The 109,636-nt window shown below is 64.5% G+C and carries 120 protein-coding genes and 1 pseudogene (2 of these 121 running past the window's edge); 54 read left to right on the plus strand and 67 right to left on the minus strand.

Going from position 1 to position 109,636, the window contains the following annotated elements; translation table 11 throughout:
- From XH80_RS37880 to XH80_RS37895, 4 genes are all read left to right on the plus strand, one after another.
- A protein-coding gene (locus tag XH80_RS37880) for a hypothetical protein (protein ID WP_057757952.1) crosses the window boundary here: on the plus strand, positions 1–57 show its 3' end. Its footprint begins 171 nt before the window's first position; the window shows 57 of its 228 coding nt (coding positions 172–228); its start codon lies off the left edge, out of view; its stop codon occupies positions 55–57.
- A gap of 259 nt (positions 58–316) precedes the next feature.
- On the plus strand, positions 317–508 hold the full coding sequence (locus XH80_RS37885) for a hypothetical protein (RefSeq protein WP_271603021.1): 192 nt from the start codon (positions 317–319) through the stop codon (positions 506–508).
- A gap of 54 nt (positions 509–562) precedes the next feature.
- The gene (locus XH80_RS37890; protein ID WP_271603336.1) at positions 563–739 is read left to right on the plus strand and encodes a hypothetical protein; all 177 of its coding nucleotides are present in this window, start codon (positions 563–565) and stop codon (positions 737–739) included.
- A gap of 58 nt (positions 740–797) precedes the next feature.
- The gene (locus XH80_RS37895; protein WP_271603022.1) at positions 798–1,019 is read left to right on the plus strand and encodes a hypothetical protein; all 222 of its coding nucleotides are present in this window, start codon (positions 798–800) and stop codon (positions 1,017–1,019) included.
- 36 nt (positions 1,020–1,055) lie between these two features.
- On the opposite strand, the gene cax is transcribed toward XH80_RS37895, so the two are convergent.
- Positions 1,056–2,156, minus strand: a complete 1,101-nt coding sequence (gene cax, locus XH80_RS37900) for a calcium/proton exchanger (protein ID WP_271603023.1) — start codon at positions 2,154–2,156, stop codon at positions 1,056–1,058.
- 301 nt (positions 2,157–2,457) lie between these two features.
- Between cax and XH80_RS37905 the strand changes: the two genes are divergently transcribed.
- The 3 genes from XH80_RS37905 (at position 2,458) to XH80_RS37915 (ending at position 5,746) form a co-directional block, all read left to right on the plus strand.
- Complete coding sequence (locus XH80_RS37905; RefSeq protein ID WP_271603024.1) at positions 2,458–3,801, plus strand: caspase family protein; 1,344 nt, start codon at positions 2,458–2,460, stop codon at positions 3,799–3,801.
- A 39-nt stretch (positions 3,802–3,840) separates the two neighbouring features.
- Positions 3,841–4,350: a hypothetical protein gene (locus XH80_RS37910; protein ID WP_271603025.1), complete on the plus strand. Its 510-nt coding sequence runs from the start codon at positions 3,841–3,843 to the stop codon at positions 4,348–4,350.
- Between the two features lie 214 nt (positions 4,351–4,564).
- Positions 4,565–5,746: a hypothetical protein gene (locus tag XH80_RS37915; protein ID WP_333968918.1), complete on the plus strand. Its 1,182-nt coding sequence runs from the start codon at positions 4,565–4,567 to the stop codon at positions 5,744–5,746.
- On the opposite strand, the gene gmk is transcribed toward XH80_RS37915, so the two are convergent.
- From gmk to XH80_RS37960, 9 genes are all read right to left on the minus strand, one after another.
- A complete protein-coding gene (gmk, locus tag XH80_RS37920; protein ID WP_271603027.1) occupies positions 5,679–6,338 on the minus strand; it encodes a guanylate kinase in 660 nt (219 codons plus the stop codon). The two genes, XH80_RS37915 and gmk, sit on opposite strands and share 68 nt — an antisense overlap.
- Positions 6,339–6,341: 3 nt before the next feature.
- On the minus strand, positions 6,342–7,229 hold the full coding sequence (locus tag XH80_RS37925) for a YicC/YloC family endoribonuclease (protein WP_271603028.1): 888 nt from the start codon (positions 7,227–7,229) through the stop codon (positions 6,342–6,344).
- Between the two features lie 131 nt (positions 7,230–7,360).
- The gene (gene mltG, locus XH80_RS37930) at positions 7,361–8,632 is read right to left on the minus strand and encodes an endolytic transglycosylase MltG (RefSeq protein ID WP_271603029.1); all 1,272 of its coding nucleotides are present in this window, start codon (positions 8,630–8,632) and stop codon (positions 7,361–7,363) included.
- A gap of 125 nt (positions 8,633–8,757) precedes the next feature.
- Entirely contained in the window at positions 8,758–10,023 is a 1,266-nt protein-coding gene (gene fabF / locus XH80_RS37935) for a beta-ketoacyl-ACP synthase II (protein WP_271603030.1), read from the minus strand.
- 108 nt (positions 10,024–10,131) lie between these two features.
- On the minus strand, positions 10,132–10,371 hold the full coding sequence (locus XH80_RS37940; RefSeq protein WP_008130699.1) for an acyl carrier protein: 240 nt from the start codon (positions 10,369–10,371) through the stop codon (positions 10,132–10,134).
- A gap of 309 nt (positions 10,372–10,680) precedes the next feature.
- Positions 10,681–11,418: a 3-oxoacyl-[acyl-carrier-protein] reductase gene (gene fabG / locus XH80_RS37945; protein ID WP_057757979.1), complete on the minus strand. Its 738-nt coding sequence runs from the start codon at positions 11,416–11,418 to the stop codon at positions 10,681–10,683.
- A gap of 12 nt (positions 11,419–11,430) precedes the next feature.
- Positions 11,431–12,390 carry an ACP S-malonyltransferase gene (gene fabD, locus XH80_RS37950; RefSeq protein ID WP_271603031.1) on the minus strand — a complete coding sequence of 320 codons (960 nt, stop codon included), beginning with the start codon at positions 12,388–12,390 and terminating at the stop codon, positions 11,431–11,433.
- 175 nt (positions 12,391–12,565) lie between these two features.
- Positions 12,566–13,591 carry a fatty acid desaturase family protein gene (locus tag XH80_RS37955; protein WP_271603032.1) on the minus strand — a complete coding sequence of 342 codons (1,026 nt, stop codon included), beginning with the start codon at positions 13,589–13,591 and terminating at the stop codon, positions 12,566–12,568.
- 3 nt (positions 13,592–13,594) lie between these two features.
- Positions 13,595–14,299 carry a TetR/AcrR family transcriptional regulator C-terminal domain-containing protein gene (locus XH80_RS37960; RefSeq protein ID WP_271603033.1) on the minus strand — a complete coding sequence of 235 codons (705 nt, stop codon included), beginning with the start codon at positions 14,297–14,299 and terminating at the stop codon, positions 13,595–13,597.
- 571 nt (positions 14,300–14,870) lie between these two features.
- On the opposite strand from XH80_RS37960, the gene rpsF reads away from it, so the two are divergent.
- The 4 genes from rpsF to rplI all read left to right on the plus strand — a co-directional run bounded on the left by rpsF (position 14,871) and on the right by rplI (position 17,364).
- On the plus strand, positions 14,871–15,365 hold the full coding sequence (rpsF, locus tag XH80_RS37965) for a 30S ribosomal protein S6 (RefSeq protein WP_057757987.1): 495 nt from the start codon (positions 14,871–14,873) through the stop codon (positions 15,363–15,365).
- Positions 15,366–15,370: 5 nt separating this feature from the next.
- Positions 15,371–15,610 (plus strand): 30S ribosomal protein S18, encoded by a 240-nt coding sequence (gene rpsR / locus XH80_RS37970; protein WP_007592020.1) that lies wholly within the window; start codon positions 15,371–15,373, stop codon positions 15,608–15,610.
- Between the two features lie 130 nt (positions 15,611–15,740).
- Positions 15,741–16,718: a DUF2232 domain-containing protein gene (locus XH80_RS37975; RefSeq protein WP_271603034.1), complete on the plus strand. Its 978-nt coding sequence runs from the start codon at positions 15,741–15,743 to the stop codon at positions 16,716–16,718.
- Between the two features lie 46 nt (positions 16,719–16,764).
- Positions 16,765–17,364, plus strand: coding sequence for a 50S ribosomal protein L9 (gene rplI / locus XH80_RS37980; RefSeq protein ID WP_057757990.1), 600 nt, complete (start codon positions 16,765–16,767; stop codon positions 17,362–17,364).
- Positions 17,365–17,566: 202 nt separating this feature from the next.
- Here rplI and XH80_RS37985 read toward each other — a convergent pair whose 3' ends face one another.
- Positions 17,567–18,559, minus strand: coding sequence for a hypothetical protein (locus XH80_RS37985; protein ID WP_271603035.1), 993 nt, complete (start codon positions 18,557–18,559; stop codon positions 17,567–17,569).
- Between the two features lie 277 nt (positions 18,560–18,836).
- On the opposite strand from XH80_RS37985, the gene XH80_RS37990 reads away from it, so the two are divergent.
- Positions 18,837–20,087 (plus strand): SAM-dependent methyltransferase, encoded by a 1,251-nt coding sequence (locus XH80_RS37990; protein ID WP_271603036.1) that lies wholly within the window; start codon positions 18,837–18,839, stop codon positions 20,085–20,087.
- Positions 20,088–20,090: 3 nt separating this feature from the next.
- Here XH80_RS37990 and XH80_RS37995 read toward each other — a convergent pair whose 3' ends face one another.
- The gene (locus tag XH80_RS37995) at positions 20,091–20,297 is read right to left on the minus strand and encodes a transcriptional regulator (RefSeq protein WP_271603037.1); all 207 of its coding nucleotides are present in this window, start codon (positions 20,295–20,297) and stop codon (positions 20,091–20,093) included.
- Between the two features lie 545 nt (positions 20,298–20,842).
- Here XH80_RS37995 and XH80_RS38000 point away from each other — a divergent pair.
- Together XH80_RS38000 and alr are read left to right on the plus strand one after the other, a co-directional pair.
- The gene (locus XH80_RS38000) at positions 20,843–22,354 is read left to right on the plus strand and encodes a replicative DNA helicase (RefSeq protein ID WP_057757996.1); all 1,512 of its coding nucleotides are present in this window, start codon (positions 20,843–20,845) and stop codon (positions 22,352–22,354) included.
- 47 nt (positions 22,355–22,401) lie between these two features.
- Positions 22,402–23,679, plus strand: a complete 1,278-nt coding sequence (gene alr / locus XH80_RS38005; protein WP_271603323.1) for an alanine racemase — start codon at positions 22,402–22,404, stop codon at positions 23,677–23,679.
- 12 nt (positions 23,680–23,691) lie between these two features.
- On the opposite strand, the gene XH80_RS38010 is transcribed toward alr, so the two are convergent.
- Entirely contained in the window at positions 23,692–23,910 is a 219-nt protein-coding gene (locus XH80_RS38010) for a cysteine rich repeat-containing protein (protein ID WP_271603038.1), read from the minus strand.
- Between the two features lie 40 nt (positions 23,911–23,950).
- On the opposite strand from XH80_RS38010, the gene XH80_RS38015 reads away from it, so the two are divergent.
- Positions 23,951–24,721 carry an exodeoxyribonuclease III gene (locus XH80_RS38015; RefSeq protein ID WP_271603039.1) on the plus strand — a complete coding sequence of 257 codons (771 nt, stop codon included), beginning with the start codon at positions 23,951–23,953 and terminating at the stop codon, positions 24,719–24,721.
- 119 nt (positions 24,722–24,840) lie between these two features.
- Here XH80_RS38015 and XH80_RS38020 read toward each other — a convergent pair whose 3' ends face one another.
- Both XH80_RS38020 and XH80_RS38025 read right to left on the minus strand, forming a co-directional pair.
- Positions 24,841–25,653, minus strand: coding sequence for a DUF4886 domain-containing protein (locus XH80_RS38020; RefSeq protein WP_271603324.1), 813 nt, complete (start codon positions 25,651–25,653; stop codon positions 24,841–24,843).
- A gap of 98 nt (positions 25,654–25,751) precedes the next feature.
- Complete coding sequence (locus XH80_RS38025; RefSeq protein ID WP_271603040.1) at positions 25,752–26,120, minus strand: GFA family protein; 369 nt, start codon at positions 26,118–26,120, stop codon at positions 25,752–25,754.
- A gap of 249 nt (positions 26,121–26,369) precedes the next feature.
- On the opposite strand from XH80_RS38025, the gene XH80_RS38030 reads away from it, so the two are divergent.
- Positions 26,370–27,095 (plus strand): sulfite exporter TauE/SafE family protein, encoded by a 726-nt coding sequence (locus XH80_RS38030; RefSeq protein ID WP_271603041.1) that lies wholly within the window; start codon positions 26,370–26,372, stop codon positions 27,093–27,095.
- Between the two features lie 121 nt (positions 27,096–27,216).
- Here XH80_RS38030 and XH80_RS38035 read toward each other — a convergent pair whose 3' ends face one another.
- Together XH80_RS38035 and XH80_RS38040 are read right to left on the minus strand one after the other, a co-directional pair.
- A complete protein-coding gene (locus tag XH80_RS38035) occupies positions 27,217–29,250 on the minus strand; it encodes a putative bifunctional diguanylate cyclase/phosphodiesterase (RefSeq protein WP_271603042.1) in 2,034 nt (677 codons plus the stop codon).
- 4 nt (positions 29,251–29,254) lie between these two features.
- Complete coding sequence (locus XH80_RS38040) at positions 29,255–30,424, minus strand: ABC transporter substrate-binding protein (RefSeq protein ID WP_271603043.1); 1,170 nt, start codon at positions 30,422–30,424, stop codon at positions 29,255–29,257.
- A 331-nt stretch (positions 30,425–30,755) separates the two neighbouring features.
- Between XH80_RS38040 and radA the strand changes: the two genes are divergently transcribed.
- From radA to XH80_RS38065, 5 genes are all read left to right on the plus strand, one after another.
- The gene (radA, locus tag XH80_RS38045) at positions 30,756–32,204 is read left to right on the plus strand and encodes a DNA repair protein RadA (protein ID WP_271603044.1); all 1,449 of its coding nucleotides are present in this window, start codon (positions 30,756–30,758) and stop codon (positions 32,202–32,204) included.
- 169 nt (positions 32,205–32,373) lie between these two features.
- Entirely contained in the window at positions 32,374–33,003 is a 630-nt protein-coding gene (locus XH80_RS38050) for a CvpA family protein (RefSeq protein WP_057758013.1), read from the plus strand.
- Between the two features lie 28 nt (positions 33,004–33,031).
- Positions 33,032–34,543, plus strand: coding sequence for an amidophosphoribosyltransferase (gene purF / locus XH80_RS38055; protein WP_057758015.1), 1,512 nt, complete (start codon positions 33,032–33,034; stop codon positions 34,541–34,543).
- Positions 34,544–34,699: 156 nt separating this feature from the next.
- Entirely contained in the window at positions 34,700–35,440 is a 741-nt protein-coding gene (locus XH80_RS38060) for an SDR family NAD(P)-dependent oxidoreductase (RefSeq protein WP_271603045.1), read from the plus strand.
- Positions 35,441–35,662: 222 nt separating this feature from the next.
- Positions 35,663–36,889, plus strand: a complete 1,227-nt coding sequence (locus XH80_RS38065) for an ABC transporter substrate-binding protein (RefSeq protein ID WP_057758017.1) — start codon at positions 35,663–35,665, stop codon at positions 36,887–36,889.
- A gap of 173 nt (positions 36,890–37,062) precedes the next feature.
- Here the strand turns inward: XH80_RS38065 and der are convergent, their stop codons facing one another.
- From der to XH80_RS38100, 7 genes are all read right to left on the minus strand, one after another.
- Complete coding sequence (der, locus tag XH80_RS38070; RefSeq protein ID WP_271603046.1) at positions 37,063–38,445, minus strand: ribosome biogenesis GTPase Der; 1,383 nt, start codon at positions 38,443–38,445, stop codon at positions 37,063–37,065.
- 52 nt (positions 38,446–38,497) lie between these two features.
- Positions 38,498–39,055, minus strand: coding sequence for a hypothetical protein (locus XH80_RS38075; RefSeq protein WP_271603047.1), 558 nt, complete (start codon positions 39,053–39,055; stop codon positions 38,498–38,500).
- A gap of 50 nt (positions 39,056–39,105) precedes the next feature.
- Positions 39,106–39,759, minus strand: a complete 654-nt coding sequence (locus tag XH80_RS38080; protein ID WP_271603048.1) for a tetratricopeptide repeat protein — start codon at positions 39,757–39,759, stop codon at positions 39,106–39,108.
- A gap of 168 nt (positions 39,760–39,927) precedes the next feature.
- Positions 39,928–41,514 (minus strand): class I adenylate-forming enzyme family protein, encoded by a 1,587-nt coding sequence (locus XH80_RS38085; protein WP_271603049.1) that lies wholly within the window; start codon positions 41,512–41,514, stop codon positions 39,928–39,930.
- Positions 41,515–41,587: 73 nt separating this feature from the next.
- Positions 41,588–42,169: an NnrU family protein gene (locus XH80_RS38090; RefSeq protein WP_271603050.1), complete on the minus strand. Its 582-nt coding sequence runs from the start codon at positions 42,167–42,169 to the stop codon at positions 41,588–41,590.
- Between the two features lie 70 nt (positions 42,170–42,239).
- Positions 42,240–42,818: a hypothetical protein gene (locus XH80_RS38095; RefSeq protein ID WP_057758028.1), complete on the minus strand. Its 579-nt coding sequence runs from the start codon at positions 42,816–42,818 to the stop codon at positions 42,240–42,242.
- Positions 42,819–43,071: 253 nt separating this feature from the next.
- Positions 43,072–44,694 carry a peptide chain release factor 3 gene (locus XH80_RS38100; protein WP_220006322.1) on the minus strand — a complete coding sequence of 541 codons (1,623 nt, stop codon included), beginning with the start codon at positions 44,692–44,694 and terminating at the stop codon, positions 43,072–43,074.
- A 166-nt stretch (positions 44,695–44,860) separates the two neighbouring features.
- Here XH80_RS38100 and sugE point away from each other — a divergent pair, with 166 nt between their 5' ends.
- Positions 44,861–45,175 carry a quaternary ammonium compound efflux SMR transporter SugE gene (gene sugE, locus XH80_RS38105; protein WP_057758032.1) on the plus strand — a complete coding sequence of 105 codons (315 nt, stop codon included), beginning with the start codon at positions 44,861–44,863 and terminating at the stop codon, positions 45,173–45,175.
- Here sugE and XH80_RS38110 read toward each other — a convergent pair.
- The 7 genes from XH80_RS38110 to XH80_RS38140 form a co-directional block, all read right to left on the minus strand.
- Entirely contained in the window at positions 45,168–46,184 is a 1,017-nt protein-coding gene (locus XH80_RS38110; RefSeq protein ID WP_271603051.1) for an inorganic phosphate transporter, read from the minus strand. The genes sugE and XH80_RS38110 overlap by 8 nt on opposite strands.
- 99 nt (positions 46,185–46,283) lie before the next feature.
- On the minus strand, positions 46,284–46,928 hold the full coding sequence (locus XH80_RS38115) for a DUF47 domain-containing protein (RefSeq protein WP_057758037.1): 645 nt from the start codon (positions 46,926–46,928) through the stop codon (positions 46,284–46,286).
- Between the two features lie 157 nt (positions 46,929–47,085).
- A complete protein-coding gene (locus XH80_RS38120) occupies positions 47,086–48,054 on the minus strand; it encodes a branched-chain amino acid ABC transporter permease (RefSeq protein WP_271603052.1) in 969 nt (322 codons plus the stop codon).
- Position 48,055: 1 nt separating this feature from the next.
- Positions 48,056–48,919, minus strand: coding sequence for a branched-chain amino acid ABC transporter permease (locus tag XH80_RS38125; RefSeq protein ID WP_057758041.1), 864 nt, complete (start codon positions 48,917–48,919; stop codon positions 48,056–48,058).
- A 72-nt stretch (positions 48,920–48,991) separates the two neighbouring features.
- Positions 48,992–50,215 carry an ABC transporter substrate-binding protein gene (locus XH80_RS38130; RefSeq protein ID WP_271603053.1) on the minus strand — a complete coding sequence of 408 codons (1,224 nt, stop codon included), beginning with the start codon at positions 50,213–50,215 and terminating at the stop codon, positions 48,992–48,994.
- An 89-nt stretch (positions 50,216–50,304) separates the two neighbouring features.
- Positions 50,305–51,051, minus strand: coding sequence for an ABC transporter ATP-binding protein (locus tag XH80_RS38135; RefSeq protein ID WP_220006316.1), 747 nt, complete (start codon positions 51,049–51,051; stop codon positions 50,305–50,307).
- A complete protein-coding gene (locus tag XH80_RS38140) occupies positions 51,044–51,799 on the minus strand; it encodes an ABC transporter ATP-binding protein (RefSeq protein WP_063983735.1) in 756 nt (251 codons plus the stop codon). Before XH80_RS38140 ends, XH80_RS38135 begins: the two co-directional genes overlap by 8 nt.
- Before the next feature lie 308 nt (positions 51,800–52,107).
- On the opposite strand from XH80_RS38140, the gene XH80_RS38145 reads away from it, so the two are divergent.
- Positions 52,108–52,788, plus strand: coding sequence for a hypothetical protein (locus XH80_RS38145; RefSeq protein WP_271603054.1), 681 nt, complete (start codon positions 52,108–52,110; stop codon positions 52,786–52,788).
- Here the strand turns inward: XH80_RS38145 and XH80_RS38150 are convergent.
- A complete protein-coding gene (locus XH80_RS38150) occupies positions 52,785–53,150 on the minus strand; it encodes an ArsC family reductase (protein WP_271603055.1) in 366 nt (121 codons plus the stop codon). The genes XH80_RS38145 and XH80_RS38150 overlap by 4 nt on opposite strands.
- Positions 53,151–53,257: 107 nt before the next feature.
- Between XH80_RS38150 and XH80_RS38155 the strand changes: the two genes are divergently transcribed.
- The 3 genes from XH80_RS38155 to XH80_RS38165 all read left to right on the plus strand — a co-directional run bounded on the left by XH80_RS38155 (position 53,258) and on the right by XH80_RS38165 (position 55,235).
- Positions 53,258–53,629, plus strand: coding sequence for a tRNA-binding protein (locus XH80_RS38155; protein ID WP_271603056.1), 372 nt, complete (start codon positions 53,258–53,260; stop codon positions 53,627–53,629).
- Positions 53,630–53,822: 193 nt separating this feature from the next.
- Positions 53,823–54,455, plus strand: a complete 633-nt coding sequence (locus XH80_RS38160) for a TetR/AcrR family transcriptional regulator (protein ID WP_271603057.1) — start codon at positions 53,823–53,825, stop codon at positions 54,453–54,455.
- Positions 54,456–54,458: 3 nt separating this feature from the next.
- The gene (locus XH80_RS38165; RefSeq protein ID WP_271603058.1) at positions 54,459–55,235 is read left to right on the plus strand and encodes a sulfite exporter TauE/SafE family protein; all 777 of its coding nucleotides are present in this window, start codon (positions 54,459–54,461) and stop codon (positions 55,233–55,235) included.
- Here the strand turns inward: XH80_RS38165 and XH80_RS38170 are convergent.
- From XH80_RS38170 to XH80_RS38180, 3 genes are all read right to left on the minus strand, one after another.
- Positions 55,232–55,936 (minus strand): glutathione S-transferase family protein, encoded by a 705-nt coding sequence (locus XH80_RS38170; RefSeq protein ID WP_271603059.1) that lies wholly within the window; start codon positions 55,934–55,936, stop codon positions 55,232–55,234. The genes XH80_RS38165 and XH80_RS38170 overlap by 4 nt on opposite strands.
- A gap of 103 nt (positions 55,937–56,039) precedes the next feature.
- Positions 56,040–56,183 (minus strand): hypothetical protein, encoded by a 144-nt coding sequence (locus XH80_RS38175; RefSeq protein WP_164934179.1) that lies wholly within the window; start codon positions 56,181–56,183, stop codon positions 56,040–56,042.
- 115 nt (positions 56,184–56,298) lie between these two features.
- On the minus strand, positions 56,299–56,964 hold the full coding sequence (locus tag XH80_RS38180) for a DUF429 domain-containing protein (RefSeq protein WP_271603060.1): 666 nt from the start codon (positions 56,962–56,964) through the stop codon (positions 56,299–56,301).
- A 1,153-nt stretch (positions 56,965–58,117) separates the two neighbouring features.
- On the opposite strand from XH80_RS38180, the gene XH80_RS38185 reads away from it, so the two are divergent.
- Positions 58,118–59,443 carry a TROVE domain-containing protein gene (locus tag XH80_RS38185; RefSeq protein WP_271603061.1) on the plus strand — a complete coding sequence of 442 codons (1,326 nt, stop codon included), beginning with the start codon at positions 58,118–58,120 and terminating at the stop codon, positions 59,441–59,443.
- Between the two features lie 106 nt (positions 59,444–59,549).
- Here the strand turns inward: XH80_RS38185 and XH80_RS38190 are convergent, their stop codons facing one another.
- The 9 genes from XH80_RS38190 to XH80_RS38230 all read right to left on the minus strand — a co-directional run bounded on the left by XH80_RS38190 (position 59,550) and on the right by XH80_RS38230 (position 66,914).
- Positions 59,550–59,897 carry a carboxymuconolactone decarboxylase family protein gene (locus XH80_RS38190; RefSeq protein WP_271603062.1) on the minus strand — a complete coding sequence of 116 codons (348 nt, stop codon included), beginning with the start codon at positions 59,895–59,897 and terminating at the stop codon, positions 59,550–59,552.
- A gap of 3 nt (positions 59,898–59,900) precedes the next feature.
- Complete coding sequence (locus XH80_RS38195) at positions 59,901–60,422, minus strand: RNA polymerase sigma factor (protein ID WP_271603063.1); 522 nt, start codon at positions 60,420–60,422, stop codon at positions 59,901–59,903.
- Positions 60,419–60,628: a YgaP family membrane protein gene (locus XH80_RS38200; RefSeq protein ID WP_271603064.1), complete on the minus strand. Its 210-nt coding sequence runs from the start codon at positions 60,626–60,628 to the stop codon at positions 60,419–60,421. The genes XH80_RS38195 and XH80_RS38200 overlap by 4 nt, the downstream gene beginning before the upstream one ends.
- 177 nt (positions 60,629–60,805) lie before the next feature.
- On the minus strand, positions 60,806–61,498 hold the full coding sequence (locus XH80_RS38205) for a GNAT family N-acetyltransferase (protein WP_271603065.1): 693 nt from the start codon (positions 61,496–61,498) through the stop codon (positions 60,806–60,808).
- 4 nt (positions 61,499–61,502) lie between these two features.
- Positions 61,503–61,850: a Lin0512 family protein gene (locus XH80_RS38210; protein WP_271603066.1), complete on the minus strand. Its 348-nt coding sequence runs from the start codon at positions 61,848–61,850 to the stop codon at positions 61,503–61,505.
- Positions 61,851–62,057: 207 nt separating this feature from the next.
- A complete protein-coding gene (locus XH80_RS38215; RefSeq protein ID WP_271603067.1) occupies positions 62,058–63,722 on the minus strand; it encodes an acetolactate synthase large subunit in 1,665 nt (554 codons plus the stop codon).
- A gap of 656 nt (positions 63,723–64,378) precedes the next feature.
- Positions 64,379–65,212: an O-methyltransferase gene (locus XH80_RS38220; protein WP_271603068.1), complete on the minus strand. Its 834-nt coding sequence runs from the start codon at positions 65,210–65,212 to the stop codon at positions 64,379–64,381.
- 16 nt (positions 65,213–65,228) lie between these two features.
- Positions 65,229–65,855, minus strand: coding sequence for a PadR family transcriptional regulator (locus XH80_RS38225; protein ID WP_271603069.1), 627 nt, complete (start codon positions 65,853–65,855; stop codon positions 65,229–65,231).
- A 165-nt stretch (positions 65,856–66,020) separates the two neighbouring features.
- Positions 66,021–66,914 carry a LysR family transcriptional regulator gene (locus XH80_RS38230; protein ID WP_271603070.1) on the minus strand — a complete coding sequence of 298 codons (894 nt, stop codon included), beginning with the start codon at positions 66,912–66,914 and terminating at the stop codon, positions 66,021–66,023.
- A 102-nt stretch (positions 66,915–67,016) separates the two neighbouring features.
- Here XH80_RS38230 and XH80_RS38235 point away from each other — a divergent pair, with 102 nt between their 5' ends.
- From XH80_RS38235 to XH80_RS38245, 3 genes are all read left to right on the plus strand, one after another.
- Positions 67,017–67,757 carry an SDR family oxidoreductase gene (locus XH80_RS38235; RefSeq protein ID WP_271603071.1) on the plus strand — a complete coding sequence of 247 codons (741 nt, stop codon included), beginning with the start codon at positions 67,017–67,019 and terminating at the stop codon, positions 67,755–67,757.
- 32 nt (positions 67,758–67,789) lie between these two features.
- On the plus strand, positions 67,790–68,005 hold the full coding sequence (locus XH80_RS38240) for a tautomerase family protein (RefSeq protein WP_271603072.1): 216 nt from the start codon (positions 67,790–67,792) through the stop codon (positions 68,003–68,005).
- A 66-nt stretch (positions 68,006–68,071) separates the two neighbouring features.
- The gene (locus XH80_RS38245; RefSeq protein ID WP_271603073.1) at positions 68,072–68,950 is read left to right on the plus strand and encodes a bifunctional helix-turn-helix transcriptional regulator/GNAT family N-acetyltransferase; all 879 of its coding nucleotides are present in this window, start codon (positions 68,072–68,074) and stop codon (positions 68,948–68,950) included.
- A gap of 6 nt (positions 68,951–68,956) precedes the next feature.
- Here XH80_RS38245 and XH80_RS38250 read toward each other — a convergent pair whose 3' ends face one another.
- Together XH80_RS38250 and XH80_RS38255 are read right to left on the minus strand one after the other, a co-directional pair.
- A complete protein-coding gene (locus XH80_RS38250) occupies positions 68,957–70,183 on the minus strand; it encodes an MFS transporter (protein WP_271603074.1) in 1,227 nt (408 codons plus the stop codon).
- 236 nt (positions 70,184–70,419) lie between these two features.
- Positions 70,420–70,563, minus strand: coding sequence for an alpha/beta hydrolase (locus XH80_RS38255; RefSeq protein WP_333932793.1), 144 nt, complete (start codon positions 70,561–70,563; stop codon positions 70,420–70,422).
- On the opposite strand from XH80_RS38255, the pseudogene XH80_RS38260 reads away from it, so the two are divergent.
- A pseudogene (locus XH80_RS38260) lies at positions 70,542–70,954 on the plus strand (Lrp/AsnC family transcriptional regulator). The gene XH80_RS38255 and the pseudogene XH80_RS38260 overlap by 22 nt on opposite strands.
- 20 nt (positions 70,955–70,974) lie before the next feature.
- On the opposite strand, the gene XH80_RS38265 reads toward XH80_RS38260, so the two are convergent.
- Both XH80_RS38265 and XH80_RS38270 read right to left on the minus strand, forming a co-directional pair.
- Positions 70,975–71,565, minus strand: coding sequence for a DUF308 domain-containing protein (locus XH80_RS38265; RefSeq protein ID WP_271603075.1), 591 nt, complete (start codon positions 71,563–71,565; stop codon positions 70,975–70,977).
- A 98-nt stretch (positions 71,566–71,663) separates the two neighbouring features.
- Positions 71,664–72,248 (minus strand): TetR/AcrR family transcriptional regulator, encoded by a 585-nt coding sequence (locus XH80_RS38270; protein ID WP_271603076.1) that lies wholly within the window; start codon positions 72,246–72,248, stop codon positions 71,664–71,666.
- A 77-nt stretch (positions 72,249–72,325) separates the two neighbouring features.
- Between XH80_RS38270 and XH80_RS38275 the strand changes: the two genes are divergently transcribed.
- Positions 72,326–72,823, plus strand: coding sequence for a peptide deformylase (locus XH80_RS38275; protein WP_271603077.1), 498 nt, complete (start codon positions 72,326–72,328; stop codon positions 72,821–72,823).
- Between the two features lie 112 nt (positions 72,824–72,935).
- Positions 72,936–73,349: a GFA family protein gene (locus XH80_RS38280; RefSeq protein ID WP_271603078.1), complete on the plus strand. Its 414-nt coding sequence runs from the start codon at positions 72,936–72,938 to the stop codon at positions 73,347–73,349.
- 72 nt (positions 73,350–73,421) lie between these two features.
- On the opposite strand, the gene XH80_RS38285 is transcribed toward XH80_RS38280, so the two are convergent.
- From XH80_RS38285 to XH80_RS38295, 3 genes are read right to left on the minus strand one after another with little or no spacing between them, the layout of a single operon-like run.
- A complete protein-coding gene (locus XH80_RS38285) occupies positions 73,422–73,940 on the minus strand; it encodes a hypothetical protein (protein WP_271603079.1) in 519 nt (172 codons plus the stop codon).
- 12 nt (positions 73,941–73,952) lie between these two features.
- The gene (locus tag XH80_RS38290) at positions 73,953–74,798 is read right to left on the minus strand and encodes an MFS transporter (protein WP_271603080.1); all 846 of its coding nucleotides are present in this window, start codon (positions 74,796–74,798) and stop codon (positions 73,953–73,955) included.
- Positions 74,799–74,824: 26 nt separating this feature from the next.
- Positions 74,825–75,190, minus strand: coding sequence for a hypothetical protein (locus XH80_RS38295; protein WP_271603081.1), 366 nt, complete (start codon positions 75,188–75,190; stop codon positions 74,825–74,827).
- Between the two features lie 209 nt (positions 75,191–75,399).
- Here XH80_RS38295 and XH80_RS38300 point away from each other — a divergent pair, with 209 nt between their 5' ends.
- Entirely contained in the window at positions 75,400–76,371 is a 972-nt protein-coding gene (locus tag XH80_RS38300; RefSeq protein WP_271603082.1) for a LysR family transcriptional regulator, read from the plus strand.
- Between the two features lie 14 nt (positions 76,372–76,385).
- Here XH80_RS38300 and XH80_RS38305 read toward each other — a convergent pair whose 3' ends face one another.
- Entirely contained in the window at positions 76,386–77,267 is an 882-nt protein-coding gene (locus XH80_RS38305) for an AraC family transcriptional regulator (RefSeq protein WP_271603083.1), read from the minus strand.
- A gap of 274 nt (positions 77,268–77,541) precedes the next feature.
- Here XH80_RS38305 and XH80_RS38310 point away from each other — a divergent pair, with 274 nt between their 5' ends.
- On the plus strand, positions 77,542–77,934 hold the full coding sequence (locus XH80_RS38310) for a VOC family protein (RefSeq protein WP_271603084.1): 393 nt from the start codon (positions 77,542–77,544) through the stop codon (positions 77,932–77,934).
- A 50-nt stretch (positions 77,935–77,984) separates the two neighbouring features.
- Here the strand turns inward: XH80_RS38310 and XH80_RS38315 are convergent, their stop codons facing one another.
- The 6 genes from XH80_RS38315 to guaA form a co-directional block, all read right to left on the minus strand.
- Positions 77,985–78,422, minus strand: coding sequence for a type II toxin-antitoxin system VapC family toxin (locus tag XH80_RS38315; protein ID WP_271603085.1), 438 nt, complete (start codon positions 78,420–78,422; stop codon positions 77,985–77,987).
- Positions 78,423–78,425: 3 nt separating this feature from the next.
- Positions 78,426–78,668 carry a type II toxin-antitoxin system Phd/YefM family antitoxin gene (locus XH80_RS38320; RefSeq protein WP_271603086.1) on the minus strand — a complete coding sequence of 81 codons (243 nt, stop codon included), beginning with the start codon at positions 78,666–78,668 and terminating at the stop codon, positions 78,426–78,428.
- Positions 78,669–78,828: 160 nt separating this feature from the next.
- Positions 78,829–79,005 (minus strand): hypothetical protein, encoded by a 177-nt coding sequence (locus XH80_RS38325; protein ID WP_271603087.1) that lies wholly within the window; start codon positions 79,003–79,005, stop codon positions 78,829–78,831.
- A 168-nt stretch (positions 79,006–79,173) separates the two neighbouring features.
- Positions 79,174–79,308, minus strand: coding sequence for a hypothetical protein (locus XH80_RS38330; protein ID WP_271603088.1), 135 nt, complete (start codon positions 79,306–79,308; stop codon positions 79,174–79,176).
- A gap of 45 nt (positions 79,309–79,353) precedes the next feature.
- The gene (locus XH80_RS38335) at positions 79,354–80,256 is read right to left on the minus strand and encodes an HNH endonuclease (RefSeq protein WP_271603089.1); all 903 of its coding nucleotides are present in this window, start codon (positions 80,254–80,256) and stop codon (positions 79,354–79,356) included.
- A 53-nt stretch (positions 80,257–80,309) separates the two neighbouring features.
- Complete coding sequence (gene guaA, locus XH80_RS38340) at positions 80,310–81,908, minus strand: glutamine-hydrolyzing GMP synthase (protein WP_271603090.1); 1,599 nt, start codon at positions 81,906–81,908, stop codon at positions 80,310–80,312.
- A 148-nt stretch (positions 81,909–82,056) separates the two neighbouring features.
- On the opposite strand from guaA, the gene XH80_RS38345 reads away from it, so the two are divergent.
- The 3 genes from XH80_RS38345 to XH80_RS38355 all read left to right on the plus strand — a co-directional run bounded on the left by XH80_RS38345 (position 82,057) and on the right by XH80_RS38355 (position 83,402).
- Positions 82,057–82,428, plus strand: coding sequence for a nuclear transport factor 2 family protein (locus XH80_RS38345; RefSeq protein ID WP_271603091.1), 372 nt, complete (start codon positions 82,057–82,059; stop codon positions 82,426–82,428).
- Positions 82,429–82,597: 169 nt separating this feature from the next.
- Positions 82,598–82,930 carry a DHCW motif cupin fold protein gene (locus XH80_RS38350; RefSeq protein ID WP_271603092.1) on the plus strand — a complete coding sequence of 111 codons (333 nt, stop codon included), beginning with the start codon at positions 82,598–82,600 and terminating at the stop codon, positions 82,928–82,930.
- Between the two features lie 262 nt (positions 82,931–83,192).
- Entirely contained in the window at positions 83,193–83,402 is a 210-nt protein-coding gene (locus XH80_RS38355; RefSeq protein ID WP_027532363.1) for a cold-shock protein, read from the plus strand.
- A 212-nt stretch (positions 83,403–83,614) separates the two neighbouring features.
- Here XH80_RS38355 and XH80_RS38360 read toward each other — a convergent pair whose 3' ends face one another.
- Positions 83,615–84,916 carry an RsmB/NOP family class I SAM-dependent RNA methyltransferase gene (locus XH80_RS38360; protein ID WP_271603093.1) on the minus strand — a complete coding sequence of 434 codons (1,302 nt, stop codon included), beginning with the start codon at positions 84,914–84,916 and terminating at the stop codon, positions 83,615–83,617.
- 34 nt (positions 84,917–84,950) lie between these two features.
- Positions 84,951–85,373, minus strand: a complete 423-nt coding sequence (locus XH80_RS38365) for an MAPEG family protein (RefSeq protein WP_057758099.1) — start codon at positions 85,371–85,373, stop codon at positions 84,951–84,953.
- A gap of 158 nt (positions 85,374–85,531) precedes the next feature.
- Between XH80_RS38365 and XH80_RS38370 the strand changes: the two genes are divergently transcribed.
- From XH80_RS38370 to XH80_RS38415, 10 genes are all read left to right on the plus strand, one after another.
- The gene (locus tag XH80_RS38370) at positions 85,532–86,149 is read left to right on the plus strand and encodes an acriflavin resistance protein (RefSeq protein WP_271603094.1); all 618 of its coding nucleotides are present in this window, start codon (positions 85,532–85,534) and stop codon (positions 86,147–86,149) included.
- A gap of 68 nt (positions 86,150–86,217) precedes the next feature.
- Positions 86,218–87,060, plus strand: coding sequence for a metallophosphoesterase family protein (locus XH80_RS38375; protein ID WP_271603095.1), 843 nt, complete (start codon positions 86,218–86,220; stop codon positions 87,058–87,060).
- Positions 87,061–87,203: 143 nt separating this feature from the next.
- On the plus strand, positions 87,204–88,499 hold the full coding sequence (locus XH80_RS38380; protein ID WP_271603096.1) for an amino acid deaminase: 1,296 nt from the start codon (positions 87,204–87,206) through the stop codon (positions 88,497–88,499).
- A 10-nt stretch (positions 88,500–88,509) separates the two neighbouring features.
- On the plus strand, positions 88,510–89,169 hold the full coding sequence (locus XH80_RS38385) for an amino acid ABC transporter permease (RefSeq protein ID WP_271603097.1): 660 nt from the start codon (positions 88,510–88,512) through the stop codon (positions 89,167–89,169).
- Positions 89,170–89,179: 10 nt separating this feature from the next.
- Positions 89,180–89,830 carry an amino acid ABC transporter permease gene (locus XH80_RS38390; protein WP_271603098.1) on the plus strand — a complete coding sequence of 217 codons (651 nt, stop codon included), beginning with the start codon at positions 89,180–89,182 and terminating at the stop codon, positions 89,828–89,830.
- Complete coding sequence (locus XH80_RS38395; RefSeq protein WP_271603099.1) at positions 89,817–90,545, plus strand: amino acid ABC transporter ATP-binding protein; 729 nt, start codon at positions 89,817–89,819, stop codon at positions 90,543–90,545. The genes XH80_RS38390 and XH80_RS38395 overlap by 14 nt, the downstream gene beginning before the upstream one ends.
- A 47-nt stretch (positions 90,546–90,592) precedes the next feature.
- Entirely contained in the window at positions 90,593–91,390 is a 798-nt protein-coding gene (locus XH80_RS38400; RefSeq protein WP_271603100.1) for a transporter substrate-binding domain-containing protein, read from the plus strand.
- 52 nt (positions 91,391–91,442) lie between these two features.
- On the plus strand, positions 91,443–91,787 hold the full coding sequence (locus XH80_RS38405; RefSeq protein ID WP_057758116.1) for a RidA family protein: 345 nt from the start codon (positions 91,443–91,445) through the stop codon (positions 91,785–91,787).
- A 61-nt stretch (positions 91,788–91,848) separates the two neighbouring features.
- Entirely contained in the window at positions 91,849–92,874 is a 1,026-nt protein-coding gene (locus XH80_RS38410) for a succinylglutamate desuccinylase/aspartoacylase family protein (protein ID WP_271603101.1), read from the plus strand.
- Positions 92,875–92,915: 41 nt separating this feature from the next.
- Positions 92,916–93,980 (plus strand): LacI family DNA-binding transcriptional regulator, encoded by a 1,065-nt coding sequence (locus XH80_RS38415; RefSeq protein ID WP_271603102.1) that lies wholly within the window; start codon positions 92,916–92,918, stop codon positions 93,978–93,980.
- Positions 93,981–93,989: 9 nt separating this feature from the next.
- Here the strand turns inward: XH80_RS38415 and XH80_RS38420 are convergent, their stop codons facing one another.
- The 3 genes from XH80_RS38420 to guaB all read right to left on the minus strand — a co-directional run bounded on the left by XH80_RS38420 (position 93,990) and on the right by guaB (position 97,243).
- Positions 93,990–94,289 carry a hypothetical protein gene (locus tag XH80_RS38420; RefSeq protein ID WP_271603103.1) on the minus strand — a complete coding sequence of 100 codons (300 nt, stop codon included), beginning with the start codon at positions 94,287–94,289 and terminating at the stop codon, positions 93,990–93,992.
- Between the two features lie 194 nt (positions 94,290–94,483).
- A complete protein-coding gene (locus XH80_RS38425) occupies positions 94,484–95,506 on the minus strand; it encodes an NADP-dependent oxidoreductase (protein ID WP_271603104.1) in 1,023 nt (340 codons plus the stop codon).
- 243 nt (positions 95,507–95,749) lie between these two features.
- Complete coding sequence (gene guaB, locus XH80_RS38430) at positions 95,750–97,243, minus strand: IMP dehydrogenase (RefSeq protein ID WP_271603105.1); 1,494 nt, start codon at positions 97,241–97,243, stop codon at positions 95,750–95,752.
- A gap of 371 nt (positions 97,244–97,614) precedes the next feature.
- Here guaB and XH80_RS38435 point away from each other — a divergent pair, with 371 nt between their 5' ends.
- Positions 97,615–99,105 carry an MFS transporter gene (locus tag XH80_RS38435; RefSeq protein WP_057758124.1) on the plus strand — a complete coding sequence of 497 codons (1,491 nt, stop codon included), beginning with the start codon at positions 97,615–97,617 and terminating at the stop codon, positions 99,103–99,105.
- 4 nt (positions 99,106–99,109) lie between these two features.
- Here the strand turns inward: XH80_RS38435 and XH80_RS38440 are convergent, their stop codons facing one another.
- Both XH80_RS38440 and XH80_RS38445 read right to left on the minus strand, forming a co-directional pair.
- Positions 99,110–99,787, minus strand: a complete 678-nt coding sequence (locus XH80_RS38440; protein ID WP_271603106.1) for a response regulator transcription factor — start codon at positions 99,785–99,787, stop codon at positions 99,110–99,112.
- Positions 99,762–101,795, minus strand: coding sequence for an ATP-binding protein (locus tag XH80_RS38445; protein ID WP_271603107.1), 2,034 nt, complete (start codon positions 101,793–101,795; stop codon positions 99,762–99,764). The genes XH80_RS38440 and XH80_RS38445 overlap by 26 nt, the downstream gene beginning before the upstream one ends.
- A 180-nt stretch (positions 101,796–101,975) precedes the next feature.
- On the opposite strand from XH80_RS38445, the gene XH80_RS38450 reads away from it, so the two are divergent.
- The 4 genes from XH80_RS38450 to XH80_RS38465 all read left to right on the plus strand — a co-directional run bounded on the left by XH80_RS38450 (position 101,976) and on the right by XH80_RS38465 (position 107,432).
- Positions 101,976–102,206 carry a hypothetical protein gene (locus XH80_RS38450; protein ID WP_271603108.1) on the plus strand — a complete coding sequence of 77 codons (231 nt, stop codon included), beginning with the start codon at positions 101,976–101,978 and terminating at the stop codon, positions 102,204–102,206.
- Positions 102,207–102,644: 438 nt separating this feature from the next.
- Positions 102,645–104,459 carry an autotransporter family protein gene (locus XH80_RS38455; protein ID WP_271603109.1) on the plus strand — a complete coding sequence of 605 codons (1,815 nt, stop codon included), beginning with the start codon at positions 102,645–102,647 and terminating at the stop codon, positions 104,457–104,459.
- A 75-nt stretch (positions 104,460–104,534) separates the two neighbouring features.
- Positions 104,535–104,726, plus strand: coding sequence for a hypothetical protein (locus XH80_RS38460; protein WP_271603110.1), 192 nt, complete (start codon positions 104,535–104,537; stop codon positions 104,724–104,726).
- 228 nt (positions 104,727–104,954) lie between these two features.
- Positions 104,955–107,432, plus strand: coding sequence for an autotransporter family protein (locus tag XH80_RS38465; RefSeq protein ID WP_271603111.1), 2,478 nt, complete (start codon positions 104,955–104,957; stop codon positions 107,430–107,432).
- A 20-nt stretch (positions 107,433–107,452) separates the two neighbouring features.
- Here the strand turns inward: XH80_RS38465 and XH80_RS38470 are convergent, their stop codons facing one another.
- Together XH80_RS38470 and XH80_RS38475 are read right to left on the minus strand one after the other, a co-directional pair.
- Positions 107,453–108,145 (minus strand): RlmE family RNA methyltransferase, encoded by a 693-nt coding sequence (locus XH80_RS38470; protein WP_271603112.1) that lies wholly within the window; start codon positions 108,143–108,145, stop codon positions 107,453–107,455.
- A gap of 1 nt (position 108,146) precedes the next feature.
- Positions 108,147–109,232: a Ppx/GppA phosphatase family protein gene (locus tag XH80_RS38475; protein WP_271603113.1), complete on the minus strand. Its 1,086-nt coding sequence runs from the start codon at positions 109,230–109,232 to the stop codon at positions 108,147–108,149.
- A 214-nt stretch (positions 109,233–109,446) separates the two neighbouring features.
- On the opposite strand from XH80_RS38475, the gene XH80_RS38480 reads away from it, so the two are divergent.
- Positions 109,447–109,636, plus strand: the beginning of a protein-coding gene (locus tag XH80_RS38480; RefSeq protein ID WP_271603114.1) for a xanthine dehydrogenase family protein molybdopterin-binding subunit. Its footprint extends 2,183 nt past the window's final position; 190 of the gene's 2,373 nt are visible here — the first part of the coding sequence; it begins with the start codon at positions 109,447–109,449; its stop codon lies off the right edge, out of view.

A 109,636-nucleotide genomic window follows, 5' to 3' on the forward strand; every position in this document is an offset into this window, starting at 1 on the left:
GATGCGTACCGGCACGCGAACCGGGAGTCGGCGGCGCGCGAGGCCCGCCTCGGGTAGGGGCAGCGGGCCATCTCCGCATACGCTCTATTTACTGTTGAACAGCGCGTATGTTCCGTTCTCGAACCATCCGGTGTTCTCCGGTGAAGAACAGAGTTCGAAGCGTGGCGGACAGGCAACACAGCGGGCGAAGCGCTTACCGATGCCAAGGCCGCCCGGCACGAAGCGTCCATCTCGCCCGCGATCCAATTAAGCTTGGAACGCCCTCTGCGCCCAGCGCGTTGACCTCTCGTCAAGGCAACGACGGAGTCTGAACCGCATGACGAAGCCGCTGACGAAGTCCGTGCGGCCTGTTCCCGACGAGAACCGGAGCCATTTGGGCGCCGGAAGCGCGCCCACCGTTTCCGTCGACACGACCAAGGGCCATCGCGACGACGAGAAACAGAACATCCGTGAGCAGGCCGCCCACGGCAATCTCACCCAGAACACCAGCAACCGGCGCATGGGATAGGCGCAGAAACGAAGGGGGCATGAAGAGAGGGGGGCATGAAGAGGAGATACGAACTTGGTGACTCCCGGCAAATGGTACGATCCGATCTCCGAACGTTGGATCGCGCCGCGCGAACTCAACCGCGTAGCTCCCTCCCCCCGTGCCAGCGAGAACCACGTGCTCGAGATGCAGAGGTCCGTCGAGATCCAGCGCATCTGGCGCCTACTGGTCGATTGTTGCGCAAGCAAGTGATACTTCATGCCGTGCCTGCCGGTCGAGAACTCCGTCAGCGCCTGGTCATGATTACCGCATGAACCATTCCGCATCTCGTGCCAGGCCTGTCGCAGTCGTGATACGCGTTCTTGCGCTGATCGTCGGCTGCGCCTGCCTGCTTCTCGCCGCCATTTGCTTTGCCATCGCGGCACAGGTCTTTGTGCAGACCGGCGTGTTTGCGCAGTCTTATGCGATGGTCGGGCTGATCAGCGGCGTGCTCGGGCTGCTGGCGCTGACGCTGGGGCGCGCGTGGAGGTGAGCCTTGTCGCTCCGAGATCGACTGACAGCGCGGACGTCAGATCTGACCGTGGGCCCCGGGCGGCACCATATACAGGGTCATGGCGAAGATCGCGTAGATAAACAAAAGCAAGGCTCCGATGAACCATGCTGACCGGCCGCCGTTGGTGATGAAACAGGCGGTCACGGTCGCGATCATGACCATGGTTACGGCGCCCGGCCAGAACTGCAAGTCCATCGGCTTTGGGCCGACGACATAGCTGAGCAGCACCAGCACCGGCGCAACAAAAAGGGCGATTTGGGACGCGCTTCCGAGCGCGATGCTCACGCTCATGTCGAGCCGGTTCTTGCGTGCCGCAGAAAACGCCACCGCCATTTCAGCGGCGGCGCCGACCAGCGCGACGATGATGAAGCCGACAAAAGCCGGGCTCAATCCCAACGTCTCGCCCGCCTTCTGTACCGAACTCACGAAGATCTCGCTCACCAGGGCAACCAGCACCGTCACCACGAGGAGCGTGCCGACGGCCAGTCCGATCGGCCAGCCGCCGCCGGCCTCGCCATGGTCTTGGCTGGCAAATAGCTCCTTGTGGGTGCGAAGCGAGAACAACAGACCCAGTCCATAAGCAGATATCAGCAGCACGGCGAGACCCGCACTGAGCTTCTGCGCCATCACGTCGCCTCGCGCCAGATCGAGGTCGGCAACCGCGGCTGGCGCGAGAAGCGCAATCGTCGCCATCAACAGAAGTGACGCATACAGCCGTCCGCCGGCGCGATTGTACTCCTGGACATGAGTCCGAAGTCCGCCGAGCAGAAACGAGGCGCCAAGCATGAAGAGCGAGTTTGTTACGATCGCGCCGGCAATCGACGCCTTCACCAGCATGTATTCTCCCGCTTGGAGCGCGGCGATGGCGATGATCAATTCGGTGAGGTTTCCCAATGTTGCATTGAGCAAGCCGCCAATGGCATCACCCGTCCTTTCCGCAACACTTTCGGTCGCCTGACTCAGCAGCGCGGCAAGAGGCACGATGGCGAGAACCGACAGCACGAACAACGTCGTGTGAGAGGATGGAGCTGCGAGCTCGACGACCAGCACAATGGGCACGAAAACGAGCATCCAGAGCAAAGGATTAGATCGGACTTCCTTGAACAGCAGGTTCATGGCCCCAGCCCCGCCACCCGGCGACGCCCAAACCTCGCAACGCTGCCCACCGCGGCTGTTGATGTATGTCAAGTGGCGCCCGGATCGGCGCGGGGCCGTCGGCGCCCGGCCTTCCCTGCGCCCGTTGACCACCATCGGGCGATCTCACGAAGCAAGCCTCGGGCAAAAGCTGCCGCGGGCAGGATGCGTCCTACTCCTTTCCGGCCACGAGGCACGGAAGGCCCGCAGCGGTACGGAATGTCCACACGCTTTTCGCGAGCGCGCCGAGCTGGTAGATTACGCTATTGATTTGGGGGCTTTCATGCACGCGAGGATTTTCAATCGCGTCCTGATGCTGGCTGCGCTGGTCGCCGCCGCACTCGCTGTCGCGAGCCAGCCGGTTCTCGCCGAGAAGCGCGTCGCGCTTGTGGTCGGCAACTCCGCCTACAAGAACATCACGCCGCTCGATAATCCGTCCAAGGACGCGACGCTGATGGCCGACACGCTCGGCTCGCTCGGCTTCGCGCTTGTCGGCGGCCATGCCCAGCTCGATCTCGACAAGGCCGCGATGGACATCGCCGTGCAGAGCTTTGGTCGCCAAGTGCAGGGCGCCGACGTTGCGCTGTTCTACTATGCCGGCCACGGCGTCCAGGTCGCCGGCTCCAACTATCTCGTGCCCGTCGGCGCCAATCCGACCCGCGAGGCCGACGTCGACTTCCAGATGACCGACGTGAACCTGGTGCTGCGGCAGATGCAGGGCTCCGGTACGCGGCTCAACCTCGTCATCCTCGACGCCTGCCGCAACAACCCCTTTGGCTCGCGCGGCCTGCGTGCCTCCGAAGGGGGCCTTGCGCAGATGCGCGCGCCCGAGGGCACGCTGATCTCCTATGCGACCCAGCCCGGCAATGTCGCTCAAGACGGCAGCGATGGTCACAGCCCCTACACCAAGGCGCTCGCCGCGACCGTCCGCACCGCAGGCCTCGACGTGTTCCAGACCTTCAACCAGGTGGGCCTCGCCGTGAAGCGCGCCACCGGAGGCGCGCAGCAACCCTGGGTGTCGTCCTCGCCGATCGACGGCACGTTCTATTTCGTGCCACCGACGCTAACTGCACCACCGGTCGCGGCGATGCAGCCAGATCCATTGCCATCAGAGCGCCTCCGCGCCGATCCCGACCGTGTTCCGTTGCGCGATGCCGCGCTGCTCAGCGAGTTGAACGAACGGCTCTACGAGCTCAATTTCGACCCTGACACGCCCGAGGGGCTGACGCGCGCCATCACGAAACTTCAACAGCGCATTGCCATGGCGCCAACAGGCGAAGCCACCGAGGGCCTGCTGCTGCGGATGCGCAAGATGGAGGATCTCAAGCCGTGGGGCTCGATCGTCTACGGGCCCGACAGCAACAAATGGGGCATCTCGTGGAATCACGCCTCGCGCCGCGCGGCGGTGGCGGATGCGCGCGGCAATTGCGCCGGCGCCAAATGCGCGATCGAGCTCTCCTTCTACGGCAAGAGCTGTGGCGCATTCGCGATCTCGGACAAATCCTGGTCGCTGGTCCAGCGCGACAGCATCCAGCGCGCGAAAGACGCCGCGCTTGACGATTGCGGCAAGGCTGGCAAAGCTTGCCGCATTGTTGGCGCCGTCTGTGCCGACGGCTCCGGTCGTTGATCTTGCCGCCGATATTTGATGATGATGGATTTCTGGCTCATGTCGAACAATGCAAGCCGCCCTGTTATCCTCACCGCGCTTCTCCTCGCCCTTCTGCAGGCCTCATCGGCTTTCGCGCAATCCGGCAGCGCCGGCGGCTCGATCGGCAATGACGAAAAATCCCTGTCCGGCTCGCGCCAGGATAGTTCTGCAGGCCGCTCCGCCGAACCCGCACCGTCGGCGCGCCGGAGCAAGCCGGCCGCTGACGAACAACGCTCGTCGCGGCGCGGCGGCGGAGGTGGAGGTGGAGGCAGCTTCGACGGGGCCTGGGCGGTCGTCAGTGTCGGCTGCGGCGGCTCGTCGAGCGGCGCAACCGTCGTGACCTCGGGCCGCGTCATCGGCGAAGGCGTCACGGGGACGGTCAGCGCGAACGGCGCGGTGCACACATTCGGCCAGGCCGGAAAAGGCATCACTTATACCGGCGCCGGCCGCCTGTCCGGGCGCAGCGGTTCCGGCACCTTCCGCCGCTCCGACGGCTGTTCGGGAACCTGGACCGCAAGCAAGCAATAGCGCCGACAAAAAGCCCAATTCGCGGTGGAACGAACGCCGCGCAGGCCCGATTCAAGCCACATCCTTTCCGGATTTGCGGCTCATTGCCACCTAACTCTTTGTTGAGAAAGGGAACGTAACGAGTTGCGTCATGCGTAACCGGGAGACCAGGATGGGCAACCGCACCGCAAAGTTTTTATCCGCGCTAATCGGCAGCATTATTGCGGGCGCACCCTTGGCCGCTGTCTCACAGAACGCGCCGAGCGCCGCCACCGCTGCAAGCACGGCGGCTGCCGCGAGCGACTGTCTCGCCTCGCCGAAGGGCACAGCGCCGCAGGGACAGCATTGGCACTATCGCGTGGAACGCGGGACCAAGCGGCAATGCTGGTATCTGCGCGCCGAGGGCGCCAAAGCCATGACCACTGCGCAAACCGAGAATGGCTCGCCGCAACCGGATTCACCGCCGCAGCAATCGGTGCAGAATGCGCGCGCCGAATACATCGCGCCGCAGAGCATCGCGCAAGCTGCGCCTGCGACTGCGCCGCAGGCAACTCCACCGGCGTCCGCTACCGGCAGCGATACGCAGCAGCCGGCCGTCGCCACGCGCTGGCCGGACACCCCAGCCGCGCCGGCGCCGCAGTCGGCAGCGGCACCTGCAACGGCAGTCGATCAGCCGAGCGCGCAGCCGCCGGCATCCCCTGCCCCTGTGACGTTCGCCTCGGCCGACAGTGCTGACAAGCCGACCGGCTCGCTCCCGACATTGCTGCTCGTCATCATCGGAGCGCTCGCGCTCGCCGGCCTCATCGCCAGCGTGATCTACCGCTTCGCCGGCGGTCGCGCGCGCACCCAGACGGCCGATCGCCGCGTGAACTGGGATCACAGGCAGGATCACGACGACAGCCGCGCGCCGTGGCTCAACGCGACGCCAGTCCCTGCACCGCGCCTGGAGCGACCGCTCCCGGTCGACTTCGACGCCGTGCGTCCGGAGACACCCGTGCGTCCAGAGGCACCGCAGATCGCCACATTCACCGACGGGATTCGCCGGATCGCAGCGCAAAACCGTCTCCTTGAGGTCGCGACCGAAGAGCGAGAGGAGACCGAGATCGACTATTTCGACGGCGAGTTCGAGATCGAGGCGGCGGCGCCTCTGGCGGCCGACGGCCAAGACGACGACCAAGAGGAAAAAACGGCCGATCACGATGTGAACGCGGATCAGGAGCACCTCCGCGACGCAGACGTGCACGCCAACCATGCGCCCGACGACAATGCCGTCGACGTCGATATCATCACGGCGATGCTGGAACGGCTGGCGAGCCAAGGACCGCGACTGACCAAGCCGGGCTTTGAGCCTAGCCTTGAAGCTGACCTTGCAGCCCTCGCACGAAGCTCACGAGCCCGGTCTGCCGCTCGCGCTTGAGGCGCTCGGCCTTGAGGATCGACTGCACCTCGGCGAAGGCGTCATCGACACTATGGTTGATGACGATGTAATCGTACTCGGCCCAGTGGCTCATCTCGTCGCTGGCGCGGCTCATGCGCTTGCGGATCACCTCATCGGAATCCTGCGCGCGCGAATGCAGCCGCTTCTCGAGATCGGACGCCGAGGGCGGCAGGATGAAGACGCTGACGACGTCGGCGCGCGCCTTCTGCTTCAATTGCTGAGTGCCTTGCCAGTCGATGTCGAACAGCACATCCTGGCCCGCCGACAGCGCCGCCTCGACCGGTCCGCGCGGCGTGCCGTAGCTGTTGTCGAACACCGTCGCCCACTCCAGGAGTTCGTCGGCCTTGACCATCGCATCGAAGGTCGCCTTGTCGACAAACGTGTAATCCTTGCCGTTGACCTCACCCGGGCGCATCGATCGCGTGGTCGCCGAGACCGACATTTTCAGGCCCGGCATGCGGTCGATCAGCATCCGCGACAGCGTCGTCTTGCCCGCGCCCGATGGCGAGGACAGCACGAACATCAATCCGCGCCGCTCGACCCCGTCAGCTCCGTGACCGCCCGATGTCATCGATCACTCCAGATTCTGGACCTGTTCGCGGAACTGCTCGACCACGTTCTTCATGGCGAGCCCGGTATTGGTCAGCTCGATGTCGTTCGACTTCGAGCAGCAGGTGTTGACCTCGCGGTGAAACTCCTGCGCCAGAAAATCGAGCTTGCGGCCGATCGGGCCGCCCTTGCCGATCAGCTCGCGCGCCTGCGCGATGTGGGACGCGATGCGGTCGAGCTCCTCGCGGATGTCGGCCTTGGTCGCGATCAGGATCGCCTCCTGCATCAGGCGATCGGAATCGAAACGGTCTGAGGTATCAAGCAGAGCTGCAATCTGCTCGGCGAGCTTCGCCTTGATCGCCTCCGGCTTGCGGCCGGGCGAGCTTTCCGCCCTCTTCGCGAGCTGCTCGATCTCGTCGACCCGCTGGGTCAGGATCTCGCCGAGCGAGATGCCCTCGCGCTTGCGCATCGCCACGAGCTCGTCGAGTGCCTTGTCGAAGGCGTCAGCGGCGGCAGCGCGCGCGGCCTTGTCCTCCTCCTCGTCGCCCTCGGGCTCGGCGATCTCGACGACACCCTTGATGGCGAGCAGCCCGTCGATGCTCGGCGCGACCGCGTCGACCTTGCCGGAGATCATTGCGGCGGCCTTCAGCACAGCGTTGAGCACGTCCTCATTGACGCGGACCGTGGCGGCCGCATTGGCGCGCTTGACGTTGAGATTGGCGTAGACGGTGCCGCGCGACAAAAGCTCGCCGGCGCGCTTCTTGGCGTAAGCCTCGAGCTCGTCGAATCCCTGCGGCAGGCGCACCCTGAGGTCAAAGCCCTTGGCGTTGACCGACTTCAACTCCCATTCGAACGTATACGGCCCGCTTGCGCCGTGGCATCTCGCAAAGCCGGTCATGGACGACAGCGCCATCAGGTCAAATTCTCCGGAAAACTGGGATTCGCGAGGCCATCAGGCCACGCGAATCTTAAGACTATTTTGCAGGAAAGTGGAATCCGCAAAGTCGGCAGGGCAAGTCTACAGGGACCTCTATGGGTGCGGGCCTAGCGCTGGACCACCGGCGGCGACGGCTGCACCGCACCCTGGCGGGCGGGCGCCGGGCCTGCGGGCCGCGCCGGCGGCTTCTTCTGCTGGCTCGGCCTGGGCGGCGTGGCCGCGGTCGGCGCCGTATCGGTGGCCGCGGGCGCCGCGGCTGCGGGCGGCGCGTCATCGGCGGGCTCGACGGTGTCGTTCTGGATCTGCTTCTCCATCGCGCGGAGTTTGGCGACGTTCTTCTGGTGGGCGTCGTAGGTTTCGGTGAAGGCGTGGCCACCCGAGCCGTCGGCGACGAAATAAAGGTCACGGGTGCGGGCCGGGTTGGCTGCGGCCTCCAGCGAGGCACGGCCGGGATTGGAGATCGGGCCCGGCGGCAAGCCCTCGATCACATAGGTGTTGTAGGGCGAGGGCTGCGTGATCTCGCTGCGCTTGATCGGGCGTCCCAGCGTGCCCTTGCCGCCGACGAGGCCGTAGATGATGGTCGGGTCGGACTGCAGCTTGATCTTCTGCTTGAGGCGATTGACGAACACGGCCGCAACACGGCTGCGCTCGTCCGGCTTGCCGGTCTCCTTCTCGACGATCGAGGCCAGCGTCACCAGCTGCTCCGGCGTCTTGACCGGCAGGTCCTGGCTGCGGCGCTCCCAGATCTCGGCGAGCACGCGCTTGTGCGCCTGCTGCATGCGCTGGATCACCTGGTCACGTGGGGTCCCGCGCGGGAACTTGTAGGTCTCGGGCAGCAGCGTGCCTTCGCGCGGCAATTCATGCACGCTGCCGGTGAAGATGTCGTTGTCGCTGAGCCGCGCCACGATCTGCTCCGAGGTCAGGCCTTCGGGAATCGTGACCGCGTGCTGGACCACCTTGCCCTCAACGATGGTGGCAATGACGTCGCGCAAACTCGCGTTCTTCTGGAACGAATATTCACCGGGCTTCAGGTCCGAGCTCGCCTTCAGCGCAGCCACGGCGCCGATGAACACCCATGGGTTGACGTCGGTGACGCCTTCCTTGTTCAGGGTCTCGGCGATGTCGCGCTTGCCCGCACGCTGCGGGATGTTGACGACCTTGTCTTCCTTCAGCGGCCCCGGCGACTCCAGCACCTGACGGCCGTAATAATAGGCCGCGCCGGCGCCGATCATACCGATCAGGAGCAAGGTGATGATGGCGTTACCGACCACGACGAACGGATTGCGCGCCCGCTCCGAACGCTTCGGCGGCGGCGGGACCTGCTCGGGCTCGAGCGCTGCCCGCGGACTCCGGGGCGAAATGGGCGGCCTTTCACTCATCGAAGCAACCTGAATCCTGCCGGTTCAATCGCAGCCAGACAATCGCTTGCCGAGCCCAATGCACGCGCCCACTGATATGACTATCGCCGAATACGGCAAAACGGTGGATTCGTCTCGAACGCAAACTATTGGACCAGACGCCGGACGATCACCGACGCATTGGTACCGCCGAAACCGAAAGAGTTCGACAACGCGATGTTCACCTCGCGCTGCTTCGCCTTATGCGGCACGAGATCGATCGCGGTCTCCACCGACGGGTTGTCCAGGTTAATGGTCGGCGGCACGACATTATCGCGAATCGCGAGGATCGCGAAGATCGCCTCGATCGCGCCGGCCGCGCCGAGCAGATGGCCGGTCGACGATTTGGTCGAGGACATCGCCACCTTGGAGGCGGCATTGCCGAGCAGCCGCTCCACCGCACCGAGCTCGATCTCGTCGCCGAGCGGCGTCGAGGTGCCATGCGCGTTGATGTAGTCGAGATCGGACGCGGTCAGGCCGGCGCGCTTCAGCGCGGCCGACATGCTGCGGAATCCGCCATCGCCATCGGGCGACGGCGACGTGATGTGATAGGCATCACCCGACAGGCCGTAGCCGATCACCTCGGCATAGATCCTGGCGCCGCGGCGCTGGGCGTGCTCGAGCTCTTCCAGGACGAGGACGCCGGCGCCCTCGCCCATCACGAAACCGTCGCGGTCCTTGTCGTAGGGGCGCGAGGCCTTCGCGGGCGTCTCATTGAAGCCGGTCGACAGCGCGCGCGCGGCGTTGAAGCCGGCAATCCCGATGCGGCTGATCGGCGACTCCGCGCCGCCCGCGACCATCACGTCGGCATCGCCGAGCGCGATCAGGCGGGCGGCATCACCGACCGCATGCGCGCCGGTCGAGCAGGCCGTGACCACAGAATGGTTCGGTCCCTTCAGCCCGTGCTTGATCGACACATAACCGGAGGCGAGATTGATCAGGCGGCCCGGAATGAAGAACGGCGAGACCTTGCGGGGCCCTCGCTCCTTCAACAGGATCGCGGTGTCGGCGATGCCGTTGAGGCCGCCGATGCCCGAGCCGATCATGGTGCCGGTCGCGCATTTGTCCTCTTCGGTCTCGGGATGCCAGTTGGCATCGTCGAGCGCCTGGCCGGCCGCAGCCATGCCGAAGATGATGAAGTCGTCGACCTTGCGCTGGTCCTTCGGCTCCATCCATTTGTCGGGATTGAAGCTGTCGTTGCTGCCGTCGCCGCGCACGACGGTACAGGCGATCTTGGTCTGCAGATCGGAGACATCGAAGCTCTCGATCCTGCGCGCACCGCTTTCGCCGTTGAGGATGCGTTTCCAGGTCGGCTCGACGCCGCAGCCGAGTGGCGACACCATGCCGAGACCAGTGACGACAACCCGCCTCATATCCGAAAACTCCGCATCGAAAGATTCACGGCCAATAACAAGAAACCGGCTGGCCGCTGCGAAGCGGCCCGTCCGGTTTCAATGTTGTCCCCGCGAAAATGAAGAGCCTTAGCTCTTCGCGTTCTTCTCGAGAAACTTCGTGGCGTCGCCGACGGTGAGAATCGTCTCAGCGGCGTCGTCCGGAATCTCGCAACCGAATTCTTCTTCGAACGCCATCACCAGTTCGACGGTGTCCAGACTGTCGGCGCCGAGGTCATCGATGAAGCTCGCTGCGTCGACAACCTTCTCGGGCTCAACACCAAGGTGTTCGACCACGATCTTCTTAACCCGCTCGCCAATGTCACTCATTGCATAACCTCGTGTTGTTCCCTGTAGACCCGACCCCCCGGGACGATACGAGCCGTCGTGGTCGTTGACTGCCTTCGCTTACGAACTTTGATTTGGCCCCATCTTAACCGATGGAGGCCCGGCGAACGACGGCCAAGGCTCCGCATCGCCAATATACAGGGTTTCAAAAACCTGCAATGGCGTTCTTTGCCCATCCGTTGAAGGTCCGGTTATCATACTTCAACTGCCTTGACTACACGCCTCAATTCGCTCCGAAAACGGCCGTTTGCCGCATCCGCACCAGCCATGTGGGCAGTGCGGAACGACGAGTCAGATCATGGCCATGCCACCGTTGACGTGGATGGTCTGGCCGGTGACGTAGGCTGCTTCGTTCGAACTCAGGTAAACGGCGGCGGCTGCAATGTCCTCGGGCGTACCCAGGCGGGCAGCCGGAACCTTGGCCAGAATGGTCTCGCGCTGCTTGTCGTTGAGCGCATCGGTCATCGGCGTCTTGATGAAGCCGGGCGCGATGCAATTGGCGGTGACACCGCGCTTGGCGTATTCGGCGCCCAGCGTCTTGATCATGCCGATCAGGCCGGCCTTCGACGCAGTGTAGTTGCCCTGCCCCGGGTTACCGGTGACGCCGACGATCGACGTGATCGCAATGATGCGGCCGAAGCGCTTGCGCATCATCAATTTGGTGGCGGCACGCGCCAGGCGGAAGGTCGCGGTCAGGTTGACGTTGATGACCTCATCCCAATCCTCGTCACGCAGCTGAACGAACAGATTGTCACGCGTGATGCCGGCGTTGGCGATGAGAATGTCCACCTGGCCCATCGCAGCTTCCGCGGCCGGCACCAGCGCCTCGACCTCGTCGGCCTTGGAGAGATTGCAAGGCAGCACATGGGTGCGCTCGCCGAGCTTGCCCGCAAGCTCATCCAGCACCTCTTTCCGCGTTCCCGAAATCGCGACGGTCGCGCCCTGCGCATGCAGCGCCTGCGCGATCGCACCGCCGATGCCTCCGGTCGCGCCAGTGACGAGCGCTTTTTTGCCAGTGAGGTCGAACATTGAGAAACTCCTCTAGCCCTGCTTCGCAGCGGCCAATGCGTCCTTGGCGGCGGCAATATCGTTGGGACCGCCGACTGCAACGCCCACGGCACCATCCGCAATGCGCTTGACGAGGCCCGTCAGCACCTTGCCTGCGCCGATCTCGAAGAAACGGGTGACGCCCTGCCCGGCCATATAGGCGACCGACTCGCGCCAGCGCACCGTGCCGGTCACCTGCTCGATCAGCCGGCGGCGAATCTCGTCGGGATCGGTGATGGCGCTCGCCAGCACGTTCGACACCAGCGGCGCGGCCGGCGCCTTGATCGTGACCTTGGACAGCGCCTCGGCCATCGCATCGGCGGCGGGCTGCATCAGCTGACAATGGAACGGTGCGGACACCGGCAGCAGCATCGCGCGCTTGGCGCCTTTGGTCTTGGCGATCTCGACGGCGCGGTCGACCGCGGCTTTGTCCCCGGAGACGACCACCTGGCCGCCGCCATTGTCATTGGCAGCCTGGCAGACCTGGCCCTGCGCCGCCTCCCTGGCGACCTCCATGGCGGCGTCATAGTCGAGGCCGAGCAGCGCCGCCATGGCGCCGGCGCCAACAGGCACGGCCTTTTGCATTGCGAGACCGCGGGTGCGAAGCAGCCGCGCGGTATCAGAGATTGTCAGGCTGCCCGCCGCCGCCAGCGCCGAATATTCGCCGAGCGAGTGACCAGCGACGAAGGCGGCATCCCGTCCCACGGAAAATCCCGCCTCAGTCTCCAGCACGCGCAGGGTCGCCACCGACACCGCCATCAGGGCCGGCTGTGCGTTCTCGGTGAGCTGAAGGGTCTCGGCCGGGCCGTCCCAGATGGTCGCTGTCAGCTTCTCTCCAAGCGCGGCATCCACCTCGTCGAACACGGCGCGCGCCGCCGGATAGGCGTCGGCCAGGGCCTTGCCCATGCCAACCGCCTGGGAACCCTGCCCCGGAAATGTGAATGCTGCCGTCATCGGCGCGCTCCCTGGATCGCTCAACCCGTGTGCCACGAGAACCCGGCAGCCGATGACGTCCGGCCCGAGCCTTGGTTCCGGACCATGCTCCGAAAGGGGCCGTAGACACTGTCCGGGGCTGGAATGTCAAGCCAAGATAGGAACTTCCGCCGGCATTCAACGGGGGATGCGGCCGCTAGAACCCGCCGTCGGTCTGGTTGGCATCGACCGCCGCCCCCGCCCGTGCGCGGCGTGCGCTGTTCACCAGCTGGCCGGGACGGTCATCACGATTGGGCTTCGCGGTCGCAAGCCGCAGCACCGCGGCGTAGTTCGGCTGCACTTCCATCCGAGCGGCGTGCCGGCTCTTGCTGAGAAGGCGATGGACTTTCGGCAGGTTGTAACAAGGGACGTAGAACAAGAGATGATGCTCGAGGTGATAGTTCACGTAATACGGCGCGATGAACAGACGCTCGAGAAAATTGGCGTGCGTGGTGCGGGTGTTGCGCAGGGGGTCACTGCTGTCAGGCACGACGGCATGTTCAGCGATGTTGCGGATGCGGGTGATCACCATCATCCAGGTGAGCAGCGGCACCAGCCACAGCAGCGGATAGGCCCACCACACACCGGCCGCGGCGAGGCCGGCGAACATCACGGCGTTGACGAAGCACTGTGGACCGAGCTTCTCCCGGAAATGCGCGGCGCGCCGGCGCCACGGCCAATCCTTCGGCCCGAGCGCGTTGAGCAATTGCGCCTTGCGCTGCTGGTAGCCGGTCTGTCCGGTGATGTCGCGGATGAACTTGCGGCGGTAGCTTAGTTCCGTGATCGGAAACGGCGCCGATAGCACCAGATCAGGATCATCCTTCTGCTGGGTGCGCGCGTGATGCTGCAAATGATAGCGGCGATAGCTGCGCGTCTCGGCAAACAGCGGATAGGCGCAGAGCCACTGGCTCAGCGCCAGATTGGTCGTCTCGTCCGCAGACAGACAACCATGCGCGCCGTCATGCATCAGGATCGCCAGACCCAGCTGTCGCGAGCCGATGAGGGCGACGGCGAGAACATAGGTGAGCGGATTGGGCCACCACGCGACCAGAGCGATCGCACCAATGATGAGCGCCCAGGCGTGGGCGATCATCGCGACGCCTTTCCACGTCACGCGCTGACGCACGTCGGCGAGTTGATCATCGGTCAGGAAATCGCGGGCACGCATGCGAAGCGCGGTCATCGCCTACCCCTCCTCATTCGAATTGCGCGCTGTGTCACGCTCGTCGACGAGACGCAGGCGCGCAGTATCACCCGTCGATTTCGCCTGCTCGCCGAGCACACGCAGCATCTCGGCGCAGAGCGCGTCGGGCGAGCGGCCCATCGCGTAACCCTCCAGGATGACGCCGATGGCAACGGCCCAGAACCGCCGCGAGCTTTCATCGGGCGCACGCAGCGAACGCCAGCCGTGGCGCGCCACCTGGCCAGCATAGGCGCGCGCGCCTTCAGCGTGCAGGCGCTCGATGGTGCGCTCGACCAGCGGCGCGAGATCCTGGCGCCGCCGCGTCAACGTCAGCGCCTCGGCAAAGAAGGCGATCGAATCGCTCGCCGTCACGGTCTCGGCCAATGCGTGCGTGTACTCCCGCGGCGTACGCGCCTTCAGCGCCGCCTGCTCGGTCGCGCGGGCCAGATACAGCAGATCGCGGCAGGCGCATTCGACGAACAGCGCCTCCTTGGTGCGAAAGTAATAAGTGATCTGGCTCGGGAACGCATCCGCGGCAGCCGCGATGTCGGTGATCGCAGTGCCCGACAGCCCCCGCTCCCGGAACAGCGGGCTAGCGGCATCCAGCAGCAGGGACCGCATCTTGCGCCCGGCCGAGCGCGTCGCCCGCGCCGCATGCTTGGGGTCGCCCGCCGCCTCGAGCGGCTCCTGGGCCGGCTTTTCCGACATTGGGGTCCTCTCCCTGATTTATTTGTATGACATACAAACAAATAAATCAAGCAGGATATGGTATGACGCCGATCTAGCCACCCCCACACTGTCATGCCCCGCGACCCGGCTACGCCAAGGCTTCGCCGGCGTCGAGGTCCAGGGGCGCCGAAGCTTTTAGCGTAGGCGGCAGGCGGGGCATCCAGTACGCCGCGCCCCATCGGTTCAACTATAACCGCCCCGGAGTACTGGATCGCCCGGTCCTGGTGCGCAATTGCGCACCAGGACCGGGCGATGACCCTGAGTGTGTGGCGAGCACATTCGGCCTCCCTGCGCCGGGACCATCCCAAGCCCAAAAGCATGACGTCAAACCTTGCCAAGCCGGCCAAAATCCGTATAACGCGCGCATCCGCAGACCCCGGCCGGGAGCTGAACGGACGGTCTCAGCAAATCCTCAGTGATTTTGGTGTGGCAGGGCCAGTCGGCCCGTCGTCCCGTGTTTCCGCCTTCTGAGCTTAATCCCAGAGTCCTTTCCGAAGGTCTCTTAAGGGCTTGACGCCGGGCAATGCGCCAACACGAGGAAAGGACTGATATGGCTCTCTATGAGCATGTTTTTCTCGCGCGCCAGGACGCGAGCACGCAGCAGGTCGAAGAGCTGACTGCGCAGATGACCGGCATCGTCGAAGGTCTCGGCGGCAAGGTCACCAAGACCGAGAATTGGGGCGTTCGCTCCCTCACCTACCGCATGAACAAGAACCGCAAGGCGCATTTCGTGCTGCTCAACATCGACGCGCCCTCCGCGGCGATCGCCGAGATCGAGCGCCAGGAGCGCATCAGCGAGGACGTGATCCGCTATCTCAGCGTCCGCGTCGAGGAGCTCGAGGAAGGCCCGTCCGCGATGATGCGCAAGGCCGACCGTGATCGCGAGCGCGACGATCGTGGCGGCGGCTTCCGCGGCGAGCGTGAAGGCGGCTTCCGTGGCGACCGCGAAGGCGGTTTCCGCGGTGGTGATCGCGACGGTGGCTTCCGCGGCGATCGCGGCCCGCGCCGTCCGCGCGACGAAGCTGAAACGACGGATGGGGAGTAAGAACAATGGCTGAAGCTGGTGCACGCCGCCCGTTTTTCCGTCGCCGCAAGAGCTGCCCGTTCACGGGAGCCAATGCGCCGAAGATCGACTACAAGGACTCCAAGCTGTTGATGCGTTACGTCTCCGAGCGCGGCAAGATCGTGCCGAGCCGCATCACCGCAGTGTCCGCGAAGAAGCAGCGTGAGCTCGCCCGCGCCATCAAGCGCGCGCGGTTCCTGGGCCTGTTGCCCTACGTCATTCGCTAACACGAATTCGGCCGGCGGCGGTCCACGCCGTCGGCCGTGACTTTTTCGAACTCATAAGGCTTCCGGGTCGTCCGGTCGCCGATGGTTGGGGCAAAGCGCCTCTAACCGCTCGAAGGGAGCGGGACAGCTGATGATGGTATTTGGACTGATAGCCCTGATCGCCGGCGCTGCGTCGGCCCTGATGTTCGCCTCGATCGTGTCGGGCGCGCTGATTTCGCTTGTCCTGTTCTATCTCGCACCGTTGCCGCTGATGGTCGCCGCGATCGGCTGGGGGCCGTTCTATGCGAGTCTCGGCGGTATCGCCGCGGCGGTCGGCCTCGGCGCGATCTTCGGCCTGCCCTATTGCATTGCCTTTGCTGTCACCATCGCCCTGCCGGCCTGGTGGCTCGGCCATCTTGTCCTGCTCGGCCGGCACGTTGCGGGCGTGACACCTGCCGTGGACGTCGCTGCGCCCACCGAACCTGAAATCGAATGGTATCCGGTCGGCCGCATCATGTTGTGGATCGCGGGCTTCGCAGTCCTGACCACGCTCGCGGCCCTGCTCACGCTCGGCACCGACGCCGACACCATCACCGCTACGCTGCACCGCGGCTTGATGCGCATCCTCCGCGCGAGCGATCCGCAGGCCACTGGTGAGGCCGACCAGTTCATCGATGCGCTGGTCCGGATCGCGCCGGCTGCCGCCGCCATCGTCTCGATGATGACCCTCACCCTCAACCTTTGGCTCAGCGCCAAAGTGACGGCGACATCGGGCCGGCTGCGCCGCCCCTGGCCCGATCTGAAGACGGCCGAATTGCCGGCGATGACGCTCGCGGTGCTCTGCATCGCGCTTGCCTTCTGCTTCACCGGCGGCCTGCTCGCGATCGTCGCGCAGATCACCACGGCGGCATTGATGATGGCTTACGCGCTGACCGGCTTTGCCGTGCTGCATACGCTGACGCTCGCACTGAAGAGCCGCACCTTCTGGCTCGGTTCAACCTATGCCGTTGTCGTCGTGTTCGGCTGGCCTGTCATCGCGATGGTGATCCTTGGGCTTGCGGATGCCGTGTTCGGCTTCCGCGAGCGCTTTCTGCGTAACCGGCAGCCGCCGCCATTGCCGATATCTTGAGTTCAACCCGAAACTGAAAACCAGAGCACTTCAAAGGAGAACGAATATGGAAGTCATTTTGCTGGAACGCGTGAGCAAGCTCGGCCAGATGGGCGAAGTCGTGAAGGTTCGCGACGGCTATGCCCGCAACTTCCTGCTCAAGCGCGGTAAGGCGCTGCGCGCCACCGCCGACAACCGCGCCAAGTACGACGGCATGAAGGCCGAGCTCGAGGCTCGCAACCTTGCCTCGAAGGGCGAGGCGGCCAAGGTCGCCGAGAAGATCGAGGGCAAGAACATCATCGTGATCCGCCAGGCCTCGGAAGCCGGCCAGCTGTTCGGCTCGGTCAACGTGCGTGACATCGTCGTCGCCTTCGAAGCCGACGGCATCTCGCTGGCCCGCCCGCAGATCCAGCTCGACGCGCCGATCAAGACCATCGGCAAGCGCTCGATCACCGTCGCCGTCCACCCCGAGGTCGAGGTCGAGATCACCGTCACCGTCGCGCGCAGCCAGGACGAGGCCGAGCGCATCAACCGCGGCGAGGACATCTCCACCCGCAACGAGGACCGCGACGCCGCCGCCGAGGCGATCGCCGCTGCCGGCGAGTTCTTCGATCCGGAAGCCCAGCACGACGACGTCGCGCCGGCTCCGGCCGCGGAAGAGAAGTAAGCCTGCTCGTGATTCCGGGGCGGTCCGCAGGACCGAACCTCAGGTGCGCAATTGCGCACCGGGGAATTTCGAGGGTTCTCGCTTCGCGAGCCCCGGAATGACAAATCAATAGCCCGGCTGCCTCAGGCAACCGGGCTTATCGTTTTTGCAGCGATGTCCTCGCCGAGCATCGCAATCGAGATGAGTGCCGTTGCGGTCCTGCTTAGCGCGAGATCGGCGGCGTCGGCGGGCCGGACGAGTCGGCCGGTGCTGGCGATGGAGCCGCGGCAGGCGTCATCGGCGCCGGCTCGACCGGCTTGGCCGCCGGCTCGGCGCTGGGGGCGGGTTCGGCCGGTTTGGAGGCGGCCGCTTCCGCGGGCTTGGGCGCGGCCGGTTCGGCCGGCTTGGCGGCCGCTGGCGGAGCCGGTGTCACCTGCGGCACAGGATCGGGGCGCAACGCCGGCGTCTCGCTGGCGCTCGGCTCGACCTTGGCGCTCTCAGGCCTCGTCTCTGCCGGCTTCTCGGCGGGCTTGCCGCTGTCGGGCTTGGACTCGGTATCGACCTTGGCGCTCTCGCTCTTCGGCTCGGTCTTCGGTTCAGTTTTGGGTTCGGTCTTGGAATCGACCTTCGGCGCGGCGGCGTCTTCCGTCTCCGGCTTGGCGCGCTTGCTCATGCGCTTGCCCTTGCGGCCCTCGCGCGGTTGTTCGGCGGCGGCCTCGGGCTTCGCACCTTCCTTGGCACCTTCCTCGCTCGGCCGCGCCGCGCGCTTCTGGCGGCCCTCAGGCGCCGGGATAGAAGCGCCCTCGCCTTCCGGCTTGGCGGCTTCCTGGCGCTGCCGTCGGCCCTGATGCTCAGGCGACTGTCCAGGGGGCGTGTTGGCGTCCTTCTCCTTGGAGGCGTCCTTCTTGTCCTTGCCGCCGTCCTTGGATTGATAGCGGGCGTCGGTAGCACCGTTGGAGACGAGGTAGGAGGCCAGCACGCCGGCCATGTCGGGGCTGGTGGTGTAGTGTTGACGCAGGAAGCCCGGCAGCGAGCCCGGCGCCACCGTCTTCAACAGCCCCCGCGGGCTCTTGTGGCAGGCATTGCAAGTCTGCGCGAAGATCTGGGATGGGGCCTTGCCGGCCTCGAGGTTCGTCGCCTGCGCCAGAACGGCATCGGAGGCGCCGAAGCCAATCAGAAACAGCACCGTGGCGAGGCTGAGCGCTCGGCTCGACATTCCCATCATCTCCATTGAAATCCGACAGATACGGCCGGCCCCCCGGCGCGGCGGCGGTCACCTTTTAGCCGATTGCGCTGCGAATGGAAGCAGGCTGCGGCGCAAGGATGGGGTTAAGCGCCTTAGGAATATCTGCCGTGAACACAACGCAATGGCGGGACCCAAACGCCCTCCCCAGATTTAGATGCAAACGCATAGGAACCCGAGCGGGACCTGAGCGTCAGAATTGAAAGGCCGGGTTAGTCGCATCTCTTGTCCGCTCGAGAGGAAGGTGTGGATGGACCGCTTGTTGCGTAGCTTCCTGTCGCAATTCATTCGCCGGGGGTCGCTGACGGTGACCACGGCAAATGGATCGAAATTCACGGTCGGCGACGGCACGGGCGAGCCGATCGCCGTGCGCTTCGTGACATCAGACGCAGAGCGAAAGATCCTCATCAATCCCGAGCTCGGGCTTGGCGAGGCCTATATGAACGGCGAATTCGTCGTCGAGCGCGGCAACATCGCCGATGTCCTCGCCATCCTGCTCGATCAACCCGAACTGTTGCCTCACTGGGCAAAACCCTGGTGGCACCTGCGCTATCTCGCCCGACATATCAGACAGTTCAACGCGCGGGCGCGCTCGCGCCGCAATGTCGCGCATCATTACGATCTCGACGCGCGGCTTTATTCGCTCTTCCTGGACGCCGACAAGCAATATAGCTGCGCCTATTTCGAGACGCCGGACGCCACGCTCGACGACGCGCAGCTCGCCAAGAAGCGGCATGTCAGCGCAAAGCTGCTGGTCAAGCCCGGCCAGCGCGTGCTCGACATCGGATCGGGCTGGGGCGGGCTCGGCCTCTATCTGGCCGAGATCGCAGGCGCCGACGTGACCGGCGTGACGCTGTCGACGGAGCAGTTGCAGATTGCCAATACGCGCGCCGCCGAGAAGGGTCTGACGCATCAGGCGCGCTTCCTGCTTCAGGACTATCGCGACGTCCCGGGGCCATTCGACCGCATCGTGTCGGTCGGCATGTTCGAGCATGTCGGGGCGAGGTTCTACGACACTTATTTCCAGCGCTGCGCCGAGCTGCTCAGCGATGACGGCGTCATGTTGCTGCATTCGATCGGCCGCTCGCAGGGACCGGATTCGACCAATCCCTGGATCGCCAAATACATCTTCCCCGGCGGCTACATCCCCTCACTCTCGGAGGTGCTGCCCGCGATCGAGAACGCCGGGCTATTGGTCTGCGACATCGAGATCCTGCGGCTGCACTACGCCGAGACGCTGAAGGCCTGGCGGGAGCGCTTCATGGCGCGGCGCGAGGAAGCCGTGCAGCTTTACGACGAGCGCTTCGCGCTGATGTGGGAATTTTATCTCGCAGCCAGCGAGATGACCTTCCGCAAGCAGGGCATGATGAACTTCCAGATCCAGCTGACCAAGCGCCAGGGCGTGGTGCCGATGACCCGCGACTATATCGCCCACGAGGAAGCCCGGCTGCGCGCCCTGGAGGGCGGCGCCAAGCCGAAGTTGAGGCTCGCCGGTGAATAGGTTCTAGTGACGCAGGGTCGAGATCTGGGAGGCGCGGTAAGAGGCTGCCAACGCCAATTGCGCCCTCAGCTCGACGATGATCTCGGGTGCGACCGGCTGGCGCCGGATCTCCGGCCGCTCTGCGTGCTGCATGGCGGCGATCAGACCGGACAGCCACAGCCGGCTCCCTGTCTCGCTTCGCCAATCCTGGTGCTGCCGTTCTGGCGGCATCGCTTGCCTCGTTTCCCGTGAGGGGTTCGGGATAATCCCCGGCCCACCTGCTTGTTCCCTTCCTACCCCCGAAAGAATCCGGAGAGATGTGATCTGCTTCACATTCCCGAGGTCGGAGCTGGCCTAGACCATCGCCATGAGAAAGCAGACCCAAACCTCATTCGACGTCCAGCACGATCTCCGCACCGACTACGCCCTGATCGCCACCGGCGTCGGCGCGGCCCTGGTGGCGCTGGTGTATCTCCTGCTGGTCTGATCCCGCACCGGAAAACGCCCGCGCACCGCTTCACGCGCTTTCAAATAGGTCTGCACCTCAATTCATTAGGTTCACCCTATCCGGATTTTTCCGTGGCGTGGTCGCGGCCGCTTCCGGTCCGGCCTTGAGTTCCGTGGAAATCCGTCAAGCGCGGCGAATGAAGAGGCCGCCAATCATCCACCGCTTTTAAGATCGGTTGATAGTGACGAAGTTTTAGCTTCCGCTTTGGCCTGGAGCGGCGCTTTATCCCGGCCCCGCATCCGCCGCAGAAACTTGCTATCGCTCGACCATGGCCCTGACTGATTCGAACGTCCTCAAACTTGCGCCCGAGCCCGGAACGCCCGCCTATCGGAGCGCGCCGCACAATATCGAGGCGGAACAGAGCCTTCTGGGCGCGATCCTGGTCAACAACGACGCCTTCTACCGGGTCTCCGACTTCCTGGAGGCGAAGCATTTCTTCGAGCCGTTGCACCAGACCATTTTCGAGACCGCCGGCAGCCTGATTCGGATGGGTAAGATCGCCACGCCCGTCACGCTGAAGACGTTCCTGCCCGCGGACACCGACGTCGGCGGCATGACCATCGGCCAATATCTGGCGCGGCTTGCGGCCGAAGCGACCACGATCATCAACGCCCAGGATTATGGGCGCACGGTCTACGACCTTTCCTTGCGCCGCGACCTGATCGGCATCGGCGAGGACATGGTCAATGTCGCCTATGACGCCCCGGTCGATTTCCAGCCGCGAGCCCAGATCGAGGACGCCGAGCGAAAGCTCTACGAGCTTGCCGAGTCCGGCCGCTACGACGGCGGCTTCCAGAAATTCTCGCAGGCGCTCGCGGTCGCGGTCGACCTCGCGGCCAAGGCGTTCCAGCGCGACGGAAAGCTGTCCGGCATCTCGACGGGCATGCGCGACCTCGACACCAAGATGGGCGGCCTGCAACAGTCCGACCTCATCATCGTCGCGGGCCGTCCCGGCATGGGCAAGACCTCGCTGGCGACCAACATCGCCTACAACGTCGCCAAGGCCTACGTTCCGGAGCTCCAGGCCGACGGCACCACCAAGGCCGCCAATGGCGGCGTCATCGGATTCTTCTCCTGCGAAATGTCGGCCGACCAGCTCGCCACGCGTATCGTGGCCGAGCGCACCGGCGTTCCCTCCTCCCACATCCGCCGCGGCGGCATCTCGGAAGCCGATTTCGAGAAGATCCGGGAGGTCTCGATCGAGCTGCAATCGCTGCCGTTCTATGTCGACGCGACCGGTGGCCTGTCGATCGCGCAGCTGATGGCGCGCGCGCGCCGGCTGAAGCGGCAGAAGGGCCTCGACCTGCTCGTGATCGACTACATCCAGCTGCTGTCAGGCTCGAGCAAGCGCGCCAGCGACAGCCGCGTGCAGGAAATCACGGAGATCACGACCAGCCTGAAGGCACTCGCCAAGGAACTCAATGTTCCCGTCATCGCGCTGTCCCAGCTCTCACGCCAGGTCGAATCCCGCGACGACAAACGGCCGCAGCTCTCGGACTTGCGTGAATCCGGATCAATCGAACAGGACGCCGACGTCGTCCTGTTCGTGTACCGCGAGGAATATTACCTCGCGATGAAAGAGCCCCGCCCCGGCACGCCGGAACACGAGAAGTGGCAGCTCGACATGAGCCTTGCGCACGGAAAAGCCGAGGTCATCATCGGCAAGCAGCGCCACGGCCCGACCGGCACCGTCGATTTGGCGTTCGAAGCTTCGGTCACGAGGTTCGGCGACCTTGCACCGGACAGTCAGGTGCCGGCTCGCGGCGGCGACGACTACTGAGTTCCTTGAACCGGCCCGGCCTCTTCGCGTAAAACGACGCCATGACAATGGTGTCCGACCCGAACATGATCCCGCAATCCGGCCTTCTCTCCGCGGAGGCCAATCAGGCTGCCGCGCTCGCTACCTATGGCGGCGTGCTCACCATCGACCTCGACGCCATCATCGCCAACTGGCGCAAGCTCGAGAAGACGGCGGTACCGGCCGAGTGCTCCGCGGCGATCAAGGCCGACGCCTATGGCTGCGGCACCGCGCAGGTGGCGCAGGCGCTCAACAAGGCCGGCTGCAAGACCTTCTTCGTCGCCACCATCGAGGAGGCCCGCACGGCGCGCGCAGCGGTGCCCGACGCCACCATCTACGTGCTCGGCGGCTATTTCCAGAACACCGGCGAGCACTACGCCAAGATCAACTGCCGTCCCGTCATCGGCGACCTCAACGAGCTCGCCGAATGGGACGTGTTCTGCCGCCGCACCGGCTGGTCCGGCGGCGCCGCCATCCATATCGATACCGGCATGAACCGGCTCGGGCTGACGCTGTCGGAGGCGCAGGCCATCATCCCCCGCATCAATGCCGGCGATCACGGCATCACGCTGGTGATGAGCCATCTGGTGTCGGCCGAGCAGCTCAACAATACGATCAACGCAAAACAGCTCGCGGCCTTCCGCGCCATCGCCAGCGAATTCTCCGGCGTGCCGGCGGCGCTCGCCAATTCCTCCGGCATCTTCCTCGGCGCGCCGTTCCAGTTCGACTTGGTGCGGCCGGGCGCCGCGCTCTACGGCGTCAATCCGACACCGGAGGCCGACAATCCGATGCAGCCGGTCGTCGACCTCAAGGCGCGCATCGTGCAGACCCGCTCGATCGAGCGCGGCGAGACCGTGGGCTATGGCGGCACCTGGTCGGCACGGCGGCCGACGAAACTCGCGATCATCGCGGTCGGCTATGCCGACGGCTATTTCCGCGCCGCCAGCTCCAATGACGGCACGCGCGGCGCGGAGGTGATCGTCGCCGGCAAGCGCTGCCCGGTCGCGGGGCGCATCTCGATGGACCTGATCGCGATCGACATCACCGATCTGCCGCCGAACGCAGCGCGCCGCGGCCATATGGTGACGCTGCTCGGCGAAGGCATCACCGTCGACGAGCTCGCCCATCATTTCGGCACGATCGGCTATGAGGTGCTGACCAGCCTCGGCCGTCGCTACGCCCGCGTTTACAAGGGCGGCAATGTGGTCGAGCCGCTGGTGAAGCCGGAGCCCGCGAAGGCGGCCGAGCAGCCGCCCTCCCCGCCGCCGCTCGCGCAGCCGGCAAGCCCGCCGCCACTGCCGAGCTGAGGCGTCAGCCGCTTACTTCTTCTTCCTGCTGTCCAGTGCGGCCTTGCAAGTCGTGCTGAGCTGATCGCGCTTGCCATTGAGGCAGGCCACGATGCCGCCGCCGGGCGCGATGCCGGCGCAGAATTTGTCGTAGTCCGCCTTGCATGCGCCGCGCGTATCAGCCGATTGTGCTGAACTGGCCCCGGAGAGTGCGACGACGAATGCGATGGCGGCAAAGCTCAACTTGGACATTGTATCTCCGGTGACGGAATTCAGGAGCCGGTAGCTCTACATGAAGATTGCGACATTCAACATCAACAACATCAATCGCCGCCTGCCCAATCTGCTCGCATGGATGCGCGCGGCAAAGCCCGATGTCGTCGCGCTTCAGGAATTGAAGGCAAGTGATGGCGAATTTCCGGCGGAAGCGATCGAAAAAGCCGGCTACGGCGCAGTTTGGCGTGGACAAAAGACCTGGAACGGCGTCGCCATCCTCGCCCGCAACGCCGAGCCCGTGCTGACGCGCGACCGCCTGCCGGGACGGCCTGATGATCACGAGGCGCGCTACATCGAGGCTGCCGTGCGCGGCATCATCGTCACCAGCATCTACCTGCCGAACGGCAATCCGCAGCCGGGCCCGAAATTCGACTACAAGCTCGACTGGTTCGCGCGGCTGAGGCGCCACGCCAAGACCTTCCTCAAGCAGGATCTGCCCGTGGTGCTCGCCGGCGACTACAATGTCGCGCCCACCGAGATCGACATCTATCCGACGCACTCATGGGACAAGGATGCGCTGGTCCAGCCGGAGAGCCGCGCGGCCTTCGCCTCGCTGGTCGAACAGGGCTGGTGCGATGCGATCCGCGCGCTGCATGGGGAGGAGCGCATCTACACCTTCTGGGACTACAAGCGGAACCGCTGGCCGCGCGATGCGGGCCTACGGCTCGATCATCTGCTGCTGAGCCCTGCCCTCGTCCCCCGCCTGGCCAGGGCCGGCGTCGACAAGACGGTGCGCGGCGAAGAAGGTGCGAGCGATCACGCGCCGGCGTGGATGGTGCTGAAATAGCGAGGATCCCGTAGGGTGGGCAAAGCGAAGCGTGCCCACCAAAATTCGCTTACGGAGATAGGCCGTGGGCACGGCGCAAGCGCGCCTTTGCCCACCCTACGATTGATCGCCCAGTCCGGTCACCGCCCGTAATACTCCTGCACCGTGTCCCACGCCGCCGTCTGCAGCAGCTGCACAGTCTCCGGATCGATCCCCATCGTGTAGGAATTCCCAACCGGCGAACGTCCCGTCAGCGCGGCGAGCGTGACGCAGGCGGCGAGATAGGTGCCGGCCGGGCTCGGATGCCGCCGGTCCGGCGCATAGAGGTTGAGCTCCGGCTGCAGCTTGCGCACGCGCGCGAAAGCGAGGCCCGCAGGAATGACCAGCGCATCATTGGCATTGCCGGCGGTGGTATAGGCCTCGGCCAGCCCGTCCGTCATCTCAGGCTTGTCGAGATAGGCCCAGGACATGAACAGCACCGGCCGCATGCCATGGGCGCGGACGATCTCGCTGTCCTTCTTGGCGAAGGTGGTGAAGGCGTCCTTCAGCTGCGGATGGATCGGGCACTGGCTGCAATCCATCATCACGACCGTGTCGTACTGCTTGCCAGGCTTGTTGAAGACGACATTGTTGTCGTCGTCGAAGGAATAGGCGCCGAGGCCGCCCGGCCGCAGCAGATTGTCCATGTCGTGCCAATCGAGGCCGGAGCCGCCGATCGTGACCATGGTGTTGCGATAGGCCATCTTGTCGGTATCGATGGCCCGCTCCATGAGGGAGAGGCGCCCCGGCATACCGTTGTTGTAATAGAAAAAGCTGTTGCCGACGAACAGCGTGGCCTTGGGAAAGTTCGGCCCGAGCGTCGTGACCTTCGGCTTGGTCTGCGCTTGCGCATTGAAGCCGGCCGCAACGGCCAGACACATTGCGACCATCACTTGCGCAAAAAGGCGCATGATCGACTCCTCCCTTTACTATCGGCCGGAATCAAATCAGCTTTCCCAGCCGGCCTCAAGGGGATGCGCATGCAGGCAGATATGCGTGAGGCGCCGCCTGCTCACCACAGATTCTTGCCGTCGATCATATTGACCGGCACCGCCTCCAGGTCGAAATCGTCGAACAGGCGTGCGTTCACCGCGACCTTGGGATTGTCGAAATCCGGCTTGCCGGTCGACCAGTCCGGCGATTCCGAATAGGTGCCGCAGCCGCAATTCGCGCAGTAATGATGCTTGACGGTGCGGCTCCCCCATAGATAGGTCGCAACGTTGTCGGGAGGCGACAGCAGGCGAAACTGCGCCGGTGTGTAATAGGCCCACAGCGCACCGCGCTTGGCGCAGAGCGAGCAGGTGCAGCGCGTCACGCTCCCAGGCGCCTCCGTCACCTCGAACACCGTCTCACCGCAATGACAGCTTGCCTCGACCGGCATGATCCGCTCCCGTTTTGTCAGGAGGTGGTCATAGCCCGCCCCTGCTGCCAACATGCTGTCAGCAGCGCGCCACCCAACAAGATCATGAAAACAACCCCATGCACAGTAGCCGGGCCTGCCGGATCAATGTCTTACTGTTATTCCGAAATTAGATTTGACTTGTCGGGCAAAACACTGGCAGAATGTCACCATGGACGAACTCCCCGTGCGCCGCGATCGGGAATCCGTCAATGTCCCGGAGCTCCGCCCTTGGCCTTCCTCTTCGTCCTCAGCGTCGGCCTGATCGCAGGCACCATTTCCGGCATCGTCGGCACGGGTTCGTCGATCATGCTGATGCCGGTGCTGGTCTACGCCTATGGGCCGAAGGAAGCCGTGCCGATCATGGCGGTTGCTTCCGTCATGGCGAACTTTTCGCGGATTCTGGCGTGGTGGCGCGAGGTCGATTGGCGGGCCTGCGTGGCCTATTCGGTCACGGGCATTCCGGCCGCGATGCTGGGCGCGCGGACGCTGCTCGCCCTGCCCTCGCACGCCGTCGACCTCGCCATCGGCATCTTCCTGATCGCGATGGTTCCGGTGCGGCACTGGCTGGCACGGCACGACCTCAAGGCCAATCTCTGGCACCTCTGCGTCGGCGGCGCGATCATCGGCTATCTCACAGGCATCGTGGTCTCGACCGGTCCGCTCAGCGTGCCCCTGTTCCTGTTCTACGGTCTCTCCAAAGGCGCATTTCTCGCGACCGAAGCCGCCTCCTCGCTCGGGCTCTATTTCGCCAAATCGGTCACGTTCGAGCGCTTCGGCGCGTTGACGCAGGAGGTCTTCATCAAGGGCCTGATCGCAGGTTCCTCGCTGATGGCAGGCGCCTTCGTCGCCAAGCGCTTCGTGCTGCACCTCAAGCCGGAAATGTTTCGCCTGGTGATGGATGCGATCATGATCGCAGCCGGGCTTTCGATGCTCTGGAATGCGACGCGGCCGTAAAGCGCGATGAGATTGTCATCGCGCTTTAGCTCTTTGTGAGAGCATAATCTCCGCGCAAACGCGTTCCGCTGATGTCGCGAGGGAAAGCCGCTTCACACTTTTCCGGATCATGCTCCAGCGCTCAAACCGCGAACTCGGGCGCGATCGACGGGCTGTCCGCCAGCACGCGACCTTCGACGCCGCGTTCTGCTAGCTGGCGCAGCACCGCATCGAGCGGCTGCGGCTTGTGGAACAGAAAGCCCTGGCCGAGCCTCACGCCCATCTCGCGCATGGCCTGCACCTGCTCGGCCCGCTCGATGCCTTCCGCAACCAAGGTGAGCCCCAGCGTGCCCGCGAGCGAGGCGATGACGCCGACGATGGCCTTGTCCTCGGCGCTTGCAGGGATTTCGTGGATGAACGCCTTGTCGATCTTGACCTTGTCGAGTGGAAAGCGCCTGAGATGCGCAAGCGAGCTGTAGCCCGTGCCGAAATCGTCGAGTGCGATGGTGGCGCCGAGGCGCCGCAGCCGGCGCAACGTGTCGGATGCGCTGGCAATGTTGTTGATCAGCGACCCCTCGGTGATCTCGAGCTCGAGCAACGAGGGCGCAACACCGAACCGCTCGCAAGTCTCTCGCAAGCAGGCGGCGAGCGAATGGTCGGCAAGCTCGGACGGCGGCAAATTGATCGCGATCCGTATCTGCGGCGTGCCGGCAGCCGCAAGGCGTTGCAGCGCGCGGCAGGCGTCGGTCAGCACGTAGCGCGTCAGACGGGCATTGTTGCCGCTACGCTCGATCAGCGGCAGGAATTCACCGGGGTTGATCACGCCGTGCTCCCGGTGACGCCAGCGAATGAGCGCCTCCAGGCCGATGACGTCCTGGGTCTCGAGGTCGACCTGGCTCTGATACCAGACCTCGAACTGTCCCTCGGAGAAGCCGGAGGGAATGGCAAGCTCCAGCTCCCTGCGGCGGCGATAATCGTGTTGAAGCGCTTCATCCAGCACCGCGACAGTGCCGGGCGCCTTGCTCTTGGCGTGGTAGAGAGCGATGTCGGCGAGCGCTGGCAAGTGCGACAATTCGGGATCGCCGGCATGGCGCACGGCCAAGCCGATGCTGGCGCGCGGCACGACCTGCTTGTCATGCAGCATGATCGGCGCGGAGATCGCCTCCAGCAATTGCCGCGCGAAAGCCTGTGCGGCCGCCTCGTTGCTGACTTCAGGGCGAATGACCACGAACTCGTCGCCGCCGAGCCGCGCCACCCAATCCTCCAGCTCGACCGTGCCACGAAGCCGCTCGGAGATGTGGATCAGGAACTTGTCGCCGGCATCGTGACCAAAGGTGTCGTTGATGCCCTTGAAGTCGTCGAGATCGATGAAGCTGAAAGCGATCAGCGCATCCGGCGAGCCGGCATCCCTGCTCAAGGTCGCCAGACGCTCGGATAGCGAGCGACGGTTGGGCAGCCCCGTGAGCGGATCGTGATCGGCCATATGGCCGAGCCGGTCGAGCGCGCCGGATGTCGTGTGCTGCATCGCGTTGAAGGCAATCGCGAGCTGGCCGAATTCGTTGGATGATTTGACGTCGGCCGGATAAGCGCGGCCGTCCTGCTTGCTGCGCTGGATCGCCGACATCATCGCAGCCAGAGGCTTGCCGATGAAGATGTTGGCGGAGATCCGCATCGCGATCACGGTCGCAACCGTTCCGAGCAGTCCGACGACGAGAAGCAGCCCCAGCCTGCTGCCGGCGCCCATATAGAGGCTCGCGTAGGAATAGGCGATCGCGATGCGACCGGCCTGAACGGCCATGTTGCCGTTGCTGTAGTTGATCGGCCGCGAGACTTCCGTGAGCGCCTGTACCACGGGCCGCGCCACCACGCGGGCGACCACGACACCGGTGTCATCGTAGACCGCGGCAGCGGCGATGGTCTCGTCGTGCATGATCTCGTTGAGCACGCCCGTGACCTGGTCGTAGCGCATCTTCCACAGCGGCTCGGCGATCAGCTCGGCGCGGCTCTCGGCGACGCGGGCAATGCGGGCATCGAGTTGCCTGATCTGCACCCAGAAGCTCGAGACCTCGACGCCGGCCGAAGCGAGCAGCTGCACCAGCAGCAGCACGGGCACGGTCGCCCAGATCATCGCGCGAACGACCGAGCGCGATGGTGCGGGCTTGTTCGAACCGTTCATCCGGTCAGCGCCCCGCATCATTCACCGGCGCCGCTGGCGGCGATATCGAGGAGATCAGAGCCTCCACGGAGAAATCGTATTGGCCGCAACGTCCTGCCTTGGCCCTGAACTGCGCAAAGTCGATCTGGTCGAAGGCGCGCGTGGCGATCAGCGTCGCGACGGAGGTGAGATTGTCGCGCGTGATCGCCGACGTCTTGACCTCGACATGCGGCGAATTGGCCGCGAAGTCGCAACCGTCGGCAAAGTCGCGCAGCAGCACGATCGACCAGCCGCCAAGCAGGAAGTGGCCGCCATCGGTCAGCAGCAGGCGGCCAGCCTTGATTGCGCGCAGCGCGTCCTCCGACCAGTTGAGGCCGACCACCTGAATTTGTTCGCCCGGCGTAATGCCGGCGGCCGCGACCGCCTTGAGCGCGCCCAGCGCCATCGGGTCGTTGCCGGCCCAGATCCCTGCTGGACGAATGCCCTTGCGCTGCGCCCAGCCGAGATAATTCGCAGCGGCCTGCTCCGCCTCCGACTGCGTCCAGTTGGCGAACAGCATCCGATCCAGCACCACGTCAGGCGCGGCCGCGACCGCGAGTTGCAGGCCAGCATTGCGGGCGATCGACGCCGGCGTGATCTCGTCGCCGCCGATCGCGAGCAGATGGATCTTGCCGTCGGGGCTCTGCCATTTTTCGTTGCGGGCCGCGCCGATCAGTGCGTTGGCCATCCGCGCGCCCGCGGTCGTCAGATCGGTCGTGATATCGCCGAGCCAATTCTTGAGAATCTGGCGCGGCGGTCCAAGACGTTTCGCATCCTCGCCGATCAACGAGTTCGACAGCAACAGCGTCTTGATGCCCGCGGCTTCGGCGGCCTCCAGGATCGGAACGGCGGCAGACTCTTCGTTCGAGAGAATGAGGAAGTCGGGCTTATCGGCGCGCGCGACCACGCCGAGGCCGAGCTCCTGCATGGTGCGGTAATTGCGCTCGCTGGTCAGCACCTCGACCTTGACGTTAAGCTTGCGGCCGGCGGCCTGCATGGTCTGCGCGACCATGTCCCAATAGATCTCGCCGATCTTGCCGGGGCTTACGAAGACGATGTTGAGCGGTGTGGCATCGGCCGCAACAGCGTAGCCGCCGGGCGCAAGAACACCGCAGGCGATGCTCATAGCGAGCCACATACGCAAGACTATCGTCATTCGTTCCGCCACCCCGTCTTGGTTCCGACGCTGGACCCGCGTCCGCTAACATTTGGCAAAGTCCGGCGTGACGCGGCGGCGTAGTGCTAACAAAGGGTGTATCGGCTGCGCGGAATTGGGCTCAAGCGCGATGGGATTGGGTTGAATCGTCATCGCGCTTTAGCTCTTTGTTTGAGCATGATCTCCGCGCAAACGCGTTTCCGCTGATGTCGCGAGGGAAAACCGCTTCACACTTTTCCGGATCATGCTCTATTGGAATCGCTCACGGACGCCCGCGCTACCCACCGTTCCGTGCTATCAGCGCATTGGTAACCTCCGACTCACCATACCCATGGCCAAGAACACGCTTTCCTTCGTCTGCCAGAACTGCGGCGCGGCCTATAACCGCTGGCAGGGCAAGTGCGAGTCCTGCGGCGAGTGGAATACGCTGGCCGAGGAAGATACCAGCGGCAGCGTGCCGGTCTCGATCCGCTCCAAGCGCAAGGGCCGGACCTTTGCGCTGGAGAGCCTGGCCGGCAAAAGCCCGGATGCGCCGCGCATGTCCTCTGGGCTGACCGAGCTCGACCGCGTCACCGGCGGCGGCTTCGTCCGCGGCTCGGTGCTGCTGGTCGGGGGCGATCCCGGTATCGGCAAGTCGACGCTGCTGACGCAGGCGACCAGCATGATGGCGCGCGCCGGCCACCGCATCGTCTACATCTCCGGCGAAGAAGCCATCGCCCAGGTGCGCTTGCGCGCCGAGCGGCTCGGGCTGTCGGATGCGCCGGTGCAGCTTGCGGCCGAGACCTCGGTGGAAGATATCGTCTCGACATTGTCCGAGGGCACGGTGCCGCGGCTGATCGTGATCGACTCGATCCAGACCATGTGGACCGACACGGTGGAATCCGCCCCCGGCACGGTCACGCAGGTGCGCGCGTCGGCGCAGGCGCTCATTCGTTTCGCCAAGAAAACGGGCGCTGCCATCATCCTGGTCGGCCACGTCACCAAGGACGGCCAGATCGCCGGCCCTCGCGTGGTCGAGCACATGGTCGATGCCGTGATGTCGTTCGAGGGCGAAGGTTCGCAGCAATTCCGCATCCTGCGCGCCGTCAAGAACCGCTTCGGTCCGACCGACGAGATCGGCGTGTTCGAGATGACGGGCCTTGGCCTGCGCGAGGTCACCAACCCCTCCGAGTTGTTCCTGTCCGAGCGCGATCTCGGCACGCCCGGCACCGCAGTCTTTGCGGGCATCGAGGGCACGCGGCCCGTCCTGGTCGAATTGCAGGCGCTGGTGGCGCCGACCTCGCTCGGCACCCCGCGCCGTGCCGTGGTCGGCTGGGACCAGAGCCGGCTCTCGATGGTGCTGGCGGTGCTGGAGGCTCATTGCGGGGTCAAGCTGTCCGGCCACGACGTCTATCTGAACGTCGCGGGTGGCCTGCGCATCCACGAGCCGGCAGCCGATATGGCCGCGGCCGCGGCGCTGGTGTCGTCGCTGGTTAATGCGCAGTTACCCAGCGATGCCGTTTATTTCGGCGAGATTTCGCTCTCCGGCGTGATCCGCCCGGTGGCGCAGACCCCTGCCAGGCTCAAGGAAGCGGCCAAGCTCGGCTTCAAGCGCGCGGTGCTGCCCGAATCGGCCCGCGGGGGCGAAGCGAGCGGTGACGCCGGATTGACCCTGAACGCGGTCAACAGCCTCACGACCCTGGTTGCGGAGATCGCCGCCAGCGGCTCCCGCCGCGGCGACTCGGCCCCGCCTGCGGAGAAAAATGCCACACCGGCAAGATTCCGCCGTGGAGAGGGTTAGGTGGAGGTGACGCCAAGCGCCCCCACCGCTATACAGCCGTCACAAAAGCAGCATGGGATTGCGTGGTTGCGGCCTTGCCGGGAACGTCGTCTGGCCTTCAGTTAGGGGCGGCGGCCAAACACCGATTCGCTGAGCACCCTTTGAGCGTACGAGCGGACCAGACCAGCCGATGCCAGTTACACTCCTCGACCTGATCCTGCTCGGCGTGATGCTGATCTCGGGCCTGCTCGCCATGGTTCGCGGCTTCATGCGCGAAATCCTCTCGATCGCGGCCTGGGGCACGGCGGCAATCGTGACGCTGTACTCGTTTTCCAAGCTGCTGCCGACGGCCAAGACCTATTTCAACAACGACACCGTCGCGAGCGTGGTGGTGGTCGCCGGCGTGTTCGTCGGTACCCTGGTCGTGGTCTCCGTCATCACGGTCCGGATCTCCGACATGATCCTGGATTCGCGCATCGGCGCGCTGGACCGCACCCTCGGCTTCCTGTTTGGCCTGGCTCGCGGGCTCTTGATCGTCGTGGTCGCCTTCCTGTTCTTCACCTGGCTGGTGCCGGACAAGCAGCGCCCGGACTGGGTCTCAGGGGCCAAATCCCGAGTGGTGCTCCAGGGAACCGGGGATTGGCTGATGGCCCTCTTGCCTGACGACCCCGAGAACACCATCTTGAAGAGATTCAAGAAAAACAAACCAGATGATGATCAAGCTGATACCGAGCAGCAGCCTTCGGGCAGTGGCGACGGCTACAGCAAACCGGCTCGTGACAGCCTGAAAAAGCTGATCGAGAAACCTGCGGCGCGTTGATTGCCCTTAACAGAGAGGCGCGGACGAGATGCGACACCCTGACCAGGACGCCCACACTGAACGCGATCCCGGCTCCGCCGCGCTAGAGCTTCAGGACGACCTGGACGGAGACACGGTTCGCGAGGAATGCGGCGTCTTCGGCATCTACGGACATCCTGAAGCCGCCGCCATCACGGCGCTCGGACTTCACGCCCTCCAGCACCGCGGCCAGGAAGCGGCCGGCATCGTCTCCTACGACGGCAGCCGTTTCCACAGTGAACGGCGCCTCGGTCTCGTCGGCGACACCTTCTCCCGCCGCGAGGTGATCGACCGCCTCCCCGGCACCGTGGCGGTCGGCCACGTCCGCTATGCCACCACCGGCGCCACCATCCTGCGCAACGTGCAGCCGCTGTTCGCCGAACTCAATGCGGGCGGGCTCGCGGTCGCTCACAACGGCAATCTCTCCAACGGCCTGACGCTGCGCCGCGAACTCGTCAGAAGCGGCGCCATGATGCAGTCGACCTCCGACACCGAGGTGATCCTGCATCTGGTGGCGCGCTCCAGGCGCGCCCGCTTCATCGAGCGCTATATCGATGCGCTGCGCGAGATCGAAGGCGCCTATGCGCTGGTCTCGCTCACCAACAAGAAGCTGGTCGGCGCGCGCGATCCGCGTGGCATCCGCCCGCTGGTGCTGGGTGAGCTCGACGGCTGCCCGATCCTGACGTCCGAGACCTGCGCGCTCGACATCATCGGCGCGCGCTTCGTGCGCGACATCGAGCCCGGCGAAGTCATCGTGTTCGACGAGAACGGGCAGGACATCCACAAGCCGTTCCCGCCGATGGCGCCGCGTCCCTGCATCTTCGAATACATCTACTTCTCGCGTCCTGACTCCGTCGTCCACGGCCGCTCGGTCTACGAGGTGCGCAAGGCCTTTGGCGCCCAGCTCGCGCGCGAGAGCCATGTGCCTGTCGACGTCGTGGTCCCGGTGCCGGATTCCGGCGTGCCCGCGGCGGTCGGCTACAGCCAGCATTCCGGCGTACCGTTCGAGCTCGGCATCATCCGCAACCACTATGTCGGCCGCACCTTCATCCAGCCGACGCAGGCGATCCGCGAATCCGGCGTGCGCATGAAGCACTCGGCCAACCGCGCCGCGATCGAAGGCAAGCGCATCATCCTGATCGACGACTCCCTGGTGCGCGGCACCACGTCGAAGAAGATCGTGCGCATGATGCGCGATGCCGGCGCCAAGGAAGTGCACTTCCGCCTCGCCTCGCCTCCGATCCTCTACCCTGATTATTACGGCATCGACCTGCCCGACCGCGGCGGCCTCCTGGCCGCGACGCATTCGCTGGAGGAGATGCGCGAGCTGATCGGCGCGGACTCGCTCGCCTTCCTGTCGATCGACGGCATGTACCGCGCCATGGGCGAGCCCGGCCGCGACCCCGCCAATCCAAAGTTTGCGGATCACTGCTTCACCGGCGTCTATCCGACCCACCTCACCGACCAGACCCAGACCGAGCCGCAACCGCGGCAGCTGTCGCTGCTGGCGGAGGCGAGCTGACGGCGTAGCCGTCATCCCGGGGCGATCCGCAGGATCGAACCCGGGATCTCGACATTGTTTGGCAACCTCTGGATTCCGGGTTCGATGCTTCGCATCGCCCCGGAATGACAGCGCCGCGGGCTTGTGCCGACCGCCCACCTCTGCAATACCGCCGCCATGACCAAACCCCTCGCCAACCGCATCGCTCTCGTCACCGGCGCCTCGCGCGGCATCGGTTTTGCCACGGCGCTCGCGCTGGCCAAGGCCGGCGCGCATATCGTGGCCACTGCGCGCACGCAAGGCGGGCTCGAGGAGCTCGATGACGAGATCCGCAAAATCGGCGGCAGCGCCACGCTGGTGCCGCTCAACCTGACCGATTCCGACGGCATCGCGCGGCTCGGCGCGGGACTGCACGAGCGCTATGGCAAGCTCGATATCCTCGTCGGCAATGCCGGCGTGCTCGGCCCCTCCTCGCCGATCGGGCATATCGAGCTGAAGACGTTCAACGACGTCATGGCCGTCAACGTCTCCGCGAACTTCCAGCTGATCCGCTGCATGGAGCCGCTGCTGAAGCAGTCCAATGCGGGGCGCGCCGTGTTCATCACCTCGGGCGCCGCCAACAAGGCGACCGCCTATGTCAGCCCCTACGCCGCCTCCAAGGCCGCGCTGGAGACGCTGGCGCGCGCCTGGGCGCAGGAGACCGCGAACACCGCAATCCGGGTCAATCTGTTCAACCCCGGCCCGATCCGCACCCGCATGCGCGCCACCCTGATGCCGGGCGAGGATCCCGCAACGCTCGACACGCCCGAGCAGGTCGCCGAATTCATCGTTCCGATGTGCGCGCCTGATTGGACCGAGACCGGCAAGTTCTATGACTACAAGACGCGCAGCCTGATGAGCTTCCGCGCGCCGGCCTGACCGACGCATGGTCGGTCCACCCGCGGCCGCGCGACGGGTTGATGAAATTTAGGTCAGTGCCAGGGTGCCCGAGTTAACCGACCGCCCTGACCGCTACGATTAGCGCATTGCCGCAAGCACCGAGACACGCTATCGGGAACAACACGATCATTACCGATCGCGCCGACGGTCAAAAGCCCCATCAAAGAGGGCTGTCCCGGCATACCATTTGGAGGGAATACAATGAGGAATTTGCGCGCGTGGCGCTACGCCGCGCTGTTGACCTGTGCCGGCCTCGGCTTTGCGACGTCGGCGTCCGCCCAGGACAAGACCATTAAGATCGGCGTGCTCAACGACATGTCGAGCCTCTACGCCGACATCGGCGGCCCGAACTCGGTCGCAGCCGTGAAAATGGCAGTCGAGGATTCCGGCCTGAAGGCCAAGGGCTGGACCATCGAGGTCCTCTCCGGCGACCACCAGAACAAGCCCGATATCGGCGTCAACATCGCGCGGCAATGGATCGACGCCGAGAAGGTCGACGCCATCGCCGACACGCCGAGCTCGGGCGTTGCGCTCGCGGTGAACAACCTCGTCAAGGAAAGGAACTCGGTGCTGCTCAATTCGGGTGCGGCGACAGCAGACCTCACCGGCAAGGCCTGCACGCCCAACACCATCTCCTTCACCTATGACACCTACATGCTCGCCAACGGCACCGGCAAGGCGCTGACCAAGGCGGGCGGTGACAGCTGGTTCTTCCTGACCGCGGACTACGCGTTCGGCCATGCGCTGGAGCGCGACACCGGCTCCGTCGTGACGGCCACTGGCGGCAAGGTGCTGGGTGGCGTCAAGCACCCGCTGAACACGGCGGACTTCTCCTCCTTCCTGCTCCAGGCCCAGTCGTCGAAGGCAAAGATCATCGGCCTTGCCAATGCGGGCGGCGATACCACCAATGCGATCAAGCAGGCCGCCGAGTTCGGCATCGTCTCCGGCGGCCAGAAGCTCGCGGCGCTGCTGCTGTTCATCAACGACGTGCATTCGCTCGGCCTGAAGACCGCCCAGGGCCTGACCTTCACCGAATCCTTCTACTGGGATCTCAACGACCAGACCCGCGAATGGTCCAAGCGCTTCCAGAAGGTTTCGCCGAAGGGCTCGATGCCCTCGATGACGGTCGCAGGTCTCTATGCCGAGATCCTGCATTACCTGAAGGCGATGGAGGCACTCGGCGGCAATCCGCATGACGGCGCCAAGGTCGTCGCCAAGATGAAGGAGCTGCCCACGGACGATCCGCTGTTCGGCAAGGGCCCGCTGCGCGCCGACGGCCGTCGCCTGATCCCGGCCTATCTGTTCGAGGTGAAGAAGCCGGAGGAATCGAAAGGACCGTGGGATTATTACAAGCTGATCGCCACCATTGCGCCTGAGGATGCGGCCAAGCCGCTCGAAGCCAGCGACTGCCCGCTGGTGAAGAAATAAGTTCGTAGGGTGGGTTAGCAGGCGGCTGCGCAACGCGCAGTCCGCTGGCGTAACCCACCTCTTCTGTCTCCGCGGAAATGAAAGAGGTGGGTTACGCCGCGCGGTTTGCGCTTCGCGCCATCCGCGCGGCTAACCCACCCTACGGCACTTCATTTCGGAAACTGCCGAGCCACTCACGACGGCCGCTTGCGCTTGTGGGCGAACGGATTGGCCTTTTCGCGCAGGGTGATGCGCACCGGCGTGCCCGGCAGGTCGAAGGCCTCGCGCATCGAGTTGATGAGATAGCGCAGATAAGATTGCGGCACCGCATCCGCGCGCGAGCAGAACAGGACGAAGCTCGGCGGACGCGCCTTGGTCTGGGTGATGTAGTTCAGCTTCAGCCGGCGGCCCGACACGGCGGGCGGCGGATTGGCCTGGATCGCCTGCTCGAACCAGCGATTAAGCGCGGAGGTCGGCACGCGTTTGTTCCAGAGCGCATAGGCATCCTGGATCGCCTGCATCAGGCGATCAATGCCCTCGCCCATCAGGCCGGAGACGGCCACGATCGGCACGCCCTTGAGCTGCGGCAGCCAATGATCGGCATCGCGGCGCAGACCGGAGATGGCGCCGCCGCCCTTGGTCTCCATCAGGTCCCATTTGTTGACAGCAAGCACGACCGCGCGGCCCTCGCGCTCGATCAGGTCGGCGATGCGCAGATCCTGCTCCTCGAAGCGATTCTGCGAATCCATCATCATCACGACGACTTCGGCAAAGCGCACCGCACGCAGCGCATCTGCGACCGAGAGCTTCTCCAGCTTCTCCTCGATGCGCGAGCGCCGGCGAAGGCCTGCGGTGTCGAACACCCTGAACTCGCGGCCCTTCCAGTTGATCTCGACTGCGATGGAATCGCGGGTGGTGCCGGCCTCCGGGCTCGTCAACAGACGCTCCTCGCCGAGCAGATGATTGATCAGCGTCGACTTGCCGGCATTGGGACGGCCGACAATGGCCACCCGGATCGGGCGCGTCGCAGCCTCTTCCTCCGAGATCGGCTCGTCGTCCTCGGCCTCATCCTCGCTGGCAGGCTCCGGCATCAGCTTGGCGAGCGCGTCGTAGAGCTCGCCCATGCCTTCGCCATGCTCGGCGGAAATCTGGATGGGATCGCCGAGGCCAAGCGCGAAGGCTTCCATCGCACCGGCATCGCCATGCCTGCCTTCGCTCTTGTTGGCGACCAGCAGCACCGGCTTGTTGGCCTTGCGGGCGAAATCGGCGAAGGCGCGGTCGGTGGGCGTGAGACCGATGCGGGCATCGATCACGAAGAACAGCGCATCGGCCTGCGCGATTGCGGTCTCGGTCTGCTCCTGCATGCGCGCCGTCAGCGAGCCCTTGGCGCCCTCGTCGAGACCGGCGGTGTCGATGATGGTGAATTCGAGATCGCCGAGCCTGGCCTCACCCTCGCGGCGGTCGCGGGTGACGCCGGGCAGATCATCGACGAGCGCGAGCTTCTGTCCGACCAGGCGGTTGAACAGCGTCGATTTGCCGACATTGGGCCGGCCGATGATGGCGATTGTAAAGGACATCGATCATTCGTGCGCCGCGGAGGCTGCGCCTGTCAATTCAGGGAAACAAATATCAGCGCGAGAAAGCGCCGCTGGGCAGCGGAGCCGGGAACGCTCCCTGCGTCTGCTGTTGCTGGGTGGTCTGCTGCGCCGGTGGCGCCGGCTGCTGGGCGGATTGCTGGTCCGGCGGCGGCGCGGTGGTGCGCTTGCGAACGATCTTGTGCTTGGGCGCCGGAGCAGCGGGCGCCGGCGCAGCATCGGGCTGGACCTCGCCGTCGACCTCGCCGGCCGGCGCAGCAGCGCTGGGGGCGGACTGCCTGGTCTTCTTGCCCTTGGCGGACTTCGCCGATTTCGATGGCTCGGCGGGCGCCGGCTCAGCCGGCAGCGCCGCGACGGCCGGCGCATTCGGGTCCTGCTGCTGCGCTCCCTTGTACATCTCCTTCGGCACGCCCTGCTCGAGGCCAGGCACGCCCTCGGGGAAAACAGGCTTGCGCTCGCCCGGCAGCTTCTTCTTCGTATCGAGGAAGTCCATCAGGTCGCTCGGATCGAATCCGCCGCTGGAGCAGCCGCCCAGGAGGCCCGTGAAGGCGATCAGGACGGCGACTGCAATCAAACTTGGCGTGCGGCGCATATCGATATCTCGTCTAAGCTCTCAGGACCGTCAGCTCGGCTGTTCTCAGTTCAGCTTTTGGCGACGGGCGGCAGCAGGGCCTGGAGCGCCTCGGCGCGCGAGCGCAGGCTAGGCGGCGTTTCGCCGTCCTCGGCGATCGCGTCGACCCATTTGCGGGCTGCGGTCATGTCGTTGTTGCGCCAGGCCGACAGCGCCAGCAATTCGCGGGCGCTGTGGCGGAAGGTCGACTTGGGCTCGGCGGACGTTTCCAGCCGCTGCTGGATATCAGCGTAGCTTGCGCTGTCCACCAGCAGGCTCGCCGCGCGGATCTTCGCCAGATCCTGCCACTCGCTGCCGACGCTGCGGTCGGCGACGATGTCGTCATACATCTTTGCCGCAGCCTTGGGATCGCGGGCCGATGTCTCCGCCGCGGCGCGGAGGCGCGCCAGGGTGCGGTAGCCAAACGGGGCCTTGGCAGCGAGATCGGCAAAGGCCGACTCGGCCTCGGCGTGCTTGCCCTGCTCCGACAGTTCGACGGCCTTTTCGAACGTGGCGCCGGCCTCGGCGGCCTTCTTGGCCTCCAGGTACTGGTAGCCGCGCCAGCCGCCCACGGCCGCCACGATCAGCACCATCAGGGCGATGAAGTAGAGCGAATATTTGTCCCACAGCTTTTTGAGCTGTTCGCGACGTACTTCCTCGTCGACTTCGTCAAATAATTCAGACACTTAAGACAATCCCATGCCCGGCCGGGAGCACGCGCCAGATCGCGCGCGTCGAAAGCCCGTCCCCATTTGGCGGCGGCGATACCCTATCGATATGGCGGTGGCAAGGCAAAGCAAGGCCGATCAAGGCGTTAACGGCCAATCCGGGATAGTCCGGAGCTGCGGGAGACCCTACCAGAGCTCCCGCAGATGTCGCTTCAGGACCTTTCCGTTGGCGTTGCGCGGCAGGGGCTCGGCGGTGATCACCATTGTCTCCGGCACCTTGTAATCAGACAGTCGCTCGGCGCACCAGGCCCGCAAGTCGTCGCTGCCGACCTGTGCGCGCGTGACCACGACCGCGTGGACGCGCTCGCCCAGCACCGGGCATGGCTTTGCGATGATCGCGCTCTCGACCACGGCGGGATGGCCCGCCAGCACGGATTCCACCTCGGCCGAATAGATCTTGAGGCCGCCGCGATTGATCATGTCCTTCTGCCGGTCGAACACGCGGACGAACCCATCGGCATCGACTGAACCCAGATCGCCCGAATGCCAGAAGCCGGCGGTAAAGCTTTCTGCCGTGGCCTTCGGATTGTTCCAGTAGCCCTTGATGACAGAGGCACTCTGAATCCAGAGCTCGCCGATCTGGCCGGGTGGAAGCTCGCGGCCATCCGCCCCCATCGCGATGATCCGCGCACCCGGACACGGCAGGCCGACGCTGTCGATATGGCTCGCCGTCAGCTCGCCCGGCATGATGGTCGACGGCGACGTCGTCTCGGTCGCGCCGTAGCAATTTGCGAGCTTCAGGCCAGGAATTGTTGCCTTGAGCCTCTCGATGGTCGCGACCGGCATCGGCGCGCCGCCGAAGCCGCCAATGCGCCAGCTCGAGAGATCATAGCTGTCGAAATCCGGCTGCAGCAGACAGAGATTGTACATCGCCGGCACCATTACGGTGTAGGTGACGCGCTCGCGCGCCGCGAGCTTGAGGTAATCGGCCGCCTTGAATTCCGGCATGATGATCAGAGCGCCGCCGCAGCAGATCATCGTCGTGATGTTGGCGACGACGCCGGTGACGTGACCGAGCGGGACGGCTGCGATCGAGCGGTCGGCCGCCGTCAATTCCAGGCAGGAGACGAACACCATCGAGGAATGCACGATGTTGCAATGGGCGAGCATGGCGCCTTTCGGCTTGCCCGTTGTGCCCGAGGTATAGAGGATCATCGCGGTGTCCTCCTCGTTCGTCTCGATCGGCGTTGGAGCCGGCGCGTTGTCAGAGAGCAAGGAGAAGCGCGAAAGCTTGGTGTCATCATCGATCGCGATGCGGTGGATCACTTCAGGGACATCGCGCGCATCCGGCAGCCGTTCGGTGAGCGCCGCCTCGTGGATCAGGATCGTGGCGCCGCAATCAGCGAGCACATAAGCGATCTCGGGTTTCTGCTGGCGCGTGCTGAGCAGCACCGTAACCAGCCCCTCATGCGCGGCGGCGAACAGCAACAACGGAAATTCGATGCGGTTGCCGAGCAGGATCGCAACGCGCTCACCGCGTTGCAGGCCGAGCTTGCGAAAACCTGATGCAATCCGCGCGGCCTGCTCCGCCGTTTGCCGCCAGCTCAGCCGGACATTGCCGCAGACGAGCGCTTCGCTGTCGCCGTTGCGCGCGGCGGTCTCCGCAATCATTGCCCACAAGCTCGAAGGCCGATCGACGAAGGCCGGCACCACCCGATCGCCAAAGCGCGCCTCGAGGTGCATCGGCGGAATCTGAGATTGCGACCAGTCCATCGGCAGACCCTCATCTTCTTGCTTTTGTCTCCTTCCGCACATGAGCACGGAGGCGATGTCTTGCGTTGACCGGCTATCCCATCACGGGAACACCGATCACGACAGGATGGAATGCAAAGGCCAGCGCCAGATAGGCGACAATGCCGACGGCGACTGCAATCAGATCGTTGGTGACACCGCCCACCGGAATCGGCGGCCCGCCGCTATCGGTGCGATGCTTCAGCGAGATACGGTCATACACGCCCCAGCCCAGGAACGAGCCGAACAGGATGATGGAGCCGAGATCGCCGTTGGCGAGCAGATGCGCAAACGCCCAAAGCTTCACGCCGGCGAGCATCGGATGCTTCAGCGTCGCATAGATGCGCCCGCGCAAATAGGAGGCGACCACCAGGATGACGGCAGGCAGCATCAGCGCGACCGCAATGTGCTTTAGCGCCCTGGGCGGATACCAGACGTCGATCCAGCCGGTCGAACGATAATGGCCAAAGCCCCAGACGATCAGCGCCAGCCCTGCAAGCGAGACGACCGAATAGAGGATCTTGTAGGTCCCCTCACCCAGCTGCGCGATCGCCTGCGCGCGTGCGTCTCGCTTCGTTGTGAAAACATGGGCGGCGAAAAACAGCACCAGCCCCAGGATCATGACCAGCAGACCCACGACATCCTCCCCTTAACCAGCGCCCCGCCTCTGAGGTATCATCCATTGGCCGCCGATCGCAACTGACGCGCTACTTTCCGGGTTCTCGATTGTCGACGTAGCGGATTGCAATTGGCCGTCCGGCCAAAGCACCACCGAGGCCGCTGGTGAACTTCAGCGGCAGACAGGCGTTCAGAGACGAATTGATCGCGTTGAGGTAGGTGGTTCTGATATCGGCGGGGACGCCAGCGGTCGCAAAGGTCAGCCGCGGCGGGCCGATCAGGCCGCCGGCTTTGTTGAAACTGAAGCGGACGGCCATCTGCATGCCTGCGCGCACATTGTCGGACGGCGGCGACCAGCACGTGCGCAGCTCGGCAAAGAGGTCGCCGATCGTATCGAGATCGTGATCCGGCTTTTGATACTTGGCCCGCTCAGCCTCCGCCGGCACGCTCTCGATCGTGAGCTGAAGGTTCTCGCCGTAGGGATAGTCGATCTCGGGAATGCAGGGACCAGGCTCGAGCGGACTGCAATAGGACGGCGTGCAGGGCCTGAAATCGAGCACACTGCACGGCTCATGCGCAAACGGAACTGGATTGATCCGGCGACGCTGCGCGTCAGCGGCAACGGTCGATATCGCCAACAGCAGGAAAAGGAGGATGCCGCGCCACATGCTTTAGGCCCGCGAGGTCATGTGAGCGAAACGTGGCACCGTCTCTGGGACCGTCAAGCCCGCGGGCGTTCACATGCTCGCGTGTGCCCCGCTGTCGTCGTCCGGCTCGACCGGGCGACCCAGTACTCCGAGACGGCAGTGATTGAATCGATGGGCTGCGGCGTACTGGATGCCCCGGTCAAGCCGGGGCATGACAGCGGAGGGTGTGGCTGCGCAGTGTGTGTCCCCCCGCGGCGGTGGGCGCAGGAGCACCCTACCCCTTCTTCTTGACGTCCTTGACGTTGGTGAACTCGATGCCCTCGGCACGCTCCTTGGTGTAGCCGAGATAGAACTCGTTCCGGGCGAGGTACACGGGATCGCCGTCGACGTCATCGGCGATGCTGGAGGTATTGGCGGCGATGAAGGCGTCGAGTTTCTTGCGATCCTCCGAGGAGACCCAGCGCGCGAGCTGGAACTCGCTGACCTCGAACTCGACCGGCAATGAATATTCCGCCTCCAACCGCGCCTTGAGCACGTCGAGCTGCAGCGCGCCGACCACCCCGACCAGCGCCGGTGCGCCGTCGCGCGGACGGAACACCTGCACGACGCCCTCTTCCGACATCTGCTGAAGCGCTTCCTTCAGCTTCTTCGCCTTCATCGCGTCGGTGAGACGGACGCGGCGAACGATTTCGGGTGCGAAGCTCGGCACGCCGACGAAATTGAAGTCCTCGCCTTCGGTCAGCGTATCGCCGATGCGCAGCGTGCCGTGATTGGGAATGCCGACGACGTCGCCGGCAAAGGCCTCGTCCGCCACCGAACGGTCCTGGGCAAAGAAGAATTGCGGGCTCGACAGCGGCATGCTCTTGCCGGTGCGTACCAGCTTTGCCTTCATACCGCGACTGAGCTTGCCGGAGCAGAGGCGCGCGAACGCGATGCGGTCGCGGTGGTTCGGATCCATGTTCGCCTGGATCTTGAACACGAAGGCGCTCATGCGCGGATCGGTCGCCTCGACCTTGCGCTGGTCGCTGTCCTGCGCGCGTGGCTCGGGAGCGAACTTGCCAAGACCTTCGAGCAGGTCGCCGACGCCGAAATTGCGCAGCGCGCTGCCGAAATAGACCGGCGTCAGATGGCCCTCGCGGAATGCCTCGAGCTCGAACGGCTTCGAGGCCTCGGTGACGAGCTCAAGCTCCTCCTTCACCGCAGACGCATCGAGATTGGCGTTGAGCTTGGCGAGCTCGGCAATCTCGATCTGCTGCGCAGCGCCAGTCTTGGCGCCCCCGCCTTCGAGCAGACGCACACCGCCGTTGATGACGTCATAGGTACCGAGGAAGTCGCGTCCCCGGCCGACCGGCCAGGTCATCGGCGTGGTGTCGAGCGCCAGCGTCTTCTCGATCTCGTCGAGCAGCTCGAACACGTCGCGGCTCTCGCGATCCATCTTGTTGATGAAGGTGATGATCGGGATATCGCGAAGGCGACAGACCTCGAACAGTTTTCGCGTCCGCGCCTCGATGCCTTTGGCGGCGTCGATCACCATGACCGCGGAATCCACCGCGGTGAGCGTACGGTAGGTGTCTTCCGAAAAGTCTTCGTGGCCTGGCGTGTCCAGCAGGTTGAACACGAGGCCCTCGAACTCGAAGGTCATGACCGAGGTCACGACCGAGATGCCGCGCTCGCGCTCAATCTTCATCCAGTCCGAGCGGGTGTTGCGGCGCTCACCCTTGGCCTTGACCTGGCCGGCGAGATTAATGGCGCCGCCAAACAGCAGCAGCTTTTCGGTCAGCGTGGTCTTACCGGCGTCCGGATGCGAGATGATCGCAAAGGTGCGCCGCCGCGATACTTCAGCGGCAAGCGGGGAACGGGCCGGCGATTCGGCTGCGGTGGCGGCAATGTCGGACATGGCGGGAGCGTTTGGCAGGGAAAATGGCCCGGATCAAGCCTGATGTGGTGATTGCGCAGCCCTTCGGCCAGCCCCATATCGGCCCTGGCCAAATTGGTTTGGGGGAGGACGGCCTTCCTGCTCATCAGCCTAGCGGGGACGGCCCTGCCGTGAATGGAGGGTCGTCATGGCCTGGAGCATCCTGTTCGTCGCCGGTCTTCTCGAGATCACCTGGGCGATCGGCCTCAAATACACCGAGGGTTTTACCAGACTGGTTCCCTCCGTCATCACGCTCGCGGCCATGGCCGGCAGCGTGATCCTGCTCGGCATCGCCCTGAAGTCGCTGCCCGTTGGAACTGCCTATGCGGTCTGGACCGGCATCGGCGCGGTCGGCACGGCAACGCTTGGCATCTTCCTGTTCGGCGAGCCGGCCACGGCGCTTCGCCTCGGCAGCATCGGGCTGATCGTGGCGGGCATCGCCGGGCTGAAGCTCGTTACTTGAAGAGCTGGACCGCCCACCAGCTCAGTGCCGCGACGACGGCTGAGGCCGGGATCGTGATGACCCAGGCATAGACGATCGAGCTCGCCACGTTCCAGCGCACCGCCGAGACGCGGCGCGCTGCACCGACGCCGACGATAGCGCCGGTGATGGTGTGGGTGGTCGAGACCGGCACGCCGAGGAACGTCGCCATGAACAGCGTCGCCGCGCCGCCAGTCTCGGCGCAAAAGCCCTGCATCGGCGTCAGCTTGGTGATGCGCAAGCCCATGGTGCGGACGATACGCCAGCCGCCCATCAGCGTGCCGAGAGCCATCGCGGCCTGGCAGGACAGCACCACCCAGAATGGCACCGAGAATTCGCTGCCGAGTTGACCCTGCGAATACAGCAGCACGGCGATGATGCCCATCGTCTTCTGCGCGTCATTGCCGCCGTGGCCGAGCGAATAGAGCGAGGCCGAGGCGAATTGCAGAATGCGGAAGGCGCGGTCGACCGCGAACGGCGTCGAGCGTACCGAGAGCCATGACACGACCGCGACCAACATCATTGCGAGCAGAAAGCCCACCAGCGGCGATAGCACGATCGCAAGCACGGCCTTGGACAGACCGCTCCACACCGCCGCCGAGATTCCCGCCTTGGCCATGCCGCCGCCGACAAGGCCGCCGATCAGCGCATGCGAGGACGAGGAGGGAATGCCGAGCCCCCAGGTCACGAGATTCCAGACAATGGCGCCGACCAGCGCCGCAAAGATCACCTGGGCGTCGACGATGGCGGGATCGATGATGCCGGTACCGATGGTTTGGGCGACGTGCAGGCCGAACACCATGAAGGCGACGAAATTGAAAAACGCGGCCCAAAACACCGCGAATTGCGGCCGCAGCACCCGGGTCGAGACGATGGTCGCGATCGAATTGGCGGCGTCGTGCAGGCCGTTCAGGAAGTCGAACAGCAGCGCGACGGCGATCAGTCCGACCAGGACGGGAAGACCCAGAGGGCCCAAGACGGCAGCATCCACGGCGCGGCCCCTGCTCTAAGCTTTGCACATGATCTCCGCGCAAACGCATTCCGCGTTTGTCGCGAAGGAAAACCGCTGCACACTTTTCCGGATCATGCGCTACACTTGCTCAATGACGATGCTGTTGATCTCGTTCGCGACATCGTCGAAGCGATCGGCCACTTTTTCAAGGTGATCATAAATCTCCACGCCGACGATGAAATCCATCGCGTTACCGGTGCGATGCTTGAGGAACAGCTCCTTCAGGCCGATGTCGTGGAGATCGTCGACGCGGCCCTCGAGCTTGGTCAGCTCCTCCGTGATCGCGGTCAGCATTGCCACGTTCTTGCCGATCTGCTGCATCAGCGGCAGCGCGCGGCCGACCAGATTGGCGCATTCGATCAGCAGCGCGCCGATCTCGCGCATCGGCGGCTCGAAGGTGCGGACCTCGAACAGCATCACGGCCTTGGCCGTTTGCTGCATCTGGTCGATGGCATCGTCCAGCGAGGTAATGAGGTTCTTGATGTCGCCCCGGTCGAACGGCGTAATGAAGGTGCGGCGCACCGCCGTCAGCACCTCGCGGGTGATGTTGTCGGCATCGTTCTCGAACTGGCTGACGCGCTGGCAATAGACCGGCGTCTCCTCGCCGCCGTTCAGCACGCCCTGGAGCGCGATGGCGCCCTGGATAACGGTCTGGGCATGGCGGTCGAACAGGTCGAAGAACCGTTCTTCCTTGGGCAGGAAAGCGCGAAACCAACGCATCATGGGGATAGTCTACCTGGTGCAAATGACCCGGTCCGGGCGGACCGTCACGCAACCGTCATAGACCATTTTCGCCTCGTGCGCGTGTCATCTCACGCCCGCCAGGCGGGATCATCCACCGGATTTACTTCCACATGAAAACTTATGTTATATCAGTATCTTAGAGAGATCTCCGAAAGTAATGCGCGATTTCGCCGATGACGCCACGGCGGAAGGTGAGCACGCAGATCACGAAGATCGAGCCTTGGATCACCGTCACCCACTGGCCGAAGCCGGCCAGATATTGCTGCATGGCGATGATGACGAAGGCGCCGACCACGGGACCGAAAATGGTCCCGAGACCGCCGACAAGCGTCATCAGCACGACCTCGCCGGACATCGACCAGTGCACGTCGGTGAGCGAGGCGTTCTGCGCCACGAACACTTTCAGTGCACCAGCGAAACCCGCCAGCGTCCCCGACAGGACGAACGCCAGGAACTTGTACTGGTCGGTCCGATAGCCCAGTGAGATCGCACGCGGCTCGTTCTCGCGGATCGACTTCAGGACCTCGCCGAAGGGCGAGTTGATGATGCGGTAGATCAGCAGGAAGCCGGCGAGGAAGCCGACCAGCACGACATAGTAGAGCACGGTCGGCTTGGACAAATCGAGCACGCCGAACATGTGCCCCTGCGGGATGCCCTGGATGCCGTCCTCGCCATGGGTGAACGGCGCCTGGAGGTAGATGAAATACAGCAGTTGCGACAGCGCCAGCGTGATCATCGAGAAGTAGATGCCCTGGCGGCGGATCGAGATATAGCCCGTGACGAGCGAGAGCGCGAAGGCCGCGACAATGCCGACGAGGATGCCGAGTTCCGGCGGCAGTGCCCACACCTTCAGGGCGTGCGCGCTGCAATATCCGGCGGTGCCGAGGAACATCGCGTGTCCGAAGGACAGCAAGCCGCCGTAGCCGATCAACAGGTTGAAAGCGCAGGCGAGCAGCGCAAAGCACAGCGCCTGCATCACGAAGAACGGATACACGCCCGTAAACGGCACCGCAGCCAGCAGCAGCGCCATCACCGCGAACAAGACCATCTCGTCATGCATGGCGCGCGGCGTGACCCGCAGCGTATCGTCCGTCAAGGCTGTCATGTCAGGCTGCCCTTCCCGTCAATCCCGTTGGCTTCACCAGGAGCACAAGCACCATCAGCACGAACACGACGGTGTTGGAGGCCTCGGGGTAAAAATACTTGGTCAGGCCCTCGATCACACCGAGCGCAAAACCGGTGATGATGGAGCCCATGATCGATCCCATGCCGCCGATCACCACCACCGCAAACACAACGATGATGAGGTCGGCGCCCATCAGCGGCCGCACCTGGTTGATCGGCGCCGAGAGCACGCCGGCGAGCGCGGCAAGGCCGACGCCGAGGCCGTAGGTGAGCGTGATCATGCGCGGCACGTTGATGCCGAAGGCGCGGACCAGCGTCGGATTTTCGGTTGCGGCGCGCAGGTAAGCGCCAAGCCGCGTCTTCTCGATCAGGAACCAGGTGGCCAGACACACCACCAGCGAGAAGATGACGACCCAGCCGCGATAAACGGGTAGGAACATGAAGCCGAGATTCATGCCGCCCTTGAGCTGGTCCGGAATGGCGTAAGGCAGGCCGGAGGAGCCGAAATAGTTCTGGAACACGCCCTGCACGATCAGCGCGATGCCGAAGGTCAGCAGCAGGCCGTAGAGGTGATCGAGCCCGGTCAACCACTGCAGCATGGTCCGTTCCAGGATCATGCCGAAGATGCCGACGATGACCGGCGCCAGCAGCAGCGCCCACCAGTAACTGATGCCGCCGATGTTCAGCAGGAAATAGGCGACGAAGGCGCCCATCATGTAGAGCGCGCCGTGGGCGAAATTGATGATGTTGAGCATGCCGAAGATCACGGCAAGCCCGAGACTGAGCAGCGCGTAGAACGAGCCGTTGATCAGTCCCACCAGTAGCTGTGCGTAAAGAGCCTGCATCGATCTCGCACCCGGTCCCTTCGGCGTTCCCAAAGTAGCGCCCGCCGGCTTACGGCCGGCGAGCTGTTGGTCTTACTTCTTGAGCAGCGCGCACTTGCTCTCGGAGAGCGGCGTGAAGGCCTGATCGCCCGACACCGTGCCGACGAGCTTGTAGAAGTCCCACGGTCCCTTGGACTCGGAGGGCTTCTTCACCTCGAACAGATAGGCGTTGTGGATGGTGCGGCCATTGGGCTGGATCTCGCCCTTGCCGAACAGATCGTCCTCGGTCGGCATCGACTTCATCTTCTCGACGACCTTGACGCCGTCATGCGGATTACCGCCAAGCGCCTCCAGCGCCTTGAGATAGTGGCGTACGCCGGCATAGACGCCTGCCTGCACCATGGTCGGCGGAGCGCTGTTCTTCATCTTTGCGGCAAAGCGCTTGGAGAAGGCGCGGGTCTTGTCGTCCATGTCCCAGTAGAACGTCTCGGTGAAGTTCAGGCCCTGCGCGGTCTCCAGACCAAGCGCCTTGACGTCGGTGAGGAACAGCAGCAGCGCTGCGAGCTTCTGGCCGCCCTTGCCGATACCGAACTCGGCAGCCTGCTTGATCGTGTTGGTGGTATCACCGCCGGCATTGGCAAGGCCGATGATCTTGGCCTTGGAGGCCTGCGCCTGGAGCAGGAACGAGGAGAAGTCCGGCGTGTTGAGCGGATGCTTGACCCCGCCGACCACCTTGCCGCCATTGGCGGTGACGACCGAGGTGGTATCGCGCTCCAGCGCCGCACCGAAGGCGTAGTCCGCGGTCAGGAAGAACCAGGTGTCGCCACCGGCCTTCACCAGCGCCTGGCCCGTGGTGTGGGCGAGCATGTAGGTGTCGTAGGTCCAGTGCACGGTGTTCGGCGAGCACTGCGCGTTGGTGAGGTCCGAGGTCGCCGCACCGGAATTGATGTAGACGCCGTTCTTTTCCTTGACGACGTTGTTGACGGCGAGCGCCACGCCCGAATTCGGCACGTCGACGATGACGTCGACCTTGTCGACGTCGAACCACTGCCGCGCGATCGCGGTGCCGATGTCCGGCTTGTTCTGGTGATCGCCCGAGATCACGTCGATCTTCCAGCCCTTCGCGGCGAGGCCGGAATCTTCAACTGCCATCTGCGCGGCGAGCGTCGAGCCGGGGCCGCCGAGGTCGGCGTACAGGCCGGACTGATCGGACAGCGCGCCGATCTTGACGGCCTTGTCCTGCGCGGACGCTTCGCCTGCTGCGGCGAAGGTGAGCGCGGTGGTCAGCAGCAATGACGCAATCGACCTGGTCTTCATGCAACTTTCCTTTTTAAATTTTCTCGTTGGCAGTTCTTCGGCTTCAGCATGGTCTCTTCGGAGAACGCTACGCACTTCCTGATCATGCCCTAAACACCGAGATAGGCGTGGAGCTTGTCCATGTTGGCGGCAAGCTCCGAATTGGAAAATCCGTCAATGATCTTGCCGTGCTCGACCACATAATAACGGTCGGCGACGGTGGACGCGAAGCGGAAGTTCTGCTCGACCAGAAGGATCGTGAAGCCTTCCTTCTTGAGCCGCGCAATGGTGTGACCGATCTGCTGGATAATGACGGGTGCCAGGCCTTCGGTCGGCTCATCCAGCATCAGAAAGCTTGCGCCCGTGCGCAGGATGCGCGCGATCGCAAGCATCTGCTGCTCGCCGCCGGACAGCTTGGTGCCCTGGCTGCTCAGCCGCTCCTTCAGGTTCGGAAACAGGTCAAAGATCTGCTCGAGCGGCAATCCGCCTGCTCGAACCACCGGCGGCAGCAGCAGGTTCTCCTTCACGTCGAGGCTGGAGAAAATTCCCCGCTCCTCCGGGCAAAACGCGATTCCCATGCGCGCGATCTTGTCGGAGGTCGCGCGGATGATCTCCTGATTGTTGAATTTGATCGAGCCGGTCCGCTTGCCGATGATGCCCATGATCGACTTCAGCGTGGTGGTCTTGCCGGCGCCGTTGCGCCCGAGCAGCGTGACGACCTCGCCCGCGTTCACGTCGAAATTGATCCCGTGCAGGATGTGGGACTCGCCGTACCAGGCCTCCAAGTTGCGGACCTGGAGGATATTGCCGCCGGTTGCACCCTTCATTGGGGCCTCGGCCATTGCAGTCTCAGGCATGACCGGCCCCCAGATAGGCTTCCTTGACGCGCTCGTCCTTGGTGAGCTCGGAATAATGCCCCTGCGCGAGCACCTGCCCGCGCGTCAGCACGGTGATGATGTCGGAGAGATTGGCGACGACGCTCAAATTATGCTCGACCATCAGGATGGTATATTTCGCCGAGATACGCTTGATCAGCGCCGCGATCTTGTCGATGTCCTCGTGGCCCATGCCGGCCATCGGCTCGTCCAGAAGCATCATTTCCGGATCAAGCGCGAGCGTGGTTGCGATCTCGAGCGCGCGCTTGCGCCCATAGGCCATCTCGACCGCAGGCGTATTGGCGAACTCGCTGAGGCCGACATCGTTCAACAGCTCGCGCGCCCGGTCATTGAAGCGGTTGAGCACGGACTTGGAGCGCCAGAAATCGAAGGAGGAGCCATGCTGGCGCTGAAGCGCGACACGAACATTCTCCAGCGCGGTGAGATGCGGAAACACCGCCGAGATCTGGAACGAACGCACCAGCCCCAGGCGTGCCACGTCGGCGGGCGCCATCGCCGTGATGTCCTGTCCCTTGTACAGGATTTTTCCGGCAGACGGTTTGAGGAACTTGGTCAGAAGATTGAAGCACGTCGTCTTGCCCGCACCGTTCGGGCCGATCAACGCGTGGATACTGCCACGGCGAACCTTGAGCGCAACGTCGCGGACGGCGAAGAAGCCCGCGAACTCCTTGGTCAAGCCTTCCGTTTCGAGAATGAACTCATCGGCCAAACAGATTTCCCCCTGCCCGCACAATGCGCGTGGCTATCCTTGTTGCTTCGGCTTTCCGGAGGCCTTGGAGCCCGTCCCGGAACGCCGCCTCCGGGCGCGGAATATGCCGGAGGTGACGGGGGTTAGGCAAGGCGGAAAGCTGAGCAGATCAGGCCTTTGGCGGGGAGCCTTATGCTCCCTTAGTTGGAGGCTTGGTGTTGTCGCCCTGCCGGCTTCCCGGCTCGCAAGACACCGGTCATCAAGTCGTCGTTAACGGTCTTTGCTTCCGCGCGCCAGCCTTCATCAAAAATTTTCCCGCGAGCGAGATCATGCGCCGGTTCATTCGCCGGACTATTGTTTTGGATTTCTCCAGCGCTGCTCCCTCCGTCGTCAAGTCAATCAAGCAACGTGACCTGCTTAACACGTGGCTGCGACTTTATGCGCGCCATCGGACTGCCCCTGCGATCTGGGAGTATCAGCCCGCGCGGCTCGAGGAAGAACTGTCCGATCTCATCTACTACACGGTGGACCATTCGACGTCGACGCCGCGCCTGACCATCCAGAGCGAAGGCACGCGGATCTCCTGCGCCTATGGCCATACCGGCAAGGGAGTTCTGCTCGACGACTATGTCGGGCCCCGTCTCGCGCCATTCGTGATGCCGATCTATCACGAATGCGTCGCGCGCGGACTTCCGGTCTACAGCATCGCCGATGTCGAGGATATCTACGGCCGCGTCGTGGCCTATGAGCGGCTGCTGCTGCCTTTCCTGACCGACGACAAGGTCAGCCACGTCATCGCCTCGCTCAAGACCTTCTGCGAGGACGGCGGCTTCGAGATCAAGAATCTGATGCGCGGAAATGACGCGCCACCGCGGCCGAAACTGGGCACGGTGATCGACCACGACCTGTTTCACCGCGCCCCTGGCCGCATCGCGGCCGCCGACGTCGTGGAATTTGCCGATCAGCCCGGTGCGCCCGGAGTTACCGGCGAGATCATCGAGCTGAACTAGCTCTTGCGCGCCTTTGCGCCGACTTCCTTGTCGTAAATGTCAGGCTTGAACCCGACCAGGAGCTTGCCGCCGATTTCGAGCACCGGTCGCTTGATCATCGATGGTTGCGCTAGCATCAGCGCCAACGCCTTCTTTTCCGTCAGGTCCTCCTTATCGGCGTCCGGCAACTTCTTGAAGGTCGTGCCGGCGCGATTGAGCAATGTCTCCCAGCCGAGCTTGTCGCTCCATTGCTTGAGCTTGTCCTTCTCGACGCCTGCGGCCTTGTAGTCGTGGAACTCGTAGGCGACGCCATGGCTGTCGAGCCAGCTTCGCGCTTTCTTCATGGTGTCGCAGTTCTTGATGCCGTAGATGATGTTGGGCAAGACGGTCCTCGCGCATGTGTCGTGACGTGCTGTGGCGTTGTACGCAACTCCTGATCGCGCGACAATGTTGCGAACGACGCTTTCGACCTCTTCCCAATGGATACACCATGCACGTCACGCACGATCCCACTGCTGCCGCCGCGCCGACCATCGACTTCAATACGTTCCTCGCAGTCGATATCCGCGTCGGCACCATCGTCGACGCTAAACCGTTCCCTGAGGCACGCAAGCCGGCCTGGCGGCTGTGGATCGACTTCGGCGCGGCCATCGGCGTGCGCAAGAGCTCAGCGCAGATCACCGAAAACCATCCGCTCGAAACGCTGGTCGGGCAGCAGGTCGCTGCCGTCGTCAATTTCCCACCGCGCCAGATCGGACCTGTGGTGTCCGAGGTGCTGACGCTCGGCTTCCCCGATGCCGACGGCAAGGTCGTGCTGATGCAGCCGAGCAAGCCGGTGCCGAACGGCGGACGGCTGTTCTAGCCGGAGACGCCTTCCCAAGCCGCCTATCGCTTCATCCTCCTCATCTACGGCCCAGCGGCCGGGGCTTGACCTAAACCCTCTTCGCAAATATAAATGACTGACTGATCGTTTTTTATATTGATTAACTTGATTTACCTGGCTCCTGGCAGCTTCTTAAAACGATCGATCTGTCAGTTATTTATGGACCGGACGGATGCCCAAGATCAGCGACAAAAAGCGTGAAGACCGGCGACAACAGATCCTCGAAGCGGCCCTTTCCTGCTTCTCCGAAGACGGATTTCACCAGACCGGCATGGCCGACATCGTGCAGCGATCGGGACTGAGCCATGGCGCGGTCTATCTCTACTTCCAGAGCAAGGACGATCTGATCGAGGCGCTCGCCGATGACCGGCATCGCCGCGAGGCCGTCCTCAACTCGGTCGCGCAAGGGTCTGGCGATCCGATCGAGGGACTGCACGCGCTGGTGCGCGTCTATGCGCAATGGCTCACCGATCCCGCAGGCGAAGCACGGCGCCGTGTCGGCATCCACGGCTGGGCCGAGGCGCTGCGCAACCGCCGCGTTCGCGCCAGCGTCGTCGAAGGCATCGACCTGCCGCGCGCGCTGATCGTGACGCTGGTCGAGCGCGGCCAGCACGACGGCCTGATCAAGCGCGATATCGGCGCGGATGCGATCGCGCGCGTGCTGATCGCGATCTTCCAGGGCTTTGTCCTGCAAAAATGCTGGGGCGAGGATTTTGACATCGCGGCTTGCATGGCGGCCGTCGCCACCGTGATCGACGGCTTTCGCACGGCCAAGCCCGGCATCAAGCGACGGACGAGGGCGTGAGCGATGTCCTGGGTTCACGAGCTTCTCGCCGGCGGCGGTGTCGGCCTTGCCGCGGGGCTGGCTTCGGGCTTCAGCGGCACGAGTCCGGGCGGGGGCCTCGTCATCTTCAGCGTGTTGCTGCTCGGCGCCGAGCAGCACGTCGCGCAGGGCACGTCGCTCCTCACCCAGATTCCGCCGACGGGCCTCGCCGGCGTGCGCCGCTACTGGCAGAACGGTAACCGCAGCCCCCTGGCATGGATCGTCTGGATCGGCATCGGATTTCTGATCGGCGCTGTGGGCGGCGGCCATGCCGCAGCCGCCGTCTGCGATGCGGTGTTGCAATCGAGCTATGTCGTCTATCTTGTCGCGCTGATCGCGCTTCTGATCCTGCGTCGCGACCGCAAGGACGCTGGCGCCGGTGATCGCGAGCGTTTGCCCTGGCCTCCCCTGCTCCTCATCGGCGGACTTGCGGGCTTTTCCTCCGGCTTCATGGGCATCGGCGGCGGCCTCGCGATCACGGTCGGCCTCGCCGCGGGCTTGCGCGTGCCGCAGCATCAGGCGCAACTCGTCAGCCTGATCTTCTCGGTGATCCCGACCAATATCCCGGCCGCCTGGATCTACTGGAGCAAGGGCCTGATGGTCGGCTGGCCCGCCATCATCGGCATCGTTGCCGGCCTCTGGGTCGGCACCGATCTCGGCGCCCGCGCGGCCAACGGCGTCAGCAAGGCAGTGCTGCGGCGGAGCATGATCGCCCTCGTCGCCCTGATGGCGCTCTACATGACCTACAAGGCGCTGAGCTAAGGGCGCTTCGGAATGTTCAAGCCACGCTGCACGGCCGGACGCGCCAGCCCGCGCTCGAGCCAGGCACCGACCGACTTGAACCGGCTGAATTCAACGAGGTCGCCGGCGCCGTAGAAACCGATGAGGTTACGCACCCAGCCGAGCATCGAAATGTCGGCGATGGTGTAGTCGTCATCCATGAACCATTGCCGGCCGGAAAGATGCGCCTCCATCACGCCGAGCAGGCGCTTGGACTCGCTGACGTATCGCTCCAGCGGCCGCTTGTCCTCAAAATCCTTGCCGGCGAATTTGTGGAAGAAGCCGACCTGGCCGAACATCGGCCCGATCCCGCCCATCTGGAAATGCACCCATTGGATGGTCTCGTAGCGCCGGGCGGCATCTTGCGGCAGCAGCTTGCCGGTCTTCTCCGCGAGATATTGCAGGATCGCACCGGACTCGAACAGCGGCAGCGGCTTGCCGCCGGGACCGTTGGGGTCGAGGATCGCCGGGATCTTGCCGTTCGGATTGAGGGAGAGGAATTCCGGAGTCTTCTGGTCGTCCTTGCCGAAATCGACGAGATGGACCTCGTACGGCAACCCGATCTCCTCCAGCATGATCGAAACCTTCACGCCGTTGGGCGTCGGCAGCGAATAGAGCTGAAGCAATTCGGGATGCTTGGCAGGCCAACGCCTGGTGATCGGAAAGGCGGATAAATCAGACATCGTGGCCCCGGGCGCTTGCGAGAGATTCTGATTAATCTAGGCGGGCCGGGACATGGCGCAAGGCCGGATCGTCGTTACACCGATCTCTGTCGAGGAATCCCGATCACAATGGCCGCAGCAAATGGCTGGTGGCGTAGACCGCGTCGCGCTGGGCGCGCTGCTCGATGAAGAGCTGCCCGGTGACGAGCAATGCTCCGACGAAAACGAGCGCGAGCATGGCGGTCGCGAACTGACTGGCATCATTCATCGCACGAGCTTCTCTCAATTCGGTTCGCACGGGGAACGCAGACCGGCTGTCGCCAGTTCCTTTGTGGTCCAAATAATTTGCCTGTTTTTCCCGGATGCATGAGCGGCCAGCCGCTTCAGTAGTTGATCTCCATCCGCAGACCACGCGGATCGATCTCATCGCCGCCCAGACGCTCCGTGCTGTCGCGCGCCGCTACCGCGCAAGCGCAGGCATCGATGAGGTCGTCGCGGCCCATGCCGGTACCATGGCGTTGCGTCAGCCATTTCGGCAGGCGCGTGAAGCCGCGCTGCACCAGCAGTGCAATGCGCTGCTCGCAGCCTTCCGCCGACGTCTTCGTCGCAAGCCGGACTCCCCCGGCGAGATTCCGGAAGATCAATTCCGGATGCGCCTCGCCGATTGTCGCCTGCCGTGCCGGCGTCATGATCTCGTCGACGTCCCTGATCTTGTCCCTGATATTCCAGAGCTGCGCAGAGACGCCCCTGCCCTTGCCTTCGCGCTCCCAGTAATGCCTGTTCGCCGCCGCCATGTCGGGAAACGTCCAGAGATCGCGGCGGGCCCCTAGAAACACGGCGGGGCCGATCAGTTCGCGCGCATGCAAATCGCATGTCCGATAGCCGCTTGGCATCAGCCCAATCGGCATGTCGATCATCGCGCGCGCATGCGGCATCGCGAGCAGACGCGCCAGGCCAGGTGCATAATCAAATCCATGCTGGCCGCGCTCATCGATCCACGCAGCAACCCAGCCGAACCGAAATCCATCGAGACCGAGATAATTTGGCACGTCACGCGTCCACGTCTTGCAAATTTTCACATTCGCTTCGCTTGACATCTGCAAGTTGCGGGCGTATGTCCCGCGCCCTCGCGAACACTTCCGTTCGTGAAAGCATGAACCCAGTGATGAAGCACAGCTACGAAAGATTGGCGCGACTGTCGAATGGCCTCCGGCCAATCGATTGCGCATGCCCGGCTCATGGGAGCGATCTTGCCTGACCGCAAGATCGACAGTCCGCTTCTGACGGACCCTCCCGAGCCTGCCGCTCCGGAGGGTTTTTTGTTGCCCACAGCGCGGCCCCGTCGAACATCCCGGCCTTGGCCGGAACGAGAGACCCGGATCTCGGGGCTCGCGCAATCGATGCGCGTGCCCAAGCGCGCGGGGCCTGCCGGAGGGAACGAGGCGATGAGCCGGACACCGATGGCAGAGCGAACCCCGAGGGTTCGCAATTGGCGGCGCGTCGACAGCGCCGCGACAGAGATTTCGTAACTTGGTTTGCCGCGACGATCGCGGCTCAACCGACGCTGGTGGTGAAGATGTCGGATACTTCCTCCACGGTAAAGCGGGTTCGAATCCCGCCCTTGACACACGCACCGGGATGCGGCCTCGGAAAAGGTTCGCACGCGGCCCGGCGCAGGATCCGTCCGCAAGGATGGCGCCTGTGTTGTCGTCACTGAGAGCCGATATCGCCCGTTCCCCAGCGTACCCATCAACGGCCGGTGCGAAAGCATCGGCCTGGCGGTGGTGAAGATGTCTGTTACTTCGTCTGTGAAACGACCGCCCCTTTGGGGCAGCAACAGCATCGCCCGTTCCCCGCCACCCCCATCACGATCCGTGGTGAAGATCGCTGTTACTTCGACTGATAATCGAGAGGTCGCGGGTTCGAATCCCGCCCGGTGTACTGTGCACCGGTAGCTCAGCAGGCAGAGCGCTACCTGGCTTGCAGGGTAAGCTGCAAGCTGGGGTCTCAGCATCGCCCGTTCCCGGATCGTGACGTCTTCGTCCCCACCGCCGGTGGTGAAGAGCGCTGTTACTTCGTGATCGGCGATGCCTCGTTTCCATTCGGAAGTGAGCTCGCTCAACGTGCCCTCAAAGGGCAGTGCAGCCTCGCTTGTTCCCCGGCACCTTTTTGCATTCTACCATCAACACAGAGGAGGCCGTCATGGTCAGGCTCAACAAGATCGTCCGCGCCTTCACGCGTGAGGGCGCGCGCGCCGACCGTTTCACGCCCGAGATGGAGCTGAAGCGGGCGCTGATGAACTGCCTCCTGTGGGAGGACCAGTTCTACGAGGACGGCGTCGCCATCGCCGACCGCATCAAGGCGCTGGTGCCGAAGGTCGCCGCTGCCCGCGTGGCGCAGCTCGCGATCGAGGCGCGCGAGGTGATGAAGCTGCGGCACGCCCCGCTGCTCGTCATCCGCGAGATGGCGCGCAGCGAAAAGCACCGCGCCCTCGTTGCGGACACGCTTGCCCAGGTGATCCAGCGCCCCGACGAGATGACGGAGCTGCTTGCGATCTACTGGGCGGATGCGCTTGGGCCGATGCAGCAGCGCAAGCGTCAGCCGGTCTCCGCGCAGGTCAAGAAGGGCCTTGCCCGCGCGTTGACCAAGTTCGACGCCTACCAGCTCGCAAAGTACGACCGCGACGGCGCGGTGCGGATCCGGGACGTGCTGTTCCTGGTTCACGCCAAGCCGAAGGACACCGCGCAGGAAAAGGTGTGGAAGCAGCTCGTCGACGGCGAGCTCGCCTCCCCCGATACCTGGGAGGTCTCGCTCTCGGCCGGCAAGAGCAAGCGCGAGACCTTCGAGCGGCTGATCGCCGAGCGCAAGCTCGGTGGCCTGGCGCTGCTGCGTAACCTGCGGCTGATGCAGAACGCAGAGGTTCCGCGCGAGACCATCGCAGGCGCGATCGAGGCGATGCGGACGGATCGTATCCTTCCCTATCGCTTCATCACGGCGGCGCGCTATGCGCCCGATTTCGAGCCCGAGCTCGAGACTGCGATGCTCAAGTCGGTCAAGGACCATGTTCGGCTTCCCGGCCGGACGCGGCTCCTGATCGACGTGTCGGGCTCGATGTTCACGCCTCTCTCCGCGCAGTCGGAAATGACGCGGGCGGAGGCGGCGTGCGGTCTTGCCATCCTCGCGCGCGAGATCTGCGACGATGTCGAGATCTTCACCTTCAGCAATGAGGTCGTGAAGGTCCCGCCCCGCCGCGGCTTCGCGCTTCGGGACGCGATCATCAACTCGCAGCCGCACGGGGCGACCTATCTCGGCAAGGCAGTGGCGGAGATCGACCGCAGGGGCGATCGCCTCATCGTCTTCACCGACGAGCAGAGCCACGATTCTGTGCCGGAGCCCAAGGCGCGCGGCACGATGGTGAACGTGGCCTCGTATCAGCACGGAGTCGGCCACGGCGCCTGGACCCGCGTCAACGGCTTCTCCGAGGCCGTGGTCGCGTGGATCGCAGCGTCGGAGACGGCATTGAACTGACGCCCGACGACAACGGCCCCGGACGCAAGACATCGCGCCCGGGGCCATCGAAGGACTGAAACGATCCGCCTGCCCCGGCTATGGTAATGGGCTGCATCTGCATTGGTTACTTTTCTCTCCCACTCTCACGCTGCTCAAACAGCCGCTGCGCCAGCAGCGCGTGGCCGAGCGTGCCGCCGGCGCGCACCGCCGCAGCGATCAGCGCGGCCTCCGCGACCTCCTCGCGCGTCGCGCCTGATTTCGCCGCTTGCGCCGTATGCACGTCGAGGCAATAGGCGCATTGCGTGGTGAGCGCGACGGCGAGCGAGATCAGCTCGCGATACTTTGGCGGGATCAGCCCGTCCTTGCGCTCGACCGCGTGGTTGAACGCGAGGAACGCGTTCGCCTCGACCGGCGCCAGCGCGACGAAAGCGGGTATCGATTTTAAATCGTCAGAGTTTTGATAGTTTGTCACGGTTCATCTCGTCAGATATTCCCGCATCAAGGCGCGGGCGCGGTGCAGCCGAGCTTTCACGGTCTGCCTGGACGCACCGAGGGCATCGGCGATCTCATCAACGGTCATTTCCTTGACGTCGCGCATCAGCACGACGTCGCGGTAATGCGGCGGGAGTGCCTCGAAGGCTGCGGCGACGTCCAGCCGCAGATCGGCCTCGGGCCGCGCGAGCAATGCGGCCTCCGCCTCGCTCTCCTCGATCGATGGCACCAACCCCACCCTGCGCGCGAGGCGCAAGCACTCGCGGCGAACCACGCTGAACAGCCAAGCTGAAAATGCCAGCATCGAGCGAATTGTGCCGACGCGCCGGAACAGGATCCACAGCGCTTCCTGCGCTGCGTCCTCGGCATCCGCCGAGCTGCGGCAGGTAGCGCGCGCGTAGCGACGGATGTCAGGCTGCGCCGTCGCAAGCAACGACGCCATCGCCTTGGGATCACCGAGCCGCGCGGCCTCGAACAAGTCTGGCGAGATCGCGGCCGCACTCACGACACGCCTCCCCGGCCGATGCCCGCCATCGCGCACATCGGGCAATAGCCGACAAGGCCGGTCAGCGTGAGGCCGGCGCCGCCGAGCGCGACCAGCCAGGCCGGCGCGCCGGTGAGATAGACTGATGCCGCGACCGCCACTGCGATCCCAGCGGCAATCCGCACCGCCTGGTGCAGGCTGCCGATATTCTTCCTGTAAAATGCCATCGCATCCTCCCAGATGAGCCGAGGCTGACTGCCTCGATCACAAGGAGGGCGCACTGACCGAAAAGGATTCGCGGGGTGCGCAATTTTTTCCCGGCCGGCCTCCGACGCCGCGCTTGAACTTGGCGGGGATGGGTATAGCGCGCATTCGCCGGAAGTGAAGGCCATCACTGCGGATGTCTATTCCAGCTTCATCAGCGCCGTCACGTGCAGGCGGCGGCGGAGGCGCATCCCCTGCCGCTCATAGAGCGCGATGGCGGATGTATTGTTAGAAAACACGTGCAGAAACGGAATTTCGCCGCGCGCCTCGATCCGGCGCGCGACGGCTGCGAGCAGCGCCTGCGCGTAGCCGCGCCCGCGATAATCGGGGTGAACGCAGACCGCGGTCATCTCGACGAACTTGCCCGGCTTCATCCGCTCGCCCGTCATCGCGACCAGCTCGCCGCCGGCACGAATGCCCAGAAAGGTGCCGAGCTCGTGCGTGCGCGCGGCGAACGGCCCTGGCTTGGTCAGCGCCGTCAGCGCCATCATCGCTGATACGTCGGCCTTGCCGAGCGTGACGATTTCGGCGTCGCGGAGCGGACTGTCGGCGGGCGAGCCGATCATCTGGTCACCGCTCTCGGCCAGCACCACCTTGAAGCCGGCGGGAACGTCGACCTCATCAGGCGTGAACAGCGCGGCAACCTGCGAAGGCGACATGAGATCGCCAAGCGCTGCAAAACTCTCCGCCGACATGTCGATCATGTCGGCGAACGGGGTCATGTCCACGGGATAGCGCCGCGCCCGCGGGCCGCCTTCGGCCAGATGTTGATGGCTCGTCGTCAGCGCGCTCCAGATCGGACGATCCAATAGCGCCTCGTCGCTGAAGGACACCGGCTCACTCCCTGTCGAAGCTGACGATGACGGCGGCGTTGGCAATCAGGATCGGATCGTTGGCCACTTCCGTTGCCGAGGGAATTTCCAGTCCGCCCTTGACCGCGGTGACAGTCACCGTGCCGTAAGGAAGCTCCTTGGCGACCGCCTCCCTGTCGACGGCCTCGGGGTTGGGCACACCGATGGTGACATCGACGAACATGTCATTCGCGGTCTTGCCGATCATCCGGAAGAAGCCGAGGCTCGAATGCCTGATGGCATCCGACACCGCGCGCTTCGCCGCCTTGGTGGCGTCGCGGCCGTGAACGTCGACGCCCATGCCCATCTCGGTCACACAACGAACGCGAGTCATCTTTTCATTCCCGTGATTGGTTGGATGCTGAGTGTCGGCGATCGGGGATCGCGGCACAAGTGCAGTTATCATACTCAGGCGCGGACTTCGCCACATGCTCCGTCATTGCGATCGCAGCGAAGCAATCCAGGATCTTTCCGCGGAGACAGACTGGATTGCTTCGATGCGCTCGCAATGACGATGTGGAGATAGCTTCGCCTTGTCAATTCACGCCTTTGCCTTCTCATGCGCGCGCAGCTCGTCGACCAGCACGCGCACGTTCTCCGAGTAGTCGATCGGGATCGAGACGAGGTGCACGCCCCCCTCCTTGAAGGCGGCATCAAGCGTGGGGCCAAAGCTGTCGATGCTTGCGATCCGATGCCCCTTGGCGCCATACGCCTTGGCGTAGAGCGCGAAGTCGGGATTGCCGAAGGTCATGCCGTAATCAGCAAAATGATCGACCGCCTGCTTCCAGCGGATCATGCCGTAGGCGTTGTCCTCCAGCACCAGCACGACCAGATTGAGCTTGAGTCGGACGGCGGTCTCCATCTCCTGGCTGTTCATCATGAAGCCGCCGTCGCCGGCGACCGCCAGCACGCGGCGGTCGGGATAAAGCATCGCGGCCATCATCGCCGACGGCAGGCCGGCGCCCATCGTCGCCAGTGCATTGTCGAGCAGCAGCGTGTTGGCGACACGGGTGCGATAGTTGCGCGCGAACCAGATCTTGTACATGCCGTTGTCGAGCGCGACGATGCCGTTCTCCGGCATGACTTGACGGATGTCGTGCACAATCCGCTGCGGCGTCGGCGGCCAGCGCGTCTCGGTGGCGCGGTCGGCGATGTGGTTGAGAATCCCTTCGCGCAGCGGCAACAGCGCGGCCGCCTGCGGCAGCTTGCCTTCGAGCCGGTCGGCGAGAAGCTCCAGGCTCGGACCGACGTCGCCGACCACTTCGGCATCAGGGAAATAGACCAGCTCGACGCTGGCCGAGGTATAGCTGACGTGAATGACCTTCGGCCCCGACGGACCCATGATGAAGGGCGGCTTCTCGATCGGGTCGTGGCCGATCGCGATGATCAGGTCGGCGGCATCGATGGCATCGTGGACGTAGTCGCGCTCCGACAGCGCCGCGGTGCCCATGTAGAGGTTGGTGCCGCCGGGCACGGTGCCCTTGCCCATCTGGGTGGTGAAGAACGGAATGCCGGTCCTCCGCACGAAGCTTGCGATGCCGTGCGTCGAACGCGGCCGGCTGGTCGCGGCGCCCATCATCACCAGCGGACGCTTTGCAGCCAGAATCATCTCGGCCGCGCGATCGAGCGCGGCGCGATGCGCGACGGGGATCTCGATCGGATGGACCGGGATCACCGCAACAGCCTCGACCTCGTCGCCGGCGATGTCCTCGGGCAGTTCGAGATGCACCGGTCCCGGGCGCTCCTCCATCGCCACACGGAAGGCATCGCGCACCACTGTGGGGATGCTGGAGGCGCTGACGATCTGCCGCGACAGTTTTGTCAGCGGCTTCATGGTCGCGACCACGTCCACGATCTGGAAGCGCGCCTGCCGGCTGCTCATGATCGGTTTCTGCCCAGTGATGAGGATCATCGGCATCGCGCCGAGATTGGCATAGGCCGCACCGGTGGAGAGATTCAGCGCGCCGGGGCCCAGTGTGGAGAGGCAGACGCCAGGCTTGCCGGTCAACCGGCCATGGGTCGCGGCCATGAACGCGGCGGCCTGTTCGTGCCGGGTCAGGACCAGCTCGATCCTGGAGGTGCGCAGCGATTCGACAAGGTCGAGGTTTTCTTCACCGGGCACGCCAAAAATACGGTCGACGCCCTCGTTCTCGAGCGCCGCGACGAACAGGTCCGATCCCTTCACTTTCCGTTCCTGCGCGCTCATGTTGCCTCCGCTTGCTGCTGGCTCCGTGTTCCGGGAGCGGGTGCATGGTAGCGGTTGGCGGCGCAAGCACAACTCACAAAGAGGCGCACAATTGCATCAACATCGTCATTGCGAGCGCAGCGAAGCAATCCAGAATCTTTCTGCTGAGGCAGTCTGGATTGCTTCGCTACGCTCGCAATGACGGTGCATGTGAGTGACAACGTGGGTCCGTGGCTGGCATCTCCGTCGCAGACACACCTTTGCATTCTCGCGGCTCATTTCGCCCGAGCTTTGCTCTGCAACGTCACCCTCAACTGAAAGAGGGCGCAGGGAAGACCGGGTGCCGGCTGGCACCCGCGGTCCACTGTGCGATGAGTTGCGCTACAAGAATTTGCACAGCGGCATACAGGTGAAGCCAAAACATCCGGCCTTCCCTGCGCAGTGGTTTGACGGCTTATGTCGTGATCTCCCGGGGAGCGATGCACTATTGCCCCCGTCGCCTCGCAGATGACTGATGCGCGGACCCGGTTGGGCCACATGCATCACCACGAGACTTGGCGCACAGACTCCGGGCGCCAGGACCACACGATTTTGCCGTACGCGGATCACACCGGTCGTGTGCGCGACGGTCTCGCTCACGGTTGCCCGCCCTGCAAAACCTCATCGCGCCGATGTGACTAGCGTCCACCGCCATCCGGCCCGCGTTCGTGACGATCGCGATACGCCCCTCTTCCTTGGGCCGGATTACCGCGACACATACGCCGTTTCCGAATTTCGGTAAAGTGGAATATTTTTGGCGCCACGCGTTGACCGGCGGGTTGGGTGTTTTGCCCGTCGGGTCTCGCAAGGGATTGTGGCCCGCAGCCCTCACTCACCTTCAGCGACAGCTCCGTGCCGCCTTTGAGCGGCAGCGTCATCGACACGAAACCGTTGTTGGGATCGCGGATGTAATCGAGATAATCCGGCTCGGCGTTGTCGTTCATGACGTAGCCGCCGACGAGCAGTTGCGGCGCGACGATCTCGATCACCTCGCGGGCGAGCGAGGGCCCGCCCTCACCGGGCCAGCCGTCGATCAGCACGAAGTCGACGGGGCCTGCGAGATCGCGCAGCGTCTTGCGTGCATCGCCTTCGCGGATCTCGGCATAGTCGGCAAGGCCGGCCTCGGCGAGGTTGCGTTTGGCGGCCTCGACCTTGGCCGGCACGATCTCCGAGCCGATCACGGTACCGCCGCCATTGTCGCGGATAGCCGCCGCGAAATAGAGCGTCGACATCCCGACGGACGTGGCGAACTCCGCGACGCGGGTGGCGCGCAGGCCGCGGCACAACAGGTAGATCAGCTCGCCCTGCTCGGGATGGATCGAAAAGCCCAGCCCGGCATAGGCGTGGGGATCGCGGCTGCCGGAGGCACCGCGTGGGCCCCCGTCGGAAGGCCGCTGCCGCGCGCCTTGCAGGCGCGCGATCACGGCATTGACGCGCGGATCTTGAATCGGGCTGTGCGGCCGATCAGTCATGTCATGCTTTCCTTGCCTACTTGCCGAGGATTTCCGCAGCGGCGCGCTCAAGAATCGCGGCGATGCGACGTGCTTCGGCCGAGTCGCTGCCGTGCTTGCTGCGCAGCGCGCGCTTGAGGTTGTGGCGGGCGCGGTGCAGTTCGTCAGAGGCATCGGCATCGAGGTCGCTGACGCCGGCGAAGGCCTCGCGCACCTCGTCCATGCGGCGTCCGATCCGCGACAGCGCTTGCAGAATTGCATCAGCGGTGCCGCGTTGCTCGGCGAGAAACGTCTCGCCTTGCGGCGTGATGCTGTAGAGCTTGCGGCCGCCATCCTGCGCCACGCTCGCATGACCGACCTCTTCGAGATAGGTCAGGGCCGGATAGATCACGCCGGGGCTCGGCGTATAAAATCCCTCCGACCGCTCCTCGATGATCTTGATCAGCTCGTAGCCATGCCCAGGCTTGTCGGCGAGCAGCGCCAGGATCACGAGTTGGAGGTCCTGCGAGGACAACCGCCGCGCGCCCGGAAATTCGTCGCCGCCGCGGCCGAAGAAACCATGCCCGCCGCGGCCGAAGCGATGCCGTCCGCCGTGCCGGCCCATGGCGAAATGGGCGAAATGCCCGAAGTGGAAGTCCCTGTGGTCCCGGTGCTTGCCGAACATATCGTACGTCTCCTTCTCAAAACATATCTTACGATATAGCTTGCGATAAGAAGGAGGCAAATCACGGGTCCGTGATTATCCCCCCGACCTGGAGCTGGACCTTCGTCGCGCGCCGATATCAAGCTGATCCGGCCCGAAGGCTGGTCTGAATCCGAATAAATGAGTTCAGAGCTTCGCCTCGGCAAAAATGCCCGAGATCCAGTCGAGAAAGACGCGCAGGCGCAGCGCAAGCTGGCGGTTTTGCGGATAAAGCGCGGAGAGCGGCGTCGGCGACGGCGGGTGATCGGCGAGCACCTCGACCAGCGTGCCGCTGGCGAGGTCCTCCGCGAAGCGATAGCGCGGGGCCTGCGCGAGGCCGAAGCCGAGCCGGGCGAGGTCAGCCATGGTGTCGGAATTGTTCACCCGAACCCGGCTCGGCAGCACGATGTGGCGCAGCGTGCCCGCAACGGAAAATTCCAGCGGCAGCACATCGCCCGTCCGTGACGAGACGAACGCGACCATCTGATGGCCGTCGAGCGCATCCGGCGTCGCGGGCATGCCGTGCTTCGCAATATAGGACGGACTTGCCACCGTGATTTCCGCGATCGTCCCGAGGCGGCGCTGAATCATGCCGCTGTCGCCGGGATCGCCCGACCGGATCACGCAATCGACGCCTTCGCGTACGAGATCGACCAGCCGGTCGCCCTGCCCGATCTGCAATTGGAGCTGCGGATGCCGCGCCAGGAAGGCTGGCAGATACGGCAGGATGAAGGTTCGGGTCAGCAAGGGATGCGCGTCGATGCGGAGCAGACCGCGCGGCTCTGAATCGCGCAACGCCCCTTCCGCTTCCTCGACCTCGGCGAGGATGGCGACACAGCGGCGGTAATAGTCGTCACCGTCGAGCGTCGGCGTGACATGCCGTGTCGTGCGCTCGAGCAGGCGCGCCCCTAGGCGCGCCTCGAGGCCGCGCAAGACCTCGCTCGCGGTCGAGCGGGGGATGCCGAGGTCCGCGGCGGCAACCGTAAAGCTCTGCCGCTCAACGAGGCGGACGAACAGGCGCATGGCGTCAAAACGGTCCATGGCGATTGTTCACCACAGCCGACAGGTGATGGCAAGTTTCGGATGATTATCCGAGGAGAGCGATCAGCTATCTCATGGGCCGCAAGCATTACGGAGGTCCACATGACCACTCAACAGCAGCGCGCTGCCATCGTCACAGGCGGCTCCCGCGGCATCGGCGCGGCCATCGCCCGCCGGCTGGCGCAAGACGGCATCGCGGTGGCAATCAACTACGCCACCGGCAAAGCGGCTGCCGACGCGCTCGTCGAAGAAATCCAAGCCGCCGGCGGGCGCGCCTTGGCGGTGCAGGCCGATCTTGCCGACCCAACGACCGCGGTGCAGCTGTTCGATGCGGCCGAGAATGCCTTCGGCAAGATCGACATCCTCATCAACAATGCCGGGGTGATGGAGCTCGCCCCGCTCGCCGAAATGAGCGATCAGGCGTTCGCCAGGCAGATCTCGGTCAACCTCGAAAGTGTGTTCCGATCATTGCGCGAAGCGGCGCGGCGGCTCCGCGACGGCGGCCGCATCGTCAACTTCTCCTCCAGTGTTGTCGGACTGTATCAGCCGACCTACAGCGTCTATGCCGCGACCAAGGCAGCGGTCGAAGCCATGACACACGTCCTCGCCAAGGAGCTCGGCAGCCGGCGCATCACCGTCAACGCGGTCGCTCCCGGACCGGTCGAGACCCGGCTGTTCCTCGACGGCAAGAGCGAGCAGCAGGTGCGCGCCATTGCAGCGATGAACCCGTTCGGCCGGCTCGGCCAGCCCGACGAGATCGCCGGCATCGTCGCCTTCCTCGCAAGCCACGATAGCGGCTGGATCAACGGCCAGATCATCCGCGCCAATGGCGGCGTGTTCTGACGCGACACGGATTTTTCACTCGGAGAGACCTCATGCCTTTCGCCAACATCAAGATCCCGCAAGCCGCGCTGTCGCGGAGCCAGAAGACCGAGATCGTGCACCGCCTCACCGCACTGTTCGCCGAGTATTTCGGTGAAGCGGCGCGGCCGCACACGATGGTCCTGATCGAGGAAGTCCCCGACGGCGGCTATGGGCGCGCCGACGAGGTGTTCATCGTTCCCGACGCTTATCGCGCCAGCGACGCATGACGCAGCAGTCGCTTCGTCAAGCGAAGCCAGGTTGACCGCGACACGATACCTGACTAAAGTCAGATAATGCTCGATCCGGTTTCCCGCGTCCGCCGCTTCAACCGCGCCGTGACCTCCGCCGTTGGCGCGCTCGATACGTCCTTCCTCGGGCGCGGGCGGCCGCTCGGAGCGGCGCGTGTGCTCAACGCGATAGGACATGGGCGCTCCGAAATCGGCGAGATCCGCGATTATCTCGGCCTCGATTCCGGGTTGATGAGCCGGCTGTTGCGCAGCCTGGAAGACGAAGGCCTGATCGAGACGCACGCGCATGAGGATGATGCGCGGCGCCGCGTTGCGAGTCTGACGCGCGCGGGCAAGCGCGAGTTCGCAGCCTATGAAGACTTGTCGAACAGTCAGGCCGAAGGGTTTCTCGCCCGCAATTCGCAACGCGAGGCACTGCTGGCGGCGATGGATCTGATCGCCTCCGCGCTGACACGCGACCGCATCGCGCTCACCGAAATGGACCCGCGCAGCGACGAGGCCCGCTATTGCCTGGCCGAGTATTACGCCGAGCTCGGCCGCCGCTTCCAACAGGGTTTTGACGTTTCGCTCTCGCGCGATCCTGACGCCAAGGACATGCGCCGGCCGCGCGGCAGCTTCATCGTCGCGGTGTCGGACACGCTGCCGATCGGCTGCGTCGGCCTGAAGGGCACCGATCACGGCTACGCCGAGATCAAGCGGCTCTGGGTCGCTCCTTCCGCGCGCGGCCTGGGGCTCGGCAAACGCCTGATGGATGCAACTGAAGATGCCGCGCGCACGCTCGGCATCAGTCTGTTGCGGCTCGACACCAACAGCGCACTGCCGGAAGCCGGCCGACTCTACCGCACCACCGGCTGGCGCGAGATCCCGCGCTTCAACGACGACCCGTATCCGGATCTGTTCTTCGAAAAACAGATCCGGTCGTAGAGTTCGTCACGCCGCGACCGGTGCCGGCTCAGGCGCGGCTTGCGGCTTCGGGAACGGGCGGAACGTCATCGCCATCAGGAACGCGCCGAGGCCCATCGCCCAAGAGCCGATATAGAGCCAGGCGTAGCTGGAGAAGGCGTCGTAGATCATGCCGCCGGCAAGCGGGCCGGTCGCCATGCCGAGGCTGCCGGCCATCGCGGTGCCGCCGATCACGGTGCCCATCATGCGCAGCGGAAAGTTTTCGCGGACGATCACCGCATAGAGCGGCATGGTGCCGGCATAGATGAAGCCGAACACCATCGCGACCGCGTAGAAGGTCGTGAGCTGATGGGCGAAGACATAGGCGAGTGCGCCGAAGGCTTGCGCGAGCAGGCCCGAGACCAGCACGCGCTTGGCACCCAAACGATCGCCCATCAGGCCGAAGGCGATGCGGCCACCGAGGCCGGCGAGACCCTCGACGCTGTAGATCGTCACGGCCGAGATCAGCGGAATGCCGCAGCTCACGGCATAGCTGACAGTGTGGATGATCGGGCCGGAATGGGTGGCACAGCAGAAGAAATTGGTGGCGAGCAGGATCAGGAATTGCGGCGAGCGCAGCGCTTCGCTCCTGGTCATTTCGGCCTGCGCGCCGCCCCCGCCCGCTGCCGCCATCGGCGGATTTGCAAGCGCGGGCGGACGGCGCACCAGCAGCGCGACCGGAATCATGATGGCGCCGACCACCAGGGACACGATCTGCATCGCGGTGCGCCAGTCATGGTGGGACACCAGCCAGGCCGCGAGCGGCGCCATCGTCATCGGCGCCACGCCCATGCCCGCCGACACCAGCGACACCGCAAGGCCGCGATGGGTGTCGAACCAGCCGGTGACGGTCGCCATCATCGGTGCGAAGATGGCGGCGCAGGAGGCGCCCACCAAGAGGCCGAACACGAACTGGAACGCGATCAGCGAGGTGGCGTGGCTCGCGGCGAACAGGCTCAGCGCCAGTACCGTCGATCCGGTCAGCACCACCGGCAGCGGCCCGAATTTGTCCGTCAGCGTGCCCCAGATCATGCTGCTGAATGCCATCGCCAGGAAGCCGATGGTCATCGCGCTGGAGATGCCCGTCACCGACCAGCCGGTGTCCTTGGCGATCGGCTGCAGGAACACCGGCAGCGAAAACATGGCGCCGATGGCGACGCATCCGAGCACGCCGCCGGCGGCGACGATCACCCAGCGATAGTTGGAAGCAGACATTTTTGTCTCCCGTCAGGTCTGTCTGGGTGGAAGACGATTGGGAACGGCGAAAGCAGACAGAGGGAGCCTGATTTATTTCCCGGGTTCTCGCGAGCTGTGACCGCGTATAGTTCCGCAACAAGCACCTTTGGCCCGCCCTGCCCGCACGGCATACGGGCTGGCGGCAGATGTCAGGAAGGTCCCGCAGGCCGAAAACAACCCCATGCACAGTAGACGGCCGCAGCGGGATCAGTGACTTACGACCCAGTCATCCGCGCGCGAAATTCCTTGAGGATCCGACGCCCTTCCGGCCAGTCACCGAGGTTGCTCGCGCCATTGATGTGGCCGTTGGCATCGATGTTGACGAGCTCGCTGCCCCATTGCGCGGCCCTCGCCTGCACGTAGGACCGAATTGGGACGCAAGGTCGGCCTGTCGCAGCCGGCCACCTCGGAGCGGCTGAAGCGGCTCGAGGAGCGCGGGATCATCAGGGCTTATCGCGCGGTTGTCGATCCCGCCTCGGTCGGCCTCAACATGATCGCGATCATCCGCCTGCGGACGACGCACGAGCACATCAGGGCCTGCCTGAGGCAATTCGCCGAGATGCCCGAGATCATCGAAGTGCTGAGGCTGCCGGCGAGGATTGCTTTCACCTCAAGGTGATCGTGCCTTCGCCCGCGGAGCTCGAGGGCATTGTCGATGCGATCGCCCGATACGGTTCTGTCACCACCGCCATCGTGCTGCGGAGCGAACCGCCGAAGCGTATCGGGCGCGAGCTGATCCAGAGAGGCTAGCGCTCGACACTTCGATCGCATCACCCCTGCTGCATCCGCCTGGCGCGGCGGCGCCAGTCGCTGACGGTGAGCCAGGCCGCCGAGACCAGGAAGTAGAGCGCGCCGACCGCGGCATACCCGGCGACGTCAGCGATCGACGGAACTGCCGGCATCGTTGCCTGAAAGATGAAGAAGCCGCCCGCCAGGGCTGACTGACCACCGCTGAGCACCATGGCCCACTGCGCACCAAAACGCCTCCAGCGATGCAGCGCGGTTCCCAGCTGGAGCAATCCGGACAGAATCGCCCAGGCCCCGAAGACGCCTAGTACCCCGTTCATGCTCATCTGCAATGCGACGAGGACCGCGACAGTGGTCGCGAGGCTGACCAGAACGTTCAGCGCCTGCGTGCGGTTTTGCGAGAGGCCGCCGCTGCGCAAGGCGTCCACGAAATTCGCCGCGGCGTCCCATGCCGGATAGAGCACGAGCAAGCCGCCGGCGATCGCCGGAGATGACCGTGCAACGGCAAACGCAGCAACCACCCAGGCGACAGAGAACGCCGCCCGGATGAAGTAGTACTGTTTGAGCCATTGCCCGTGATCGTCGCGAACCGGATCCATTTGATGATGAGCCACTGACTTCTCCTTTACCTACTAGTTGGTAGCCTTACGCGCGACAGGGAGCGTCCGCCCGGCATGCGTGCCGGGCGCCGTTGTCGCCTCGCCGATCTCTCTCAACGCTTTGTGGCCAGCCGCTCCAATAGCGGCGCGGTGATCACACCGAACATTTTGGGATCGCCATAGGCGCGCGCCGACAGCATCGCGCCGTGGATGGTCGCCATGAATCCTTCAGCCTCGATCTTCGCTGCGCTGGCGAGATGCAGCTGCCCCTTCCGCCTGCCGCGCTCCATCACCGAGGCCAGCCACGAGGCCAGCGCACGGAAATGCGCGCGGACCTCCAGCGCAACCTCCTCCGGCAGGATCGGGAGCTCGCTGGCCAACAGCGCACAGACGCAGAAGGGTGCCGTCGCATCGCTGATGCACGCCGCCCAGTACCCGACATAGCTTTTGAGCTGGTCGCGAGGGTCCGTAACATTGCGCTCGAGCGCCGCCAGCCCGGCCTCGGCCTCCGCGCGATAGCGTGACACCAGGGTGCGGACCAGATCGACCTTGCTAGCAAAGTGATGGTGGATGCTCGGCTTGCGGATGCCGACGACTTCGGCGACATCGGCATAGCTGAAGCCGTTATAGCCGCCCGCGATGATCAGGGTGCGGGCGCAGGCCAGAATGTCGTCGGCGGTAGAGGAAGGGTTGGTCATGGGAGTTAGCTACCTTCTAGTTGGTAGACCGTCAAGAACGGGATGCTTCAACCATCCGTGAGTGGTAGGAGCCTTGAATGACCATTCGTCCCATCGTCCGCTACCCCGACCGCCGGCTCGCCATGCCCGCCCGCCCCGTCACCGCTTTCGACGACGGCTTGCGCGCGCTTGCAGCGGATTTGCTCGACACCATGCGCGCCGCGCCCGGGATCGGCATCACGGCGCCGCATATCGGCGTGCCTCTGCGCGTGGTGGTACTTGAGCTCGACGCCAAGGCGGGGCCGCAGACCTACGTCAATCCCGAGATCGCCTGGGCCTCGCCCGAGATGATCATGCATCGCGAAGGCAGCGTCTCGATGCCCGGCGTCAATGACGAGGTGCAGCGCCACGCGCGCGTGCGGATCAATTATCGGGATCTCGACGGCATCCCGCAGACCGAGGAGTCGCAGGCTTTGCGCGCCGTCTGCCACCAGCATGAGATCGATCAGCTCGACGGGATATTCTGGATCCAGCGGCTGTCACGGCTGAAGCGCGAGCGGCTGGTGAAGAAGTTCGAGAAGATGTCGCGCGGGTGAGCGCGCAGTCCAGGATCGAGCCTGTTTGAACCGGCGCCGGCCGTTCGATGTGGAGAACGTGTCCGGGCTGATATGATGGCAATCCGTCGACTTCTTCGCGGGAGAGTGACGAATGAATTTTTCCGGCCGCTGCGCCTGCGGCGCGGTTCGCTACACCATTGCTGCCGCGCCGATCCGCGGCTTTCAGTGCCAGTGCACGGACTGCCAGCGCGATACCGGAAGCGGCCACAGCTCGGTCCTGGTGTTCGCGCGCCAGGCCGTTTCCGTAACGGGCGCGGTGCGCGAAATCGCACGCACCGCGGACAGCGGCGCCGTCAAGCGCAAAGGCTTTTGTCCGAACTGCGGTTCGCCCATCTACAACAAGCCGGAGGAGAAGCCTGACTACATCGGCATCTATGTCGGCACATTGGACGATGCAAGCACGTTCAAGCCGTCCGTCGTGCTGTTCTGCTCGCGCGGCTATGCCTGGGACTACCTCGATCCCGAACTGCCAAAGCTGCCGGAATGGCATCCGGGATCGAGATAGCGGCTTCGAAGCAACCGTTCCGCGCTCGGCCGCTTCGCGCGGGTGAATCGCCGGCCAAAGGCCGGCTTCGGCTCAAGCCGCCCCGGCCAGCGCCACCGCATCGGTGCCGACCCGAGGGCGCGCCAGAAGATAGAATGCGGTGATATGCGTGATCATCAGCAGCGGCACATAGATGATCGGGATCGCATAGGTTGAGGCAAACCATTCCGCATGTGCGGCAAGGCCGGACTGGATGGCGTCGTAGTAATCGACGATGATGTCGACCGCTCCTGCGAGATTGAAGGCGACGACGAACAGCCAGAACAGCGCGCGTATCCTCACCGTGAGAAGCGCCAGCATGGCGAGCACCCCGGTCGCGAAGTCGCCCCAGGCGGCAAAGGTGGCAAAGCTTGCCGGCAGGTCCGGGCTGACGACGCCGGGAAGGATGAAGACGAGCCCGAAGAAGCGGAAGCTGTGCAGCGTTGCGATGGCGCGGTGCGCCTCGAGCCTGTCCATCACCTTGAGTCGGGGCCAGACATACGCGCCGAAGCAAAGCAGCCAGGCGACATAACCAAGGATGAGATGTGTCCGGAACAGAGTTTCTGTCGTCATTTTGGTCTCCGATCAGATTGCGACATCGCGGGCCCGGCTGCGGCGACGCAGCTGGCGCAACGACAGGGCGTGCAGCAGGATCGAGCTCGGCACCACGAAAGCCGGGGTCAGCACATTTGGATAATTGTCCAGTCCAACGTTCGGACCTTGGGGAATGATCAACTGGAACGGGCCGGGCGTGATGAGCATCCCCAAGGTGATCGCGACGACGAAATCCGCGATGCCGAAGATGTTCCAGAGGATCGCCGCTTTGCGCCCCTCGGCCGTCCTTGCTGCCAAGGCCGTCGCCGCCGTCACGGCGAACAGGCCGGTCAGCACATCGCCGGTTCCTGCCGGCAGTGCCCACAGGCCGGGGAGCAGCCCAAGCAGCCAGTACGCGAGCCATTGGCTGCCGACGATTCGATAAAGCTGCAGGGCGACCAGCCAATTCGTCGGCATGGCATCGAGCAACTGCCCCACCCGCTTCGACAACAGCAACAGCGGAGCGCCTGTCACGACCGGCAGGAAGATCGCCGCCGGCAGCAACGGCAATTGAGAGTAGCCCGTGCGAAAGACCCCGTTGATCGCCGCAGACCAGGCGGCGGCAGCCCATAGCGTGAAGGGCACCATGATCGCGAGCCAGGTCGTGCGCCGCTGGCCGGGCGCGAGGTCGGTGCGTTCGAGGCCGAGCCACGCGCCGAGCACGATGAGTCCATAGGTCGCCAGCCGGGCCGCAAGGGCTGGAACGCCGCTCTGCAGAAGCACGGGTTGCGCGCAGAGCAACCAGATCCACAGTGCCGTGAGCGGGACGGTCCAGAGGAGGCTGTCCCAGGCGCGAAGCGGCGGGACGATCGCAGCGGAAGCAGCTTCTGATGTCATCGGCCGTCCTCCCTCCCAGTCTCTCCCTATTGCCGACGCTCGGGATTGGCCATCAGCAGCCGAAGCGGCATCAGCGGACCGATGGCGATGTATTCGTGGTCCATCAGATCCTGCTTGGCCAATGGGAGGTCTTCCATGATCGCCTTCGCCGCGGCGACATCCCTGACATCGAGGACGAAAACAACTCCGCGTCCATCGCCGCGCGAATACCACTGGCGAATTTTCCCACCGAGATAGAGCTGCACGGTCTCCTGGATTTCAGCCGGCATGACCGCCATGACCTGCTCGCGCGCGACGCCCGCTTTCGCGGTCAGGATGACCATCACGCCGGTGATCGTGGGCGCGAAGGCTTGCGGGGCGGATTGCGCCTGGGCAACGGATGGTTCGGTCATGGAAGTCGCTCCCATCAGGGTTAGAGTGAGCATGACGACAAGTTTGCGCATCAACGTCATCGGTCTCGTCTCCCGGAGCACTGCGGTCATCTCTGCTTCTCCGAGATGACGCTGATGTCGCATGTCCGCCATCGGCGATGCTCCTGATCTGCGCGCCAGAGATACGATCGATTGTCGCCAGCGACTATTCGGGATAATGTTGACGGGCTATGAAGCAGAACTTCACAGTCAGGCAAGGCGCGCTCGACGGCGTGGAAGCATTCCTGAGCGTCGCCCAGCACCGCAATTTCCGCCGGGCGGCCGCAGAGCTCGGCGTGACGCCCTCCGCCATCAGCCAGGCGGTCCGTACGCTGGAGGCGCGTGTCGGCGCAGCCCTGTTCATACGCACGACACGCAGCGTCGGCCTGACCGAGGCCGGCGCGCAGTTCCTGTCGCGCGCCAAGCCCGCTTTCGAGGAGCTCCTTGCTGCGAGCAACGTTGCGCGCGATCTTGGACAGCGGCCGTCAGGATTGTTGCGTCTCACAGTGCCGCGCGCGGTGGTGCCGATCCTGCTGGAGCCGCTGATCGCCTCCTTCTGCCAGGCTTATCCCGAGGTCGAGGTGGAGATCTCCGCAGCCGAGGAATTGGTCGACCTCGCGGCACGAGGGTTTGATGCCGGGGTCCGGATGGGCCAGTTCGTCGCCTCCGACATGGTCGCGGTCCGGCTGACGCCTCCCTTCCCGTTCGTGGTCGTCGGCAGTCCGGACTACCTGCGCCGACACAAGCGGCCCGAACGGATCGACGATTTGCGCCAGCACGCCTGCTTGCGCATTCGCCGCAGCAACGGATCGATCGCGCCCTGGTCCTTTGTCGATGGCAACAAGACCATTGAGGCGATCGTCTCGGGACCGCTGATCGCGCACGATTTTCCCACCATGCTTGGCGCAGCCGTGGAAGGCATGGGCCTTGCGCAAGTCCCCGCGCCGATCGCCGCCAACCTAGTGAAGACGGGAAAGCTGGTGCAGGTCCTGAAATCGTTCGCGCCAACGACGCCGGGCGTGTTTCTCTACTATCCCAGCCGCCATCAGATGATGCCGAAGCTGCGCGCCTTCATCGATCACGTGAAAGGCCGCCAGGTCGCGGCCGGAAAAACGCGCGGCCACGCCGATGACGGGCGCACGCGCGGGACGAAACCGCGCTGACGCGGGGAAGCGCGCTATTTCAGCGGCAGAAACACGTCGGCTTCAGTCTCATGCTCCGGCACTTCAGGAAAGAAGCTCAGCCGCTGGCAATAGATCGGGAAATCGCGCGCTTCCTCGCCGCTCGACGGAAGCCAGTCGCGATAGAGATAGAGCGCCGCGGGCTCCAGATTGTCGGTGTAGCCGACGACGCGGAGCACCGCGCAGCGCCCGCCGGGAATCTCGCCTACCTTGATCTCTTCGCCATCAGCCTCGATCGGCTGGTCGGTGCCGACGCAAAGGTCCGTGCAGTAAGCGGCCGGCGAGGACGGACGCCGTTCGGAGCGCCAGACAGTGAAGGTCGGACTTGTCCGGGGATTCAGCCCGGCGGCCTTGCGCCAGGCGATGAACCGCCTGACAGTGTCGCCGAGCCTTGCCGGGTCGCCCCGATGCTCCATGATCGCCACCCGCGTGGGGGGCACATCGCGGATCATCACGTCGTCGGTGGTATAGCTTGTCTTCATGAGCTTGCTCCTCGCTTCGTCGAGAGGCCCGAAGGCCACAAGCCACGGCTCCCATTCGGGCGCGTTGCGGAACGACGACGGCGATTGCCCGAACCGTTGCCGAAAGGCGCGGGCGAAGGCGTCAGGTGCATCGTAACCGGCATCCATCGCAATGTCGGTGACGCTGTCAGCGTCACTGTAGGCCAGCAGGTAGGACGCGCGCTTCATGCGGGCCAGCTGGACATAGCGATGCACGGACAATCCGAAGATCGCCGTGAACTGCCGATGGAAATGAAACCGCGAGAACGCGGCAACGCCGCTCAGGGTTTCCAGATCCAGATCGGCGTCGAGATGCCGGTCGATATAGTCCAGCACCCGCCGCATCCGGTCCTGATAGTTTCGCAGCGCCGCCGTCATCGTCGTTCCTTTCGTGGCGGCATGAGTTAGGCCGGAGTGGCCGCGAGGCGCTCGACCGATCTTGCGGTTTTGAGCACACTGTCGTCGCCCGGCTCGACCGGGCGACCCAGTACGCCGCGGCGTCTCGATTCAACCACGATCGTCTCTGGAATACTGGATCGCCCGACTAAATCGGGCGATGACAGCGAGCGTCTGGCAGCAGGGCAACCTGCATCTTTTCTTCCAATAGGCTATCCTTTGTCAAAAGACCGCCTGGTCGATCGAGGCCCCTCTCATGAACAGCTTGGACAATCTGGAGTGCGTGACCCTGTTCGTCGCCGACCTCGCCCGCACGAGGGCATTCTACGAGGCCGTGTTCGACGCGAGGCCGATCTATTCCAATGCCGTCTGCAGCGTGATCCGGCTCGGCGGCGTCATGGTCAATCTGCTGCAGGCGACGGAGGCGCCGCAGCTGGTGCAGCCGGTGGTGCCGGCCCCTTCAAGCGCTGGGCCTCGCATGCTCATGACCATTCGCGTCGCCGATGTCGATGCGGCCTGCGCGAGACTCCGGCAAAGCGGCGTGGAACTGGTCAACGGCCCCATCGATCGCCCGTGGGGTCGTCGCACCGCCGCCTTTGCCGACCCATCCGGCCATATGTGGGAGATCGCGCAGGAGATTGGTTCGTAGAGGCCCGCGCGGCGCACATCCGACGCAAGTGCCGGCCACTTGCGCACAGATCAGGGTAATGGAATTTTGCTGAATGGATCGAGCACAGGAACGCCCAGCGGCTCGAAGTGCCTGACATTGCGCGACAGGATCGTCAGCGCGTGCTGGCGCGCCGTGGCGGCAAAGATGATATCGGCAAATCCGGGCGCATGCCCCTGCCCGCGAGCCCGGTCAGATAACTCTCCCGCAAGCCGCGCGGCCGCCGTGTCGAACGGCAGAATTCGGTCGCCATAGAGATGCAACACGGCATCAAGCCATTGCGCCAAGTCCTTGCTTCTGCGCGTGGCCTTCTCGCGCCGCAGCTTGGCAATTCCGTCCTCGACTTCCGCAATCGTCACGGCAGACAAGAACAACGAGGCGGATTGCGCGTCCATCCATTCGATCAGCGCCGCAGGCGCTAGCCGGTTCGGCGAGACCGCGGATATGACGTTGGTATCGACGAGATACACGTCTCAAAAATCGTTCTTGCGCATCTTGGAACGATTGCGCGCCGGCAGATCTCCTGCCCTCACCGGGGCTGCCATCAACAGACGTCCGAAGCTCGGGACCTGCGACAGCCGGCGCCATTCCTCGTAGCTCAAGACCACGGCCTGCTTCTTGCCGTGGCGCGTAATCACGGCCGGCTTGCCGTCGATTGCCTCGTCGACGACAGCGGAGAGGTTGGCCTTGGCATCACGAAGCTGGATTTCGCGCATGGAGTACCTTTATGACCACAGTAGTCATATACCAAAATTTGCGGACAATTCAAGCTAGCACTCGTAGGGCATATTAGTAGCGTCCTATCCAGAATTATCGCTCGCGCGTGGGAACACGCGGGCTAGCGCGTTTTGCGGTACCCTGTCACGAAAGGCGAGACTATGAGGCGAGCCCAGCCTTTGCTCGCGCAACGATCACGTCCCAATTCGTCTCCTCGCCGGTGGCCAGCTCGATCTTGAAATAGCTGTCGTGGTGGCCGGTATACGCCGGAAGCGCCTTAGGCCCATGGGCACGCCACGCTTGGGCGAACCATTGCTCCAGAAGCTCTGAAGCCACTTCCCCCGGTTCAATCTCCTCGTATTTCTCATCATCGTAAATTTCGGAGGGAACGACGACCGTCCGGCCCTTGAGAAACCAGTGCCCTCCCGGTCCACAGGTTCGCCATCGGCATCCATCGCCCCCATTGCTACAAAAAACTCATCGCTAAACTCTGACGCGTCGTACTCAATCAGCAGGAAGCTCGTCTCCCTTCCCATGGCATTCTGCGATCATCTCCATCTCTTTATTCGGTTGAGGCGTGATCTCCTGAAAGTGCAGCCGTACCCGTTCGACGAATTCCTTCTTTTCGCCCTCACCCATGCAACCCCTCCGCTACTGGAGCAAAGCGATACCCATCAATCCGACTCATTGCTTGAAGCAGTTCTCGCGGTGCCATTTCAAGAAGTGCGGATGAGGTCGATCCGACGGCCTTCTCGGCTCAAGAGCACGACCGCTCTTGTTGATGACCGATCGGACTTCCTCCAGATCGTTTGTCTGACGCGATATCAGTATTTCGAGATCATCTGCCAGGCTGATCAAACCACGGTCGAACATCCAATGAGCCGTACCTGAGAGAGCGATCCCGTTGCTAACGATGTCCGGCCCGTTTGCCTCCACAGGCCGAATATGCGCCGCCGCAACTTCTGCGCGCCCCATTCCGTTGATAAGCTTCAATCCGGTAATTGCGCAGCGCTCATCATAGGCACGCAGCACAACCCGGCGAAATACGCGATCGCGCAGAACTCTGGATACGGTAAGGCTGACGCGATCCCTTTGCTGCTCGAATATGAAGGGAGCCTGCTCTCTTTCATCGAGTTGAGCCAACCGAACATCAGTATCAAGACGGGGTAGCAGCGGCGCCTCTTCCGCAAAACCAAGTTCGAATATTCTGTTGAAATCTTCGGGAGAGATTGGGCGGACTGCCGACTGAGCGCGGCCAGAAATTCGCCCCTGCTCGTTCAGGACACCGCTTTCCACAGGACCAGCTGGCCCGTTGAAAGAGACAGGATTGGCAAAATCGAGATAAGTCCCGGGCTCGATCAGCGCGAGATACATTCCCGAAGCACCGGGATCAGGAACAACTCGCTGAACCCGGGCAATCGCAAAGTAGCCGCGTGTCTCGGCCACCTTGCTCGGCTCGTAGTAGATTATCCAATCGCCAACGCAGGCCTCAACGCGGCGGAGATACTGGCCGGGAAACTGATATCGTTCAGCAGGGCTGTCATCATAGATCGAGTCCGATCGATGGATGAATACCCCAAATCCCATGATCTACGCGGCGCCGTCTCTACGAAGCGCTAGGGATTCAATAAGCACTGAACCTACTCCCACTCAATCGTCCCCGGCGGCTTGCTGGTCACGTCGTACACCACCCGGTTCACGCCCTTCACCTCGTTGATGATGCGCGTGGCGGTCTCGCCCAGAAACTTCATGTCGAAGGGGTAGAAGTCCGCGGTCATGCCGTCGGTGGAGGTGACGGCGCGCAGGCCCACGACATAATCATAGGTGCGGCCGTCGCCCATGACGCCGACGGTCTTGACGGGGAGCAGCACGGCGAAGGCCTGCCAGATCTCGTCGTAGAGGCCGTGCTTGCGGATCTGGTCGATGTAGACCGCGTCGGCCTTGCGCAGGATGTCGAGCTTGTCCTTCGTGATCTCGCCGGGGCAGCGGATGGCGAGGCCCGGGCCCGGGAACGGGTGGCGGCCGACGAAGATTTCGGGCAGGCCGAGCTCGCGCCCTAACTTGCGGACCTCGTCCTTGAACAGCTCGCGCAGCGGCTCGACGAGCTTCATGTTCATGCGCTCGGGCAGACCGCCGACATTGTGGTGCGACTTGATGGTGACCGAGGGGCCACCGGTGAAGGAGACGCTCTCGATCACGTCAGGATAGAGCGTGCCTTGCGCGAGGAAGTCGGCGCCGCCGATTTTCTTGGCCTCCTGCTCGAACACCTCGATGAAGAGGCGGCCGATGGTCTTGCGCTTGGTTTCGGGATCGGTGACGCCTTCGAGCTCGCCCAAAAATTGCTTGGACGCGTCCACGTGCACGAGCGGGATATTGTAGTGGTGGCGGAACAGGTCGACCACCGTCTTGGCCTCGTCAAGACGCAGCAGGCCGTGATCGACGAACACGCAGGTGAGCTGGTCGCCAATGGCTTCGTGGATCAGCACGGCCGCAACGGCGGAATCGACGCCGCCGGAGAGGCCGCAGATCACCTTGCCCTTGCCGACCTGCTGGCGGATTTTTGCGATCTCCTCCTCGCGGAAGGCGCGCATGGTCCAGTCGCCGGTGAGGCCGGCTATCTTGCGCACGAAATTGCGGATCAGCTTGGCGCCGTCGGGCGTGTGCACCACTTCGGGGTGGAACATCAGGCCGTAATATTTGCGCGTCTCGTCCTGGATGATCGCGAAGGGCGCGTTCGGCGAGGTGCCGGCAACGGAGAAGCCCGGCGGCATCTTGGTGATGCGGTCGCCATGGCTCATCCAGACCTGGTTCTTGCTGCCTGAAGTCCAGACGTCCTCGAACAGCTTGCTGTCGGCCTTGACCTCGACATCGGCGCGGCCGAATTCGCGGTGATGGCCGCCCTCGACCTCGCCGCCGAGCTGGGCCGCCATGGTCATCTGGCCATAGCAGATGCCCATCACGGGCACGCCGGAGGCGAAGATCGCTTGCGGGGCGCGGGGCGAGCCGGCCTCATGCACCGACTCCGGCCCGCCGGAGAGGATCACCGCTTTCGGCTTCATCTCCTTGAAGGCGGTGTCCGCCTTGTTGAACGGGACGATCTCGCAATAGACGCCGTCCTCGCGCACGCGACGTGCGATCAGCTGCGTCACCTGGCTGCCGAAGTCGACGATGAGAATCTTGTCGTGCGCCGAGGCCACCGAAGGCGTCGACGCGGAGCGGTCGTTCTGTGCTGCTGTCATGGCAAGCCAATACGCGATGAGCCCCCGGCCCGCAACCGCGCGTCTGCGCGCGCCCACATGCTTCTTTGGGCATGGACAAATGGATATAGGTAAGTATTATTGACCTAATTTGCCCCGCCACGAAGCAGGGCCAATCAGGGAGAACGCCATGTCGAAATTTCATCCGCCATCAGCGCTCGCCGCGCTCGGCCGCACCTGGGTCGAGGCCTGGAACGCGCGCGATCTCGAGCGCGTGCTCGCGCTCTATGACGATGCCACCGTGATGACCTCGGACCGCATCCCCGCGATGGGGTTCGATGCCAGCGGCACCGTGCGCGGCAAGGACGCGTTGCGCGCCTATTGGAGCAAGGCGCTGGGGCTGCTGCCGGAGCTGCACTTCTCGCTCATCGAATTGTTCGTCAGCCCGGACAGCGTGGTGGTGTTTTACCAGAACGAGCGGGGCAAGAAGATCTGCGAGTATTTGCGGGTGAACGATGCGGGGCTGATCGTGCAGGGATCGGCGAACCATCTGCCGCATTGAGTGCTGCTCCCGTTCATTGCGAGCGCAGCCCTCGTAGGGTGGGCAAAGGCGCGCTTGCGCCGTGCCCACGATCTCTTTCAAGATCGCAGAGAGAACGTGGGCACGCTTCGCTCTGCCCACCCTACGGGGCGAACACAGACACCGCCGGCATCAAAACAGGATCCTCCCCATGAAACTGCCCACCTCGCCCTTCACCGTAACCGACTGGAGCAAGGTCGAAGCCACCACGCACCCCGGCGAGACCGGGCACGCGCTGTGGCGCACGCTGAACATTGGCGATCTCCGCGTGCGGATGGTGGAGTATTCGCCGGGCTATCTCGCCGATCATTGGTGCGATCGTGGGCACGTGCTCTACGTGCTCGCAGGCGAGCTCGACAGCGAGCTGCGCGACGGGCGCAAGTTCAAGCTGACGCCTGGGATGAGCTACCAGGTCTCGGATTTCGGCGATGCCGCGCATCGCTCGTCGACATCAGTGGGCGCGACGCTCTTCATCGTGGATTGATGGAACTATGGATTTAGTGTGCAGCGCAAAATAGCAAAGTGGTGGCGGCTCGCTGTCCACGGGCACTGCCTTGCTCTGGCCCCATTATTTCGCTAGATTGTGAACCATCGATCCTTGGCCGAACGACTGGGCCGCGACGCCTCATTTCCAATGGGCGAGCACGTTTCAGGTATTTCTCCAAAATCGACCAATCGGGACGAAGGGCGCGAAGATTCGCGCTTCAATCCCCCTGAGTGCATCGTCAATTGAAAAGGAAATGACTATGGCAATGGGCACCGTGAAGTGGTTCAACAACCAAAAGGGCTTTGGCTTCATCCAGCCGGATGACGGCGCAAAGGACGTCTTCGTTCACATCAGCGCCGTCGAGCGCGCTGGCCTGTCGACCCTCAACGAGGGCCAGAAGGTTTCGTTCGACATCGTCGCGGACCGCCGCAGCGGGAAGTCCTCGGCCGACAACCTCCGCGCCGGCTAGTCGCCGCGCTGACGCTCTGACCACGGACGTACCGGCAGAGTGTTGAGACAAGAAACCCCGCGACCGGGATCCGGTTCGCGGGGTTTTTGTTTGCGCTGTCATTTCGGGGCTCGCGACGCGGGAGCCCGGAATCCATTGATCCGCAAAGTATGCCGCGCGATGGATTCCAGGCTCGCGCCGGATGGCGCCCCCCGGAATGACGGCGGAACGGATCAGCCGACCTTTTTCAGAACGGACACGAAGAACCCATCCGTGCCGGTGCGCCTTGGCGTCATCAGCCAGCCCTCAGGCGATTGCAGCGCGGCTGCCGCAAACGCCTCGGCCTTGTCCCAGAGCACGCTTGCGGTCTGCTCCGGCGGCACGACTGCAAACTCCGGATGCCCGGCGATGAAGGCCCTCACCTGCTCGCCGTTCTCTTCCGTCAGCACCGAGCAGGTGATGTAGGCGATGCGGCCACCCTGCTTCACCAGCGGAACTGCCCGCGCGAGCACCTCGGCCTGATCTTTCAGGCGGATCTCGAGCGCACCCGGCCGCATGCGCCATTTGGCATCGGGGTTGCGGCGCCAGGTTCCGGTTCCCGTGCAGGGCGCATCGATGACGACGAGGTCGGCGGTGGCGCTGATGTCTTGAAGCGGATCGGCCTCGCCCTTGGGCGTGCGGACGTCGGCATTGTGAACGCCGGCGCGCGACAGGCGCTCGTGGATCGGCACGAGCTGACGCTTGTCGCGGTCGGTGGCGATGAGCCGGCCCTTGCCCTGCATCAGCGCGGCGAGCGCCAGCGTCTTGCCGCCGGCGCCGGCGCAGAGATCAATCACCTGCTCGCCCGGCTTTGCCGCGGTGAACAGGGCCGCAAGCTGCGATCCTTCATCCTGCACTTCAATGCCGCCCTTGATGAAGTCCTCTTCCGCCTGGATGCCGGGGTTGCGCGCATCGGCCGAAAGCTCGATGCGAAGGCCGTTTGGCGACCAGGGCGTCGGTTTCGCATGAAGATGAGCAAGCGCCTTCAGCACCTTGTCGCGATTGGATTTTAGCGTGTTGACGCGCAGGTCCAGCGGCGCCCGGCTCGCCATCGCCACCGCCTCCGCCGCGCGGTCCTCGCCGAACACTTTTGCCAGATGGGAATCGAGCCATTCGGGATAGTCGCCAGCGATCGCGGCGGGCGCATCCTTGAGGGAGCGATGGCTGAGCGCCGCCTGCTCGGCGTCCGTCAGCGGCGCCGGCGCAAACCGGCTGCCGTCGAACATCGCGGCCATGGTGGCGGTGTCCATGTTGCGCTCCAGGCGAAGCATGCCGATCAGGCGGGCACGGGCGGTGTCGGAATCCATCAGGAACGCACTCGACGCGTAGCGGCGCAGCACGTCCCAGACCAGGCCGGCAATGGCGGCGCGGTCGCCGGAGCCGGCAAAGCGGTGCGCGGTGCCCCACTCTTTCAAAGCCTTGGCCGCGGGCACGCGGTCCTTCTCGATGATGTCGATCACTTCGATGGCTGCGGACAGCCGGGCAGCGGGAGTCATTTGCATCTTTCAGGTGAGATCGGACCAGCAAGGGTCAGATCAACAACAGGATTTTCAGTGCGAAGTAGATCCACATCGCCAGCAGCACGAGCACGCCGGCGAGCCAGACCGTGGAGCGGCGGCCGAGATCGTTCGAGGTGACGAACACGCCGGCATGGGCAAAGCGGCTCACCACGAACACCCAGGACATCAGCACGATGAAGAGATCGGCATGGCGCAGCGGCAGCGCCAGTGCGATCAGGGCGTAGAACAGCACCGGCAGCTCGAACTGGTTGCGGTAGCAATTGGCGATTTGTGTGGCGCCCTTCGGCCAGTTCGGCTCGCCCAGCGCGATGTCGCGGATCTTGGTCTCGCCCGAGACCAGCGCCTTCCGGCGCCCGAACACCATGCCGATCAGCAGCGCGAAGGTGAGCCCGATCTGCACGAAAACAGGCAGCAGGACCATTTGAACTGACATCGGAACTTTCCCGTCGATCGCGGCATGCCGCGGACCGTCATTAGCCGCGACTTCTCGCGCTGACAATCAGGGAGTTGAACCGGCGTTCCCGATTCCGCGACCAACCACCGATTGTTAAAGCGATTTTGCCCCATTGCGGGCCCTCGAGGCGAGCCGCCATGAACATCCTGTCCAGCCTTTGGACCGACTCCGCCGACGCCCAGCTCGGCATCTGGATGTCGGCGCTCTCAGGCGTCGCGGCGGCGCTCGCCGTCGCGCTGGCGATGACGGTCTATTTCCGCCTCGCCTACCGCACCTGGCGCGACGTCGCCAGGCACGGACTGGCGATGCTCGCGGCAGCAGCCCTGCTCGCGTTCGTTGCCTTCGACATGCGTCACGCCGCGCTGGCTTTTCTCGGCCTCAACCCGTCCAAGCCGGCGGTGGAGTTCGAGATCCGGATGCCGCGCGAAATCCTGACGGCCGTATCCGGCGACACCCAGATCGAGCTGCACACCGACCGCAACCAGACCCTCGCGCTGGTCGACAGCGTCGACGACCTCACCGATGGACGCGCGGTGCTGCGCGGCGCGGTCGTCCTCACCCATCGCACCGCCGACCGCATGCTGGTGGTGAACCTGCCGGGCAAGGGCACGTTCGAGTTCCGCCTGCGCCTGCCCGCCGAGCCGCATCGCACCGAGCAGTTCGGGCCCTGGCATCTCGCCGACCGCATCGCCTTGCCGCTCGCAAGCGGCATCGCGCAGCAGGATGCCTACTCGATCCGTTATCGCGTGCTTTAAACTTTGTTTCATCACGGATTTTGCGCTGATGTCATCGTTCCGACGTTTGGCCGCGCGATAGTTCGCGCATGTCCGAATTTCGCATCACGCAGATTTCCGACACGCATCTCGGCCGCCGCTTTCCCGGCCTGATCGCGAATTTCCAGGCGGTCAGCGAGCACATCGATGCAAGCCGGCCCGATCTCGTCATCAACACCGGCGATGTATCGTTCGACGGGCCGAGCAGCCGCGACGATGTCGAATTCGCGAAGAGCCTGCACGCCGCCCTGCCCGTCGACTGTCGCTACATCCCCGGCAATCACGATATCGGCGACAACCCGACCGCGCTTGGGCCGGCGCCGAAGCCGCCGGTCAGCGAGGCGCAGCGCCAGCAATTCCGCGACATCATCGGCGAGGACCATTGGTCGTTCGAAGCCGCCGGCTGGCGCTTCATTGGCCTCAACTCGCTGGTGATGAATTCAGGGCTCGCGTTCGAGGCCGAGCAGTTCGACTGGCTCGCTTCGGAGATCGCTGGTGTCAACGGCAGGCCGGCCGCGCTGTTCATCCACAAGCCGCTGTTTCTCAGCCTGCCCGAAGATCCTGAGCTTCCGGACACCTCGATCCGCTACGTGCCGCAGCCGGCGCGCGCGCAGCTGATCGACATGTTCGGGCCCGTCGATCTCCGCTTGATCGCCAGCGGTCATGTGCACCAGCGCCGCGACTTTACGTTCCGCCATATCAGGCATGTCTGGGCGCCGTCGGTCGGCTTCAAGATCAACGATTCACGCCAGGACCGGATCGCGATCAAGGAGACCGGCCTCGTCGAGTACCGCTTCGCGTCAGACAGTTTTGAAGCCCGCCACATCCGCGCGCCGGACCAGGTCGATATCGATATTGACGAGGTCCTCGCCCAGATGGGCGGCGAGGACTAGCTTAGCCGGCGGGCACCTTTCCTTACCTCAATACCCTATCGCACCAAATTTGACCTCGGGATGCTCATTTTTGGCAGATGACAACGTTGTCATTCCCTCATATCGTCCTCTGCGCGGCCTTGAGCCGCGCGAGGGAGCGACCGATGCAGTTCTTGGCCCGGTGGGATAACGAGCGCCTGTCCGCGACGACGCGGGGCATTCCGCTTGTTGATGGCATTGCCACCGACGACATCGGCACCCGGGGCTGGCGACCTTCACGCGGAGATCTTGCCCTTCCCGCCCTCACCCTCGATGAGACCGCCTTCGCCGCCAATCGCGACCTCTTCCTGCGTTGGTGCAGGAGCAGCGGCGTTGTCGTTGCCCCGCACGCCAAGACGCCGATGTCCCCAGAGCTTGCGCGCTCGCTGCGCGAGGCCGGCGCCTGGGGCACGACTGTTGCGAACACCCAGCAGGCCGCTGTGCTGCTCAGCCATGGCGAGCGGCGCCTCTTGCTCGCCAACGAGATCGGCGGGCTCGCGGCTGGCCGGCGGCTCGGCGCGCTGCTGAGCGCCTATCCCGATGTCGAGCTTCATGCCTTTGCGGATTCACCTGAGGCGGTCGCAACGCTGGCCGAGGCGGCGCGTGTTGCCGATAGGCGCGAGCTGTCCGTGCTGATCGAGCTCGGCGCAGGCCGCGCCGGCGCGCGCGATCGCGCCGCCGTCGAGGCGACGATGGCCGCGGTGCTGGCCGCCGATCGCCTCACACTTGGCGGCGTTGCCGCTTACGAAGGTGCGGTCGCAACGGCCGACGCCGACGAGACCCTGCGCGCGATTGCAGCGCTGATGGAGCGCACCGTCGAGGCCTTCACCATGGTGCGCGCCGCTGCGCCTCGCCTGCCGCTGATCCTCAGTGCCGGAGGCTCCGCCTATTTCGATGTCGTGGCCCGCGCGCTCGCACCTGGCGCGCAGGCCGATGGCAACGCCACCATCGTGCTGCGCTCCGGCGCACTGTTCTTTGCCGATCACGGCATCTATGCCCGCGCCTTCACCGCGCTCGACCGGCGCGGTGGTCTCCTCATCGACGGTACGCATCACTCGGCGGCGCAAAGCTTTCGCCCGGCGCTGACGCTGTGGGCCGAAGTGCTGTCGCACCCTGAAGCCGGACTGGCGATCGCAGGCTTCGGCATGCGCGATGCCTCCTTCGACCAGGGATTGCCGGTTCCCCTGCGCGTCTTTCGCGACGGTGTCGAACAGGATGGGCTCGCCGGGCGCCTGTCGGTCACGCGTCTCAACGACCAGCACGCCTTCCTGAACGTTGCGCCCGATAGCCCGCTCGCAGTGGGCGATATCATCGCTTTCGGTATCTCGCATCCCTGCACCTGTCTCGACCGCTGGCGCGTGATCTTCGGCCTCGATGCCGACGGCGTCGTGAGGCGCGCCCTTCCCACCCAGTTCGGCTGAGAGCGCTACGATGAATTTCCTGCCGCTCTGGCGCTATCAGAACCAGCTCATCGACGGGGCCATGGTCACGCTCGAGCTGACGGTGATCTCGGCGTTGTGCGGACTCCTGATCGGCGTTGCCGGCGCGGTCGTGCTGAAGGGACGCAGCGCGCCGCTGCGTTTGATGGTGCGCGGCTACATCGAATTGTTCCGCAACACGCCCTCGCTGATCCAGATCTTCATCATCTTTTTCGTGCTGCCGAGTTTCGGCCTGAAGCTGCCGGCGTTCGAATCCGCTGCGGTCGCGCTGTCGCTGTATTTCGGCGCCTATTCGGTCGAGATCATCCGCGCGGGGCTCGATTCCATTCCGCCCAGCCAGGTTGAGGCCGGGCAATGCTTGGGGTTGTCAGGCTGGCAGGTGTTCCGTCACATCGTGCTGCCGCCGGCGCTGCGCAATGCCTATCCGGCCGTGACCAGCCAGTTCGTGCTGCTGCTGCTCGGCACCTCGCTCGCCTCACAGGTCGCGGCCGACGAGCTGTTTCATGTCGCCGGCTTCATCGAGAGCCGCACCTATCGCAGCTTCGAGGTCTACGCGGTGATCTGCGTGGTCTATTTCGCGATGGCGATGGCGTTCAAGGCGCTGTTCGCGATCATCGCGGCGGCCGCCTCCCGCTGGCCGCGACGGCGCTGAGGGACAGGCGATGCGCTCCTTCACCCTCATCGACTTCGTCTCGCTGTTTTCGGCCCTGCGCTGGACCGTCGCGCTGGTCGTGCTCGCGCTCACCTTCGGCGCGCCGCTGGCGCTCGGCCTCGCAATGGGTCGCATCAGCCGCTTCAAGGGCCTGCGCTGGGCGATGGCGGCGCTGATCCAGACCATCCAGAGCGTGCCGCTGCTCGGGCTGTTGTTCTTCTTCTATTTCGGCATGCCCGTCTTCCTCGGCATCCAGGTGCCCGCGATCATCGCGGTCACCGTCGCCTACACGCTCTACACCGCCGCCTTCCTCGGCGAGATCTGGCGCGGCGGGCTCGAGGCCGTGAAGCAGGCGCAGTGGGAGGCCGGTGCCTGCCTCGGCCTCTCCGCCTGGCAGCAGTTCCGCCACATCGTCGCGCCGCAGGCGCTGCGCCTGTCGCTGCCGCCGACCGTCGGCTTCCTGGTGCAGCTGATCAAAGGCACCTCGCTCGCCTCGATCCTCGGCTTCGTCGAGCTCGCCCGCGCCGGGCAAGTGGTGAGCGCGGCGACGTTCCAACCGCTGCTCACCTATGCGCTGGTCGCTGCGATCTATTTCGCGCTGTGCCTGCCGCTCACGCTCTGGTCCCGCTCCCTGGAGGCCCGCCTCGATGGCTCTCGTTGAAATTCGCGACGTGCACAAGACATTCGGCAAGACCGAGGTGCTCAAGGGCGTCTCGCTCGACGTCGAGGAAGGCGAGATCGTCACCATTATCGGCCGCTCGGGCTCGGGCAAGTCGACACTGCTCCGCTGCATCAACGCGCTGGAGAGCGTCGATTCTGGCGAGATCCGCGTCGAGGGCCAAAAGGTCCACGCCAAGATGCCGGACCTGAAGAAATTCCGTCAGCGCGTCGGCATCGTATTCCAGGCCTTCAATTTGTTTCCGCATCTGAAGGTCGAGCGCAACATTACGCTCGCCCCGCTGCTCACCGGCCGTATCGACAAATCGAAGGCCCGCGCACTCGCCGAGGACGTGCTGATCCGCGTCGGCCTCGCCGACAAGATCGACGCCTGGCCGGAGCAGCTCTCTGGCGGCCAGCAGCAGCGCGTTGCGATTGCGCGGTGCCTGGCCATGGCCCCTCACCTCATGCTGTTCGACGAGGTGACCTCCGCGCTCGATCCCGAGCTCGTCGGCGAAGTGCTGAAGGTGATGGAGGCGATGGCCAAGCAAGGCATGACCATGATCCTCGTCACCCATGAGATGGGCTTTGCCCGCAACGTCGCCAACCGCATCGTCTTCATGCATCAGGGCCGCGTCTGGGAGCAGGGCTCGCCGGCCAAACTATTCGCAAACCCTGAAACACCCGAGCTCGCAAGCTTCATCGCTTCGGCGAAATGAACGTCGTCCCACCAATCCGGCCATCGTGCCGCCACCAGGAGAAAGCCATGAGAAAGCGGAAGTCCCTCTTCACGGTCGTAGCAGCGGCACTTGCCGTCCTCGCTGCGACAAGCCTTGCCAAGGCCGACAAGCTCCAGGACGTGCTCGGCGCGGGCAAGCTGCGCGTCGGCATCCTCACCGATGCCGCTCCCTGGGGCTTCAAGGACGACAAGGGCGAGATCGCAGGTCTCGATGCCGATCTCGCCAAGCTGATTGCGGCCGACATGGGCGCGAAGCTGGAGCTCGTGCCGGTGACGGGCCCGGCGCGCATTCCGAGCCTCTTGTCCGACAAGATCGACATCCTCATCGCGGGCCTCGGCGCCACGCCGGAGCGCGCCCAGCAGGTGATGTTCTCGCAGCCCTATGCGGTGGTGAATCTCGGCGTCTACGGTGCGAAATCGATTCCCGCTGCCACCGGAAAGAAACCCGACAATCTGGAGGGGCGCACCGTCGCGGTCGCCAAGGGCACGACGCTCGACGTCTGGCTGACCGACAATGCGCCGAAGGTGAAGCTGGTGCGCTTCGAGGATACGCCGGCCGCACTCGCCGCGTTCCTGGCGGGACAGGCCGACACCTTCGCCGAGAACAGCGCCATCGCGATCAAGGCGCAGGAGCAGAACCCGACCAAGGAGATCGAGCTCAAATTCCTGATCCGCCAGTCGCCCGCCCATGTCGGCGTGCGCCAGGGCGAGCAAAATCTGCTCAACTGGATCAACACCGATATCTTCACCAACAAGCTCAATGGCAAGCTCGGCGCGCTGCAACTGAAATGGTTCAAGGAAGAGCAGACGCTGCCGACGCTGTAAGTTCAGACCGGCTCCCGCGATTCTGCGGGAGCCGCCCGTAGGAGAATTCGAGATGATCAAACGTTATGTCGTCGGCTCGCGCATGAGTCAGGCCGTCGCGGCGGGCGGCATGGTGCACATCGCAGGTCAAGTCGCCGATGACCGCAAGGCGGGCATCGTGTCGCAGACGCAGCAGGTGCTCGCCAAGATCGACGCGTTGCTGAAGGAAGCCGGCTCCAACCGCTCCAGGCTGATCGCGGTCAACGTGTTCCTGCCTCACATCACCGACTTCGAGACCATGAACTCGGTCTACGACGCCTGGATCGACCCGGCCAATCCGCCGGCGCGTGCCTGCGTCGAAGCCCGCCTGGCCGATCCCGATCTGCGCGTCGAGATGACCGCGGTCGCGTTGCTCTGAGCGCCGTTCTTTTGTTCAACCTTTGGCCGCCACCGGCGACGGTGCGGCCGCGAGGCAAACCATGCATACCGGACTTTTCCACGAGATCGATTTCGAGAAGGACCAGAAATGGTCGGGCCATCTCGGCATTCCCTTTTCGATCGATCGCTCGCCCTACTTCCAGCTCAAGATTCCGATCTTCCGGATCAAGAACGGTGCCGGCCCAAAGCTGCTGCTGATGGCCGGCAATCATGGTGACGAATATGAGGGCGAGATCACGCTGACGCGGCTGTATCGCCGGCTCGATGTTACGGCCGTCAAGGGCGAGATCACCATTCTTCCGTTCGCCAATCTGCCGGCGGTGATGGCGGCACGGCGCCGCTCGCCGCTCGACGAGGGCAATCTCAACCGCGCCTTCCCCGGCGATGCCGGGGGCACGCCGACGTTCCGCCTTGCGCATTTCCTCGAGCACGAGCTGTTTCCGCGCCATGATGTCGTCTTCGACATCCATTCCGGCGGCACGTCGATGGCGCATGTGCCCTGCGCACTGATCGAGCGGCAGGGACCGCCCGAGATGTTCGGCCATGCGCTGCGCCTGATGGAAGGGCTTGGCATGCCCTTCGCCTTCGTCGCCGAGAACGGCGCCGCTGCACCGACCTCGATGGCCGCTGCCGCGCGTGCCGGCGCGATCGGCCTCTCGGGTGAATTCGGCGGCGGCGGCACCGTCACGCCGCAGACGATGGCGCTGACCGCGCGCGCCGTCGACCGCCTCCTGCTCGCGCTCGGCCTGGTTCAGGCACCTGTGCTCGGACCGCACGCGCCGGTCGAGCGCGCCAGCGAATTGCTGGCGCTGCAAAGCCACGCGCAGGCGGTGTTCGCGACACGCCGCGGCTGGTTCGAGCCGGCCGTCACCGTCGGCGCGCGGGTCAAGGCCGGCGACATCGCCGGCTGGTACCATGATTTCGAGCGGCCGGAGCTGGCGGAAGAGGTGCTGCGCTTCCCCGCCGACGGCATCGTGATCTCGCAACGCCTGCACACCGACAGCCAGAGCGGCGACTGCCTGGTCCAGGTCGGCCGCGGGCTCTCTCGCGACGAGGTAACGCGCTGAGCTTTGGAGAGACCACCGACTTCGACTAACCTTTGGAACCGATGACCGATCCGGCCAAGCCGAGCTATGACGATGTGGTGCGCATTCCGGCGCCGCCCGGCCGCAGCAATGCGACCGGGCGGCCGCCGCGCATCGAGGAGGTCGCGGAGCGCGCAGGCGTGTCGCCGATCACGGTGTCGCGCGTGCTGCGCCACCCCGAAAAGGTCAATCGCGAAACGCGCGAGCGCATCCTCGAAGTGATCGAAGCGACCGGCTATGCCTCCAACCCACATGCGCGCGCGCTGCGCTCGGGCCGCTCGAACGTGGTCGTCGCCTTTGTCTCCAACATCCTCAGCCAGCAGTTCGGCCTTGCCGTGCGCAGCTTCGCCGCAACGCTCGAGCCCGAGGGTTTTGAAGTGCTGGTCGGCCAGACCTCCTACTCCTATGCCAAGGAGGTTGCGATGATCCAGTCGCTGCGCGGCATCAGGCCCGCGGCGGTGATGTTCACGGGCGTGATCGAGCTCGAGGAGAATCGTGCCGCACTTGCCGAACTCGGAATTCCCGTGATCGAGACCTGGGCCTATCCGCGCGATCCCATCGACATGCTGGTCGGCCTGCCCAATGCCGATGCCGGCGCGATGGCGGCGAGCAGGCTGGCGACCGCCGGGCACCGCCGCGTCGCCTTCATCGGCCGCAGCAGCGGCCGTGGCGCGCTGCGCCGCGACGGATTTCGCGCAGCGGCGGCGCAGCTGGGGCTCACTGTTGTGCACGAGATCAGCGTCGGTGAAATCACCGGGCTCGTCGACGGCCGCGCCGCGTTCACCGCCCTGCTCGAGCGCGGCGACCGCGTCGATGCCGTGTTCTGCGCCAACGATCTGCTCGCAACCGGCGCGCTGATCGAGGCCCGCGCCCGCGGGCTCTCGGTGCCGCGCGATCTCGCCGTGCTCGGCTTCGGCGACAACGACGTTGCCGATCAGATTACGCCGGGACTCACCACCATCTCGTTCGATGCCGGGGCAGTGGGTCGTATCGCGGGCGAACTGCTGCTGGCACGGCTATCGGGCACGCCGCGCGGCGCGCAGCAGCTGGCCGTCGATCTGTTCCTGATTGAACGCGGCAGCGTCTGAGCGGGCAGCTCAGGCGACGCTCTTGAGATCCTGCTGGATCGCAGCCAGCAACGACTGCAGCGCATCGCTGCTCACTGGCTTGGCCGTCGGATCATTGGCCTGCACGATCTTGGTTGGCTGGACTGGCTTGACTGGACGACTGGGAAAACACGGAGGAGGTGTCGGCATGACGGGAGCGGCGAAGTCGCCCTCGTCCTCGCTGTGCACGAACTTGCCGTGGATGACGTCGTCATGGCGGCCCATGACATACATGGCCGCCCAATAGCCGGCAGCCAGCAGGATTACGCAGAAAATACCGATCTCTAACATCGCAACACCCTAAATATGCGCGATGATTCAATGGGCTTCACCCCGGCGTCAATGAACCCTCGGTCACAGCTTGCGTCTTTTACGGGCAGGTGTGGCCGATCGGTAACTATTCGTTAACCACCAACGTCTGGCGTGTGGCGGCAGCGCAACTCCAGGACGCTCCAAGCCTCCTGGAGACGCCAAAAGCCCAGGCTTTAGGCCTTGTCCGGCCCGACCCGGACCAGCTGCTTGCCGAAATTGGCACCCTTCAGGAGCCCGATGAAGGCGCCCGGAGCGCTCTCCAGGCCCTCGGTGACGAATTCCTTGTATTTCACCTTGCCGTCACGGACCCACCCGGACATGTCGCGCAGGAAGTCGCCATGGCGCGAGGCGAAATCGGAGACGATGAAGCCGCGGAAGGTCAGCCGCTTGGTCAGCGTCGCGCGCATCAGCGATGCGGCCCATTTCGGCGGCTTGGCTTCGGTGTCGTTGTAATGCGCGATCAGGCCGCAGACCGGCACGCGCGCGAACGGATTGAGCAGCGGGAACACCGCCTCGAACACGGCGCCGCCGACATTCTCGAAATAGACGTCGATGCCATCAGGGCACGCGTCCTTCAGCTTCGCCGCCAGATCGGGATCGCGGTGATCGATGCAGGCATCGAAGCCGAGCTCCTTCACCACGTAATCGCACTTGTCCTTGCCGCCGGCGATGCCGACCGCACGCGCGCCCTTGATCTTCGCGATCTGGCCGACGGCGGAGCCGACTGCGCCTGATGCTCCGGCGACGACGACGGTCTCGCCGGCTTGCGGCTTGCCGATGTCGAGCAGGCCGGTGTAGGCGGTCATGCCGGGCATGCCGAGCACACCGATCGAGGTCGAGATCGGGCCGAGCCTGGGATCGACCTTGATGAGGCCCTTGCCGTTCGAGATCGCATGCGTCTGCCAGCCGGTGCGTGCGCGCACGATATCGCCTACCGCAAAATCAGGATTGTTGGAGGCTGCGACTTCGCTCACCGCCTCGCCTTCCATCACGCCGCCGACCGGCACCGGCGCGGCGTAGGACGGACCATCGCTCATGCGCCCGCGCATATAGGGATCGAGCGACAGCCAGATCGTGCGCAGCAGAACCTCGCCAGCGCCGGGCGTTGGCACTGCGAATTCCTCGATGCGGAAATCGGACGGCTTTGGTTCACCGACGGGACGCGCGGCGAGAACGATGCGTTTGGCTTGGGACATGGCTTCCTCCTGACTGCTTGTTGCAGTCATTTAGGAGGTAGGCGGGAATGAAGCAAATCCCAACACGCGCTGTCATGCCCCGCCTAGTGCGCAATTGCGCACGGGGGCGGGGCATCCAGTACTCCGAGACGATAGTGATTGAACCGGGAAGCCGCAGCGTACTGGATTCCCCGCCTTCGCGGGGAATGACGCCGCCGGTGAGGAGAGTGCGCCCAAACAAACGCGCAGCCGCGAGCGAAGCGCCTAACCCCCGCCCGGATAATTCGGCGCCTCGCGCGTGATGGTGACGTCGTGGACGTGGCTTTCGCGCAGGCCCGCGCCGGTGATGCGGACGAACTGCGCCTTCTCGTGCAGCTCCTTCATGTCCTTGGCGCCGACATAACCCATCGCCGCACGGAGGCCGCCGGCGAGCTGGTGCATGACGTTGCCGACCGGGCCCTTATAGGGCACCTGGCCTTCGATGCCTTCAGGCACGAGCTTGAGCGAGTCCTTGATGTCCTGCTGGAAGTAGCGGTCGGCAGATCCCCGCGCCATCGCGCCGACCGAGCCCATGCCGCGATAGGCCTTGTAGGAACGGCCCTGCCACAGGAACACTTCGCCGGGAGTCTCGTCGGTGCCGGCGAGCAGCGAGCCGACCATGGCGATGTCGGCGCCGGCGGCGAGCGCCTTGGCGAGATCGCCGGAGAACTTGATGCCGCCGTCGGCAATGACGGGAATGTCGGACTTCTTGGCCGCCTCGACCGCGTCCATGATCGCGGTGAGCTGCGGCACGCCGACGCCGGCGACGATGCGCGTCGTGCAGATCGAGCCCGGGCCGATGCCGACCTTGATGCAATCAGCGCCCGCATCGATCAGCGCCTGCGCGCCGTCCGAGGTCGCGACGTTGCCGGCGACGACCTGCACCGAATTTGAGAGACGCTTGATGCGGTTCACCGCATGCAGCACGTGGCGGGAATGGCCGTGCGCGGTATCGACGACGACGAGGTCGACGCCGGCATCGATCAGGCGCTCGGTGCGCTCGAAGCCGGTGTCACCGACGGTGGTGGCGGCGGCGACGCGCAGGCGCCCTTGCGCGTCCTTGCAGGCGAGCGGATGGGCGACCGCCTTCTCGATGTCCTTGACGGTGATCAGGCCGACGCAGCGATATTGATCGTCGACCACCAGCAGCTTCTCGATGCGGTGATGATGCAGCATCCGCTTGGCTTCGTCCTGGCTGACATTCTCGCGCACCGTGACGAGGTTCTCGTGCGTCATCAGCTCGGAGACTTTTTGCCGGCGGTCGGTGGCAAAACGCACGTCGCGGTTGGTGAGGATGCCGACCAGCTTGCCGGGCGTCGCCTTGCCTGCACCGGTGACGACGGGAATGCCGGAGATGCCGTGATCGCTCATCAGCTTGAGCGCATCGTCGAGCGTGGCCTCGGGGCTGATGGTGAGCGGGTTCACCACCATGCCCGACTCGTACCGCTTGACCTGCCGCACCTGGGCGGCCTGCCCTTCCGGATCGAAATTGCGGTGGATGACGCCGAGGCCGCCGGCCTGCGCCATGGCGATCGCCATGCGGGCCTCGGTGACCGTGTCCATGGCGGAGGCCATGATCGGGATGTTGAGCGGGATGGCGCGGGTGACGCGGGAGCGGATGTCGACCTCGCCCGGCATGACGTCGGACAGGCCCGGCTTGAGCAGCACGTCGTCGAACGTAAATGCTTCGCGGATGCCCTGAAGTTGCACCGTGGCCATATGCCAACTCCTTCCTGCGGCCCTGCCGCAAATGAGAATGGATGAGCGCCGCCCTCGGCGTACCTTGCGGCATCGCCTTGAGAATCGGAGCCCATCGGTGGGGTTGACGCGGGTCGATAGCATGTCCGCGTGACGAATCAAAGCAAATCGGGCCGCTGGCCAGCCATGCACAGGCTTTTTACGTGAATTTAGCGGGGATTGCCCAGCGCCCCCCGGTCATTCCGGGGTGCGTCGAAGTCGCGAGCCCCGGAATGACGTAGGAACGAGCGCAGGATTTAGGTGCTATGCGTCGATCTGCAATGGTCCCGCCGGGGTGGCGGTGATAAGCCGAAATTCTCGCCCTCCCACCCCATTTCCATGACCAACCCGACATGATCGACAAGCAACGCATCATTCCGCTGATCGTGGCCACGGCTCTCTTCATGGAGAACATGGATTCCACCGTCATCGCCACCTCGCTGCCGGCGATCGCGGCCGATATCGGCACCAGCCCGCTGACGCTGAAACTCGCGATCACCTCGTACCTGCTGTCGCTCGCCGTGTTCATCCCCGCGAGTGGCTGGACCGCTGACAGGTTTGGCGCGCGTCTGGTGTTCGCGATCGCGGTCGGCGTGTTCATGATCGGCTCGGTCGGCTGCGCGCTGTCAGGTTCGGTCACCGGCTTCGTGTTCGCACGCATCCTGCAAGGCATGGGCGGCGCGATGATGACGCCGGTGGGACGCCTCGTGCTGCTGCGCTCGGTCGACAAGAGCGCGCTCGTCAACGCGATGGCCTGGGTGACGGTCCCTGCCCTGATCGGTCCCGTGATCGGCCCGCCGCTCGGCGGCTTCATCACCACCTACGCGTCTTGGCACTGGATCTTCCTGATCAATATCCCGATCGGGCTGCTCGGCATCTTCATGGCCTTGAAGTTCATCGATCCGATCAAGAGCGAGACGCAGGAGAAGTTCGATCTCTACGGCATGGTGCTCGCCGGCGTCGGACTTGCAGGCATCGCCTTCGGTCTTTCGGTCGCAGGCCTCAATTTGTTGCCGTGGAGCACGGTGGCGGCCCTGGTCGCGGGCGGCGCGATCTCGATGACGCTCTACGTCATTCATGCCCGGCGGACGGGCTCGCCAGTGCTGGATTTCTCGCTGCTCAGGCTGCCGACGCTGCGCGCGGCGATTATCGGCGGGTTCCTGTTCCGACTCGGCATCGGCGCCCTGCCCTTCCTCTTGCCATTGTTGATGCAGATCGGCTTCGGGCTCACGCCATTCCACTCCGGTCTCGTCACCTTCTCCTCCTCGCTCGGTGCCATGGGCATGAAGACGCTGGCGGCACGGCTCATCCGCGCCTTCGGCTTCCGCAACCTGATGACGGTGAATGCGATCGTCAGCGCGTTCTTCCTCGGCGTCTGCGCGCTGTTCACGGTGACGACGCCGCTTCTGATCATCATGGTCATCCTGGTGGTCGGCGGTTTCTTCCGCTCGCTGGAGTTCACCGCGATCAACACCGTGGCCTATGCCGAGGTCGAGAGCCCGCAGATGAGCCGGGCCACCACGCTGGTCAGCGTCAACCAGCAGCTCGCAGTCTCCGCTGGCGTCGCGGTCGGAGCCGCCTCGGTGGAGACGACGATGTGGCTGAACCACGTCAGCGAGCTCAACGCCACCGTGTTCATGCCGGCCTTTGTCGTGGTGGCGCTGACCTCGGCGGCATCGAGCTTTTTCTTCTGGCAGATGCCCGCCGATGCCGGCCACGAGATCTCCGGCCGCAAGGCGATCGAGGTTGCAAGCCGCAAGGGCGCGGCGAAGAGCGCCGCGAGCGCCGCGGTCAAGGCGGCGACGGAAGACACGCAGGACATGCGGGATCAGCGGCTGGGGTGAGGACCTATGCCTGGAGCGGCATCAGCGCATAGCCGACGCCGCGGATGGTTGCGATCGGAGCGGCCGTTCCCTCGTACTGCATCTTGCGACGCAGCCGCACGATCAGATTGTCGACCGTGTGCTCGCTGATCTCGCGCGGATCGCGATTGGAGATGACGTCGAGCAGGAAATCGCGGCTTAGCGGCCGCGTCATTTGCGCGGCAAGAGCCGCGAGGATGTTGAATTCACCCGAGGTCAGCTTGACCATGCTGCCGTCGGGCCGAAACAGCTCGCGCCGGACCGGATCGAGAATCCATCCGTCGAACGTAATGATCTTTTCCTTGGTCCGCCGCAATACGCTGCGGATGCGGGCAAGCAGCGTTCGCAGATTGATCGGCTTGGAGATATAGTCGTCACCGCCAGCCTCGAGCCCGGACAGAACGTCGTCATCGGAATCGCGGCTGGTGACGAAGATCAACCCGCATTGCTCCCCGAGCCGCAATTCACGCGCGAGCGCAATACCGTCAGCGTCCGGCAGGTTGATGTCGAGCAGGACGATGTCGGGCCTGAGCGCAGCGAGCCCCGCACGCAGCTCGCCGCCGGTCGCCATGCCGTGCGTAACCATGCCCTCTTCCTGGAGGAACGACGTCAGCATCAGCCGGATCTCCGGCGCGTCCTCAACCACCAGTATGATCGTCGACATTGGTTCCTTCGAACGCGCGGTTGGTTGAAGCGGGCGCCAGCCTGCCCTGAGCGGCGACATCCAGCTCCCGCAGCACGAGCCTGATCTGCCGCCTGAGCGCCTTCACGGCTTCGTCCCGGTCGCCGCGGCTCACCCCGGCAGTCTTCGCCGCCAGCAGCGCGTCATCGGCGCGCGCGGCGAGTTCAGGCATTCGTAGGTTTGCCGCGCTCCCCCTGATGCGGTGGGCGATGCTTGCGAGATCCTTCGGCGCCAAGTCGCGGCGCGCCAAGTCGCGGTCGAGTTCCACGAGGCTGTCGGCGAACAGCCCCTGCAATTCATCGATGCGATCACGCTCAAACACCTCTTCGAGCGCGAACGATCCGTGCGCCTGCGGCGGTGCCAGAAACGCCTCGATCCTCCAGACGATGTCATCAGCGGCAAGCGCGGGCGCCAGCGCGAGATCGGCGCCCTCCTCCAGCAGCATCGCGGCTTGGCCATCGGAGGGAATGCCGATGATGAACATGCCTTTGCCTTCCCCTGCGGTGCGCTCGCGCAGCGATCGCAGAAATCCCGAGGGCGGGGCGACCGCCACCAGCGCGGCGAATTCCCGCGCAGACACCATCGTGCCGGCCGCTTCGAACGACTGGGCCGGAAAAACGCGAAATCCGAGTTGCTGCAGCGGAGCGTGCGCTGCCTTGCGTTCGTCGCCCACCACGAGAACGTCGCCACCAGCTTTCAGGGAAATGCTCGGGCCGGATACCGGCCAGCGCCGGGATTGCAGCGCGGCCTCGATCGCCGCGTGCAGGGCGGCGACGTCGATCGGCTTCGCCAGATGTCCGTCCATACCCGCGGCGAGGCACGCGGCGACATCCTCCGACATGACGTTGGCGGTGAGCGCAACGATCGGAACCCGGCTGTGCGGAGGCGCCAGGGCGCGGATTCGACGCGTCGCCTCGAGCCCGTCCACGTCAGGCATCTGCATGTCCATCAGGACCGCATCGAATCGCGCGCACTGCACGAGTTCGATCGCCTGCTCGCCCGATTTGACCAGCGCGATGCTGTGGCCAGCCTTTTCCAGAATCCCGCGCGCGACCATCGCGTTGACGGGAAGGTCCTCGACGAGCAGCAGATTGAGCCGCCTGACATGTAGAGCCGCCGCCTCGACCACATCGCGCCCCACCGGCTCACGGGTTGCCGGCAGCGGCAAGCTGAAGCGAAAGCGGCTGCCCCGCCCCGGCGTGCTCTCGACGTCGATCTCGCCGTTCATACCGTCGACGAGCCGCTTGCAGATCGCAAGTCCAAGTCCAGTGCCGCCGAAGCGACGCCGGATCGACGCGTCCGCCTGGCCGAACGCCTGGAAGAGGTGCGCCCGTTGCTCCGGCGTGATCCCGATGCCGGTATCCGACACGCAGAACATGGTCCGTGCCTGCTGGTCCGGTCGAGCGGCCGTGACTTCGATGGTGACGCTGCCCTGGCTGGTGAACTTCAGGGCGTTGCCAATCAGGTTGAACAGGATCTGCCGCACCCGCGACGGATCGCCGAGCACCCATTGCGGCACCAGCGGCGAGAGCACCAGTTGCAGGCTCAATCCCTTTTCCTGCGCCCGCGGCGTCATCAGATTGACGATCTCGCGCAGGCTCTGCCGGAGATCGAACGGCGCGCGCTCATAGAGCTCGGCCTGCCGTTCGAGCTTGGAGATGTCGAGAATGTCGTCGAGGATGTTGAGGAGCCCCTCCGCCGACGATTTGATGATCGACAGACGCTTGCGTTGCGAGGGCGGTAGCGGCTCGTCGAGCGCCAGTTGCGCCATGCCGAGGATGCCGTTCATGGGCGTGCGGATCTCGTGGCTCATGACCGCAAGGAAGTCCGCCTTGACGTTCGCGGCCGCTTCCGCCGCATCCTTGGCCTCGCGCAAATCGAGGTTGATCTGCCGCTCGCGCGCGATACGCAGATATTCCTCGCGCCGGAGTCGGTTGAACTGTGTACGCGCCACGGCGCCGACGACGTAGCCGACCAGCACGATCAGCATGATGATCGTGAGATCGAGCGGGCTCTCCGGATCCGGCCTCAGCACGGCCCAGAACAACAGGCTGACGATCGGCGCATAGGCGCTCATCAATGCAACCCAGCGAAATCGCCCGGGGACGCACAGGTTGAGCGCGATGGCGATCAGCGGCAGCAGCAATCCGCCGTGACGAGTAAGGCTAGGATGGTTGAAGACCAGCGCGTTGAGCGTGAAGAACGCAATCTGATGCAGATGCGTGATCGCGACGATGCGGGCATAGCGGTTCGTCCGCAGCAGCGCCAGCACGGCGGCAGCCGCCGCGAGCCCGATCAGGACCCGCACCTCCACGAAGAAAACCAGCCGAGGGCCGGTCAGCATCAGGAAATCCAGCGGCGCGAAGGACAGGCTCGCGACCGTCTCGGCGAGGACACATAGCAGGGCCATCGCGCGCGCCGACTGCCAGACGCTCGCGGAGAACGCCTCCTCCGTCGTGCTGTCGCGAAACTCGCCGGTCTTGCCGATCAATCCGGGAAGGTCAAATTCTACCGCCGGCATCCCGGCCTATCCTCACGCTCGTCACTTGCGGCCTTCAATTGCAGAAGTGATCGGCTCTCGTCCAGAGCCAATGTCGATGCAGCTTCTTCACTTCAGGCTAGCAGGATTCCGGCGCGGTACGACCCCGCCGTCGCAAAGATCAACCCGCATTGATGGTCGTTTCCCGCCCTTTCGCCTAGGAGCCATTTTCAGTCGATCCCAGACACCTCCGACGTCGCGTCGCCGGGCTCTGCGGTCGTTGACCGGCCGCGCCGTCAGTGCGGTCCCGCATCAAGGTCAGTCTTTCGGCAGCGATGCGGACAGGTTGGGGATTGGGGTATGATTTTCTTTGTTAACGCCGCGCGCGCAGGCCTTGCCCGCGTCAAGCAGGTCACCTCGGCGGCGGCACTGGCTGTATCCCGCCTGGTCGTGCTGCTCGCGCTCGCCCAGGCGATCGGCGTCGGCTCGGCCCTCGCGGCGGCCACCTGCGCCGACATCAATGGCGGCGCGTTCAATTGGAGCGGAGACAACCAGTCCACCACGGTGTCGCTGACCGCCGGCGACATCATCACGCTGAACTACACCTTTGTCGTCGACACGACGTTCTTCTACGGCATCGAATTCGGTGTCGGCGGTCATTATGGCGATGGCTCCGGCACGGTATCGGGCTCGCTGCATGTCACGGTGACCACGACGGGCACACAGACGTTCAGCTGGCGCTCACTGAGCGAAGGCATACCGTCCCAGATCGATGTCACCGTGGCTTGCACGGCTGCGCCCAGTCCCGGCCCCGTGGTGACCAGCACCAATCCGGCGTCGGGTCCGGTCGCCGGACAGCAAACGACGATCGTGATCGGCCAGCATCTCACCGGCGCCACGTCGATCAAGTTCGGCGGCGTCAACGTGCTCAGTTTTACGGTACTGAGCGCGACGCAGATCTCGGTGGTGACGCCGCCGCATGCGGCGGGCGCAGTCGACGTCACCGTCACGACGCCGCTCGGCTCGGCCACGGGGACGGCCATCTATCGCTATGCCGCCATGCCGGATCCGACCGCAGATCCGTCGATCAAGGCGATGGTCGACTTCCAGGTCCACACCGTGCAGGTGATGGGTCAGCAACAGATGGACAACGTGCAGGACCGGCTGACCGAGTTGCACAATGACGACGTGCCCCTGGTGAGCAACAGGGCCTCGTTCGCGCAGATACCGGCCCCGCAGCGTCAGTATGGCTTGCCGGCGGATGCAACGCCGACGATAGGCTCCGCATCCGATACAGCGCAGCGAAGGTCGAAAGACGGACGGGCTGAACCCGTGGTGGCCGCTCCCGATTCGTCGCTCCGCTACTGGACTGCCGGCGCGCTGCAATTCGGCCGGGACACGACTTACGCCGATGCCAAGTACAACGTGTCCTCGACCGGCATGACCGCCGGCGTCGACACGCGCCTCGCCCCAAATCTGAAAGCCGGCGTTGCCGCGGGCTTCGGCATCGATCACGCCACGATCGGCAGCAATGGCTCGCGCATCGATGCCAATGTCTGGTCGGCGCAGGCCTATGCCAGCTACCGCGTGGCACCGCTCTGGTTCATGGATGGCGTCCTCGGCTATGCGAGAGGCCGGCTTGCAAATTATCGCTACGACAGCACCGCATTGGCGTTCGGCGCCGGAGACCGGTCGGCCGGCGATCTGTTCGGCTCGCTGTCGGTGAACCACGAGATCAAGATCGATCGCTGGAAGATCGCGCCCTACGCGCGGCTCGACCTGCAATGGATCTGGCTCGACGGCTACGCCGAGACCGGCGCGGGCATCTACAATTTGACCTTCGACCGGACGTCGGCCGTCGATGCCGCCGGCGTGCTCGGGACGAAGTTCAGCCATATGATGGACACTTCGGCCGGCGCCCTTAAATCGAGCCTCGAACTCGCCTATCGCCACAGCTTCAATGGCGCCTACACGCAGATTGCCTATTACGGCTTCGATGCGGCGACGACCTACAGCCTGTTCGGTCTGGCAGAGAAGCACGACCATGCCTTGATCGGTCTCGGCTTCGAGCTGCAAGTGAACAAATCACTCAGCCTCACCGCACGATTCGACGAGCTGCTTGCAAATCAGGCGAGAAGCGAGCGCGCCCGGGCGCAGGTCAAGTTCGCGTTCTGAGGAAGCGTTATTGCCGGCTCGGTCCGAATCTCACGCACACCGGACGATTTTCACCAGGGATCAGGAGGCCCAGACATGATCGATGCAAGCAGTCCTGCGCGCGCCAGGTTGACCAGCCGGCGCCCAGCCCAGAACGAAACGGCCTGGCTGCTGGCCGTAGCCGCCGCATTTCTCTTCGTTCACGTCGTCGCCTTGACGATCCTCCAGCGCGCCTTGGGAGCCCATACGCCTGCCGGGCAATCGGCGATATCGGAGCTGTGCGACTGACCTGGCTGGCGCCGACACCGAATGTGGAGCAAGCCGGCCCAATCTCCAGCATCAACGCGCGTTGATGGTGGATTCCGCGCCCTTCGCCTAACTGGGCATCAGTCGATCCAGACACGCAAGGTCGTGTGTCGCGCGAATTTGCAGGCCGTTCGAAGGCCGCACATCCCGCCCCTGGCGGGTCCGCCGAAACGAATGCTCGGCCTGGGTCCGAACGAGGGGGCGGGTAGAATGATCTCTTTTTATTTCGATATGCTTGCGCGCCGCAACCGGCTTCGGTTGAGGCAGTCAAGCTTCGCCACGATGCTGGCGATCTTCGCGTTCTTCATCATGCAAGGCACCGCCCGTGCAGATCGGATGCTGCCGAACGCAACGGTCGGTACGGCATATTCCCAATCCGTCACGGTCTATACCGACACCGTCTCGTGCAACCCACAGGCCTGGGGGTTCAACAATTTTCCCGGCATCACTTTCACCAACACCACCAACCCTTTCGGTTCGAAGACCTGCTCCTTCTCGCTGACTGGCACGCCCACGGCGGCAGGGACGGTCACCGGCTTCTTCACCTTCTTGACCGGGTCGTCGAACCACCCGCCGGATTCTACGACGGGCGCGAGTTTCACCCTCTATTATCAGCTCACGATCGACAAGACGTCGCCGTCGCTCTCCGTCTCGCCCTCGCCTTCGCCGGTCGCCTATGCCAGCCCGCTCACGCTGACCGCGACGTTGGGCAACAGCTACTCGCCGACCGGAACGGTCACATTCTACGATGGCGGGACCCCGATCGGCACAGCGACCGTCTCGGGCACGACCGCCAGCCTGACATTGAGCAACCTTTCGGTCGGCTCGCATTCGATCACGGCGAGCTATGATGGCGATTCCAACAACAATCCCGCGACGGGCGGGACGACAGTACCGGTCACACGAGCGACGCCCTCGATCGCAGTCAACGCCTCCTCGACGGCCGCGAGCAACGGCATGTCGGTCGCCGTGGTCGCGGCAGTGACTGGCGCAGGTTCCCCGACCGGCACCGTGACTTTCTACGAAGGCTCGACACAGCTCGGCAGCGCTGCCCTCTCGGGCTCGAGCGCCATCCTGATGCTCTCCTCTTATCCACTGGGCTCGCACACGTTCACCGCGATCTACAATGGCGACACCAACAATGCCTCTGTGAGGTCGGCGGCAGCCACAATGCCGGTCGTCAAGGCGGCAACGACGCTCTCGGTCTCGAGCGCGACGACATCACCTGCCGCCGCGCAATCGGTCACCCTCACCGCGACGCTGTCGAGCGCAATTTCGTCGACCGGCGCCGTCACGTTCAAGGACGGCACGGCCGTTTTGGGGACCGCGACCCTGTCGGGCACGACTGCGATTTTCACGACGCCGGCCCTGGCGATGGGTGCACATTCGATCACGGCCGTGTATGCGGGCGATAGCAAAAATGCGGGGGCGACCTCGAGCGCGATCACACTGACCGTGGGCCGCTCCGATCCGACCGGCGACGCGACGGTGCGTGGGCTGGTCGGCTCCCAGGCGTCGAGTGCCGTGCGGTTCGGCCAGACCCAGATCGACAACGTCTTCAGCCGTTTCGAGGCGCTGCATGATGAGGGCGACGGCGAGGCGCACGCCGGCGGCAGCAATAGTCAGGCTTCTCGGAGCGGAGCTGCAAACGGAATGGTCGCCTCCGCGGGCGGCCTCGGTGGCAACCGCACGGCCGCCGCGCTCAACAGCCAGGCGGATGCGGCATCAGCCCTTGCCTATGACAGTGACCTGCCGATTCACAGTCCCGCGACGCAGAGCGACGCCGGCCGCGCCATCAGCCAGCTCTCGGCGGCGCTGCCGCAAGCGATGGACGCGCTCAACAAGACCAATGCGCTGCCGTTCCATGTCTGGGCCTCCGGCACTGTCGGCTTCGGCCGTCTACGCAACGACGACAGCTTCGACAATCGCTTCACCTCCTCGGGCCTGACGCTCGGCTTCGACCGCCGCATCACCGACGGACTGAAGGCGGGCGCCGCGCTCGGTTTCGGCCTCGATCGGAGCGAGATCGGCAGCGACGGCTCGCGGGTCGATGCACGCAATTTCGATGCGACGCTCTACGCGAGCTGGCGCTTCCTGCCGCGCACCTATCTCGACATCGCCGGAGGCTATGGCGTCCTCCGCTTCGACAGCAAGCGCTGGTCGAACGACGGCAACGTCATGCTAGCAGGAACACGCTCGGGCAACGACGTGTTCGGTACGGTCGGGGTCAGCCACATCTCCCAATGGGACCGCCTCAAGCTCTCCTCCTATGGCCGGCTTGACCTCGTCAGAGCCGCGCTCGAGGGTTACGCTGAGACCGGTTCGGGCACCTGGGCACTGGGCTACGACAGGATGACGACGACGAGCATCGCCAGCGTGCTCGGCGGCCGCCTCACCTACCCAGTGCTGCAGAGCTGGGGTGTGCTGACGCCAACCGCGCGCGCGGAATGGCGGCACGCCTTCGACGGAGGCTACGTGCAGGGCCTGAACTATGTCGATCTCGTCGGCCTGAGCTCCAACTACTCGATCTCAGGCACGTCCACGGCGCGTGACACACTCACCGGCGGGCTTGGCTTGCGGGCCGAGGTCGGCGGCGCGCTCAGCCTCGATCTCGAATATCTGCTGACGAGTTCGGTGAGGGGGATCGAGAGCCAACGGGTGCGCGGCGCGATGAAGTACGGCTTCTGAGAGGAAGGGACGTGCCCCGCCTAAGCCTCGCTCCTCGCTGCACCGCGAAATCCGGTCGCCAGCACATAGCGCTCGGAGGAATCCTGCCGGCTCGCGGCGGGCTTGACATGTCGCACCGTCGCAAAGTCGCGCTTGAGCTGCGCGAGCAGATCGGCGTCGGCACCGCTCTGGAAGGTCTTGGCCAAAAACGTCCCGCCGGGCTTGAGCACATCGCAGGCAAAGGCTGCCGCCGTCTCGACCAGGCCGACGATGCGGAGCTGGTCGGTCTTGCGGTGGCCGGTGGTGTTGGCGGCCATGTCGGACATCACGACATCGGCGCCGCCGCCCAGCATCGCGGTGAGTTTTTCCGGCGCGGCATTGTCCATGAAGTCAAGCTGGGCGAAGTCGACGCCGGGGATTTCAGGCATCTCCAGCAGGTCGATCGCGACGACCTTGCCCTTGCCGTCGACCGAGCCGACGCGCTTGGCGGCGATCTGGCTCCAGCCGCCGGGCGCCGCGCCGAGATCGACCACGGCCATGCCTGGCTTCAGCAGCCGAAACTTGTCGTCGATCTCGAGCAGCTTGAACGCCGCCCGCGAGCGATAGCCCGCGGCCTTCGCCTTGGCGACATAGGGATCGTTGAGCTGCCGCTCCAGCCACAGCTTCGACGACAGCTTGCGCTTGCCGCCGGTCTTGACCTGAACGTGCAAGCGGCCGGTGGTGTCTTTCGCCATCTCACCAGCTCCTGAGCGCGCCGTCCTCGCGCATCATCTCGACCAGCATGCCCTCGCGCAGGCCCCGGTCGGCGACGCGCAGGCGCGGCAGCGGGAAGGCGTGCCTGATGGCATCGAGGATGGCGCAGCCTGCCAGCACCAGATCGGCGCGCTCGACGCTGATGCAGCTGTTGCCCGCGCGGTCCTCGTAGCTCATGCCGAGCAGCTTGTTGATGGTCGCGGTGATGTCGGTATCGTTCATCCAGATGCTGTCGATGCGGCGACGGTCGTAGCGGACGAGATTGAGATGGATGCCGGCGAGCGTCGTCACCGTGCCCGACGTGCCGAGCAGATGCATGTCGGTGAGATCGCGGCCGTGCTCCGCGGCGAAGGGCGCAACGTGACCCGCGACCTCCTGCTCCATCGCGGCATAGATCTCCGGCGTCACGTCACGACCACCAAACTGCTCGGCCAGTGTCACGACGCCAAGCGGGATCGACATCCAGGCCTTGATCCGCGGCTCCGGATTGGCGGGATCGCGCTCGATCCGCACCAGCTCGGTCGAGCCGCCGCCGATGTCGAAGAGGATGGCGCCGCGGCCCCTGGGATCGACCAGCGGCGAGCAGCCGAGCATGGCGAGCGAGGCCTCGGTCTCGCGGTCGATCACCTCGAGCTCGATACCGGTCTCGGCCGCGACGCGGCTGCGAAAACCTTCCGCATTCGAGGCGGCGCGGCAGGCTTCAGTGGCGATCAGCCGCAGCCGCTTGGCCTTGCGCAGGTTGATCTTGTCCCGGCAGATGCTGAGCGCGGCGATGGCGCGATCGATCGCGGCCTCGCTGATGCACCCCGTGGCCGAGACGCCCTCGCCGAGCCGGATGATGCGCGAGAAGGAATCGACCACGCGAAAGCCGTCGTGGGTCGGACAGGCGATCAGGAGCCTGCAATTGTTGGTTCCGAGGTCCAGCGCCGCATAGACTCCGGTTCCCGGTGCCCGCGCAGGGACCGCAGGCTCGATGGCCAACGCCACCGCCGCCATCGACCCCTCCAGCTCGCCGTGCGGCCCATGTTGGCTTACATGGCCGTCGCGGAGCCGCGTGTGGTCATTCATACAAACTGTCTTTCCACGGCCCCTAAGGGGCCGATCCGGAATTGATTTTTCGCCTGAAACATTAGCAGCGCGGCTGACATGCGCAACATCGCATCACATAGGACCATGTCCATTCGTGCGTTGTCGTGAACGGGGCCGTGGGCTATTTTTGCAGGGTCCGGCCCTCCAGGCGCCCCCCAAAACGCGCAATTGCCGGCTTTTCAGGTCAATTCCCATGCAAGAACACACCAAATCGTCCACGCTCGAAAACGCTATTGCACTGCAAAAATATGGCGTCGGGCAACCCGTCCGCCGCAAGGAGGACGACACCCTGGTGCGCGGCAAGGGCCGCTACACCGACGATTTCAACCTGCCGGGCCAGGCCTATGCCGTGATCGTCCGCTCCACCCATGCCCATGGCGTGA

The organism is Bradyrhizobium sp. CCBAU 45384, from assembly GCF_028128665.1.
Lineage (GTDB): Bacteria > Pseudomonadota > Alphaproteobacteria > Rhizobiales > Xanthobacteraceae > Bradyrhizobium > Bradyrhizobium manausense.

Excerpts from the sequence above, each read along its gene's own strand:
- XH80_RS37885 (WP_271603021.1), top strand. The coding sequence starts at position 317 with ATGACGAAGCCGCTGACGAAGTCCGTGCGGCCTGTTCCCGACGAGAAC.
- XH80_RS37895 (WP_271603022.1), top strand. The coding sequence starts at position 798 with ATGAACCATTCCGCATCTCGTGCCAGGCCTGTCGCAGTCGTGATACGC.
- cax (WP_271603023.1), bottom strand. The coding sequence starts at position 2,156 with ATGAACCTGCTGTTCAAGGAAGTCCGATCTAATCCTTTGCTCTGGATG.
- XH80_RS37905 (WP_271603024.1), top strand. The coding sequence starts at position 2,458 with ATGCACGCGAGGATTTTCAATCGCGTCCTGATGCTGGCTGCGCTGGTC.
- XH80_RS37910 (WP_271603025.1), top strand. The coding sequence starts at position 3,841 with ATGTCGAACAATGCAAGCCGCCCTGTTATCCTCACCGCGCTTCTCCTC.
- gmk (WP_271603027.1), bottom strand. The coding sequence starts at position 6,338 with ATGACATCGGGCGGTCACGGAGCTGACGGGGTCGAGCGGCGCGGATTG.
- XH80_RS37925 (WP_271603028.1), bottom strand. The coding sequence starts at position 7,229 with ATGGCGCTGTCGTCCATGACCGGCTTTGCGAGATGCCACGGCGCAAGC.
- mltG (WP_271603029.1), bottom strand. The coding sequence starts at position 8,632 with ATGAGTGAAAGGCCGCCCATTTCGCCCCGGAGTCCGCGGGCAGCGCTC.
- fabF (WP_271603030.1), bottom strand. The coding sequence starts at position 10,023 with ATGAGGCGGGTTGTCGTCACTGGTCTCGGCATGGTGTCGCCACTCGGC.
- XH80_RS37940 (WP_008130699.1), bottom strand. The coding sequence starts at position 10,371 with ATGAGTGACATTGGCGAGCGGGTTAAGAAGATCGTGGTCGAACACCTT.
- fabG (WP_057757979.1), bottom strand. The coding sequence starts at position 11,418 with ATGTTCGACCTCACTGGCAAAAAAGCGCTCGTCACTGGCGCGACCGGA.
- fabD (WP_271603031.1), bottom strand. The coding sequence starts at position 12,390 with ATGACGGCAGCATTCACATTTCCGGGGCAGGGTTCCCAGGCGGTTGGC.
- XH80_RS37955 (WP_271603032.1), bottom strand. The coding sequence starts at position 13,591 with ATGACCGCGCTTCGCATGCGTGCCCGCGATTTCCTGACCGATGATCAA.
- XH80_RS37960 (WP_271603033.1), bottom strand. The coding sequence starts at position 14,299 with ATGTCGGAAAAGCCGGCCCAGGAGCCGCTCGAGGCGGCGGGCGACCCC.
- rpsF (WP_057757987.1), top strand. The coding sequence starts at position 14,871 with ATGGCTCTCTATGAGCATGTTTTTCTCGCGCGCCAGGACGCGAGCACG.
- rpsR (WP_007592020.1), top strand. The coding sequence starts at position 15,371 with ATGGCTGAAGCTGGTGCACGCCGCCCGTTTTTCCGTCGCCGCAAGAGC.
- XH80_RS37975 (WP_271603034.1), top strand. The coding sequence starts at position 15,741 with ATGATGGTATTTGGACTGATAGCCCTGATCGCCGGCGCTGCGTCGGCC.
- rplI (WP_057757990.1), top strand. The coding sequence starts at position 16,765 with ATGGAAGTCATTTTGCTGGAACGCGTGAGCAAGCTCGGCCAGATGGGC.
- XH80_RS37985 (WP_271603035.1), bottom strand. The coding sequence starts at position 18,559 with ATGTCGAGCCGAGCGCTCAGCCTCGCCACGGTGCTGTTTCTGATTGGC.
- XH80_RS37990 (WP_271603036.1), top strand. The coding sequence starts at position 18,837 with ATGGACCGCTTGTTGCGTAGCTTCCTGTCGCAATTCATTCGCCGGGGG.
- XH80_RS37995 (WP_271603037.1), bottom strand. The coding sequence starts at position 20,297 with ATGCCGCCAGAACGGCAGCACCAGGATTGGCGAAGCGAGACAGGGAGC.
- XH80_RS38000 (WP_057757996.1), top strand. The coding sequence starts at position 20,843 with ATGGCCCTGACTGATTCGAACGTCCTCAAACTTGCGCCCGAGCCCGGA.
- alr (WP_271603323.1), top strand. The coding sequence starts at position 22,402 with ATGGTGTCCGACCCGAACATGATCCCGCAATCCGGCCTTCTCTCCGCG.
- XH80_RS38010 (WP_271603038.1), bottom strand. The coding sequence starts at position 23,910 with ATGTCCAAGTTGAGCTTTGCCGCCATCGCATTCGTCGTCGCACTCTCC.
- XH80_RS38015 (WP_271603039.1), top strand. The coding sequence starts at position 23,951 with ATGAAGATTGCGACATTCAACATCAACAACATCAATCGCCGCCTGCCC.
- XH80_RS38025 (WP_271603040.1), bottom strand. The coding sequence starts at position 26,120 with ATGCCGGTCGAGGCAAGCTGTCATTGCGGTGAGACGGTGTTCGAGGTG.
- XH80_RS38035 (WP_271603042.1), bottom strand. The coding sequence starts at position 29,250 with ATGAACGGTTCGAACAAGCCCGCACCATCGCGCTCGGTCGTTCGCGCG.
- XH80_RS38040 (WP_271603043.1), bottom strand. The coding sequence starts at position 30,424 with ATGACGATAGTCTTGCGTATGTGGCTCGCTATGAGCATCGCCTGCGGT.
- radA (WP_271603044.1), top strand. The coding sequence starts at position 30,756 with ATGGCCAAGAACACGCTTTCCTTCGTCTGCCAGAACTGCGGCGCGGCC.
- XH80_RS38050 (WP_057758013.1), top strand. The coding sequence starts at position 32,374 with ATGCCAGTTACACTCCTCGACCTGATCCTGCTCGGCGTGATGCTGATC.
- purF (WP_057758015.1), top strand. The coding sequence starts at position 33,032 with ATGCGACACCCTGACCAGGACGCCCACACTGAACGCGATCCCGGCTCC.
- XH80_RS38060 (WP_271603045.1), top strand. The coding sequence starts at position 34,700 with ATGACCAAACCCCTCGCCAACCGCATCGCTCTCGTCACCGGCGCCTCG.
- XH80_RS38065 (WP_057758017.1), top strand. The coding sequence starts at position 35,663 with ATGAGGAATTTGCGCGCGTGGCGCTACGCCGCGCTGTTGACCTGTGCC.
- der (WP_271603046.1), bottom strand. The coding sequence starts at position 38,445 with ATGTCCTTTACAATCGCCATCATCGGCCGGCCCAATGTCGGCAAATCG.
- XH80_RS38075 (WP_271603047.1), bottom strand. The coding sequence starts at position 39,055 with ATGCGCCGCACGCCAAGTTTGATTGCAGTCGCCGTCCTGATCGCCTTC.
- XH80_RS38085 (WP_271603049.1), bottom strand. The coding sequence starts at position 41,514 with ATGGACTGGTCGCAATCTCAGATTCCGCCGATGCACCTCGAGGCGCGC.
- XH80_RS38095 (WP_057758028.1), bottom strand. The coding sequence starts at position 42,818 with ATGTGGCGCGGCATCCTCCTTTTCCTGCTGTTGGCGATATCGACCGTT.
- XH80_RS38100 (WP_220006322.1), bottom strand. The coding sequence starts at position 44,694 with ATGTCCGACATTGCCGCCACCGCAGCCGAATCGCCGGCCCGTTCCCCG.
- sugE (WP_057758032.1), top strand. The coding sequence starts at position 44,861 with ATGGCCTGGAGCATCCTGTTCGTCGCCGGTCTTCTCGAGATCACCTGG.
- XH80_RS38115 (WP_057758037.1), bottom strand. The coding sequence starts at position 46,928 with ATGATGCGTTGGTTTCGCGCTTTCCTGCCCAAGGAAGAACGGTTCTTC.
- XH80_RS38120 (WP_271603052.1), bottom strand. The coding sequence starts at position 48,054 with ATGACAGCCTTGACGGACGATACGCTGCGGGTCACGCCGCGCGCCATG.
- XH80_RS38125 (WP_057758041.1), bottom strand. The coding sequence starts at position 48,919 with ATGCAGGCTCTTTACGCACAGCTACTGGTGGGACTGATCAACGGCTCG.
- XH80_RS38130 (WP_271603053.1), bottom strand. The coding sequence starts at position 50,215 with ATGAAGACCAGGTCGATTGCGTCATTGCTGCTGACCACCGCGCTCACC.
- XH80_RS38135 (WP_220006316.1), bottom strand. The coding sequence starts at position 51,051 with ATGCCTGAGACTGCAATGGCCGAGGCCCCAATGAAGGGTGCAACCGGC.
- XH80_RS38145 (WP_271603054.1), top strand. The coding sequence starts at position 52,108 with ATGCGCCGGTTCATTCGCCGGACTATTGTTTTGGATTTCTCCAGCGCT.
- XH80_RS38155 (WP_271603056.1), top strand. The coding sequence starts at position 53,258 with ATGCACGTCACGCACGATCCCACTGCTGCCGCCGCGCCGACCATCGAC.
- XH80_RS38160 (WP_271603057.1), top strand. The coding sequence starts at position 53,823 with ATGCCCAAGATCAGCGACAAAAAGCGTGAAGACCGGCGACAACAGATC.
- XH80_RS38165 (WP_271603058.1), top strand. The coding sequence starts at position 54,459 with ATGTCCTGGGTTCACGAGCTTCTCGCCGGCGGCGGTGTCGGCCTTGCC.
- XH80_RS38170 (WP_271603059.1), bottom strand. The coding sequence starts at position 55,936 with ATGTCTGATTTATCCGCCTTTCCGATCACCAGGCGTTGGCCTGCCAAG.
- XH80_RS38175 (WP_164934179.1), bottom strand. The coding sequence starts at position 56,183 with ATGAATGATGCCAGTCAGTTCGCGACCGCCATGCTCGCGCTCGTTTTC.
- XH80_RS38185 (WP_271603061.1), top strand. The coding sequence starts at position 58,118 with ATGGTCAGGCTCAACAAGATCGTCCGCGCCTTCACGCGTGAGGGCGCG.
- XH80_RS38200 (WP_271603064.1), bottom strand. The coding sequence starts at position 60,628 with ATGGCATTTTACAGGAAGAATATCGGCAGCCTGCACCAGGCGGTGCGG.
- XH80_RS38210 (WP_271603066.1), bottom strand. The coding sequence starts at position 61,850 with ATGACTCGCGTTCGTTGTGTGACCGAGATGGGCATGGGCGTCGACGTT.
- XH80_RS38215 (WP_271603067.1), bottom strand. The coding sequence starts at position 63,722 with ATGAGCGCGCAGGAACGGAAAGTGAAGGGATCGGACCTGTTCGTCGCG.
- XH80_RS38220 (WP_271603068.1), bottom strand. The coding sequence starts at position 65,212 with ATGACTGATCGGCCGCACAGCCCGATTCAAGATCCGCGCGTCAATGCC.
- XH80_RS38225 (WP_271603069.1), bottom strand. The coding sequence starts at position 65,855 with ATGTTCGGCAAGCACCGGGACCACAGGGACTTCCACTTCGGGCATTTC.
- XH80_RS38230 (WP_271603070.1), bottom strand. The coding sequence starts at position 66,914 with ATGGACCGTTTTGACGCCATGCGCCTGTTCGTCCGCCTCGTTGAGCGG.
- XH80_RS38235 (WP_271603071.1), top strand. The coding sequence starts at position 67,017 with ATGACCACTCAACAGCAGCGCGCTGCCATCGTCACAGGCGGCTCCCGC.
- XH80_RS38240 (WP_271603072.1), top strand. The coding sequence starts at position 67,790 with ATGCCTTTCGCCAACATCAAGATCCCGCAAGCCGCGCTGTCGCGGAGC.
- XH80_RS38245 (WP_271603073.1), top strand. The coding sequence starts at position 68,072 with ATGCTCGATCCGGTTTCCCGCGTCCGCCGCTTCAACCGCGCCGTGACC.
- XH80_RS38250 (WP_271603074.1), bottom strand. The coding sequence starts at position 70,183 with ATGTCTGCTTCCAACTATCGCTGGGTGATCGTCGCCGCCGGCGGCGTG.
- XH80_RS38270 (WP_271603076.1), bottom strand. The coding sequence starts at position 72,248 with ATGACCAACCCTTCCTCTACCGCCGACGACATTCTGGCCTGCGCCCGC.
- XH80_RS38275 (WP_271603077.1), top strand. The coding sequence starts at position 72,326 with ATGACCATTCGTCCCATCGTCCGCTACCCCGACCGCCGGCTCGCCATG.
- XH80_RS38280 (WP_271603078.1), top strand. The coding sequence starts at position 72,936 with ATGAATTTTTCCGGCCGCTGCGCCTGCGGCGCGGTTCGCTACACCATT.
- XH80_RS38285 (WP_271603079.1), bottom strand. The coding sequence starts at position 73,940 with ATGACGACAGAAACTCTGTTCCGGACACATCTCATCCTTGGTTATGTC.
- XH80_RS38290 (WP_271603080.1), bottom strand. The coding sequence starts at position 74,798 with ATGACATCAGAAGCTGCTTCCGCTGCGATCGTCCCGCCGCTTCGCGCC.
- XH80_RS38295 (WP_271603081.1), bottom strand. The coding sequence starts at position 75,190 with ATGACCGAACCATCCGTTGCCCAGGCGCAATCCGCCCCGCAAGCCTTC.
- XH80_RS38300 (WP_271603082.1), top strand. The coding sequence starts at position 75,400 with ATGAAGCAGAACTTCACAGTCAGGCAAGGCGCGCTCGACGGCGTGGAA.
- XH80_RS38305 (WP_271603083.1), bottom strand. The coding sequence starts at position 77,267 with ATGACGGCGGCGCTGCGAAACTATCAGGACCGGATGCGGCGGGTGCTG.
- XH80_RS38310 (WP_271603084.1), top strand. The coding sequence starts at position 77,542 with ATGAACAGCTTGGACAATCTGGAGTGCGTGACCCTGTTCGTCGCCGAC.
- XH80_RS38320 (WP_271603086.1), bottom strand. The coding sequence starts at position 78,668 with ATGCGCGAAATCCAGCTTCGTGATGCCAAGGCCAACCTCTCCGCTGTC.
- XH80_RS38330 (WP_271603088.1), bottom strand. The coding sequence starts at position 79,308 with ATGGGTGAGGGCGAAAAGAAGGAATTCGTCGAACGGGTACGGCTGCAC.
- XH80_RS38335 (WP_271603089.1), bottom strand. The coding sequence starts at position 80,256 with ATGGGATTTGGGGTATTCATCCATCGATCGGACTCGATCTATGATGAC.
- guaA (WP_271603090.1), bottom strand. The coding sequence starts at position 81,908 with ATGACAGCAGCACAGAACGACCGCTCCGCGTCGACGCCTTCGGTGGCC.
- XH80_RS38345 (WP_271603091.1), top strand. The coding sequence starts at position 82,057 with ATGTCGAAATTTCATCCGCCATCAGCGCTCGCCGCGCTCGGCCGCACC.
- XH80_RS38350 (WP_271603092.1), top strand. The coding sequence starts at position 82,598 with ATGAAACTGCCCACCTCGCCCTTCACCGTAACCGACTGGAGCAAGGTC.
- XH80_RS38355 (WP_027532363.1), top strand. The coding sequence starts at position 83,193 with ATGGCAATGGGCACCGTGAAGTGGTTCAACAACCAAAAGGGCTTTGGC.
- XH80_RS38360 (WP_271603093.1), bottom strand. The coding sequence starts at position 84,916 with ATGACTCCCGCTGCCCGGCTGTCCGCAGCCATCGAAGTGATCGACATC.
- XH80_RS38365 (WP_057758099.1), bottom strand. The coding sequence starts at position 85,373 with ATGTCAGTTCAAATGGTCCTGCTGCCTGTTTTCGTGCAGATCGGGCTC.
- XH80_RS38370 (WP_271603094.1), top strand. The coding sequence starts at position 85,532 with ATGAACATCCTGTCCAGCCTTTGGACCGACTCCGCCGACGCCCAGCTC.
- XH80_RS38375 (WP_271603095.1), top strand. The coding sequence starts at position 86,218 with ATGTCCGAATTTCGCATCACGCAGATTTCCGACACGCATCTCGGCCGC.
- XH80_RS38380 (WP_271603096.1), top strand. The coding sequence starts at position 87,204 with ATGCAGTTCTTGGCCCGGTGGGATAACGAGCGCCTGTCCGCGACGACG.
- XH80_RS38385 (WP_271603097.1), top strand. The coding sequence starts at position 88,510 with ATGAATTTCCTGCCGCTCTGGCGCTATCAGAACCAGCTCATCGACGGG.
- XH80_RS38390 (WP_271603098.1), top strand. The coding sequence starts at position 89,180 with ATGCGCTCCTTCACCCTCATCGACTTCGTCTCGCTGTTTTCGGCCCTG.
- XH80_RS38395 (WP_271603099.1), top strand. The coding sequence starts at position 89,817 with ATGGCTCTCGTTGAAATTCGCGACGTGCACAAGACATTCGGCAAGACC.
- XH80_RS38400 (WP_271603100.1), top strand. The coding sequence starts at position 90,593 with ATGAGAAAGCGGAAGTCCCTCTTCACGGTCGTAGCAGCGGCACTTGCC.
- XH80_RS38405 (WP_057758116.1), top strand. The coding sequence starts at position 91,443 with ATGATCAAACGTTATGTCGTCGGCTCGCGCATGAGTCAGGCCGTCGCG.
- XH80_RS38410 (WP_271603101.1), top strand. The coding sequence starts at position 91,849 with ATGCATACCGGACTTTTCCACGAGATCGATTTCGAGAAGGACCAGAAA.
- XH80_RS38415 (WP_271603102.1), top strand. The coding sequence starts at position 92,916 with ATGACCGATCCGGCCAAGCCGAGCTATGACGATGTGGTGCGCATTCCG.
- XH80_RS38420 (WP_271603103.1), bottom strand. The coding sequence starts at position 94,289 with ATGTTAGAGATCGGTATTTTCTGCGTAATCCTGCTGGCTGCCGGCTAT.
- XH80_RS38425 (WP_271603104.1), bottom strand. The coding sequence starts at position 95,506 with ATGTCCCAAGCCAAACGCATCGTTCTCGCCGCGCGTCCCGTCGGTGAA.
- guaB (WP_271603105.1), bottom strand. The coding sequence starts at position 97,243 with ATGGCCACGGTGCAACTTCAGGGCATCCGCGAAGCATTTACGTTCGAC.
- XH80_RS38435 (WP_057758124.1), top strand. The coding sequence starts at position 97,615 with ATGATCGACAAGCAACGCATCATTCCGCTGATCGTGGCCACGGCTCTC.
- XH80_RS38440 (WP_271603106.1), bottom strand. The coding sequence starts at position 99,787 with ATGTCGACGATCATACTGGTGGTTGAGGACGCGCCGGAGATCCGGCTG.
- XH80_RS38445 (WP_271603107.1), bottom strand. The coding sequence starts at position 101,795 with ATGCTGATCGTGCTGGTCGGCTACGTCGTCGGCGCCGTGGCGCGTACA.
- XH80_RS38450 (WP_271603108.1), top strand. The coding sequence starts at position 101,976 with ATGGTTGAAGACCAGCGCGTTGAGCGTGAAGAACGCAATCTGATGCAG.
- XH80_RS38455 (WP_271603109.1), top strand. The coding sequence starts at position 102,645 with ATGATTTTCTTTGTTAACGCCGCGCGCGCAGGCCTTGCCCGCGTCAAG.
- XH80_RS38460 (WP_271603110.1), top strand. The coding sequence starts at position 104,535 with ATGATCGATGCAAGCAGTCCTGCGCGCGCCAGGTTGACCAGCCGGCGC.
- XH80_RS38465 (WP_271603111.1), top strand. The coding sequence starts at position 104,955 with ATGATCTCTTTTTATTTCGATATGCTTGCGCGCCGCAACCGGCTTCGG.
- XH80_RS38470 (WP_271603112.1), bottom strand. The coding sequence starts at position 108,145 with ATGGCGAAAGACACCACCGGCCGCTTGCACGTTCAGGTCAAGACCGGC.
- XH80_RS38475 (WP_271603113.1), bottom strand. The coding sequence starts at position 109,232 with ATGAATGACCACACGCGGCTCCGCGACGGCCATGTAAGCCAACATGGG.